The organism is Chromobacterium haemolyticum (genome assembly GCF_002081825.1).
Lineage (GTDB): Bacteria > Pseudomonadota > Gammaproteobacteria > Burkholderiales > Chromobacteriaceae > Chromobacterium > Chromobacterium fluminis.
On the sequence record NZ_MUKU01000014.1, the window covers coordinates 1 to 112,326 of the forward strand.

The 112,326-nt window shown below is 63.3% G+C and carries 100 protein-coding genes and 1 other RNA gene (1 of these 101 only partly in view); 54 read left to right on the top strand and 47 right to left on the bottom strand.

Annotated features, from left to right (window positions below; translation table 11 throughout):
* The 3 genes from B0T39_RS12385 to B0T39_RS12395 all read left to right on the top strand — a co-directional run.
* Positions 1-158: transposase (locus B0T39_RS12385; RefSeq protein ID WP_141111204.1), on the top strand; the 158-nt coding region annotated here is incomplete at its 5' end.
* Between the two features lie 104 nt (positions 159-262).
* Complete coding sequence (gene pgi / locus B0T39_RS12390; RefSeq protein WP_081547027.1) at positions 263-1,912, top strand: glucose-6-phosphate isomerase; 1,650 nt, start codon at positions 263-265, stop codon at positions 1,910-1,912.
* Between the two features lie 23 nt (positions 1,913-1,935).
* Positions 1,936-2,424: a CinA family protein gene (locus B0T39_RS12395; RefSeq protein WP_439896891.1), complete on the top strand. Its 489-nt coding sequence runs from the start codon at positions 1,936-1,938 to the stop codon at positions 2,422-2,424.
* A gap of 39 nt (positions 2,425-2,463) precedes the next feature.
* Here B0T39_RS12395 and xerC read toward each other — a convergent pair whose 3' ends face one another.
* The 4 genes from xerC to B0T39_RS12415 form a co-directional block, all read right to left on the bottom strand.
* The gene (xerC, locus tag B0T39_RS12400; RefSeq protein ID WP_081547031.1) at positions 2,464-3,348 is read right to left on the bottom strand and encodes a tyrosine recombinase XerC; all 885 of its coding nucleotides are present in this window, start codon (positions 3,346-3,348) and stop codon (positions 2,464-2,466) included.
* A gap of 1 nt (position 3,349) precedes the next feature.
* Positions 3,350-4,204 carry an AAA family ATPase gene (locus B0T39_RS12405; RefSeq protein WP_081547033.1) on the bottom strand — a complete coding sequence of 285 codons (855 nt, stop codon included), beginning with the start codon at positions 4,202-4,204 and terminating at the stop codon, positions 3,350-3,352.
* A 65-nt stretch (positions 4,205-4,269) separates the two neighbouring features.
* Positions 4,270-4,683: a hypothetical protein gene (locus B0T39_RS12410; protein WP_081547035.1), complete on the bottom strand. Its 414-nt coding sequence runs from the start codon at positions 4,681-4,683 to the stop codon at positions 4,270-4,272.
* A 12-nt stretch (positions 4,684-4,695) separates the two neighbouring features.
* Entirely contained in the window at positions 4,696-5,133 is a 438-nt protein-coding gene (locus tag B0T39_RS12415) for an acyl-CoA thioesterase (RefSeq protein ID WP_081547037.1), read from the bottom strand.
* Positions 5,134-5,250: 117 nt separating this feature from the next.
* Between B0T39_RS12415 and B0T39_RS12420 the strand changes: the two genes are divergently transcribed.
* Positions 5,251-5,700 carry a universal stress protein gene (locus tag B0T39_RS12420; RefSeq protein WP_081547039.1) on the top strand — a complete coding sequence of 150 codons (450 nt, stop codon included), beginning with the start codon at positions 5,251-5,253 and terminating at the stop codon, positions 5,698-5,700.
* A gap of 125 nt (positions 5,701-5,825) precedes the next feature.
* Here the strand turns inward: B0T39_RS12420 and B0T39_RS12425 are convergent, their stop codons facing one another.
* Both B0T39_RS12425 and ffs read right to left on the bottom strand, forming a co-directional pair.
* On the bottom strand, positions 5,826-6,149 hold the full coding sequence (locus B0T39_RS12425) for a helix-turn-helix domain-containing protein (protein WP_081547041.1): 324 nt from the start codon (positions 6,147-6,149) through the stop codon (positions 5,826-5,828).
* Between the two features lie 271 nt (positions 6,150-6,420).
* Positions 6,421-6,519: signal recognition particle sRNA small type (gene ffs / locus B0T39_RS12430), an RNA gene on the bottom strand.
* Positions 6,520-6,679: 160 nt separating this feature from the next.
* On the opposite strand from ffs, the gene argE reads away from it, so the two are divergent.
* Both argE and B0T39_RS12440 read left to right on the top strand, forming a co-directional pair.
* Positions 6,680-7,852, top strand: a complete 1,173-nt coding sequence (gene argE, locus B0T39_RS12435) for an acetylornithine deacetylase (RefSeq protein WP_081547043.1) — start codon at positions 6,680-6,682, stop codon at positions 7,850-7,852.
* A gap of 185 nt (positions 7,853-8,037) precedes the next feature.
* The gene (locus B0T39_RS12440) at positions 8,038-9,426 is read left to right on the top strand and encodes a sodium-dependent transporter (RefSeq protein ID WP_081547045.1); all 1,389 of its coding nucleotides are present in this window, start codon (positions 8,038-8,040) and stop codon (positions 9,424-9,426) included.
* 88 nt (positions 9,427-9,514) lie between these two features.
* On the opposite strand, the gene B0T39_RS12445 is transcribed toward B0T39_RS12440, so the two are convergent.
* Positions 9,515-9,793, bottom strand: a complete 279-nt coding sequence (locus B0T39_RS12445) for a hypothetical protein (RefSeq protein WP_081547047.1) — start codon at positions 9,791-9,793, stop codon at positions 9,515-9,517.
* Between the two features lie 222 nt (positions 9,794-10,015).
* Here B0T39_RS12445 and B0T39_RS12450 point away from each other — a divergent pair, with 222 nt between their 5' ends.
* The 4 genes from B0T39_RS12450 (at position 10,016) to B0T39_RS12465 (ending at position 15,657) form a co-directional block, all read left to right on the top strand.
* On the top strand, positions 10,016-11,215 hold the full coding sequence (locus B0T39_RS12450; protein WP_303245582.1) for an amino acid aminotransferase: 1,200 nt from the start codon (positions 10,016-10,018) through the stop codon (positions 11,213-11,215).
* A 96-nt stretch (positions 11,216-11,311) separates the two neighbouring features.
* Positions 11,312-11,938, top strand: coding sequence for a YbhB/YbcL family Raf kinase inhibitor-like protein (locus B0T39_RS12455; protein ID WP_081547051.1), 627 nt, complete (start codon positions 11,312-11,314; stop codon positions 11,936-11,938).
* A gap of 223 nt (positions 11,939-12,161) precedes the next feature.
* Entirely contained in the window at positions 12,162-12,509 is a 348-nt protein-coding gene (locus B0T39_RS12460) for a hypothetical protein (RefSeq protein ID WP_081547053.1), read from the top strand.
* A gap of 190 nt (positions 12,510-12,699) precedes the next feature.
* On the top strand, positions 12,700-15,657 hold the full coding sequence (locus tag B0T39_RS12465; RefSeq protein WP_254894548.1) for a DNA translocase FtsK: 2,958 nt from the start codon (positions 12,700-12,702) through the stop codon (positions 15,655-15,657).
* Between the two features lie 152 nt (positions 15,658-15,809).
* Here B0T39_RS12465 and B0T39_RS26210 read toward each other — a convergent pair whose 3' ends face one another.
* Entirely contained in the window at positions 15,810-15,944 is a 135-nt protein-coding gene (locus B0T39_RS26210; protein ID WP_019100128.1) for a hypothetical protein, read from the bottom strand.
* Between the two features lie 158 nt (positions 15,945-16,102).
* Positions 16,103-17,287, bottom strand: a complete 1,185-nt coding sequence (locus tag B0T39_RS12470; RefSeq protein WP_081547055.1) for a vWA domain-containing protein — start codon at positions 17,285-17,287, stop codon at positions 16,103-16,105.
* Positions 17,288-17,389: 102 nt separating this feature from the next.
* Here B0T39_RS12470 and B0T39_RS12475 point away from each other — a divergent pair, with 102 nt between their 5' ends.
* Genes B0T39_RS12475 through B0T39_RS12485 form a run of 3 tightly spaced genes read left to right on the top strand, consistent with a single transcriptional unit; the run spans position 17,390 to position 20,953 of the window.
* The gene (locus B0T39_RS12475; RefSeq protein ID WP_081547057.1) at positions 17,390-18,817 is read left to right on the top strand and encodes a coniferyl aldehyde dehydrogenase; all 1,428 of its coding nucleotides are present in this window, start codon (positions 17,390-17,392) and stop codon (positions 18,815-18,817) included.
* A gap of 1 nt (position 18,818) precedes the next feature.
* A complete protein-coding gene (locus tag B0T39_RS12480; protein WP_081547059.1) occupies positions 18,819-19,343 on the top strand; it encodes a twin-arginine translocation signal domain-containing protein in 525 nt (174 codons plus the stop codon).
* The gene (locus B0T39_RS12485) at positions 19,340-20,953 is read left to right on the top strand and encodes a GMC family oxidoreductase (protein WP_141111205.1); all 1,614 of its coding nucleotides are present in this window, start codon (positions 19,340-19,342) and stop codon (positions 20,951-20,953) included. Before B0T39_RS12480 ends, B0T39_RS12485 begins: the two co-directional genes overlap by 4 nt.
* A 69-nt stretch (positions 20,954-21,022) precedes the next feature.
* Here B0T39_RS12485 and B0T39_RS12490 read toward each other — a convergent pair whose 3' ends face one another.
* Complete coding sequence (locus B0T39_RS12490; protein ID WP_081547061.1) at positions 21,023-21,607, bottom strand: superoxide dismutase; 585 nt, start codon at positions 21,605-21,607, stop codon at positions 21,023-21,025.
* A gap of 118 nt (positions 21,608-21,725) precedes the next feature.
* Between B0T39_RS12490 and B0T39_RS12495 the strand changes: the two genes are divergently transcribed.
* Positions 21,726-22,898 carry an NAD(P)/FAD-dependent oxidoreductase gene (locus tag B0T39_RS12495; RefSeq protein ID WP_081547063.1) on the top strand — a complete coding sequence of 391 codons (1,173 nt, stop codon included), beginning with the start codon at positions 21,726-21,728 and terminating at the stop codon, positions 22,896-22,898.
* A 145-nt stretch (positions 22,899-23,043) separates the two neighbouring features.
* Here B0T39_RS12495 and B0T39_RS12500 read toward each other — a convergent pair whose 3' ends face one another.
* Positions 23,044-23,382, bottom strand: coding sequence for a nuclear transport factor 2 family protein (locus B0T39_RS12500; protein ID WP_081547065.1), 339 nt, complete (start codon positions 23,380-23,382; stop codon positions 23,044-23,046).
* Positions 23,383-23,538: 156 nt separating this feature from the next.
* Between B0T39_RS12500 and dnaB the strand changes: the two genes are divergently transcribed.
* The 3 genes from dnaB to B0T39_RS12515 all read left to right on the top strand — a co-directional run bounded on the left by dnaB (position 23,539) and on the right by B0T39_RS12515 (position 26,037).
* Complete coding sequence (dnaB, locus tag B0T39_RS12505) at positions 23,539-24,948, top strand: replicative DNA helicase (protein WP_081547067.1); 1,410 nt, start codon at positions 23,539-23,541, stop codon at positions 24,946-24,948.
* A gap of 172 nt (positions 24,949-25,120) precedes the next feature.
* Entirely contained in the window at positions 25,121-25,429 is a 309-nt protein-coding gene (locus B0T39_RS12510; RefSeq protein ID WP_043590538.1) for a (2Fe-2S) ferredoxin domain-containing protein, read from the top strand.
* The gene (locus tag B0T39_RS12515; protein ID WP_081547069.1) at positions 25,429-26,037 is read left to right on the top strand and encodes an alpha/beta hydrolase; all 609 of its coding nucleotides are present in this window, start codon (positions 25,429-25,431) and stop codon (positions 26,035-26,037) included. The genes B0T39_RS12510 and B0T39_RS12515 overlap by 1 nt, the downstream gene beginning before the upstream one ends.
* Positions 26,038-26,097: 60 nt before the next feature.
* On the opposite strand, the gene rnk is transcribed toward B0T39_RS12515, so the two are convergent.
* From rnk to B0T39_RS12540, 5 genes are all read right to left on the bottom strand, one after another.
* Positions 26,098-26,502 (bottom strand): nucleoside diphosphate kinase regulator, encoded by a 405-nt coding sequence (gene rnk / locus B0T39_RS12520; RefSeq protein ID WP_081547071.1) that lies wholly within the window; start codon positions 26,500-26,502, stop codon positions 26,098-26,100.
* Between the two features lie 168 nt (positions 26,503-26,670).
* Entirely contained in the window at positions 26,671-27,528 is an 858-nt protein-coding gene (locus B0T39_RS12525) for a flagellin N-terminal helical domain-containing protein (protein ID WP_081547073.1), read from the bottom strand.
* A gap of 156 nt (positions 27,529-27,684) precedes the next feature.
* The gene (map, locus tag B0T39_RS12530; RefSeq protein ID WP_254894549.1) at positions 27,685-28,512 is read right to left on the bottom strand and encodes a type I methionyl aminopeptidase; all 828 of its coding nucleotides are present in this window, start codon (positions 28,510-28,512) and stop codon (positions 27,685-27,687) included.
* Positions 28,513-28,578: 66 nt separating this feature from the next.
* Complete coding sequence (dbpA, locus tag B0T39_RS12535; RefSeq protein ID WP_081547242.1) at positions 28,579-29,958, bottom strand: ATP-dependent RNA helicase DbpA; 1,380 nt, start codon at positions 29,956-29,958, stop codon at positions 28,579-28,581.
* Positions 29,959-30,044: 86 nt separating this feature from the next.
* A complete protein-coding gene (locus B0T39_RS12540; RefSeq protein ID WP_081547077.1) occupies positions 30,045-31,673 on the bottom strand; it encodes a methyl-accepting chemotaxis protein in 1,629 nt (542 codons plus the stop codon).
* A gap of 240 nt (positions 31,674-31,913) precedes the next feature.
* On the opposite strand from B0T39_RS12540, the gene B0T39_RS12545 reads away from it, so the two are divergent.
* The 3 genes from B0T39_RS12545 to B0T39_RS12555 all read left to right on the top strand — a co-directional run bounded on the left by B0T39_RS12545 (position 31,914) and on the right by B0T39_RS12555 (position 35,061).
* Positions 31,914-33,149, top strand: a complete 1,236-nt coding sequence (locus tag B0T39_RS12545) for a TIGR03862 family flavoprotein (protein WP_081547079.1) — start codon at positions 31,914-31,916, stop codon at positions 33,147-33,149.
* A 189-nt stretch (positions 33,150-33,338) separates the two neighbouring features.
* Positions 33,339-33,551, top strand: coding sequence for a sigma factor-like helix-turn-helix DNA-binding protein (locus tag B0T39_RS12550; RefSeq protein ID WP_019100111.1), 213 nt, complete (start codon positions 33,339-33,341; stop codon positions 33,549-33,551).
* Positions 33,552-33,702: 151 nt separating this feature from the next.
* Positions 33,703-35,061 (top strand): aspartate aminotransferase family protein, encoded by a 1,359-nt coding sequence (locus B0T39_RS12555; protein WP_081547081.1) that lies wholly within the window; start codon positions 33,703-33,705, stop codon positions 35,059-35,061.
* Between the two features lie 141 nt (positions 35,062-35,202).
* Here the strand turns inward: B0T39_RS12555 and B0T39_RS12560 are convergent, their stop codons facing one another.
* Positions 35,203-37,359 carry an HDOD domain-containing protein gene (locus B0T39_RS12560; RefSeq protein ID WP_081547083.1) on the bottom strand — a complete coding sequence of 719 codons (2,157 nt, stop codon included), beginning with the start codon at positions 37,357-37,359 and terminating at the stop codon, positions 35,203-35,205.
* A 208-nt stretch (positions 37,360-37,567) separates the two neighbouring features.
* On the opposite strand from B0T39_RS12560, the gene cysD reads away from it, so the two are divergent.
* The 3 genes from cysD to B0T39_RS12575 all read left to right on the top strand — a co-directional run bounded on the left by cysD (position 37,568) and on the right by B0T39_RS12575 (position 41,358).
* Positions 37,568-38,494, top strand: coding sequence for a sulfate adenylyltransferase subunit CysD (cysD, locus tag B0T39_RS12565; protein WP_081547085.1), 927 nt, complete (start codon positions 37,568-37,570; stop codon positions 38,492-38,494).
* On the top strand, positions 38,494-39,930 hold the full coding sequence (gene cysN / locus B0T39_RS12570; protein WP_081547087.1) for a sulfate adenylyltransferase subunit CysN: 1,437 nt from the start codon (positions 38,494-38,496) through the stop codon (positions 39,928-39,930). The genes cysD and cysN overlap by 1 nt, the downstream gene beginning before the upstream one ends.
* Positions 39,931-40,353: 423 nt before the next feature.
* Complete coding sequence (locus tag B0T39_RS12575) at positions 40,354-41,358, top strand: BMP family lipoprotein (RefSeq protein ID WP_043631498.1); 1,005 nt, start codon at positions 40,354-40,356, stop codon at positions 41,356-41,358.
* Between the two features lie 95 nt (positions 41,359-41,453).
* Here B0T39_RS12575 and B0T39_RS12580 read toward each other — a convergent pair whose 3' ends face one another.
* From B0T39_RS12580 to dhbC, 4 genes are read right to left on the bottom strand one after another with little or no spacing between them, the layout of a single operon-like run.
* Positions 41,454-42,248 carry a 2,3-dihydro-2,3-dihydroxybenzoate dehydrogenase gene (locus B0T39_RS12580; protein ID WP_081547089.1) on the bottom strand — a complete coding sequence of 265 codons (795 nt, stop codon included), beginning with the start codon at positions 42,246-42,248 and terminating at the stop codon, positions 41,454-41,456.
* Positions 42,245-43,126 carry an isochorismatase family protein gene (locus tag B0T39_RS12585; protein ID WP_081547091.1) on the bottom strand — a complete coding sequence of 294 codons (882 nt, stop codon included), beginning with the start codon at positions 43,124-43,126 and terminating at the stop codon, positions 42,245-42,247. Before B0T39_RS12585 ends, B0T39_RS12580 begins: the two co-directional genes overlap by 4 nt.
* Positions 43,123-44,769, bottom strand: coding sequence for a (2,3-dihydroxybenzoyl)adenylate synthase (locus tag B0T39_RS12590; RefSeq protein ID WP_081547093.1), 1,647 nt, complete (start codon positions 44,767-44,769; stop codon positions 43,123-43,125). Before B0T39_RS12590 ends, B0T39_RS12585 begins: the two co-directional genes overlap by 4 nt.
* Positions 44,766-45,950, bottom strand: coding sequence for an isochorismate synthase DhbC (dhbC, locus tag B0T39_RS12595; RefSeq protein WP_081547095.1), 1,185 nt, complete (start codon positions 45,948-45,950; stop codon positions 44,766-44,768). Before dhbC ends, B0T39_RS12590 begins: the two co-directional genes overlap by 4 nt.
* Positions 45,951-46,327: 377 nt before the next feature.
* Between dhbC and B0T39_RS12600 the strand changes: the two genes are divergently transcribed.
* Entirely contained in the window at positions 46,328-47,170 is an 843-nt protein-coding gene (locus B0T39_RS12600) for a hypothetical protein (protein ID WP_081547097.1), read from the top strand.
* A 52-nt stretch (positions 47,171-47,222) separates the two neighbouring features.
* On the opposite strand, the gene B0T39_RS12605 is transcribed toward B0T39_RS12600, so the two are convergent.
* The 10 genes from B0T39_RS12605 to B0T39_RS12650 form a co-directional block, all read right to left on the bottom strand.
* On the bottom strand, positions 47,223-48,128 hold the full coding sequence (locus tag B0T39_RS12605; RefSeq protein ID WP_081547099.1) for a sensor domain-containing diguanylate cyclase: 906 nt from the start codon (positions 48,126-48,128) through the stop codon (positions 47,223-47,225).
* Positions 48,129-48,203: 75 nt separating this feature from the next.
* Positions 48,204-49,541: a gluconate transporter gene (gene gntU, locus B0T39_RS12610; RefSeq protein ID WP_081547101.1), complete on the bottom strand. Its 1,338-nt coding sequence runs from the start codon at positions 49,539-49,541 to the stop codon at positions 48,204-48,206.
* A gap of 1 nt (position 49,542) precedes the next feature.
* Positions 49,543-50,070, bottom strand: coding sequence for a gluconokinase (gene gntK / locus B0T39_RS12615; RefSeq protein WP_081547103.1), 528 nt, complete (start codon positions 50,068-50,070; stop codon positions 49,543-49,545).
* Between the two features lie 204 nt (positions 50,071-50,274).
* Positions 50,275-51,276: a substrate-binding domain-containing protein gene (locus B0T39_RS12620; protein WP_081547105.1), complete on the bottom strand. Its 1,002-nt coding sequence runs from the start codon at positions 51,274-51,276 to the stop codon at positions 50,275-50,277.
* 219 nt (positions 51,277-51,495) lie between these two features.
* Positions 51,496-52,962, bottom strand: a complete 1,467-nt coding sequence (locus tag B0T39_RS12625; RefSeq protein WP_081547107.1) for a GDL motif peptide-associated radical SAM/SPASM maturase — start codon at positions 52,960-52,962, stop codon at positions 51,496-51,498.
* A 78-nt stretch (positions 52,963-53,040) separates the two neighbouring features.
* Complete coding sequence (locus B0T39_RS12630) at positions 53,041-53,643, bottom strand: DUF1842 domain-containing protein (RefSeq protein ID WP_081547109.1); 603 nt, start codon at positions 53,641-53,643, stop codon at positions 53,041-53,043.
* A gap of 40 nt (positions 53,644-53,683) precedes the next feature.
* Positions 53,684-54,304, bottom strand: a complete 621-nt coding sequence (locus tag B0T39_RS12635) for a DUF1842 domain-containing protein (RefSeq protein WP_081547111.1) — start codon at positions 54,302-54,304, stop codon at positions 53,684-53,686.
* A gap of 73 nt (positions 54,305-54,377) precedes the next feature.
* A complete protein-coding gene (locus B0T39_RS12640; RefSeq protein WP_081547132.1) occupies positions 54,378-54,566 on the bottom strand; it encodes a DUF1843 domain-containing protein in 189 nt (62 codons plus the stop codon).
* Positions 54,567-54,781: 215 nt separating this feature from the next.
* Entirely contained in the window at positions 54,782-55,732 is a 951-nt protein-coding gene (locus B0T39_RS12645) for a succinylglutamate desuccinylase/aspartoacylase family protein (RefSeq protein ID WP_081547134.1), read from the bottom strand.
* Entirely contained in the window at positions 55,720-57,300 is a 1,581-nt protein-coding gene (locus B0T39_RS12650; RefSeq protein ID WP_081547136.1) for an ABC transporter substrate-binding protein, read from the bottom strand. The genes B0T39_RS12645 and B0T39_RS12650 overlap by 13 nt, the downstream gene beginning before the upstream one ends.
* Positions 57,301-57,435: 135 nt before the next feature.
* On the opposite strand from B0T39_RS12650, the gene B0T39_RS12655 reads away from it, so the two are divergent.
* From B0T39_RS12655 to B0T39_RS12695, 9 genes are all read left to right on the top strand, one after another.
* Positions 57,436-58,659, top strand: a complete 1,224-nt coding sequence (locus B0T39_RS12655) for a D-amino acid dehydrogenase (RefSeq protein WP_081547138.1) — start codon at positions 57,436-57,438, stop codon at positions 58,657-58,659.
* A gap of 34 nt (positions 58,660-58,693) precedes the next feature.
* Positions 58,694-59,305 (top strand): M15 family metallopeptidase, encoded by a 612-nt coding sequence (locus B0T39_RS12660; protein WP_081547140.1) that lies wholly within the window; start codon positions 58,694-58,696, stop codon positions 59,303-59,305.
* Positions 59,306-59,435: 130 nt separating this feature from the next.
* Positions 59,436-60,623, top strand: coding sequence for an O-succinylhomoserine sulfhydrylase (locus B0T39_RS12665; protein WP_081547142.1), 1,188 nt, complete (start codon positions 59,436-59,438; stop codon positions 60,621-60,623).
* A gap of 203 nt (positions 60,624-60,826) precedes the next feature.
* A complete protein-coding gene (locus B0T39_RS12670) occupies positions 60,827-61,474 on the top strand; it encodes a TetR/AcrR family transcriptional regulator (protein WP_019102939.1) in 648 nt (215 codons plus the stop codon).
* A gap of 90 nt (positions 61,475-61,564) precedes the next feature.
* Entirely contained in the window at positions 61,565-64,018 is a 2,454-nt protein-coding gene (locus B0T39_RS12675; RefSeq protein WP_081547144.1) for an acyl-CoA dehydrogenase, read from the top strand.
* A 125-nt stretch (positions 64,019-64,143) separates the two neighbouring features.
* On the top strand, positions 64,144-64,521 hold the full coding sequence (locus tag B0T39_RS12680) for an acyl-CoA thioesterase (protein WP_081547146.1): 378 nt from the start codon (positions 64,144-64,146) through the stop codon (positions 64,519-64,521).
* Between the two features lie 185 nt (positions 64,522-64,706).
* Positions 64,707-66,209, top strand: a complete 1,503-nt coding sequence (locus tag B0T39_RS12685; RefSeq protein ID WP_081547148.1) for an OmpP1/FadL family transporter — start codon at positions 64,707-64,709, stop codon at positions 66,207-66,209.
* A 474-nt stretch (positions 66,210-66,683) separates the two neighbouring features.
* Positions 66,684-69,059 carry a 3-hydroxyacyl-CoA dehydrogenase/enoyl-CoA hydratase family protein gene (locus B0T39_RS12690; protein WP_081547150.1) on the top strand — a complete coding sequence of 792 codons (2,376 nt, stop codon included), beginning with the start codon at positions 66,684-66,686 and terminating at the stop codon, positions 69,057-69,059.
* A gap of 194 nt (positions 69,060-69,253) precedes the next feature.
* A complete protein-coding gene (locus tag B0T39_RS12695; RefSeq protein ID WP_081547152.1) occupies positions 69,254-70,456 on the top strand; it encodes an acetyl-CoA C-acyltransferase in 1,203 nt (400 codons plus the stop codon).
* A gap of 80 nt (positions 70,457-70,536) precedes the next feature.
* On the opposite strand, the gene B0T39_RS12700 is transcribed toward B0T39_RS12695, so the two are convergent.
* Complete coding sequence (locus B0T39_RS12700; RefSeq protein ID WP_081547154.1) at positions 70,537-72,054, bottom strand: PilZ domain-containing protein; 1,518 nt, start codon at positions 72,052-72,054, stop codon at positions 70,537-70,539.
* A gap of 101 nt (positions 72,055-72,155) precedes the next feature.
* Here B0T39_RS12700 and B0T39_RS12705 point away from each other — a divergent pair, with 101 nt between their 5' ends.
* From B0T39_RS12705 to B0T39_RS12715, 3 genes are all read left to right on the top strand, one after another.
* Complete coding sequence (locus tag B0T39_RS12705; protein ID WP_081547156.1) at positions 72,156-74,417, top strand: patatin-like phospholipase family protein; 2,262 nt, start codon at positions 72,156-72,158, stop codon at positions 74,415-74,417.
* A gap of 279 nt (positions 74,418-74,696) precedes the next feature.
* The gene (locus tag B0T39_RS12710; protein WP_081547158.1) at positions 74,697-75,626 is read left to right on the top strand and encodes an esterase/lipase family protein; all 930 of its coding nucleotides are present in this window, start codon (positions 74,697-74,699) and stop codon (positions 75,624-75,626) included.
* Positions 75,623-76,540, top strand: a complete 918-nt coding sequence (locus B0T39_RS12715) for a lipase secretion chaperone (protein ID WP_081547160.1) — start codon at positions 75,623-75,625, stop codon at positions 76,538-76,540. Before B0T39_RS12710 ends, B0T39_RS12715 begins: the two co-directional genes overlap by 4 nt.
* An 8-nt stretch (positions 76,541-76,548) precedes the next feature.
* Here the strand turns inward: B0T39_RS12715 and trpC are convergent, their stop codons facing one another.
* The 3 genes from trpC to bluB form a co-directional block, all read right to left on the bottom strand.
* A complete protein-coding gene (gene trpC / locus B0T39_RS12720; RefSeq protein WP_081547162.1) occupies positions 76,549-77,355 on the bottom strand; it encodes an indole-3-glycerol phosphate synthase TrpC in 807 nt (268 codons plus the stop codon).
* A gap of 79 nt (positions 77,356-77,434) precedes the next feature.
* Entirely contained in the window at positions 77,435-77,947 is a 513-nt protein-coding gene (locus tag B0T39_RS12725; protein ID WP_081547164.1) for a prolyl-tRNA synthetase associated domain-containing protein, read from the bottom strand.
* A gap of 58 nt (positions 77,948-78,005) precedes the next feature.
* Entirely contained in the window at positions 78,006-78,644 is a 639-nt protein-coding gene (bluB, locus tag B0T39_RS12730) for a 5,6-dimethylbenzimidazole synthase (RefSeq protein ID WP_081547166.1), read from the bottom strand.
* A 425-nt stretch (positions 78,645-79,069) separates the two neighbouring features.
* Between bluB and B0T39_RS12735 the strand changes: the two genes are divergently transcribed.
* The 6 genes from B0T39_RS12735 to aroF all read left to right on the top strand — a co-directional run bounded on the left by B0T39_RS12735 (position 79,070) and on the right by aroF (position 85,687).
* Positions 79,070-80,524 (top strand): aminoacyl-histidine dipeptidase, encoded by a 1,455-nt coding sequence (locus B0T39_RS12735; protein ID WP_081547168.1) that lies wholly within the window; start codon positions 79,070-79,072, stop codon positions 80,522-80,524.
* A 138-nt stretch (positions 80,525-80,662) separates the two neighbouring features.
* A complete protein-coding gene (locus tag B0T39_RS12740; RefSeq protein WP_081547170.1) occupies positions 80,663-81,871 on the top strand; it encodes an MFS transporter in 1,209 nt (402 codons plus the stop codon).
* Positions 81,872-82,284: 413 nt separating this feature from the next.
* Complete coding sequence (pheA, locus tag B0T39_RS12745) at positions 82,285-83,358, top strand: prephenate dehydratase (protein WP_081547172.1); 1,074 nt, start codon at positions 82,285-82,287, stop codon at positions 83,356-83,358.
* Between the two features lie 81 nt (positions 83,359-83,439).
* Entirely contained in the window at positions 83,440-84,021 is a 582-nt protein-coding gene (locus B0T39_RS12750; RefSeq protein WP_166451423.1) for a TIGR00730 family Rossman fold protein, read from the top strand.
* A 57-nt stretch (positions 84,022-84,078) separates the two neighbouring features.
* On the top strand, positions 84,079-84,648 hold the full coding sequence (locus B0T39_RS12755) for a hypothetical protein (protein WP_081547174.1): 570 nt from the start codon (positions 84,079-84,081) through the stop codon (positions 84,646-84,648).
* Between the two features lie 22 nt (positions 84,649-84,670).
* Entirely contained in the window at positions 84,671-85,687 is a 1,017-nt protein-coding gene (gene aroF, locus B0T39_RS12760) for a 3-deoxy-7-phosphoheptulonate synthase (protein WP_081547176.1), read from the top strand.
* A 72-nt stretch (positions 85,688-85,759) separates the two neighbouring features.
* On the opposite strand, the gene B0T39_RS12765 is transcribed toward aroF, so the two are convergent.
* The 3 genes from B0T39_RS12765 to B0T39_RS12775 all read right to left on the bottom strand — a co-directional run bounded on the left by B0T39_RS12765 (position 85,760) and on the right by B0T39_RS12775 (position 88,999).
* Positions 85,760-86,404, bottom strand: a complete 645-nt coding sequence (locus B0T39_RS12765; protein WP_019102235.1) for a TetR/AcrR family transcriptional regulator — start codon at positions 86,402-86,404, stop codon at positions 85,760-85,762.
* 98 nt (positions 86,405-86,502) lie between these two features.
* On the bottom strand, positions 86,503-87,369 hold the full coding sequence (locus tag B0T39_RS12770; RefSeq protein WP_081547178.1) for a mechanosensitive ion channel domain-containing protein: 867 nt from the start codon (positions 87,367-87,369) through the stop codon (positions 86,503-86,505).
* 19 nt (positions 87,370-87,388) lie between these two features.
* Entirely contained in the window at positions 87,389-88,999 is a 1,611-nt protein-coding gene (locus B0T39_RS12775; protein ID WP_081547180.1) for a peptide chain release factor 3, read from the bottom strand.
* A gap of 112 nt (positions 89,000-89,111) precedes the next feature.
* Between B0T39_RS12775 and B0T39_RS12780 the strand changes: the two genes are divergently transcribed.
* The 8 genes from B0T39_RS12780 to B0T39_RS12815 all read left to right on the top strand — a co-directional run bounded on the left by B0T39_RS12780 (position 89,112) and on the right by B0T39_RS12815 (position 96,487).
* Positions 89,112-91,355 carry a TonB-dependent receptor domain-containing protein gene (locus tag B0T39_RS12780; RefSeq protein WP_081547182.1) on the top strand — a complete coding sequence of 748 codons (2,244 nt, stop codon included), beginning with the start codon at positions 89,112-89,114 and terminating at the stop codon, positions 91,353-91,355.
* A 98-nt stretch (positions 91,356-91,453) separates the two neighbouring features.
* A complete protein-coding gene (locus B0T39_RS12785; protein ID WP_081547184.1) occupies positions 91,454-92,071 on the top strand; it encodes a riboflavin synthase subunit alpha in 618 nt (205 codons plus the stop codon).
* Positions 92,072-92,073: 2 nt separating this feature from the next.
* Complete coding sequence (locus B0T39_RS12790; RefSeq protein WP_081547186.1) at positions 92,074-92,730, top strand: diphthine--ammonia ligase; 657 nt, start codon at positions 92,074-92,076, stop codon at positions 92,728-92,730.
* Between the two features lie 60 nt (positions 92,731-92,790).
* Positions 92,791-93,897, top strand: a complete 1,107-nt coding sequence (gene ribBA, locus B0T39_RS12795; RefSeq protein ID WP_081547188.1) for a bifunctional 3,4-dihydroxy-2-butanone-4-phosphate synthase/GTP cyclohydrolase II — start codon at positions 92,791-92,793, stop codon at positions 93,895-93,897.
* A gap of 79 nt (positions 93,898-93,976) precedes the next feature.
* Positions 93,977-94,447 carry a 6,7-dimethyl-8-ribityllumazine synthase gene (ribH, locus tag B0T39_RS12800; protein WP_081547190.1) on the top strand — a complete coding sequence of 157 codons (471 nt, stop codon included), beginning with the start codon at positions 93,977-93,979 and terminating at the stop codon, positions 94,445-94,447.
* A 66-nt stretch (positions 94,448-94,513) separates the two neighbouring features.
* Positions 94,514-94,960: a transcription antitermination factor NusB gene (nusB, locus tag B0T39_RS12805; protein WP_081547192.1), complete on the top strand. Its 447-nt coding sequence runs from the start codon at positions 94,514-94,516 to the stop codon at positions 94,958-94,960.
* A gap of 80 nt (positions 94,961-95,040) precedes the next feature.
* Positions 95,041-95,991 carry a thiamine-phosphate kinase gene (thiL, locus tag B0T39_RS12810; protein WP_081547194.1) on the top strand — a complete coding sequence of 317 codons (951 nt, stop codon included), beginning with the start codon at positions 95,041-95,043 and terminating at the stop codon, positions 95,989-95,991.
* Complete coding sequence (locus B0T39_RS12815; protein ID WP_081547196.1) at positions 95,975-96,487, top strand: phosphatidylglycerophosphatase A family protein; 513 nt, start codon at positions 95,975-95,977, stop codon at positions 96,485-96,487. Before thiL ends, B0T39_RS12815 begins: the two co-directional genes overlap by 17 nt.
* A 209-nt stretch (positions 96,488-96,696) precedes the next feature.
* Here the strand turns inward: B0T39_RS12815 and B0T39_RS12820 are convergent, their stop codons facing one another.
* From B0T39_RS12820 to B0T39_RS12840, 5 genes are all read right to left on the bottom strand, one after another.
* Positions 96,697-97,554 (bottom strand): efflux RND transporter periplasmic adaptor subunit, encoded by an 858-nt coding sequence (locus tag B0T39_RS12820; protein WP_081547198.1) that lies wholly within the window; start codon positions 97,552-97,554, stop codon positions 96,697-96,699.
* Between the two features lie 71 nt (positions 97,555-97,625).
* A complete protein-coding gene (locus B0T39_RS12825) occupies positions 97,626-97,823 on the bottom strand; it encodes a DUF1656 domain-containing protein (RefSeq protein WP_019100681.1) in 198 nt (65 codons plus the stop codon).
* Positions 97,813-99,960 (bottom strand): FUSC family protein, encoded by a 2,148-nt coding sequence (locus tag B0T39_RS12830; protein WP_081547200.1) that lies wholly within the window; start codon positions 99,958-99,960, stop codon positions 97,813-97,815. The genes B0T39_RS12825 and B0T39_RS12830 overlap by 11 nt, the downstream gene beginning before the upstream one ends.
* Positions 99,947-100,462: a MarR family winged helix-turn-helix transcriptional regulator gene (locus tag B0T39_RS12835; RefSeq protein WP_043590600.1), complete on the bottom strand. Its 516-nt coding sequence runs from the start codon at positions 100,460-100,462 to the stop codon at positions 99,947-99,949. Before B0T39_RS12835 ends, B0T39_RS12830 begins: the two co-directional genes overlap by 14 nt.
* On the bottom strand, positions 100,459-101,880 hold the full coding sequence (locus B0T39_RS12840; protein WP_176219545.1) for an efflux transporter outer membrane subunit: 1,422 nt from the start codon (positions 101,878-101,880) through the stop codon (positions 100,459-100,461). The genes B0T39_RS12835 and B0T39_RS12840 overlap by 4 nt, the downstream gene beginning before the upstream one ends.
* A gap of 273 nt (positions 101,881-102,153) precedes the next feature.
* On the opposite strand from B0T39_RS12840, the gene B0T39_RS12845 reads away from it, so the two are divergent.
* Both B0T39_RS12845 and B0T39_RS12850 read left to right on the top strand, forming a co-directional pair.
* Positions 102,154-103,788, top strand: coding sequence for a methyl-accepting chemotaxis protein (locus B0T39_RS12845; RefSeq protein ID WP_081547204.1), 1,635 nt, complete (start codon positions 102,154-102,156; stop codon positions 103,786-103,788).
* Between the two features lie 134 nt (positions 103,789-103,922).
* Entirely contained in the window at positions 103,923-105,542 is a 1,620-nt protein-coding gene (locus tag B0T39_RS12850; RefSeq protein ID WP_081547206.1) for an NAD(P)/FAD-dependent oxidoreductase, read from the top strand.
* 98 nt (positions 105,543-105,640) lie between these two features.
* Here B0T39_RS12850 and B0T39_RS12855 read toward each other — a convergent pair whose 3' ends face one another.
* Positions 105,641-106,402, bottom strand: coding sequence for a DUF2182 domain-containing protein (locus tag B0T39_RS12855; protein WP_081547208.1), 762 nt, complete (start codon positions 106,400-106,402; stop codon positions 105,641-105,643).
* 6 nt (positions 106,403-106,408) lie between these two features.
* The gene (locus B0T39_RS12860) at positions 106,409-107,953 is read right to left on the bottom strand and encodes a tyrosinase family protein (RefSeq protein WP_081547210.1); all 1,545 of its coding nucleotides are present in this window, start codon (positions 107,951-107,953) and stop codon (positions 106,409-106,411) included.
* Between the two features lie 259 nt (positions 107,954-108,212).
* On the opposite strand from B0T39_RS12860, the gene B0T39_RS12865 reads away from it, so the two are divergent.
* Positions 108,213-109,121 carry a TraB/GumN family protein gene (locus B0T39_RS12865; protein WP_081547212.1) on the top strand — a complete coding sequence of 303 codons (909 nt, stop codon included), beginning with the start codon at positions 108,213-108,215 and terminating at the stop codon, positions 109,119-109,121.
* Here B0T39_RS12865 and B0T39_RS12870 read toward each other — a convergent pair.
* Entirely contained in the window at positions 109,105-109,533 is a 429-nt protein-coding gene (locus B0T39_RS12870) for a cytidine deaminase (RefSeq protein ID WP_081547214.1), read from the bottom strand. The genes B0T39_RS12865 and B0T39_RS12870 overlap by 17 nt on opposite strands.
* Before the next feature lie 87 nt (positions 109,534-109,620).
* A complete protein-coding gene (locus B0T39_RS12875; RefSeq protein WP_081547216.1) occupies positions 109,621-110,511 on the bottom strand; it encodes a LysR family transcriptional regulator ArgP in 891 nt (296 codons plus the stop codon).
* Between the two features lie 207 nt (positions 110,512-110,718).
* Here B0T39_RS12875 and B0T39_RS12880 point away from each other — a divergent pair, with 207 nt between their 5' ends.
* Positions 110,719-112,326, top strand: the 5' portion of a protein-coding gene (locus B0T39_RS12880; RefSeq protein WP_081547246.1) for an EAL domain-containing protein. 765 nt of this gene lie beyond the right edge of the window; the window shows 1,608 of its 2,373 coding nt (coding positions 1-1,608); the start codon lies at positions 110,719-110,721; its stop codon lies beyond the right edge, outside the window.

Consider the following 112,326-nt stretch of genomic DNA (forward strand, 5'->3'; position numbering starts at 1 on the left):
ACCAATTTGCGGTGATGCCTCAACGTTGGGTGGTGGAGCGCTCATTTGCTTGGCTTGAGAAATGCCGACGGTTATGGAAGAACTGCGAGCGGAAACTCAATACCAGCTTGCAGTTCATCCATTTAGCCTTCCTCGTGCTGTTGCTCAAAAGATCGTGAACAGGCTCTAAGAGTAAGTGGCGGCTCAAGCGGTAATCGGGGGCGGCTCCATGACGGGGCTTGCTCCTTTACTTTTAGCGAACTTTATTCCAGCGGCAATCCATATGGCTTCGCAACGCACTTCCGACATCAATTCCACCCGGGTCTGGGCCCGTTTGCATCAGCACCAGCGCGCTACCCGGCACATGCATATGCGCGAGCTGTTCGACGCCGATCCGCAGCGCTTTCAGCGTTTTTCGCTGGAACTGGACGGCCTGTTGCTGGATTACTCCAAGAACCGCATCACCGAACGCACGCTTGAGTTGCTGTTCGAGCTGGCGCGGGAGGCCGATTTGGCCGGTTGGATGGAGAAGATGCGGAGCGGCGAGCGCATCAATGTCAGCGAAGACCGCGCGGTGTTGCACACGGCTTTGCGCCTGCCTGCCGGCGAGACGCTGGTGCTGGATGGTTGCGAGCTAGTGGCCGAGGTGCACGCGGTGCTCGCGCGGATGCGCGCGTTCAGCGAGCAGGTACGCGGCGGCGAGTGGAAAGGCTTCAGCGGCCGGCGCATTCGTCACGTGGTCAACCTGGGCATAGGCGGGTCCGATCTGGGGCCGCTGATGGTGAAGGAAGCGCTGGCCGCGTACGCGACGCCGGAGCTGGACGTGCATTTCGTCTCCAATGTGGACGGCGCGCACGTCGCGCGCACGCTGGAACGGCTGGACCCCGCCGAAACCTTGTTCATCATCGCCTCCAAGTCCTTCACCACGCCGGAGACCTTGCTGAACGCGCAGGCGGCGCGACAATGGTTTTTACAAGCCGGAAGCGAGGCCGACATCGCGCGCCATTTCGTCGCGGTGTCCACCAATCAACCGGCGGTGGAGGCTTTCGGCATCGATCCCGCTCACATGTTCGGTTTTTGGGATTGGGTGGGCGGCCGCTATTCCACCTGGTCTGCGATCGGCTTGCCGGTGATGCTGGCGATAGGCTTCGATCATTTTCAGAGCTTCCTGGCCGGCGGCCACGCGATGGACCGTCATTTCTTTTCCGCGCCGTTCGCCGCCAATATGCCGGTATTGCTGGCCTTGATAGGCGTTTGGTACAACACCTTTTACCGCGCTCATACCCATGCCATCATGCCTTACGACCACGGCTTGCGGCGCTTGCCGGCCCATGTCCAGCAATTGGACATGGAGTCCAACGGCAAGCGCGTCGGCCGTTACGGCGAGGCGCTGGATTTCGACACCGGTCCGGTGATCTGGGGCGAGGAGGGCGCCAACAGCCAGCACGCCTTTTTCCAGTTGTTGCATCAGGGGACGCGGCTGGTGCCCTGCGACTTCATCATCCCGATGCGCAGCCATTACCCTGTGGCCGATCAGCACCAAGTGCTGATGGCCAACTGCCTGGCCCAGACCGAGGCGCTGATGCGCGGCAAGGGCGAGGCCGAGGCGATGCGCGAGCTGGCGCATTTGCCGGGCGAGCAATTGGACATGCTGCTGCCGCAGAAGCTGTTCCCGGGCAACCAGCCGTCGAACACCCTGGCGCTGGACGAGGTGAGTCCGTACAGCGTGGGCATGCTGCTGGCCCTGTATGAGCACAAGGTGTTCGTGCAGGGGGTGATCTGGGGGATCAACTCCTTCGATCAATGGGGGGTGGAGTATGGTAAGCAGCTGGCGCGCCGCATTCTGCCCGAGTTGACGGCCAGTGACGACGCGCTGGCGCACGATAGCTCCACCAACGGCTTGATTCGCCATTTCAAATCGCGGCAATCTTAAGAGAAAGCACCATGCAAGAAAGCCTGGAGTTGGCCCGCCGTTTAGGCGAGCGTTTGCTGGCGGCGGGCGAGAGCGTCGCCGCCGCCGAGTCCTGCACCGGCGGCATGATTGCCGCGGCGCTGACCGACATCGCCGGTAGCTCGGCCTGGTTCGGTTACGGCGTGGTCACTTACAGCAATGAGGCCAAGCAACGTCTGCTGAAGGTGGAAGACGGCGCTTTGCGTGAGCACGGCGCGGTCAGCGAGGCGGTGGTGCGTCAGATGGCTGCCGGTGCGCAGAGCCTGGCCGGCGCGGACTGGAGCGTGGCGGTGTCCGGCGTGGCCGGTCCCGGCGGCGGCACGGTCGCCAAGCCGGTGGGGCTGGTCTGGTTCGGCATTGCCGGTCCCGATGGCTGGGGAGAGGCGTTCAGTTGCCGCTTTGACGGCGATCGCGCGCAGGTGCGCGCGCAAACCGTGATCCGCGCCTTGCAGCGTCTGGACGAGCTGTTGGCCGCGCGCAGCCGCGCCGCTTAGAGTCCACCCGCTGAAGCGCGGCGGGCTTTGAACAGGCTCTTAGTCTTTGTTGTCCGGTTTTTTGCGCGCACGCGGATGCGCGCCGTCGTAGACCTTGGCCAGGTGCTGGAAGTCCAGCGCGGTGTAGATCTGGGTGCTGGACAGATTGGCGTGCCCCAAGAGCTCCTGCACTGCGCGCAAGTCGCCGGATGATTGCAGCAGGTGGGAGGCGAAGGAGTGGCGCAGCATGTGCGGGTGCACGTGTTGCTGCGCGCCGGTCTTGAGCGCCCAGTCGCGCAAGCGTTTTTCCACCTGGCGGCCGCCCAGTCGCCCGCCGTGACGGGCGATGAAAACCGCGCGCTCGTCCGGCGCGGCCTGGCGCTGCGCCAGCCAGCGTTGCAGGCAGACGCGCGCCTCGGCGCCCAGCGGCGCGATGCGCTCCTTGCCGCCTTTGCCGCGGATGCGCAGCAGGTCGTCGGAAAAGTCCAGGTCTTCCAGGTTCATCCCCACCGCTTCGGATAATCGCAGCCCGCAGGAGTAAATCAGCTCGAACAAGGCGCGGTCGCGTATGGAGAGCGCGTCGTCGTCGTCGATGCGGTCCAGCAGGGCCGCGGTGCTGTCCACCGGCAAAGCCTTGGGCAGCGGCTTGTCCTGTTTGGGCGCGCGCAGGCCCTGGCTGGGATCGTCCGCGCGCTGTCCGCTGTCCAGCAGCCATTGGTAGAAACGGCGCCAGGCGGAGAGCTTGCGCGCCAGACTGCGGCTATGCAGGCCCTGAGCGTGCAATTTGGCCAGGGTTTTGCGCAGCTGAGCGTGCTCGGCTCGCTCCAGAGGGGCGGGGTGAAGCAGGGTCGCCAGCTGTTCCAGGTCGCGCAAGTAGGCGGCGGAAGTGTGGCTGCTGCGGCCGGCCAGCGCCAGCGAGGCGGCAAAGCGCTCCAGGGATTCCATCTTAGCGGCGCAGTTTGGCCATCTGCATCAGGCGATCGAACAATTGCAGGTCCTGCTCGCTTTTCAACAGCGCGCCAGCCAGCGGCGGCGGGGCGCTATCCTGATGGCGCTGCTTCAGCGCCGAGGCGTCCATGCCTTCCGCCGACAACAATTTCAACCAGTCCAGCAGTTCCGAGGTGCTGGGTTTTTTCTTCAAGCCCGGCAACTCGCGGATGGAGAAAAACACCTCCAGCGCTTCGCTGACCAGTTGTTGACGCAGCGAGGGGAAGTGAGCGTCGATAATCGCCTGCATGGTGTCCCGGTCCGGGAAGCGGATGTAATGAAAGAAGCAGCGGCGCAGGAAGGCGTCCGGCAGTTCTTTTTCATTATTGGAGGTAATGATAATGATGGGGCGCTGTCGCGCGCGCACGAACTCTTGGGTTTCGTGCACGAAAAACTCCATCTGGTCCAATTCCCGCAGCAGATCGTTGGGGAATTCGATATCGGCTTTGTCGATCTCGTCAATCAGCAGCACCGGCGCGGAGGCGGCGTCGAAAGCCTGCCACAGTTTGCCCTTGACGATGTAGTTGCGGATGTCGTGCACGCGGGCGTCGCCCAGCTGCGAGTCGCGCAGCCGCGACACCGCATCGTATTCGTACAGGCCGTGCTGGGCCTTGGTGGTGGATTTGATCGGCCAGACAATCAGTTCTCGGCCCAGGCTGCGGGCCACTTCCTCGGCCAGCATGGTTTTGCCGGTGCCGGGCTCGCCCTTGATCAGGAGCGGGCGTTCTAGCGTGATGGCGGCGTTCACCGCCATCATCAGGTCTTCTGTGGCGATGTAGTTGTCGGTGCCGGAAAATCGGGTATTGCTCGTCATGGGTGGGGATGGCTTCGAAATGGCGAAAGCAGCCGCGCGAACGGCTGCTTTGGCGGGGAAAGAGGTCAACGGGCGAATTCGCGTTCCAGGTCGTCCAGCGAAATGCCCCAGCTTTTCATCATATGGCTTAGCAGCGCCATTTCCGGCTCGCTGATGGTGCCGTCGGACTTGCTGATGTCCATGGCCAGCACGCAGGCCAGAATGCGTTTTCGGTGGTCGCTCACCTCGGCCAGCAGGCCGTTGATGCGTTCCGCGTCCAGCAAGTGGATGGTGCCGTCGTCGTTGGCTTCGTCGGAGACGTCGTCGCAGTAATCCACCAACACCTTGGTGAACTGCTTGCGCGGCAGGCCGATCAAGTCGTAGACGTGGAGTCTCTCCAGCAGCTCCAGCTCGCGCGGGTCCATATTGCCATCCGTGATCATAAACATGGCCAGCAGGCGCGCCAGTGCTTCCGGGCTATTGAGTGCGTATTTTCTCATGACGCCTTTCCTTTATTCTGATGTGACGCCTAGCCGCTCCAGAAACGCTGGGGGCATGGCGGCAGGCTTGCGGCTGGCGTAGTCGAAAAAGACTAGGCCTGTCTTCAATCTTGCCACTTCTTTCCCGGTTTTGTCATTGCTTGCCTGATAGAGCAGATCGAAACCGCGCGCGCCGACGTCGTCCACGGCCAGCGCGAAGCGCAGCACCTCGCCGTGAAAGGCCTCCGCGCGATAGAGGATGGCGGTGTCCGCCACCACGACGCCCAGACCCTCGATGCTGAGTTCGTGCGGATAGCCTAGACTTTGTAAAAAGCGCAGTCGCGCTTCCTGAGCCAGTCTTAGCACGGCGTCGTTGCCTAGGTGGCCGGCGTAGTTGATGTCTCCGATGCGGATATCGACGCGGGTTTCGAATGCGAAGCGCTCAGGCAGGACAATCTGGATTCTGGGCATGATGTGGGCTTTGGGCGAGTGGTTTGGCTGAGTTGTTTGTCTTAACCTGAGTCAACAGGGCAGCGGCTTGGTTTGATAGACTGCAAGTGTAAGGCAAATACAACAAGGAGCAGAGTCATGTATCAGCGCATATTCGTACCGGTGGATGATAGCGAGACCTCCAATCTGGCGTTGCAAGAAGCTTGCCATCTGGCCAAGGAGGTGGGCGCCAGTCTGAAGTTGGTGCATGTGGTGGATTTGGCCCAGTTCGGCTGGGGTGGGACTGAGTTTCTGGACGCGACCGAACTGCAAAAGTCGATCAAGCAGGCGGGAGAGCAGGTGCTGGGGCAGGCCGGGGCCAAGGCCAAGGAGTTGGGCGTGACGGCGGATTGCAAAATCCTGGAAAGCTGGGGAGATAAAATCGCCGCGGTGTTGGTGGACGACGCCAGCGCCTGGGGGGCAGATTTGATAGTGATGGGTACCCATGGTTGGAGCGGTTTGATGCATCTGCTGATGGGTAGCGTGGCGGAAGGCGTGCTTAAACTGGCGGACGTGCCGGTGTTGCTGGTGCGCAACCCCGGAGACTAGGCTGATGGCATGGCGGGCGCGCAGCTAGGGCGGGGTGCGGCGCGCCGTTGCTTGTCGGACAATCTTGAGGGTAAAAATAAAGCCAGCCGGCATTGCTGCGGGCTGGCTTTCCTCGCGGAAGAGGATCAAGCGGCGGTGATTTCCACGCTGCCGTCTTGGGCTTCCAGCTTGGTGCGAACCGCTTTGCGCAGGCTCTTGTACAGGTCCGGGTGGGTTTCCTTCAGGTACTCGACGATTTCGAAGTCTTCGCGGCGAACCTTGGACAGGTCGATCTGCTCTACGTGAACCAGGCGCAACAGTTCGCGCACCGGCTTGGGCATGTTGCGGCCACTTTCGTAACGGGAGCCGCCGGACTGGGTCACGCCGATGCGGCTCCAGAACTCTTGTTGGTTCAGGCCGAGCTTGCGGCGGATTTCACGCGGGTTGGGGATCTTTTCAAACAGTTTCATGAGTGTTCCTCTCAGTATCAAAGAATATTGGTTCTAATATTTTTTAGGTTTCGTGCCCTGCACCCTAAAAATAGCAAAAAAAATCCATCAGGAATAATTCTGATGCAAAAAAGTTAATGAAGTTCCGTTAAGTACCAACTTCGTTTTTTGCAATGTTAGTGGATTCTTATTGTCAAGGACAATGGGATTTGCAGGTCGAGACGCAAAAAGATACTGTGTGGTCGCTTTTTTGTAAAGCGTTTTGGCATTTGAGACTGAAAAAAAGGGGAGGGGCGGCGAGCCTGACCCCCGGCACTTGCGCTAAATAACTGTGGCTGCTTCCTTCCGGACCTGACCAGGTTCGCTATCGCGCAATGCGGGGAGACCCGCCTCAAGAGAAGACGCATTCTAACGACAAGCGGCCGTTTTGCCAAGCATGGCGTGCGTTTTTGTCGCGGGGACAGGGGCGGCGTCGGTTGCCGAAGCGTGACCGCGCAGGCAGACTGGGCGGCATCTATCTCAAAATACCGCGGCAAGCGTGGGAGTGTGTGATGACTCAATCAGCGCAAGAACTGTTGGCGGAACTGGTCCGCTTCGACACCACCAGCCGGCATTCCAATTTGCAGCTGATCGAATGGGTGCGAGCTTATCTGCTGAAACTGGGCGTGGAGTCGACCTTGACCTTTGACGACGATGGCGGCAAGGCCAATCTGTTCGCCCGCATCGGCGCGCCCGAATTGCCGTTGGTGGCCTTGTCCGGCCATAGCGACGTGGTGCCGGTGGATGGCCAGGTCTGGAGCAGCGATCCCTTCGTTTTGACCGACAAAGGAGATGGGCGGCTGCATGGCCGCGGCTCCGCCGACATGAAGGGCTTCATCGCCTGCGTGCTATCGCTGGCGCCCTGGTTCGCGGAGTTGGCCGCGCGCGGAGAATTAAGGCAGGGCATAGGCATCGCCCTGTCTTACGACGAGGAAGTCGGCTGCCTGGGCGTGGGGCGTCTGATAGACCGATTGGCGGCGGACGGGGTGAAGGTGTCCGGCTGCATCGTCGGCGAGCCCACCAGCATGCAGCCGGTGATCGCGCACAAGGGCATCGCCCATTTCCTGTGCAAGGTCCGCGGCCGCGCGGCGCATTCCTCGCTGACCCCACAGGGCGTCAACGCTATCGAGTTCGCAGCGCGATTGATTACTCATATTCGCAAGCTGGCCGACGCGGAGGCTTCGTTCGGTCATCGCCAGGCCTTATATGATGTGCCGTTCACCACCTTGCAGACCGGCACCATCCATGGCGGCACCGCTTGCAATATCGTGCCCAAGGATTGCGAGTTCATGTTCGAGTGCCGCTGGCTGCCGGGCGACGGACCTGAGCGTTTTGTCAGCTCCGTCCGTGACTACGCGGCCACCTTGCTGTTGGAGATGAAGGAGGTGGCACCGGAAGCGGAGATCGAGATTGAGCGGGTGGTGTACAGCCCGGCCTTCGAATCGTCGGAGAACAGCGAGGTGCGCCGCACTGTGGCGCGTTTGTGCGGCTGCGAGGGCGGCAAGGGCGTTGCCTACGCCACCGAGGCTGGCCTGTTCAGCGAGGCCGGCATCGCCTGCGTGGTGTTGGGGCCGGGCAACATCGAACAGGCTCACCGGCCTGATGAATACATCGAGATTGAACAACTGGAGCGGTGCGTGGCCTGGTTGCGGCGTTTAGGAGATGAGCTGGCGCAAAAGCCGTGAAGATTTTTTTGCGCTGATGGCCGAATAGCAGCAAAATCGCTGCCGGCGACAAGCCGAACACTCAAGTTGCCCGCCAGGGGGATCCCCTAGGCGGGCTTGTTTTATGGTGGCGTTAGAAGCTGCTCAACGTCCAGCCCAAAGGGGCGGCGAGCGTTGGCGCGGCGGTTGTCAGAAAGAAAAAATAAATGAGTCAGAACGTGGGATCTGTGCGGCAGGGAGGCGCGGCCAAGTCGCGAGACGGCTTCACCTCCAGCTTTGGCGTATTAGCTGCGACTCTCGGTTCCGCCGTGGGTCTCGGCAATATCTGGAAGTTTCCTTATCTGACCGGCACCAATGGCGGCGCCGGTTTTTTGGTGGTGTACGTGTTGGCCACATTGCTGGTGGGCCTGCCGGTGATGATCGCCGAGATCATGCTGGGTCGCAAAGCCAAGACCGACGCGGTGACGGCGCTGAAGACGCTGGCGCCCGCCGGCCAGCCGTGGTGGTTGATCAGCGCCTTCGGCGTGCTGGCCGCCTTCCTGATTATGGCTTTCTATTCGGAAGTGGCGGCCTGGGTATTCGCCTACGTGTTCAAATCCTTGGGCGGCGGCCTGTTGTCCAGCGACCCCAAGGCCACCTCGCAGGCGTTCAGCGCGCTGATTTCCGATCCGGTGCAGTCTTTGCTGTGGCAATGGCTGGTCTTGCTGTTGATCGGCGGTATTTTGCTGATGGGCGTGTCCAAGGGCATTGAGGCGGTGACCAAGAAGCTGATGCCCTTGTTGTTTCTGCTACTGTTGGTGATCGGCGCGCGCAGCCTGATGCTGCCCGGCGCGGCCAAAGGGTTGAACTTTCTGTTCACCCCCGATTTTTCCAAGATCAGCGGCGCGGTGGTGCTGACAGCGGTGGGTCTGGCCTTCTTCAAGCTGTCCATCGGCATGGGCACCATGATCACCTACGGCAGCTATTTTCGCGATGATCAAAACATCCCCGTCACCACATTCCGGGTGATGTGCGCGGATTTATTCGTTTCCATTCTGGCCGGCATCGCCATTTTCCCCGCCGTGTTCGCTTTCGGCTTCGAACCGGCGGCGGGGCCGTCGCTGTTATTCATCACCATTCCGGCGGTGTTCGCCAGCATGCCGCTGGGCAATGTGTTCATGGTGGCCTTCTTCGTGCTGGCCGCAATCGCGGCCACCGGCGCGATGTTGTCCATCCTGGAGGTGCCGGTGTCGGTGTTCAGCGAGCGCTTCGGCATCAGCCGCGTCAAGGCCACCGTGATCAATTTGCTGTTGCTGGCCTTGGTGGGCGCGGGCTGCGCCTTGTCCAACAGCACGCTGTCCGGCTTCAAGCCTTTCGGCATGACTTTGTTTGATCTGTTCGACTTTGTAACCTCTAACCTGCTGATGCCTTTGGGCGGCATCTTCCTTTGCCTGTTCGTTGGCTGGGTGTGGGGCTTTGAACGGCTGAAGCAGGCGTTGAGCAATGAGGGCAAGCTGAAGAACGAGGGTTTGTTGAAGGCGCTGTTCTTCGTGCTGCGCTATGTGTCGCCGCTGTTGATTCTGGTGGTGATGCTCAAGGGCCTGGGCGTGATCTGAGCCGCGGCTCACGCTGAGGTCTTTGTACGCCAAGCGGAACGCACATGAGAAGGAGCCGACAGGCTCCTTTTTCATTTTGCACAAGCGATCAGGGTTGGGCGACGTCGTCTTCCGGTATCACCACCGGCGGAGGCGTGAAGCCATTTATTTCTCGGGCGTTTTTTTCCAATAGCAGCACGATGCTGGTGTTGAGCGCGCCGAAAGCCCAGCTAACCAGGAAAAACACCGAATAGGCCGAAAGTTTGTCGTTGAACAGGATTTTGCCGTGCAGACTGAGCTCGGCCGGGTCGAAAATGGAAAAGAATACCCCAGTCGCCAAGATGGCGATGATGAAGGAGGGCCAGAACAGCAAGATACCTTTTTTCATGAGTCATGCTCCTGTGGCTGCCGCAACGGAATGCTTGGGTGGCTGGTGTCAGGGTAATGGCCGGGCGTCGCGCTGTCAAAGCGCTGCGGCGACGGATGGCGGCCCGGAGAAGGGCTCTCCATGTTAGACTGTGGCTATCCGGTTTTTCTTGTCCAGCCGGCCAGGGCGCGCGCTTTTGGCCGGTTGTTGCGTAAAGTAATGGAGCCTTGCATGACCTCTTCGATCTTCTCCGCCGTAGAACTGGCGCCGCGCGACCCTATCCTGGGCCTGAACGAAGCATTCAACGCCGATACCCGCACCACTAAGGTGAATCTGGGCGTCGGCGTTTATTCCGACGACAACGGCAAGATCCCGCTGCTGGCGGCGGTGAAGGCCGCGGAGAAAGCTCGTCTCGAAACCATGCCGCCTCGCGGCTACCAGCCGATCGAAGGCGCTCAGGCTTACGACAGCGCGGTGCAGAACCTGTTGTTCGGCGCGGACAGCGAGTTGATCAAGGCGGGGCAGGTAGTGACCGCTCAGGCCTTGGGCGGCACCGGCGCCTTGAAAATCGGCGCGGACTTTCTGAAGCGTCTGAATCGGGAGGCCAAGGTCTACATCAGCAACCCTAGCTGGGAAAACCACCGCGCGCTGTTTGAGTCCGCTGGTTTCGAAGTGGAAAACTACCCGTATTACGACGCGGCCACCCGCGGCGTCGATTTCGACGGCATGCGCGCTTTTCTGGCGCAACTGCCGGCAGGTTCCGTGATCGTACTGCACGCCTGCTGCCACAATCCCACCGGCGCCGACCTGTCCGACGCGCAATGGGCCGAGGTGGTGCAAGTTTGCCGCGAACGCGGCCTGGTGCCCTTCCTGGACATGGCTTACCAAGGCTTTGCCGACGGCATCGACGCCGATGCCGTGGCCGTGCGCCTGTTCTCGGCCTCCGGCCTGCAGTTCTTCGTGTCCAGCTCCTTCTCCAAGAGCTTCTCGCTGTACGGCGAGCGCGTGGGCGCTTTGTCCATCGTCACCGCCGGCAAGGAAGAGTCCGCGCGCGTGCTGTCCCAGCTGAAGCGCGTGATCCGCACCAACTATTCCAACCCGCCGATTCATGGCGGCGCGGTGGTGGCCGCGGTGCTGTCCAATCCGGAACTGCGCCAGCTGTGGGAAGACGAGCTGGCCGGCATGCGCGATCGCATTCGCGCGATGCGCGTGGGCTTGGTCGAGGCGATCAAGGCCGAAGGCGTGGCTCAGGACTTTTCCTTTGTCGCCCAGCAGCGCGGCATGTTCTCTTATACCGGCCTGAGCGCGGCCCAAGTGGAGCGCCTGCGCGCCGACTTCGGCATCTACGCCGTGTCCACCGGCCGCATCTGTCTGGCGGCGTTGAACAACAAGAACCTGGCCTATGTGGCTTCCGCCATCGCTCAGGTGGTGAAGGCGGGCTAAGCCTGGCCGGTTTTGATGTCAAGCATCGCCAAAGCCCCGCAAGTCGGGGCTTTTTTTCAATCGGCCGATCGCCGGCCGTAGTCAAGGAGCAGATTCATGCAATTGCACAGCCGCAGCTTTCAAGACGGGGAACGCATTCCGGGCCGCCTGGCCTTCTGCGTGCCGGACGCGGGCAGCCATGTCGCGCTGTCCGACAACCTCAACCCGCATCTGACCTGGAGCGGAGCGCCGGCGGGGACGCGCTCGTTCGCGCTGATTTGCCATGATCCGGACGTGCCGTCGCGCGGAGACGACGTCAACCAAGAGGAGAGGGAAGTGCCTGCGGATCTGCCGCGAGTGGACTTCTATCACTGGCTGCTGTTGGACATCCCCGCTGGACAGGACGAAATCGCCGAGGGCGGCCACAGCGCGGGCGTGAGCGCGCGCGGCAAGAGCGGCCCAGGGGCCCCGGGCGGTTTGCGTCACGGCGTCAACGACTACACCGGCTGGTTCGCCGGCGACGCGGCGATGGCGGGGGACTATTACGGCTACGACGGCCCATGCCCGCCGTGGAACGACAGCTTGGAGCACCGCTATGTCTTCACCGTGTACGCTTTGGATGTGGCCAGCCTGCCGGTGGTCGGGGCGTTGACGCCGGCCAACATCATGGCGGCTATCGACGGCCATGTGCTGGCGTCGGCAAGCCTGACCGGGCGCTATACGCTGAATCCGCGTTTGCTGTAACCGTCTCGCAATGTAAAGAAGTGGCAAAAAGGACAGTTTGTCTCTCTCCCAAGGCAGAGGCCTCTGGCAAGGGATTGCAGTGGGCTAATAAAATGCAGCATGATGTTGCGGCGTTTACCGTCTTCGCGGCTGATTTGGTTAGGCGGCCACGCCCATGCGGTGCTTTGAACCGCAGTCCGCCAAAAGCGGCAAACGATAACAACATCAAAGGGGATTAACTGTCATGGTTGCAAACACTGTTAAAGACAAGCTGCCGGCCGCCGTATTGGCGACGGGGGCTTTTGACGCGGACGATGCCGATGTGCGCAACAATCTGGGGCTGATGGGTTTGTTGGATGTGAATTCCGGTGATGGCCGCTATCGCCTGACCGCAACGCTGGAGCCGGAGGTCGAAGGCGTGGACAATGTTCAGGCCTGGGTCTTGGAAATGGAGCTTGTGACTTTGGCCACTGGGCAGGTTCTGCGTTGCAAACAGGCCGGCGTCGCCTACGCCGGACCGACGCCGGGCAGCCATCTGCGCCGCCTATTGGCCAACGGTCAACTGCAGGGGTATTTACAACTGGCCGCCTAACCCGGTTTCGCCGTCAGCAGGAAATAAGCCGCCGCGTCACGCCGCGGCTTAATTTTTTTCTCCGCCGGGTATTCATCGTCTACGAGCGCCTGCCGCGAACACTATAAAAAACGGTACAATCGCCGCAGTCGAGCCGACATCGGGTTCGGGCTTGGCCGTTAATTTTCGACATCGTCAGAGGTTGTGAACTGTGTGGTTTGTGCTGTGTGTGCTGCTGTTGATGCTGGGTGCGTTGGCTTGGCTGGTGTATACCGGCCGTGTCGTCTTGTCCGAATGGACCCAAAAGCTGGATCGCTTGTTGGGCATGTCGCCGCCGGAGCGCCATGAGCCGGACTACTTCGCTGAGGAGGCCGACGCCGGGCTGAGCGCAGCGGAGCCCGGGGCCGGGCAGCGAACCGAACCAACGGCATCCCGCGACGCGGCTTCCGCCGCCGAACCGGGGCCGACAAGCCCCGCCGCGCCGCAGCCTGCCCCTGAGGGTGAAGCGCCGCTGGCCGCGCCCGAGCGTGAAACCATCGTGCTGCCGAAACGACAGGCTGCGCCACCTCAAGCCAAGTCCGAGCTGCCTACGCTGGAACTGTCCCGCGAATACCGCAAGCGCGTGCGCCAGCCGTCGGCCGAGCAAGAACAGGCCAAGGATCTGCCGGTGATTGGCTTGCATGAGCTGCAGCATAATTTGCAGTCGGACTATCGCCGTCGTCAGGCCTCCCGGGTGCTGACGCAGAACATCAAGGCGCAGGGTGCGTCCGCCTTGCCGATGATCGAGCCCAGCGAAGTGCGCGAGCAGTTGCGCCACATTCATTCCAAGCGCGGCAAAACCATGGCTGCGCCCCTTCCTGCCGCCATGCGTCCGCTGACCGTCAAGCCGCAGGAGGAGATGGAGCCGCAAATCGTGCCGCCTCCCGTGGTGCGGCATGAGTTGCCAGCCAGCGCGCGGCCGGCTCAACACGGCTGGCTGGCGCCGGCGCGGCCGTCGGCGCCGCCGGCTGAGCCGGAGGTCGTCGCCTTTGTCCAGGCTTCCGATGGTCTTGACGCGCCGGCTGAGCCGGAAATCGCCGCCGCTGTCGACGCGTCCGATAGGCTTGCGGAGATGCCGGTGGAACTTGAGGCGGCTGCGGGCGCGCCGGATGCGATGTTCTCGGAACCAGAGGTCTTTGCTGACTCCGTGTTCGAGGCGTCGTCGGAGCCTGAAGTCGCCGCTGCTGTCGATTTGCCCGCGCCAACACCTGCGGCGCCCGACATTGCCGTTTTAGCTGCGTCGCTAGCGCGTCTGTCCGAGCCGTCGCCGGCTTTCATGGCGACAAGAGCGCCGGACCCCGTCTCCTCTGAGGCGGATGCGCCGCACATCGCGGAGCCGGCGCCGTGGCGCTGGCCACAGACCCGTTCGGTGTTGGTGCAGGAGGAGGAAAAGCCGGCCGTGGTGCAGCGCGAAAGTGTGCCGGCGGAGCCGCCGTCGGTGGCCGCCGCGGCGCAGCAGCTTGCCGCCAAGCCGCTGCCTTGGGTTTTGATCGACGCTCCCGTCGCCGCGACGGACGAAGCGTCGGCGGAGAAGGGGCTGCCTTGGGACGCCGCGCCTGAGCCCGACAGCTGGGCGCAACAGGCGCAGCAGCAGGTGGAGCGGGCCGCCGAGCCGGCGCCGCCCAAGCCGCGGCCGGTATACGACGATTACGGCTTGCCGGGGCTGGATTTGCTGCGCCCGGCGGACGAGGCGACGGTAACTTGCTCGGAAGAGGAGCTGCTGGAGCGGGGCATCGTCATCGAGGAAAAACTGGCCGAGTTCAAGGTCAAGGTCAGCGTGGTGGACGCCTACGCCGGCCCGGTGATCACCCGCTACGAAGTGGAGCCGGCGGTGGGCGTGCGCGGCAATCAGGTGGTCAATCTGATGAAGGATTTGTCGCGCGCGCTGGGCCTGGCGGCGATCCGGGTGGTGGAAACCATACCGGGCAAAACTTGCATGGGTTTGGAACTGCCCAATCCCAAGCGTCAGATGATCCGCTTGTCCGAAATATTCTCCTCCGAGGTGTTCCAGCAACCGCGATCGCGTTTGACCCTGGCGCTGGGCAAGGACATCACCGGCCAGCCGGTGGCGATGGACTTGGCCAAGGCGCCGCACCTGCTGGTGGCCGGCACCACCGGCTCCGGCAAATCGGTGGGCGTCAACGCGATGATTCTGTCCATGCTCTACAAGGCGCGGCCGGATGAAGTGCGCTTCATCATGATCGATCCCAAGATGCTGGAGCTGTCGGTGTACAACGACATCCCGCACTTGCTGGCGCCAGTGGTCACAGATATGAAGCTGGCCGCCAACGCGCTGAATTGGTGCGTGGGCGAGATGGAGCGTCGTTACCGGCTGATGAGCGCGCTGGGCGTGCGCAATCTGGCCGGCTACAACGACAAGGTGAGCGAGGCCGAGGCCATGGGCCAGCGCATCGGCAATCCGTTCAGCCTGACGCCGGAAACGCCGGAGCCCTTGGAGGCGCTGCCCTTCATCGTAGTGGTGGTGGACGAGTTCGCCGATTTGATGATGGTGGCTGGCAAGAAGATCGAGGAATTGATCGCGCGCTTGGCGCAGAAGGCGCGCGCCGCCGGCATCCACTTGATCCTGGCCACCCAGCGGCCGTCGGTGGACGTGATCACTGGCCTGATCAAGGCCAATATCCCGACGCGGATCGCCTTCCAGGTGTCCAGCAAGGTGGACAGCCGCACCATTCTGGATCAGATGGGCGCGGAAAGTCTGCTGGGCCAGGGCGATATGCTGTTCCTGCCGCCGGGCACCGGCTATCCGCAGCGCGTGCACGGCGCCTTCGTCACCGACGACGAGGTGCATGCCATCGTCGAGCATCTGAAGCAGTTTGGCGAGCCGGATTATGTGGAGGGGTTGCTGACTGGCGAGAGCGAGGCGGAGGAGGAGTCCGCCGCGGCTACGGCCAAGGCGCAGGCGGCCAGCGAGAGTGATCCGTTGTACGACGAGGCGGTGGAAATCGTGATGCGCACTCGCAAGCCGTCGATTTCCTCTGTGCAGCGCCATCTGCGCATAGGCTATAACCGCGCCGCGCGCCTGATTGAAGAAATGGAAGCCGCAGGCATCATCAGCCCGATGGAAAGCAACGGCAACCGGACGGTGCTGGTGCCGCAGCGCGAGCTGTGAAAATCGCTTTACGATCTCCTGCGCTTCGTGATGCTCATTACCGTATGAGCATTTCGCTTTCAAGGTAAGCACGTTCTGAGTGGTTTGCCGTCATAATGAAAAAGCGCGCCGCTTGCGGCGCGCTTTTTCATTTCTTCTGGTTTGGGCGGGGGTCAGCGACGGCGCTGGTCCTGATCGTTGCGAATACGGATCGGAGCCAGTTGGTCCTGGTCTTCCACCGGGCCGCTCAACATCTTGGCAACGACGACCACAGCGGCGATGAGGGCGAATAAAAGCAAAATTTCCATGGCATGGCTCCCCGAGGCTTGACTACAAAATATTGATGATGACGATTGCCGGCGAACAGGCCTGGAAGCAAAGTCGTCTATGGCGGCCCCCTGTGATTTCATTCTGGAACACAAGCCGCCGCAAGCTCAAGTAATAATTTGTGTCGGAAAGTTAAATTTCAAGACGCGCTGCGCTTTAGCGCGCGCATCGCCTGATCGATGCCCTGCAGCGTCAACCCGTACATGCGTCCGGACATCAGCTGGCGCAGCATGTGCAGCGACTGGGTGTAGTCCCAGTGTGCCTCCGGCACCGGGTTGAGCCAGGCGGCGTGCTTGAAGTGGCCAAGCAGGCGGCGCAGCCAGATTTCGCCGGCTTCCTGGTTCATGTGTTCGACGCTGCCGCCGGGGTAACTGATTTCATAGGGGCTCATGGTGGCGTCGCCGACGATGATTAGCTTGTAATCGGCGCCGAAAGTGTGAATCAGATCCCAGGTGGGAAAGGTCTGGGTGTGACGGCGGGCGTTGTCCTTCCACACGGACTCGTAGACGCAGTTGTGGAAGTAGAAATACTCCAGATGCTTGAACTCGGACTTCACTGCCGAGAACAATTCCTCGCAGGCCTTGACGTGATCATCCATCGAGCCGCCGATGTCGAACAGCACCAGCACCTTGACTGCGTTGCGCAGTTCGCGCTGCATGCGCAGGTCCAACATGCCGGCCTTGCTCGCGGTGGCGGCGATGGTGGCGTCCAAATCCAGCACTTCTTCTGCGCCGTCGCGGGCGAACTCGCGCAGCCGGCGCAGCGCGATCTTGAGATTGCGAGTGCCCAGTTCGACCGAGTCGTCGAAATTGCGGAATTCGCGTTGATCCCATACCTTCACCGCGCGACGGTGGCGCGATTCATGTTGACCGATGCGGATGCCGGCCGGATTGTAGCCGAAGGCGCCGAAAGGGCTGGTGCCGCCGGTGCCTATCCATTTATTGCCGCCCTGGTGCCGCTCCTGCTGTTCTTGCAGCCGCTGGCGCAGGGTGTTCATCAATTGCTCCCAGCCCTGCGCTTCCAGCCGGCGCTTGTCCTCTTCGGACAAGTGCTTCTCCACCTGTTTGCGCAGCCAGTCCTCCGGGATGCCGGTTTTCAGCTCGTTCAGCGTATGCGACAGGCCTTTGAAGTGCTTGCCGAACACTTGATCGAAGCGGTCGAAGTGTTTTTCATCCTTGATTAGCGCGGTGCGCGCCAGGTAGTAGAACGCGTCCACATCGCCGAAGGCGACGCGTTTTTGCAGCGCTTCCAGCAAGGTGAGGAATTCTTTCAGCGTGACCGGCAGGCCGGCGTCGCGCAGGGCGTAAAAAAAATCAATCAACATGGCGCGGCTAGAGGGTGACAGCGTGGGTGGGCGATGATATTCTTGTTTTAGAGCTGTGGCTCTAAACAATCGTTCGGATACTGCTATCCTAAGGATAATACAATGAATGCCGCCGCCATGCCCATTTGCCGGGATGATCTTCTGCAAGCGGAGTTTTCCCGCTTGCACCGCCTCAGCCGGGCCTCAGCGTTTCCGCCGCTGGGGCTGCGCCAGGATTGGCTTAAACGCCTGGAGAGCATGTTGCAGGACAATCGTCAGGCTTTCGTCGACGCGATCAGTCAAGACTTCGGCCATCGCAGCGCGGTGGAAACCCGGTTGGCCGAGTTGTTCCCCTCGCTGGAGGCCATACGTTACGCGCGCCGACGGCTGCGTCGCTGGATGCGGCCGGAGCGGCGCGGAGTGTCGCTGTGGTTCCAACCGGCCGGCAATTGCGTGATGCCGCAGCCCTTGGGCGTTATCGGCGTGGTGGTGCCGTGGAACTATCCCTTGTTCCTGGCGCTGGGGCCGGTGGTGTCCGCGCTGGCGGCGGGCAACCGGGTCATGGTGAAGATGTCGGAATACACGCCGGCTACCGGCGCGCTGTTGCAGCGTCTGGCCGCGCGCTATCTGGGGCCCGACGTGATGGCCGTGGTCAACGGAGACGCCGAACTGGCGCAGGATTTCACCAGGCTGCCTTTCGACCATTTGTTCTTCACCGGTTCAACTTCGGTGGGCCGTCATGTGATGCGCGCGGCGGCGGAGAACCTGACGCCGGTGACGCTGGAGTTGGGCGGAAAATCGCCGGTGATCGTCGCTCGGGGCGTCGATTTGCGCCATGCGGCGGAGGCCATCGTCGCCGGCAAGATGTTGAACGCCGGCCAAACCTGCGTGGCGCCGGACTATGTGCTGGTCAACGACAAGGACCGAGAGGCCCTGCTGGAAGAGTTGCGGCGCGCGGCGCGCCGGGCGTATCCAAGTTTGGCGGACAATCCCGATTACAGCGCCATCATCAACGAGCGCCATTGCCAGCGTCTGCTGCAATGGCTGGAAGAGGCGCGCGCGGCCGGCGCCGAGGTGGAACAGATCAACCCGGCGGCGGAGGACTGGCGGCCCAGCCGCAAATTTCCGCTAACCCTGGTGCAGGGCTGCCCGGAGGACGCGACTTTGTTGCGGGAGGAGATTTTCGGGCCGATTCTGCCGGTGCTGAGCTACGACAAATTCGACGAGGCGCTGGCCTACGTCAACGCGCGGCCGCGGCCGCTGGCCTTGTATCTGTTCGACAGGGATACGCTGCGCATCGAGAAAACCTTGCGCGAAACCGTGTCGGGCGGGGTGGCGATCAACGACATCGCCCTGCAGGTGGTGCAGGAGGACTTGCCTTTCGGCGGCGTCGGTCCGTCCGGCATGGGGCATTGCCACGCCAAGGAGGGTTTCATGGCGTTTTCCAAGCTCAAGCCGGTGTTCCGGCAAAGCCGCTGGGCCGGCACCGCCTTGACGCGCGCGCCTTACGGGGCCGGCGTGGAGAGGTTGTTGAAATGGATGTTGCGCTGAGATGCTGAGCCGTCGTCAGTTGCTCAAAACCGGCCTGGGCGGCGCCGCGGCTTTGGCGCTGGCCACCTTGCTAGCCTCGCCGCAGCCGGAAGGCCCGGTGGAAGACTGGGCCGCGTCCTTGAAATTACGTGCCTTGACGCCGCGAGACGCTCAGTTGCTGGCGGCGATTGCCCCTGCCGTCTTGGGCCCGGGCATCGCGCCGCCAGAGGACGTGGTGCGTGGCGTGGATCGTGCGGTAGCCGGCTTGCTGCCGGCCATGCGGGCCGAGCTGCGTCAGTTGCTGGATCTGCTCGGCAACCCTTGGGGGCGACGCTGGATCGCCGGCGTGGCTACGCCGTGGAGGCAAGCGTCGGCCGAGGACGTCGCCGCCTTTCTGCAGCGCTGGCGAGGCAGCGCGTTTCCCCTGTTGCGCAGCGGCTACCAGGCCTTGCACCAATTGTTGAACGCGGCCTGGTACGGCAATCCGGCTAGCTGGCCGGCGCTGGGCTATCGTCAGCCGGCGGCGGTGATGGAGATGCTGCCGTGAGCCGCGCGACGATACCCGATCCGGTGGCGGCCGGCGTCGCCGCGGGTTGGAAGACGCTGGACGGCGCGACCTTGCCCGATCTGGAGTTGCGGGCGGACGTGGTGATTGTCGGCAGCGGGGCCGGCGGGGGCATGGCAGCCGAGCAATTAGCCGCGGCCGGGCTGGACGTATTGCTGCTGGAAGAAGGCGGTTTGTACAGCTCGCGAGATTTCCGCCTGCTGGAAGCCAAGGCCTATCCTGAGCTGTATCAGGAGTCCGCCTGTCGCAAAACGGCGGACAAGGGGATTTCCATCTTGCAGGGGAAGGCCGTTGGGGGGAGTACCGTGGTGAACTGGACCAGCTCCTTCCGCACGCCGCCGGACACCTTGAGCTGGTGGCGGGACCGGCACCGCTTGGGCGGCGTCAGCGAGGAGGCGATGCGGCCGTGGTTCGAGCAGGCCGAGGCGAGGTTGGGCGTTGCCGACTGGCTGCCGGATCCGAATCCCAACAACGCGGCGCTTGCTCGTGGTTGCGAGGCCTTGGGCATTGCCCATAAGCGCATCCGCCGCAATGTTCGCGGTTGCTGGAATCTGGGCTATTGCGGCATGGGCTGCCCCACCAACGCCAAGCAGTCGATGCTAGTGACGACGATCCCGGCGGCTTTGGAGCACGGGGCCAGGCTGATCAGCCGCGCTCGGGTCGACCGCTTGCGCGCCAATGCAGGCAGGACTCGGCTGGAGGGGCTGGAAGGGCGCTTTCTGGCGGCGGACGGGGTGGGCGAAACCGGTCGTCGTTTCAAGGTGACGGCGGCTCAGGTGGTGCTGGCTGCCGGCGCCATCGGTTCGCCGGCCATCCTGCTGCGCAGCGGCCTGATCGATCCGGGAGGGCATACCGGGGCGCGGACCTTTCTACACCCGGTGCTGCTGTCCGCGGCGCTTATGCCTGAGCCGGTAGAGCCGTTCAACGGGGCGCCGCAGACGGTGTACAGCGACTACTTCATGCATGAGCATGCTTTGGACGGCCCCTTGGGCTACAAGCTGGAAGTGCCGCCCATCCACCCCTTGCTGGCCAGCATCACTTTTCCCGGTTTCGGCGCGGCGCAATCGGCTTTGCTGCGTCGCTTGCCGCATATGCACGCGACGCTGGCCTTGTTGCGGGACGGCTTCCATACGGAAAGCCGCGGCGGCCAGGTGCGCTTGCGAGGCGACGGCTCGCCGGAGCTGGACTATCCCTTGAACGAGGTGGTATGGGAGGGCGCGCGCCGCGCCTGGTTGAGCATGGCCGAGATCCAGTTCGCGGCCGGCGCGCGACAGGTGCTGACGGTGCACGAGCAGGCCGGCCTGGCCCGCAGTTGGAGCGAGGCTCGGACAATGATAGCGGGGCTGGCGCTCAAGCCCTTGCTGGCCAAGGTGGTCAGCGCTCATGTGATGGGCGGGCTGGCGATGTCGGGAGACGCCGAGTCCGGGGTAGTGGACGAGTGGGGGAGGCATTGGCAGCTGGGCAATCTGACCGTGGTGGACGGCTCGGTGTTTCCCAGCAGCGTCGGCGCTAATCCGCAGCTGTCCGTCTACGCTTTCGCGCTGCGTTCAGTGGCGGCGCTATTGCAACGCATGCGGGCGGCGGGGGGCTGAGAAGCGGAGAGGCAAGAAAAAAGGGACCGCGAGGTCCCTTTTTGCGCGACGCTGCCAGGCAGCGGCGAATCAGGCGAAGTTCTTGGCGACGAAGTCCCAGTTCACCAGCTTCCAGAAGCTGTCCATATAGTTCGGGCGGCTGTTGCGGTAATCGATATAATACGCGTGCTCCCACACATCACAGGTCAGCAGCGGCTTTTTGTCGGTGGTCAGCGGGGTGGCGGCGTTGCTGGTGGATACCAGGTCCAGCGAGCCGTCGGTGTTCTTCACCAGCCAGGCCCAGCCGGAGCCGAAGGTGCCGATGGCGGTTTGGGTGAAGGCTTTCTTGAATTCGTCGTAGGAACCCCATTTGGCGTTGATGGCGTCGGCCAGCGCGCCTGCGGGCTTGCGCTCTTCGCCGGCGTTGGGGGCGAAGCCCAGCCAGTAGAAGGTGTGGTTCCATACTTGGGCCGCGTTGTTGAAAATGCCGCCGGAGGATTTCTTCACGATCTCTTCCAGGGAGGCGTTTTCAAACTCGGTGCCCTTGATCAGGTTGTTCAGGTTGGTGATGTAGGTCTGATGATGCTTGCCGTAGTGGAATTCCAGGGTTTCCTTGGAAATGTGCGGGGCAAGCGCGTCCAGCGCGTACGGCAGTTCCGGCAGTTTGTGTTCCATTATGCTCTCCTTGTTGAGAAAGTAAGCCGCATAAGCGGATGCTTTAGCCGCAAGTTTACTGGATTAAGCCGTTGGTCGCCAATAGTTGACTAAAAAAGTAAAGTAAGGATGAACGCCATTGCAGTATGATGTTATTGTCATCGGCGCCGGCGCCGCCGGCCTGATGTGCGCGGCCACGGCCGGCCAGCGCGGCCGCCGCGTATTATTGCTGGACCATGCGCGTAAGCTGGCGGAGAAGATTCGCATTTCAGGCGGCGGCCGCTGCAATTTCACTAATCTCCACGCCCGTTTCGACTGTTATCTGTCGGCCAATCCCCATTTTTGTCGCTCGGCGCTGGCGCAGTACACACCTCAGGATTTTATCGCCATGGTGGAGCGCCACGGCATTGGCTATCACGAGAAGAAGCTGGGCCAGTTGTTTTGCGACGACGGCAGCGAGCGCATCATCGCGATGCTGGACGAGGAGTGCCGGCTGGGCGGGGTGGATAGGCGGATGGAGACGCAGATTCTGAAAGTGAGCCGAGAAGCGGACGGTTTCGCGCTGGACACCGGCGCCGGCGGTTTCCGCGCGACCTCGCTGGTGGTGGCGACCGGCGGTTTGTCGATTCCGCAGATCGGCGCGACGCCATTCGGCTACCAGTTGGCCGAGCAGTTCGGCCTGGAACTGACGCCTCTGACGCCGGCCCTGGTGCCGCTGACCTTCCACGTGGAGGACGCGGAAGCGTTTGCGCCGCTGGCCGGTGTGTCCTTGGAGGTGGAGGCGCGCGCCGGCAAGGGCCGCTTCCGCGAGAACGTGTTGTTCACCCACAAGGGCGTGTCCGGCCCGGCCATCCTGCAAGCGTCGTCTTATTGGCAGCCCGGCATGGCCCTGGAACTGGATTTGCTGCCGGACGCGGACGCGGCGGCCTGGCTGGAGCAAAAGGCCGGCAGCGAGCAGCTTATCGCCAACGCGCTGGCTGAGTTCGGCTGGCCCAAGCGCTTCGCCGAGGCCTGGCTTGAGCGCGAGGGCTGCAATAAGCGGCTGAAGGACTTGTCGCCCAAGCAGCGTCAGCAGCTGGCCGAGCGCTTGCACGGCTGGCGGGTCAAGCCCAACGGCACCCAAGGCTATAAAAAGGCCGAGGTGACGCTGGGCGGGGTGTCGACCAAGGCGCTGTCATCCAAGACCATGATGGCCAACGCGGTGCCCGGCCTGTTCTTCATCGGCGAGGTGGTGGACGTCACCGGCTGGCTGGGCGGCTACAATTTCCAGTGGGCCTGGTCGTCAGGCTATGTGGCCGGGATGCATTGCTGATCTTGGAGCCTGTTTATGATCTCGTGAGCCAAGGCGAGACAAGGCGAAAACGGCTGAAAAAGCGGAGTGTACATACGGTACATGAGCATTTTGGAGATATTTTCAACGCCGTATCGCCGACGCGTAGCAGATCGTAAACAGGTTCTTAGTCCGCCGCCAGGAACCACACGTTCTGGATCTTGCCGTCGATGATTTCATAGACGGCCGCCACTTCGAAGGGCTGCTCGGCCACGCCGCTGACGCGTTCGTGGTCTATCACCTTGTTGCCGAACTCGATGCGCTTGACCAGCTCCGCGTGCAAGCCGGGGAGGGCAAAGCGCTGGGTGGCGTAGAAATCGCCAAGCGCGGCCTTGCCTTGCAAGCTGGCTTCCGCGCCGGGCAGCCGGTACACCGTCACGTCGTCGGCGTAGACGGCGAGAAAGGCTTCCAACTGGCGTTGGTTGTAGGCGTCGAGTTGCTGTTGGACGAGGGCGGCGGGCGTCATGGCGGCTCCTGTGGAATGAGCTTTCGATGCTGGAGCCGCGCGGGGCGCTTGTCAACGCATGCTCAGCGAGTGGCGGTTTCGGGTTAAAATCTGGTTTTGCCTGATCCAGGCTTGCTTTATTCGCGCGGCCAGGCCGCGCCATCACTCCGAGTCTACATGACTGAATCGTACGAAAATTTTGACAGCGAGATGGCGGCGATTCGCACGCCGCCTCATTCGATTGAAGCCGAACAATCGGTGCTGGGCGGCTTGTTGCTGGACAACAGCGCCTGGGACAAGATCGCCGACGTGGTGTCCGAGGCGGACTTTTACCGCCATGACCACCGACTGATCTACAAGCATGTGGCCAGGCTGGTGGAGCTGGCGCGACCTGCCGACGTGGTTACCGTTTCCGAGAGCCTGGACAAGAACGGCGAGCTGGGCAATGTCGGCGGCTTGTCCTACCTGGCCACGCTGGCACAGAACACGCCGTCCGCGGCCAATATCCGCCGCTACGCCGAGATCGTGCGCGAGCGCTCCATCATGCGCCAGCTGGCGCTGGTGGGCACCGAGATTGTCGAAGCCGCTTATGCGCCGATGGGGCGCGACGCCTCGCAACTGCTGGACGAGGCCGAGGGCAAAGTGTTCCAGATCGCCGAATCCACCGCCAAATCCAAGCAGGGCTTCCTGGAAATGCCGGGCCTGCTGAAGGAGGTGGTGGAGCGCATCGACATGCTCTACAGCCGAGAGAACCCGGACGAGGTCACCGGCGTGCCCACCGGCTTCATCGATCTGGACGCCAAGACCTCAGGCCTGCAAGCGGGCGATCTGATCATCGTCGCCGGCCGTCCGTCCATGGGCAAGACCGCGTTCTCGATGAATATCGCCGAGCACGTGGCGGTGGAGCAGCATTTGCCGGTGGCGGTGTTTTCCATGGAGATGGGCGGCACGCAGCTGGTGATGCGTATGCTGGGTTCGGTGGGGCGGCTGGATCAGCACACGCTGCGCACCGGCAAGCTGGGCGACGACGACTGGCAGAAGCTGACTTACGCGATAGGCAAGCTGTCCGAGGCGCCAATGTACATCGACGAAACCGCGGCGCTGACCGCGCTGGAAGTGCGCGCCCGCGCGCGCCGGCTGGCGCGCCAGCACGGCGGCAAGCTGGGTCTGATTGTGATCGACTACTTGCAGCTGATGTCGGGCTCGGGCCGCGGAGACAACCGCACCGCCGAGCTGGGCGAGATTTCGCGCGGCCTGAAAGGCCTGGCCAAGGAGCTGCAGGTGCCGGTGATCGCGCTGTCCCAGCTGTCCCGGGCGGTGGAGCAGCGTCCCAATAAGCGGCCGATGATGTCGGACTTGCGGGAATCCGGCGCGATTGAGCAGGATGCCGACTTGATCGTCTTCATGTACCGGGAAGAGTATTACAACCCGGAGAACCAGGAAGTGAAGGGCCTGGCCGAGGCCATCATCGGCAAGCACCGTAACGGTCCCACCGGCGCGGTGCGGCTGGCCTTCGTCGGCAAGTACGCCAAGTTCGACAATGCCGCCACGCTGGGCGTCAGCGGTTGGGCGGACAGCGACTCCTAAGAACCTGTTTACGATCTGCTGCGCGTCGGCGATACGGCGTTGAAAATGGTTTCGAAATGCTCATGTACCGTCTGTACACTCCGCTTTCTCAACCGTTTTCGCCTTGTCTCGCCTTAGCTCGCGAGATCGTAAACACGTTCTAAGATGGTTCTGTGAGCATACGAGGCATTCCATGAGCTTTTTCGACAAGCATGTATTCATCTGCTGTAATCAGCGCGCCGGCTGCGAGGATTGCTGCAACAATCACGGTTCCAGCGAACTGTTGGGCTATATGAAAGACAAGGTCAAGGCGCTGGGCCTGGCCGGCGAGGGCAAGATCCGCGTCAACAAGGCGGGCTGTCTTGGGCGCTGCGACGACGGTCCGGTGATGGTGGTGTACCCGGAGGAGACTTGGTACACCTTCGTCGATAAGGAAGATATCGACGAAATCGTCGCCGAGCACATGGTGGGCGGGCGCGTGGTGGAAAGGTTGAAGATCTGATGTTGAAGGCAATGAACAAGCAAGTGGTGGCCGGTCCGGCCGGCGGCTTGGAAACCATCGTGGTGTCGGCTCAGGGCGAGGCGCGCGGCATCGCGGTGATCTGCCATCCCAACCCGCTGCAGGGTGGCAGCAACACCAACAAGGTGGTGCAGACCGCGGCCAAGGCCTTGTCGCAGCTGGGCTATGTCTGCTATTGCCCGAATCTGCGCGGCGTGGGCGACAGCGAGGGGCAGCACGATTTCGGCTTGGGCGAGGTGGAGGATGTGATTGCGGTGGTGGAACACGCGCGCCGCGAGCAGGGCGATTTGCCGCTGGCGCTGGCGGGCTTTTCCTTTGGCGGCTTCGTCGCCGCGCGCACCCGCGCGCGCATTGAGGCGGATAAATTGCTGCTGATGGGCGTGGCGGTGGGCAAGTACGAGACCCCTACGCCGGAAGTGCCGGCCGACACGTTGCTGATTCACGGCGAGGAGGATGAGGTGATTCCGCTGTCCGCGGTGATGGATTGGGCCCGACCGCAAGGCTTGCCGGTAGTGGTGTTTCCCGGCGCAGGCCATTTCTTCCATGGCCGGCTGGTGCAGCTGGCGCAGACGATTCAACGCTGCTGGTGAGGCGTCTTCAGGCTCCGGCGCAAAAAAACCGGTCATCCATGCGATGGCCGGTTTTTTTTATCAGCGGTGCAGTTCGCCCGCGGCTTCTGGCTGGAACGTGATCTCCAGCACCTTCAGGCGGATGCTGCCGGCCGGGGTTGGCCAGTCAATGCTTTGGCCGACGGACAGGCCCAGCAAGGCGGCGCCGATGGGCGCCAGTACCGAGATCTTGCCCTGTTCGCTGTCCGCTTCGCGGGGGTAGACCAGGGTCAGGGTTTTTTCCTGGGCGTTGTCGAGCTGGACCCGCGCGCAGCTGTTCATGGTGATGATGCCGGCGGGCATGGCGGAGGGCTCCACCACATCGGCGCGCTCCAGCTCGGCTTCCAGCGCGGCCGCGGTGGGGTGGCCGCTCTCGCAATCCTCCAGCAGCGCGGCGATGCGCTCATAGTCCAAAGAGGACACCGTGATGGCCGGGCTTGTCGACATATGCAACTCCTTCAGATAGACAAAGGGCACCGCAGGGTGCCCGATGATTTATTGCGCGAAAAGCGTGTGTGCCAATGATATCGCTTGTAACCGCGTGTAACAAGGCTTGGCGGCTCAATCGCCAGGAATACTGGGCTTTGGGCCGGGCTTGTAGTATGACCTGGGCATTCAGCCTAGCAGCGACAGCGCCGCGCGGGGGCCGACATTGGCCTGAGCCTGGGCGGCGAGGCCGGTTTGCCCCAGGATCTGTTTGGCCGCCAGTTGCGCCGTGGCGGCGGCGAAGTCGGTGTCGCTGATGCGGCTATTGGCGGCGGCGGTGTTGAGCGAGGCGGTTTGCAGGTTGTTGATGCTGGCTTCGAAGCGGTTGCTGATCGAGCCCAGGGTGCTGCGAGTGTTGGCCAGGGTGTTCAGATCGGTGTTGGTGCTTTGCTGCGCGGCCAGCGCGCCGGCCTGGGTGCTGATGTCTATGGTGCCGGTGGCGTTCAGATTGGCGTTGTAGCTGTTGAGCCCGCCGCTGGCCGGCGCGGCGGACAGATTGACGCCGGATATGTTCACTTGGTTGTCCGCGCTGCCGTTGGGGCCCACCTGGAAGGTGGTGGAGGCGTTGCTGTTCAGTAGCGGGGTGCCGTTGAATTCGGTGCTTTGCACGATGGCGGAATTGGCCTGGGTCAGCTGGTCCACCTGCTGCTGCAGCGCCTGACGGTTGCTGGCGCTGAGCGCGCCGTTGCCGGCTTGAATCGCCAGTTCCTGGATTTGTTGGGTGTTGCTTTGTAGCTGGTTGAGGGCGCCGTCGGCGGTCTGGGCCAGCGAGATGCCGTCGTTGGCGTTGTTGATCGCCTGATTGTTGCCGTTGATCTGGGCCAGCAGCGCTTCGGAGATGGCGGCGTTGGCCGGGTTGTTGGCGGCGTTGTCGGTGGTTTTGCCGGCCGAGAGTTGGGCCAGCAGCTTGTCTTTGGCTTTCTGGGTCTGGTTCAGCTGGTTCTGCCCCTGAAGCGCGCTCAGATTGCTATTGATGGTCAGTGCCATGGCCGGCTCCTGCTGGATGTGGTTTCACTTCTTCAGTGTAAGAAAGCGCGCGGGGCAGGGCAAGCTGGGTTTTGGGTAAAGTCGCGCCGCGTCTGATGGCGCGGGCATGGGCGTGAAAAAGCCCGGCGGCGCCGGGCTGATGATTGAGCATTCGTTTTATTTGCCGGGCTTGGGCGGCGTGCCGGCGGACTGGGTCAGGATTTCGTAGCCGCTGTCGGTGACCAGCACGGTGTGCTCCCATTGCGCGGACAGGCTGCGGTCCTTGGTGACCACGGTCCAGCCGTCGCCCAGCATGCGCAGGTGGCGCTTGCCCTGGTTGATCATCGGCTCGATGGTGAAGATCATGCCGGCCTGCAACTCCAGCCCGGTGCCGGGGCGGCCGTAGTGCAGCACTTGCGGCTCTTCGTGGAATTTTGTGCCGATGCCGTGGCCGCAGAATTCCTGCACCACGCTGTAACCGGAGTTTTCCGCGTGCTGCTGGACGGCGTAGCCGATGTCGCCCAGCGTGGCGCCCGGCTTGACCTTGTCTATGCCGCGCCACATGCATTCGTAGGTCACGCGGGACAGGCGGCGGGCGTGTTCGCTGACGTTGCCGACGTGGTACATGCGGCTGGTGTCGCCGTGGTAGCCGTCCTTGATCACGGTGACGTCCAGATTCATGATGTCGCCGCTTTTCAGGGGCTTGTCGTTCGGGATGCCGTGGCAAATCACGTGGTTGACCGAGGTGCATACCGATTTGGGATACGGATTGTGACCGTCCGGCGCGTAGTTCAGCGGCGCCGGGATCGCGCCCTGCTCATTGACGATGTAGTCGTGGCACAGCTTGTCGATGGCCTCGGTGGTGACGCCGGGCTTGATGAAGGGGGTGATGTAGTCGAGGACTTCCGACGCCAGGCGGCCGGCGATCCGCATCTTTTCGATGTCTTGGGCGGTTTTTAGTTGGATGCTCATGGGGTTCTGGTGATATGCGTGTCTGCGGCTAATGAGACGTATTCTAGCAAAAACGCCCCCGGCCCGGCAGTGCTTGTCGGGCTGGGGGCGCGTTGGCGTTCAAATCAGGCGCATCTTGAACTGCTTGCCCTTGATCTTGCAGGCGGACAGACGCTCCAGCGCTTGCTCGGCGATGGCGCGGTCCAGCGCCACGAAGCTGGCGAATTCGAAGATGTTGATCTTGCCGATCTGGGCGCCGGTAAAGCCGGCGTCGCCGGTCAGCGCGCCGAGGATGTCGCCGGGGCGCAGCTTTTCACGCTTGCCGCCGGCGATTTCCAGCGTGACCATGGGCGGCAGGAGTTGGCCGCCGGGAGCCGGGGTCAACTGGTCCAGCTTGGCCCAGGTCAGCGGCGCCTGCTGATAGCTTTCAATCAGCGCCAGCCGCTTGTCGTCGTTGTCGGTGGCCAGGGTCAGCGCCAGGCCCATCGCCTCGCCGCGGCCGGTGCGGCCGATGCGGTGGATGTGGATTTCCGGATCATGAGTGACGTCGACGTTGATCACCAGATCCAGTTCCTTGATGTCCAGGCCCCGCGCGGCGACGTCGGTGGCCACCAGCACGGTGGCGCTCTTGTTGGCGAAGCGCAGCAGGATCTGGTCGCGCTCGCGTTGCTCAAGGTCGCCGTACAGCGCCAGCGCGTTGAAGCCGCGGGCCTGCAGGTCGCGCACCAGCTCCTTGCAGCGTTCCTTGGTGTTGCAGAAGGCCAGCGCGGAAGTCGGGCGCAGGTGTCGCAGAATCGTGGTGACGGTTTCCAGCCGCTGTTCCGGCTTGATTTTGTAGAACCATTGTTCGATGCGCCCGCTGTCGTGCAGCGATTCCACCTGGATTTCCTGCGGGCGGCGCATGAATTGAGCGCTGATCTTGCGGATGTCTTCCGGGTAGGTGGCGGAGAACATCAAGGTTTGGCGCTGGCGCGGGCAGGCGCGCACGATGCCGACGATTTCCTCGATGAAGCCCATATCCACCATGCGGTCGGCCTCGTCCAGCACCAGAGTGCCGACGCCGGACAGATTCAGCGAGCCGCGGAACAAGTGGTCCTGCAACCGGCCCGGGGTGCCCACCACGATGTGGGCGCCGTGCTCCAGCGAGCCGATCTGCGGTCCCATGGGGCTGCCGCCGGTCAGGGTCACCACTTTGATATTGTCTATGCTGCGCGCCAGCCGGCGGATTTCCTGCGCCACTTGGTCGGCCAGTTCGCGAGTGGGGCAGAGCACCAGAGCCTGAACGCCGAACCAGCGCGGATTCAGCCGCGCGAGGATGCCCAAGCCGAAAGCCGCCGTCTTGCCGCTGCCGGTCTTGGCCTGGGCGATCAGGTCTTGGCCGTCCAGGATCGCCGGCAGGCTGGCGGCCTGGATGGCGGTCATGCTGTGGTAGCCCAGGCTATCCAGATTGGACAATAGGGCGGCGGGCAGGGGCAGAACGGAGAAAGCGGCTTTTTTCACAATGACTTGGCGTATAACGGTATCGGGCTGCGAGTGTAACAGGCCGGCGGCCAACGGCCAAATCGGATGTCCGCCGGCGACTGGATTTATACCGTGAAGCGCGATACTGATTCCGTCAGCCGCTGCGCCAATTGCTCCAGTTGCTCGGCGGCGTTCACGGTCTGGCCGATCTCTTGGTCATTGGTTTGAGCCATCTCGGCGATGGCGTCGATGCTGCCGGTCACGGATTGGCTGGCGGCGCGCTGCTGTTCGGTGACAGCGACGATCTGGCGCAGGCCCTGGCGCACCTCGGCGACGGACTGGTTGGCGGCGTCCAGCACGCGGGACACGCTGTCGGCGGACTGGCGGCTGGCGGTCAGCGAAGACAGGCCGGCGTTGACCGCGGCGCGCACCGCGTCGGTTTTCTGGTTGAGCGCGCCGGTCACCGTGTCGATCTCGCTGGCGGAGCGGGCCGATTTCTCAGCCAGCTTGCGTACCTCGTCGGCTACCACCGCGAAACCGCGGCCTTGCTCGCCGGCGCGCGCGGCCTCGATCGCCGCGTTCAAGGCCAGCAGATTGGTCTGTTCGGCGATTTCGCGCACTTCCTTGGTCATATTGGTGATGCTGGAGGTGGCGCTGGCCAGCTCGGTTTCCGCCTGCGCCATCAGCCGCACCGCTTGCTCTGCCTGGCTGATTTCGCGCTGAAGCTGGCTGAGGCTGGTACGGCCGTCCTCGGAGCGCTGCAGGCTCTGGTCGGCCTCGGCGCTGACATCCTCCGCCTTGCCGGCGATTTCACCGATATGGCTGGCCAGTTGCTCCACCGCGTCGGCCGCGGATTGGGATTGACGGTTTTGCTTGTGGGAGCTTTCGGCCAGGTGGGCGGCGCCGTCGGCCAACTGGCGCGAGGACTGCGACACCGCGCCGGCGGAGGCGCCGACATGGCGCACCAGCTCCGCGATGGCGGCCAGCATCTGGTTGAAGCGCTGCGCGGTATCGCCGATTTCGTCGCGGCTGCGCACCGGCAGCCGCCGCGTCAGATCGCCTTCGCCCTGGGCCAACTCCGCGAGGCTGGTCGACATCGCCTGCAGCGGCCGGGTGACGAGGCGGCGCGCCAGCAGGAATACCACGGCCATCAGGGGCAGCGAGGCCAGGATGGCGAACAGAATGCTTTGATCGCGAAAACGGCTGACCGAGGCGTAGGGTTTTTCCAGGGAGACGCGCATGCTGACCACGCCCAGCGGTGTCTTGTCCGCCACCTGGTGGCACATCATGCAGTTCTTGCCCAGGTAGTTGCGCGAGGCCAGCGCGGGGTAGACCACGCGCAAATGCTCGCCCAGCGCCGGGGTGGATTCAATCTGGATATGGGGTTTGCCGTCGCGCAAGGCCTGTTGCTCCACCGTGTCGCCGCTCAGATTCTTGTCGCCGGCGTTGCCAGGGCCGAACTGTTTGCTGACGGCAGGGCCGCGGATCACGCGCAGGTCGCGCACCGCGGAGAGTTCCTTGATCTGGTCCAGAAAAACGTCGCGCTGGCCTACGGTGCCGGTAATCATCATGCCGGTGAGTCCGGCCATGGTCATTTCGTTCATGCTGTGGGCCAGGTCTTGCGCCTGCTCTACCGCGATGTCGCGGCTGACGCTGGTTTCCCAGGCAATCAGCCCGCTCCAGGCCAGTATCAGACAGCACCATACCGCCATGGTCAGTTTCAGCCAGATCGGCCAATCGGAAAATTTGCGCATGCGTGTGCGGACGGCGGGTCCGTTCTCCTGGTGTGTTTGTAGAATCGTGCGATTGCCGCTATAGGTTTATTGAAATGGGTCGCAGCGCGATGGTAGTGATTTGATGACGTAGGAATGTTGGTTTAAATCAAACTTATAGTTAAAACGATTAGGCTTGGGTTTGAGGCGGTTTTCTGTGAAAATCCCGCCCTCGCCGCAGTTGGGCATCTTCATCACCATGGATTTCAAGGAGCGCAGTATATGGGTGACACAAGCGGACGCCGCGTAGCCATCATCGGCGGCGGACCGGCCGGCCTGGCCGCCGCCGAGCAACTGGCGGCGGCGGGCGTGCGGGTCGATGTCTACGACGCAATGCCGTCGGTCGGCCGCAAATTCCTGCTGGCCGGCGTGGGCGGCATGAATATCACCCATTCCGAACCCCACGCCAGCTTTGTGCAGCGCTACGGCGCGCACAGCGCCGAGCTGCGGCCGATGCTGGACGTATTCAACGGCGAACATGTGCGGGCCTGGGTGCACGGCCTGGGCATAGAAACCTTCATCGGCAGTTCCGGCAAGGTGTTTCCCAAGGAAATGAAGGCGGCGCCGCTGCTGCGCTCCTGGCTGACGCGGCTGCGCGAGGCGGGGGTGAGCTTCCATGTGCGTCACCGTTTTCTGGGCTGGGACGAGCGCGGCCGCCTGCGGTTGTCCGCGCCGGACGGCGAACGCTTGGCCGAGGCCGACGCCGTGGTGCTGGCCATGGGCGGCGGCAGCTGGCGCAAGCTGGGTTCGGACGGCAGCTGGGCGGCGATGCTGCGCGAGCGCGGCGTGGAGGTATCCAAGCTGCAGCCGTCCAACTGCGGTTTCGACGCCGGCTGGAGCGAGTATTTCGCCGACAAGTTCGCCGGCGCGCCGTTGAAATCGGTGACCTTGCAGTTCCATCCGGCCATCGGTCACCCGTTCAGCCGCCGCGGCGAGTTCGTCATCACCGCCGGCGGCGTGGAGGGCAATTTGATTTACGCCTGCTCCGGCGCCATCCGCGACGAAATCGCGCGCAGCGGCGCGGCCTTGTGTTATCTGGACCTGATGCCGGACTGGAGCTTGCAGCGCATCCTGGGCGAAGTGGCGCGGCCGCGGGGTTCGCGCTCGATGTCCAGCCATTTGCAAAGCCGGCTGGGCCTGAAGGGCGTGCGCATGGGCTTGTTGCGCGAATGCCTGGACAAGGAGGTTTTCAACGACCCGGCCAAGCTGGCCGAGGGCATCAAGGCGCTGCCTTTGCGCTTGTTGGCGCCGAGGCCGTTGGACGAGGCGATCAGCACCGCAGGCGGCGTGACTTTCGGCGCGTTGGACGACAACCTGATGTTGCAGGCGATGCCGGGCGTGTTCTGCGCCGGCGAGATGCTGGACTGGGAAGCGCCCACCGGCGGTTATTTGCTGACCGCCTGCTTTTCCACCGGGCGCGCCGCCGCGGGCGGGGTGCTGCGCTGGATGCAGGGTTGAGGCCTGTTGCGTTCACGCCAGCGCAATAGGCGGCGACTGCGTGTTTCTACGGAGCGCTACCTGCATTTTTTTTGCAAGCCTCTATACTGGTAATGTCGCGCGAAACGCGCGGCCACGTCGTTGTCGAGAAAGCCGCCCACTGCATGGATTGTCATGATGCGAAGGCGAACGCCTGAGGAGAACAGCGCGATGAAGCTTGACGATTTCAACCAGGTGGCCGATTTGATCGGCCTGAAAAAACGTTCACGCGAAGCGGTGTGGCTGATGGAAGTGGAGGGCATGACAGGCTACTTCGCCGCCCAGCAAATGGACATCAGCGAATCCACCGTGTCCCGCGCGCACAGCCGCTTTCGCCGCGCGCTGCAAAAAATCAACTCGCTGGCGGGCCATCTGCCCTTGTAAAGCCCGCCGTCAAGGCGAAGACGAAGCCCGGTCTTGGCCGGGCTTCGTCGCGTTCGGGCTGTTCCTTGTGCCGGGCGGCGTTAGCGACGCCGCCGCTGTTCACCGCATCTGGATATACTGACGCGCAGTCTTCCCCTCCAAGGAGAGCTTCATGGCTTTGCGTCACGGCGTCGATTTCGACAAGGCCCAGGCCTTGCACCGGCAGGAACTGGCGATGTTTTCCGAGCGGCGTCCGCGCTCGCGACAGTTGTCCGCCGCCGGCGGCGAGCATTTGCTGTTCGGCGCGCCTTTGCACTGGATGGCGGACTGGTCCACCCCGTTCCATCTCTACGTGGAAGAGGCTCGTGGCGCGCGGCTGCGCGACGTGGACGGCCATGAATACCTGGATTTCTGCCTGGGCGACACCGGTGCGATGTTCGGCCATTCGCCTGCGCCGGTAGCGCGCGCCATCGCCGATCAGACTGCGCGCGGCCTGACCGCCATGTTGCCGTCGCCGGATGCAGTGTGGGTGGCGGAGGAACTGGCGCGGCGTTTCGGTTTGTCGCATTGGCAATTCGCCCTCAGCGCCAGCGACGCCAATCGCTTCGCGCTGCGCTGGCTGCGCGCCGCCAGCGGTCGGGACCAGATCATCGTGTTCAACGGCTGTTATCACGGCACGGTGGACGACGCCTTCGTCGATCTGGTCGACGACCGGCCCAGGGCGCGCGCCAGTCTACTGGGCCAGGCGCATGATCCGGCTGCGCATACCCGGGTGGTGGAGTTCAACGATCTGGAGGCGCTGGAACGAGCCTTGAGCGATGAGCGGGCGGCCTGCGTGTTGGCCGAGCCGGTGATGACCAATATCGGCATGGTGTTGCCGGAGCCGGGCTTTTGGAGCGCGGCTCAGGACTTGATCCGCCGCTACGGCAGTTATCTGCTTTTGGACGAAACCCATACCATCAGCAGCGGGCCGGGCGGTTACGGTGCGGCTTACGGCCTGAAGCCGGACGCGCTGGTGCTGGGCAAGCCGCTGGGCGGCGGCCTGCCGTGCGCGGTTTACGGGTTCAGCGCGGAGCTGGCGGAGCGGGCGCAACGCGCCAAGCGCGCCGCCGCGCCAGGTCATTCCGGCATCGGCACCACGCTGAGCGGCAATATGCTGGCCGCGGCGGCGATGCGCGCCAATCTGGCTGAGGTGATGAGCGATGCTGCCTATCAGCGGATGTTCGCGCTGGCCCAGCACCTGGCGGATGGTTTGCAGGACTGGATAGAACGCTGGCGGCTGCCGTGGTGCGTGAGCCGCGTCGGCGCGCGCTGCGAGTTCCAGTTTTCCCCGCGCCCGCCGCGCAACGGCGGCGAGGCGGGCGCAATGCAGGATGAGGCGCTGGAGCGGGTGATCCATCTTTACCTGCTTAACCGCGGTTTCCTGATCACGCCCTTCCACAATATGTTGCTGCTGTGTCCGGACACCGAGTTCGCCGATGTTGACCGCTTGCTGGAGGCCCTGGACGGTTTCGCCGGCGAGGTGGTTTAGCGCCGGTTCAACCCCTCGCAAGCTAGAGCGGAACAAGGCGTTGCAGCTGAGAAAGCGGAGTGTACAAGGGGTGCGTGAGCATTTCGAAGCGGTACTCACCATGTCACGTCTCACGACGCGCAGCAGATCGTAAACAGCTTCTTAGCGCGCGGGCTGCTGACGGATGGCGAGCAAGGCCTGATTGCGCAGCGTCTTCAGCAGGCTGAGCTGCTCCGGCGCGATGGCCAGCGATCCCGCTTGGCGACGGTCGCCGTAAAGTATGCCCAGCTTGCGCTTGTCCAAGGACAGCGGCAGCAAGACGAAGGTATGGGCCACGCTCATCTGGCGATACCAGGCCGGGATGTGCTGGGCGATGGCCGGCGCGTCGATATCGTCTATCAGCATGTCGGCGTTGCGCTCCAGCGCCTTGCGGAACAGACTGTCGCCGCTGTCGATGTCGGCGCGCAGCGCCGGCAGCAGCAAGTCCACCTTTTCGCCGAAACCGAAGCGGGCTTGCAGCGGCAGGTCGGTCCCGCTGCGCGCGCAGATCAGCGCGTGGTCAAAGCCCAGGCCGCGATACATGGTTTCCAGAATGATGCGCAGCAGATCGTTGAGTTTGTAATCGCCCAGCAGGGTATTGGTGATGTCCTGAACGCCGGCTGACAGCACGGCGATCCGGCCGGCGGAGCCGGCGGTGGCTTGTAGCCGGGTGGGATCCTGCGCCGGTGGCTGGGGTGCGCTGGCGGCGGGCGGCGGCGCGCTCTTGTTTAGCCTGGCCTGGCGCAAGGCCTGCGAACGCGGCCCTTGACCGGCCTCCGGCCCCAGCTTCGCCAGATAGGCGGAGAGCAGGGTCTGCGCCTGCGCCAACTGGTGCTCCAGCGGCGCCCACTCCAGCGCCAGCGCCCGGCTGTAGCGTTGTAGCAGCTTGCGGCTGGCGTCGGCTTGATCAATGCCGCTCTGGGTCAGCTGACAGACCAGTTCGCGGCACAGCGAGCTTAAGGCCTTCATCCGCATCTCGCTGGTTTGCGGCTGGCGCACCGCGCCGGCCGGCATCGGCTCCATGCCGGTCAGAATCCGTTCCGGGAAGCGCCACAGCGCGGCGGTGGCGGCGCCCAGGTCGGCGTAATGGGCGCCCAGCGTCTGGTGCGCGGCTTGGTCGATGCCGGCGCCGGCGTCGATCAGCATTTGGATTTGCCGGTATTCGTCGCGGAAATAATTGACGCACAGCAGTTCGCCCAAGTTTTGCAGCATGCCGCAAATCAAGGCCTCTTCCGCCTCGCGCACGCCGCAGGCCGACGCCAGCGAGCGCGCCAGCAGGCCGGTGAACAGGGTTTTGATCGCCACGTCGCGGATCTCGTCGGCATGGGCGCGGTTGTGCAGGTGTTCGAACAGCAGCAGGCTGAGCGCCAGATTGCGTATGGTGTCGAAGCCGAGGATCACGATGGCGCGGGAAATGGTGCTGACCGCGCCGCCGTACTGGCTGAAATTGGCGGAATTCACCACCTTCAGCAGTTTATTGGTCAGCGACACGTCTTTGAGGATGGCGCTGGACAGCGCTTGCAGGCGCTCGCTGTCGGCGTTGTTGCTCTTGTTGATGGCGGCGATGGCCTGGGACAGCGCCGGAAAGTCCGGCGCGTGGCGCATGCGTTGCAGCAAGTGCTCCAGCGCGGCGCGGCCGCCTTCCTGGCGATTAAAGCGCTGATGGCGGGCCAGCCAGTCTTGCAGGCCGGCCAGCGCGCGGCGGCAGGCGCCGGCGTCGGCCGCCGGGTCGCGCAGCGCGGCCAGCCATTGCTCCAATTCCGGGTCGTACTCTCGTTCCGGCGCGCCGGCGCTGATTAGCCAGCGCAGCAATTGCTCGGCCTGCAGCAGTTCCTGACGCAAGCGTTCCGGGCTCAATGCTTGGCAGGCGTGCTCGCCTAGCAGCGCGACGCGTTGATGGATGTCGGCCAACACGGTTTCGGGGTAGAGCCGCCCAAGGCATTTCCCGCTGGCGTGCAGGTGGATCAGCGGTTCCAGGATGTCGCACGCCAGGCCGATGCGTTCGGCCAGCGGCAGCGCCTGCAGCGTTTTCAGGCGCAAGGGCTGTAGCGTGTCCTGTCGGTAGACGGCGTAGTGTTTGCCATCGAGGCGGACTTGTCCCTGCCAGGCTTGCAGCAAGGGATGGCGGAAAGCCGGGCGCGGCGGCGTGTCCGGCAACTCCGACTTGGACTCCATCAACGCCAGCGCCTCGCCGTCGCGGCTGGCCAGCAGCACCGACAAGCCATCCGGGCAGTTCAGCGTGGCGACGATTTGGTATTCCGGCTCTGCGGCGGCGCTCATCGCTGTCTCCGTGCGGCTTGCGTGTTTGTACTAATGTAGACAGTTATTGGAGCGCGAGCCGAAGATTCCACAGCGCTTGGCTGGGTGTTCATATTGCCCTTTGGACTAATTGTTGATTTGCTAAGAGCATATTGATATAACCCATCGGTTTTGATGCGCCGATGCGCTTTCGGTAGATTTGAACGCATCTACAGGATGGGCAGGAAGCATGGACATCGGTCATCAGAGGCTGACTCACCTCAAGCAGTTGGAAGCGGAGTCTATCCACATCATTCGCGAAGTGGCCGCGGAATTCGAAAACCCGGTAATGCTGTATTCGATAGGTAAGGATTCGGCGGTGATGCTGCATCTGGCCAAGAAGGCTTTTGCGCCGGGCAAGCCGCCGTTCCCCTTGATGCACGTGGATACCACCTGGAAGTTCAAGGAAATGATCGCGCTGCGCGACAAGCAGGCGCGCGAATATGGCTGGGACCTGATCGTCCACGTCAACCAGGACGGCGTGGACGCCGGCATCAACCCGTTCACCGCCGGCAGCGCCAAGCACACCGATGTGATGAAGACCGAGGGCCTGAAGCAGGCCTTGAATAAATACGGCTTCGACGCGGCTTTTGGCGGCGCGCGCCGCGACGAGGAAAAGAGCCGCGCCAAGGAGCGAGTCTACTCCTTCCGCGACCGCAACCACCGTTGGGATCCGAAGAACCAGCGCCCGGAACTCTGGAACATCTACAACAGCAAGATAGACAAGGGCGAGAGCATACGGGTGTTTCCGCTGTCCAACTGGACCGAGCTGGACATCTGGCAATACATCTTCCTGGAAAACATCGAGATCGTGCCGCTGTACTTCGCCGCCGAACGGCCGGTGATAGCGCGCGACGGTACGCTGATCATGATAGACGACGAGCGGATACTGGATTATCTGAGCCCGGCGGAGAAGGCGAGCATTGAAACCCGCCGCGTCCGCTTCCGCACCCTGGGCTGTTATCCGCTGACCGGCGCGGTGGAATCGCAAGCGGCCACGCTGCCGGACATCATTCAGGAGATGTTGCTGACCCGCACTTCCGAGCGTCAGGGCCGGGTGATAGACCACGACAGCGCCGGTTCGATGGAAAAGAAAAAGATGGAAGGATATTTCTGATGACCCACCAATCCGATCTGATCGCCGGCGATATTCTGGAATACCTGCGCCAGCACGAAAACAAGGATCTGCTGCGCTTCATCACCTGCGGTAATGTCGACGACGGCAAATCAACCCTGATCGGCCGGCTGCTGCATGACTCCAAACTGATTTTCGAGGATCAACTGGCGGCGATAGAGCGAGACTCCAAGAAGTACAACACCACCGACCAGGACATCGACCTGGCCTTGCTGGTGGACGGCTTGCAAGCGGAGCGGGAGCAGGGCATTACCATCGACGTGGCTTATCGCTATTTCAGTACCGACAAGCGCAAATTCATCATTGCCGACTGCCCGGGCCACGAGCAGTACACCCGCAATATGGCCACCGGCGCGTCCACCAGCAATCTGGCCATCATCTTGATCGACGCGAGGCGCGGGGTGCAGACTCAGACCCGCCGCCACAGCTTCATTGTCAGCCTGTTGGGCATTCGTCATGTGATTGTGGCGGTGAACAAGATGGACCTGGTGGATTACGACCCGGCGGTGTTCGAGCGTATTCGAGATGAGTACCTGGCCTTTGCCGAGGGCCTGGAGATCCCGGACATCCGCTTCGTGCCGATTTCCGCGCTGCGCGGCGACAATGTGGTTAGCCGCGGCGAGGGCGCGCCCTGGTATCAGGGGCCGACGCTCATGCAGCTGCTGGAAACGGTGGAAGTGAGCAGCGACGTGGCGCTGGAAGCCTTCCGTCTGCCGGTGCAGTACGTGAACCGGCCCAATCTGGACTTCCGCGGCTTCTGCGGCACCATCGCCGCCGGCGAGATTCGCCCGGGCGACGAGGTGCTGGCGCTGCCGTCCGGCCGCCGCAGCAAGGTCAAGGCCGTGGTGGCGTATGAGGGAGAACTGGCCGCGGCCGGCGCCGGCGAGGCGATCACGCTGACGCTGGAGGACGAGATCGACGTGTCGCGCGGCGATATGCTGGTGCGAGCCGACCAGCCGTCGCCGGCGGTGGCGTCCAGTCTGGACGCGCATCTGGTGTGGATGCAGGACGCGCCCTTGCGTGCCGGCAAGGAGTACGGCTTCAAGCTGGCCGGCAAATTCGTCACCGGCCGGGTGGAGGCCATCCTGCACCAAGTGGACGTCAACACGCTGGAGCAGAAGCCGGCCGAGGCGCTGCACCTGAACGAGATCGCGTTGTGCCGCATCAGCCTGAACGCGCCGGCGGTGATAGACGCCTACGCCGCCTGTCGTGGCACCGGCAGTTTCATCGTGATAGACCGGCTGAGCAACGCCACCGCCGGCGCCGGCATGATCACGGCGGCCGGAGCGGAGGAGACGGCCGCGCCGCAAGACGAATTGCAGCGCTTGCGCGCCTTCGAGCTGGAGTTGAACGCCCTGGTGCGCAAATACTTCCCGCACTGGGAAGCCAAGGACATCGGCCAGCTGTTTCCGCGCTGAGCGGGTGTTGAGCGTCGCCGACGGCCCGACGCCCTAGTTTTCTGAGCCTGTTCAAAGTCTAGCGAGCCAGAGCGGGACAAGGTGTCGCGGCCGAGAAAGCGGAATGTACGTTTGGTATATGAGCATTTCGAAGCCGCACTCACCGTGCGGCCTCTCATACGGCGGGCTGTCCGTTTTTCGACCTGTTGTTGCAGGAATCGGCCACGCCGGTTTACAGCCGGCGGCGGTCTGCCTACAATCCGGCAGCTTCAATTGGCGCGTTGTATCCGCTGTGGTTTTCGCAGCGGCGTGGTTCTGTTTCGTCCCGTCTGCTCCGGCAGCCGCGGTCCACTCGGTTTCCCCCTCCGTCTTTCGCTTGAAGCGCCGGCAACGCCGCCCGCGGCGCTGTCGCATCGACTGTAATCCACATAGAAAAGATAAAACATGACGTTTGCGCTGAAACACATCGCAGGCGCAACCGCTGCCATCTTGCTGGCAGGCCCGGTTGCAGCCAAGGATTTCACTGTCGCCGTGATCTACGATCAGGCCGGCAAGTTCGACAAGAGCTTCAATGAAGCGGCATTCAACGGCGCCGAACGTTTCAAGAAAGAATTCCACATCAACTACCGCGAAGGCCAGGTCAGCAACGACGCTCAGAAAGAGCAGATGCTGCGCAATATGGCGCGCAAGGGCGCCGATCTGGTGGTGGCGGTGGGCTTCGCCTACACCCAATCCATCGAGACCGTGGCCAAGGAATTCCCCAAGGTGAAGTTCACCCTGGTGGATTCGGTGGCCAAGGGCCCGAATGTGCAGAGCATCGCCTTCAAGGAGCAGGAAGGTTCCTTCCTGGTGGGCATGGCCGCCGCGCTCAAGTCCAAGAGCGGCAAGGTGGGCTATCTGGGCGGCATGGACGTTCCGCTGATCCGCGCCTTCGGCTGCGGTTACGCCCAGGGCGCCAAGTACGCCAATCCCAAGGCGGTGGTGATGCAGAACATGATAGGCACCACCCACGCCGCCTTCAACGACCCGGCGCGCGGCGGGGAGTTGGCCAAGAGCCAGTTCGATCGCGGCGTGGACGTGGTGTTCGCCGCGGCGGCGCTGTCCAATATGGGCGTGATCCAGGCGGCCAAAGGCGCCAAGAAGTTCTATATCGGCGTGGACAGCAATCAGAACTATCTGCAGCCGGGCGTAGTGCTGACCTCCATGGTCAAGCGCGTGGACAACGCGGTGTACGAAACCATGCGCGACGCCAAGAACGGCGCGTGGAAGCCGGACGTCAAGCTGATGGGCCTGAAGGAAAACGGCGTGGACTGGGCGCTGGACCAGCACAACCGTTCGCTGATCACGCCTGAGATGGAGAAGAAGATTCTGCAGGCGCGCAAGGACATCGTCAGCGGCAAGATCAAGGTGGTGGATTACCGCGCCGCCAATCGCTGTCCGGTGAACTGATCCGCCGGAGCCGCGCCGCGCTTGGCGCGGCGACGTGACAACGGGCAAGACCTTTTGGTCTTGCCCGTTTTTCTTTGCGGATCGTGAATAGGTGCTTAGATCCCCAGCGTCGCGCCGCCGTCCACATACAGATTATGCAGCGTGATGTGGCGCGCCTGATCCGACAGCAGGAACAGCGCGGCATTGGCCACATCCTGCGGCGCGGCGATGCGTTGCAGCGGGATGCCGGTGCGGTACTGCTCCAGCGAGCCTTGCAGAATGGCCGGCGGGATGGCGTCGTCGCTCCACAACTGGCGCTGCATCGCGGTGTCGGTGGAGCCGGGCGACACGATGTTGCAACGCACGCCGAACTCGGCCAGCTCCAGGCCCAGGCATTTGCTGAACTGGGTGGTGGCGGCCTTGGACGCGGCGTAGGCCGCCATCTGGGTGCGCGGCACTTCGGCGGCGTTGGAGCCCACGGTGACGATGCCACCCTGGCGGCGCGCCTGCATGCGCCGCGCCACCGCGCGGCTGAGGAAGAACACGCCGTGAGTGTTGACGGCAAAGCTTTGCAGCCAGTCCTCGTCGCTGAGCTGTTCCACCGTGCCCAGACGCAGCACGCCGGCGACATTGGCCAGCATGTCGATGGCGCCGATCTCGTCCTCGATGCGGGCCACCGCTTGCTCCACCGCCGTGCCGTCGCGGATGTCCAGCGGCAGCGGGATGATGCGGCCGTCGGCGTGGGCCGGTGTATGCAGAGCCAGTTGCTGTAGGCCGTCGGCGCGCAGGTCCAGCGCCGCCACGCGGCAGCCCTGGTCCGCCAGCGAGCGCGCCAGCGCCGCGCCTATGCCCTGGGCCGCGCCGCTGACCACGGCCAGTCGGCCGTGGAATTCCGGGTAGCTGGCGTTCATGCGGCGGCCCCGTCCAGCTGGCGCGCCAGCAGCGCCTGCCAGGCGTTGACGGTGGGTTGTTGAGCCAGTTCGATGAAGTCGATTTCCGCGCCCAGCGCGCGCCATTGTTCCAGCAAGCTCATCAGGCGGATGGAGTCCAGGCCCCAGTCCAGCAGATTGTCGTCCAGGCCGATGTCGCTGGCCGGCTGCTGCAGCAGCTCGGCGATGGCGGCGCGCAGCGCTTCCGCGCTGGGCGCGGCGCTGACCGGAGCGGCCAGCTGGCCTAGCAGGCGCTGGCTGTCCAGGGTCACGCCGCAGCGCTGTGCCACGTATTCGAGCGCCATCGCGTGGCGTTCAGCGGAGAAGTCGGCCAGGCCGTCGGCGACGAAGAAGGGCTGGATGTCGTACATGAAGGCGTCCAGCGCGGTGCTCATGCAGCCGATGTGGGCGTAGATGCCGCAGATGATCAGCTGGTCGCGGCCTTGCTGGCGCAGCAGGTTGAGGAAGGGCGAGCGCTGGAAGGCGCTGTAGCGCCACTTGGTCAGCACGGTGTCGTCGGCGGCCGGGCTCAGGCTGGCCACGATGGGGTGGCGTTCCGGGCGCGCCGGCAGGCCGGGGCCCCACATATCGTTGAGCAGGCCACGGTCGCTGTCGGCCTGTTCCGCCGGCTGGGCGGTGTAGAACACCGGGATGTTCAGTTCGCGGCAGCGCGCGCGGATGGCGGCGATATTGCGCAGCGCGGTGGCTACCGGCTCGGCCTCGCGGTCATAGAAATCCAGGAAGTATTCCTGCATGTCGTGGATCAGCAGCGCGGCGCGCTGCGGCGCCACCGTCCAGTTGACGCGGTTGTCCGGCAGTTGGGACGGAATGGCGTAGGGGGCGATGCGGGGGATGCTCATGCTTGTGACCTTTGGGTGGACTGCGCGGCCAGTTTCTGTTCCAGCATCTGACGCAGGGTTTTCTTGCTGACCTTGCCGACGCTGGTTTGCGGCAGGGTGTCGACCAGCTCCAGCCGGTCCGGAATCTTGTAGGCGGCGAGGCCGCGCTCGCGCAGGAAGGCGGCCACTTGGGGCAGGCGGATCGCTTGCTGCTCGCGCGGGATGATAAAGGCGCAGGAGCGCTCGCCCAGATAGGGGTCGCTCATCGCCACGATGGCGACGTCGCGTACCAGCGGGTGGGCCAGCAGGTGGTTTTCCACCTCCTCGGCGGAGATTTTCTCGCCGCCGCGGTTGATCTGGTCCTTGGCGCGGCCTTCCACCGTCAGATAGCCGTCGGCGTTCATGCTTACCAGGTCGCCGGTGCGGTAGAAGCCGTCGGCGGTGAAGGCGCGCTGATTGTGGTCGGCGGCCCGCCAGTAGCCGCGGATGGTGTAAGGGCCGCGCGTCAGCAGGTGGCCGACTTCGCCCGGCGCCACCGGCTGGTCCTCGTCGTCGACAATGCGCACTTCGTCGTCGGCGCTGATCGGCCGGCCTTGTGTGTTCAGCACCTGTTCCGGGCCGTCGTCCAGCCGGGTGTAGTTGACCAGGCCTTCGGCCATGCCGAAGACCTGCTGCAGCTTGCAGCCGAGCGCGGGCTCGACGCGGGCGGCGAGCTCGGGGCCGAACTTGGCGCCGCCCACTTGCAGCAGGCGCAGGCTGGCCAGCTTGCCCGGCTGCTTGGCGGCGGCGTCCAGCCACAGCGGCACCAGCGGAGGCACCAACGCGGCGATAGTGACGGACTCGGCCTCAATCAGCTCGAAGGATTCGTCGACGCTGGGGCCGGAGGCCAGCACCACGGTGCCCCCGGCGTGGAACACGCCGAAGCTGCCGGGCGAACTCATCGGGAAGTTGTGGCCGGCCGGCAGCACGCACAGATAGACGCTGTCTCGGCTCAGGCCGCAGATTTCGGCGCTGGCGGCGAAGCTGTACAGATAGTCGTCATGAGTGCGCGGAATCAACTTGGGCACGCCGGTGCTGCCGCCGGAAAGCTGGAAGAAGGCCAGGCCGCTGGCGTCCGGCTCCGCGGGCAGCGGCTGGTCCATCAGGTAGAGGCTGTTGAGCGGGGTGTAGTCGCCGGCGTCGCCGGCCACGATCACGTGTTGCAGCGAGGGCGCCAGCGGCAACAGCTCGGCCGCCAGCGCGCGGTAGTCGAAGCCGCCGTGCTGGTCGGCGCAGATGTAGACCGCGGCGTCGGTGTGCTGGCAGAAGTAAGATACTTCGGCGCGGCGATGCGCCGGCAGCGCGAACACCGGCAGCATGCCGAGACGGAACAGCGCGAAAGCGACGATGAAGAACTCGGCGCAGTTAGGCAGCTGCACCACGGCGCGCTGGCCGGGGCGCAGGCCGCGGGCGTACAGGCCGGCGGCCAGGCGTTCGGCGTAGAGCTTGAGTTCGCGGTAGTTCAGCCGCTGCTTGCCGGCCACTAGGGCCAGTTTTTCCGGCTGTTGCTCGGCCTGGGCCGCCAGCATGGAAAACAGGGTCTGGCCCTGCCAATAGCCGGCCTCGCGGTAGCGGCGGGCAAAGTCTTCCGGCCAAGGGGTCCAGTCCAGTTGTTGCTCGCTCATGCCGCCTCCGCCAAGTCTGCCAGGCCCATCGCGCGCAGCATGGTGCGGAACTTGGCCGCGGTTTCAGCCAGTTCGCTTTCCGGCAGCGAGCCGGTGACGATGCCGGCGCCGGCGAACAGACGCAGCGTGCGCTCGGCGATTTCGGCGCAGCGGATGGTGACCGCCCATTCGCCGTCGCCGTTGCCGTCGCACCAGCCCACCATGCCGGTGAAGAAGCCGCGGTCGAAGGGTTCGATCTCGCGGATCAGCTTGCGGGCCGGGTCCGCCGGAAAGCCGCATACCGCCGGGGTGGGGTGCAGCGCGCGGGCCAACTCGAAGGAGCCCACGGTCGGGTCGATCAGCTCGCCGCTGATGCGGGTGGACAGATGCCACATGGTGGCGGTGGAGACCAGGGACGGGCCGGCCGGCACTTGCAGATCGCGGCAGTACGGCGCCAGCGCCTCGACCACGGCGTCGATCACGAGCTTGTGCTCGAACAAGTCCTTGCCGGACTCCAGCAGCGCGTCGGCGCGGCGGCGGTCTTCCGTCGGGTCCGGGCTGCGCGCGGCGGAGCCGGCCAGCGGATTGGTGATCACTTGCCGGCCGTAGCGCGCCAGCAGCAGTTCCGGGCTGGCGCCCATCAGCGCGCGGCGCTGCGCGCCGTCGTCGCTCAGTTGCACGGCGAAGGTGTAGCCGTGTTGGTTCTGGCTGGCCAGATTGAGCAGCAATTGACGCTGGTCTATGGCCTGCTTAGCGGAAAGTTCTAAGGTGCGCGACAGCACCACCTTGTCCAGCGCGCCGCTGCCGATGCGGGCCAGCGCGTCGCTGACGCCCTGGCAGTAAGCGGCCGGCGCCGGCTGCGGCGTCAATTGGCAATCGGCTTGCAAGGGCTGGCGCAGGGCGCTGCGCTGTTCCTGACGCAGCGCGTCGGCGCGGCGCACTTGTTGCGGCACGAACAACCACGGCTGTTGTTCCGGCATGAAGGGGATGGCGCCGACGACCACGGCCTGAGCCGGGTCCGGTTGGGCGGCCAGCGCGGCGGCGATGGCGGCGCTGGGATCGGTGTCGGTGATCACTTGCTGGATGCCTTCGGCCAGCAGGGTGTGGCATGGCGAGGCGAAGAAGAAGGCGGAATCGGCCTGGTAGGCGGCCAACAGATTGTGTTCGCCGCTATAGGCTGGGTCGAGTGAGGTTTGGTTCATCGCTATTCCTGAGTCCACTGGGTAGGTGGGGGATGGCTCGTCTGAGCGTCGAGGGCGAATATAAATGATAATCGTTATCCATTGCAATACGGTGATATTGCGTACAGATGATATTGATTCCACATTTTTGCTCTAGGACTTCGTGGAGGCGCACGTCCGGATTTGGCGGCGCCGAGTCATGTTGATGTCATCTAAAAGGCGCGCCAAAGGCCGTTCTCAGCTACTTTTTGACATGCTGAGCAAGGGCGGGAGGCGGTGTCTCATGCCGAGGGATTGGACTAATTTTGGTAAAAACGCAATTGACAATCATTCTCAATAAAAATATCGTAGCCGCCAATTGAACCGCTTGCATGGCAGGCGCAGGATGGAGAACGACGATGTATTCCGAAAGCAGCAAGGGCATGGATGATGGTCCCGATAGTGCGCAGGCGGCGGAGCCGATGGGCTTGCGGCGTTTACCCTCGCCGCGCGAACTGATGGCCGACGCGATGGCGGACGACAGAGCGCGGGAGACGGTGGCACGCGGCCGCCGCCTGACTCAGGCCGCGATAGCCGGAGCGCCGCGCCGCTTGCTGTTGCTGCGTTTGCCGCTGCCGGCCTTGCTGGAGCAGGCTGAACAGTTGAGCGCCTGGCTGTCGCGGGAGGAGGGCTGGGGCGTGTTGGTCCAGCCGCTTGCCGCCGCGACGACGGGGCGCGGGAGACAGGCGTTGTTGGAGCAAAGAAGGGCCTATCTGCAATGCCTGGCCGCGGGCGTTCCCTTGGCGCATGTCTTGATTCAACTCAATGAGATGGCGTATCTGAGCGATCTGGTCAGCGCGGTGCTGTTGCCGCCCACCGTGATTGAGAGCCAGATTCACCGCGAACTGGCTTCGGCGCTGCCTTGCCCAGTGCTGCTGGAGCCCGGCGACGCCGACAAGTTGCAGATTGCGCGCGACGCTCGCCAGGCGGTGGCGGCCAGCCATCGCTTCCCGATGCTGTTGAGCGAGGGGCGGGTGGGCCTGGTGGAAAGCGCCGGCAATCCGGATGGCGCGGTGCTGTTGGGATCTGGCATGCTGCCGGGAGGCGCGCCGCACTTGCTGGCCTTCGATGATGCTCCGGAACGCGACGAAGACTGGGCGCCGACTTGCAGCGGCCTGACGCTGACCGCGTCCAGCGTGACGGCGGCCCAGCGGCGTTTCGAGCGCTGGAGAATGTCTGATCTGTTGGCTACGGCCGGCTGAACTTAGAGCTTGTTTACGATTTGGCCGATGCGGGCAGATCGTAAACAGGCGCTTAGCGGCTACTGCTTAAACAATCGCGCCCACTGCCCTTGGCGTGGTAAAGCGCCTCGTCGGCGCGCGCGTAGCAACTGGCGATGTCGTCGTCGGGCCGCAGTTCGGTCAGTCCGATTGAGCAGGTGTAGCCCAGTTCCGGCTTGGCCGCCAGCGGACGGTCCAGCCGTGCGGCGGCGAGAATCCGTTCACAGCACTGTTCCGCTTCATGCAGCGAGGTTTGCGGCAGCAATAGCATGAATTCCTCGCCGCCCAGCCGTCCGAAGCCGTCTCTTTGCCGCAGCTGAGCGCGCACGGTCTGGACGAAGCCGCAGATGACCTGATCGCCGGCCGGATGGCCCTCCAGGTCGTTGATGCGCTTGAAGTGGTCTAGGTCGAGGATGGCGAGGCAGGCCGGCGCCGAGTGCTCAAGCCTTTGCTGCAGCAGCAGTTGCAGCAACTGCATCAAATGGGTGCGGTTGCTGATGCCGGTCATGGGGTCGGTCTGGGCGGCGCGCAAGGCCACGTCGCGGGCCTGGCGAAGCTCGCGTTTGTCGGCGCGCAGCTCGGTGATGTCGCTGGCCTGGCACAGCATCCAGCCGTCCGCGCTCATGGTTTCCGTCATCCACATCCAGCGGCCGTCGCATAAATCAGCCTCGAAAGCGCGGTAAGGCAGTTTGCCGCGGCGCGAACAGGCCGAGCGCAACCACGTTTCGATATCGTCGGTTTCTATCCGCGAACCTTGTTTCTGCAGGTAGTTTCGTCGCATCAGCTCCGCCCAGCTCAGGCTTTCCTCCTGAGTCAGGAAGAAGCTTTGGCGGAAGGCGGTGTTGGCGTAGCGCAGCATATCGTGTCGGTCGAACAGCGCGACCAGGGTCGCGCTGTCGTCCAACATGGCAAGCAGTGTGATGCAGAGGGCGTCCGTCATGGAGGTGGGCTACTCGAGCGTGTTTCAGTGAGTATCGTACCCGCTTGCCTTGCTTGCCAAGGCGCGCGCCGCGCCTCACAACATGGCGAAGGCCGCCATGCCCACCAGCGCGCCGGTGGTGCCCAGTATCGTCTCCATCAGCGACCAGGTTTTCAGCGTTTGGGCCTCGTTGGCGCCGGTGAATTTGCCGAACAGCCAGAAGCCGGAGTCATTGACGTGGCTGAGCACGATGGAGCCGCCGGCGATGCAGATGGACAGCGCCGCCAGCTGCGCGCCGGACAAGCCCATGGTCTCAATGGCCGGCAGCACCAGTCCCACCGTGGTCAGGCAAGCGACGGTGGCGGACCCTTGAATGACTCTGACCGCGGCCGCCAGCGCGAAGCAGGCGACGGCGATGGGCAGGCCGGCGCCGATCAGCGCGTTGCCCAGCGCCGGCCCCACGCCGGAATCCACCAGCACCTGTTTGAATACCCCACCGGCGCCGGTCACCAGCAGAATGATGCCGGCCGGCTGCAGCGCGGCGTTGCAGATGCGCATGACCTGTTCCGCGTCCATGCCGCGGCGGATGGCCAGGCCATAGATGGCGATCAGGCAGGCGGCCAGGATGGCGCTGAATGGATGGCCGATGAACTGCAGCCAATGGAAGACGGCCGAGCCGGGCGTCGCCAGATGGCTGCCCAGGGTTTTGCAGGCCACCATGACCAGCGGAAACAGCACCAGGGTCAGGCTGAAGGCGAAGGAGGGCATGCGGTCGCGCTCCAGCGTCGGCTCGCTGATGTCATCTGGCAGGGCCAGGCTGACATGCCGGCTGATGAAGCCGCCGAACAGCGGGCCGGCCAGCAACATGCCGGGAATCGCCGCCGCCAGCCCGATGACGATCATCCAGCCGAAGTCGGCCTGCATCTGCGAGGCCAGCAACATGGGGGTGGGGCCGGGCAGCAGGAAGGCCGCCGAGGCGGCCACGCCGGCGAACAGCGGCACGGCCAGCTTGACCACATTGCCGCCGGTGCGGCGGGCCACGGCGAACACCACGCCGATCAGCAGCACGATGGCGACGTCGAAGAACAGCGGCAGCGCGCAGACCAATCCGGCCACGCCCAGCGCGTAATGCGCGCGTCGTTCGCCGAAGCGGCTTAAGAGCCGGCCGGCGATCTGATCGAGCGCGCCGGTTTCATGCAGTATCTTGCCGAACATCGCGCCCAAGGCCACCACCACGGCGAGGAAGCCTAGGGTGCCTGCCATGCCTTTTTGCATGGTGTCGGCGATTTTTTCCACCGGCATGCCGGAGGCCACGCCGGCCCCGATCGAGACCAGCATCAGCGCGATGAACGCATGCAAGCGAGCCTTCATCACCAGCAGCAACAACAGGGCGACCGAGCCCAGCGCGGTCAATACGAGGGTTGCAATGGACATGTCAGCGTTCCTGGCGGGACTGGATCAGGCGCAGCGCGTCGGCGACGACGCTGTCCAGCTCGGGGCGGATGTCCAGGGAGTGGACGTCGGTTTCGTCCGGCCCGGGCTCCTCCAGCGCGGCAAATTGCGAGGCCAGCATATCGGCCTTCTGGAAATGGCCTTGCCGGGCTTGTAGCCGCTGCAGGATCAGATCGAAATCGCCTTTCAAATAGAGGAAGGACAACTGCGGGTTGCCGGCGCGCAATTGGTCGCGGTAACGCCGTTTCAGCGCGGAGCACACGATGATGGACAGCGCGTTGCTGCGTTGCATGGCGTAGGCGGCGTCGCTGAGCGCGCTGAGCCAGGGGCGGCGGTCGGCGTCGTCCAGCGGCGTTCCTGCGGCCATTTTGTCGATATTGGCGCGAGGATGCAGGAAGTCGCCGTCCAGCACGGCGCATGTCAGGCGCTGGGCCAGTTGCGCGGCGAGCGCGGATTTGCCGCAGCCGGAGACGCCCATCAGTACGTAAACCTGATGTGGTGTGGAATTCATGAAGCCACTCCAATGAGTTGTCGAATTGTTTGAAGACGGATCGTGATTGTTACCGGTAACATTATGCCGATAACAATATGTCGGCTTTGCGGCGCGCAGGCAAGCGTTTTGAGCGCCGGCCTTGATTTGGCTCTGGCGCTTCGGAATTTCGCATTGATAAATAAGAGTTTTTTGAGAGGGCCGGTGTCGTATTCCGGCACAGGCCTAGACGCTGCCGCCCAGGCTCAGGGTATAACCCAGGTCGACGACGGGGTCGGCGTAACGCTGGCCGTGGATGCGGCCTAGCAAGCGTTGCGCCGCCAGCCGGCCAATCGCTTCGCGCGGCGTGACCACGCTGGCCAGCCGTGGATGCAAGGCGGCGCCGATATCCAGCGCGTTGAAGCCGGCGACGGCGATGCGCTGCGGCACCGCTATGCCCATGGACTGGGCCTCCAGCAAGGCGCCGGCGGCGATGTCGTCGTTGGTGCAGAACACGCCGTCCAGGTCCGGCGCGGCGGCCATGGCCTGGCGCAGCATCTCGCCACCTAGCTGAAAGCTGGAGTGTTGCTCGGTCTGTATCTCCAGCGGAATCAGTCCGGCTTGTTCCATCGCCGTCCGGTAGCCGGCGGCGCGCAGCCGGGTACGGCGGTCGAGGCGGGCGGCGAGGTAGGCGATGCGCCGCTTGCCGCGCGCGATCATGGCTCGGGTCATGTCTTCTGCGGCGGCCTGATGGTCCAGGCCCACGGCCAGGTCTATGGGCCGAGACGGCAGTTCCATCACTTCCACCACCGGAATCGCCGCCACCTGCAGCATGCGCAAGGTGCGTTCGGAGTGGACGGTTTCACACAGGATCAGCCCATCCACCTGGAAGGACAGCAACTGCTCCACTTGCCGGGTTTCCTGTTCGATGTCGTAGCAGTAATGACCATACAGCGTGTGGTAGCCGGCTTCGCGGGTGACGGATTCGACGCCGTGAACCAGGTTGGAGAACACTTGATTGGACATCGACGGCAAGAGCACGCCGATGGCGCGGCTCTTGGCGCGGGCCAGCAGGTCCGGCACCCGGTTTGGGATATAACCCAATTGCTCCATCGCGCCGGAGATGCGCTGGCCGGTGGCGTCCGATACCAGGCTGGCGTTGCGCAGGTAACGGCTGACCGTCATCTTGGAAGTGCCTACCCGGTCTGCGATGTCCTGCAGCGACGGGCGGCGCGGCTTATCGCTCATGGCGCGGGCCAGGCGAGGCGGGAGCGGCGGCTTCCGGTGATAGGGCGAACGGCGCGAAACAGGTCATGCGGACATCGGCTCCCATGGCGGCGTGGTGAGACAGGCAAGCCGCGATTGTAGACCGATTTCCGCCAAATGAGCTATGGCTAGTGGATGACCGTGGCGCTAGAGCCAAGTTTTTTGGCATAAAACCGTGTTTCGACGCCGGCTCCGCGCGGTTTAATCGGCCGGCAAGCCCAATAAGCGACGCAGATTGTTGATCACCTGTTGACGCTGGGCCAGCTCTTGCTGATAGTCGCGGTCGGCGGCGGCGATGTCCGCCGCGCAGTGCGGGCAACAGGTTTCGTCGGGGTGGATGTATTGCTGGCATTTTCGGCACAGCGCTAGCTTGGTCGGCGGTTTGCCTTCGCGCGGCGCGGCTTTGCCCTTGTTTTTCCAAGTCAGCGCGATGACTTGGCCGCTGCGGCTGATTCGGCTGACTTCCTGGCCGCTGGCGATGTCTTCGGTGATCAGGTCGAATCGCCCAACGGCGAAGGAGGCGGGCGCGGCGTCCTGCAGCTTGACGATGCGCTCGCGCAGGCCCTGCTTTTCCAGCTCCAGCGCGCGGTAATGACAGTAGGGGTTGTTGCCGGGCTTGCCCAGCAGCGAGTGGGAGGTCCAGGTGCATCCGCCGCGGCAGACGTCGTTGTAGTAGCAGCCGCGGCAATAGCCCCAGAGGTCGTCCACCGAGCGCAGGCGGCCAAAGTGGATGCCCTCGCTGTGGTGCCAGATGTCGTCCAGGCTCATATCGCGGACATTTCCGCCGGAAAAGCCGACGGTGGCCAGCGATGGACAGCCCTTGACGGTGCCATCCGCTTCCAGCGCCAGCACGGTCTGGCCGGCGGCGCAGCCGCTCCAGTGAACCCGCTCGTCGCCGAAGCCGCGCCACAGGCGCTCGTACGGGCCGTAGTATCCGATATTGTTGCCCACGTTCATCAGCAGGCCGCGCTCCACGCCCTCGCGGTAAAGCCGCGCCAGCAAGGGCATCAGTTCCAGCAGTTGGTAGGGTTGCAGCAGCAGTTCATCGTTGTCCACCGCATTGCCCATCGCCACCGTCAGTTGGATCTGCCAGTGGGTGGCGCCCAGTTCGATGATCTGATCCATCAGTGCCGGCAAGTCCGGCATGGTGGCCGCGCCGATCTGGGTGTTGACGCTGACGGCGAGGCCGGCCGCCTTGGCGCGGCGCAAGGCGTCCACCGCCTTGTCGAAAGCGCCCGGCACATTCCGTACCTTGTCGTGCAAGGGAGCCAGGCCGTCCAGCGATACGCCGACGCCGTTGAGGCCGGCGTCTATCGCCTGTTGCAGCCGGGCCGGGTTCAGATTGCGGCCGCCGGTCTGGATCGCGCAATACATGCCGTGGCCGCGGATGGCGCGGATCAATTGGGTCCAGTCCTTGCGCAGATAGGCTTCGCCGCCGATCAGGGTGATCTCGCGCGTGCCCAGCGCCGCCAGCGCGTCTATCACCTCCAGGCATTCGGTGGTGGACAGCTCGTTGGGGCGGCGGTGGCCGGCGCGGGAGCCGCAGTGCAGGCATTTCAGGTCGCAGGCTAGCGTGATTTCCCAAACCACGTGCACCGGGACATAGCGCTTGAAGTCTTCGTCGTCCAGATAGCGGGCCGGGCGGACGGCGGGGCTGTCGTCTAGCATGAGTGGGTCCTTGAGAAAGGGCGAGGAGCGTCCGCTGGACGCCCCTGGACTTTGAACAGGCTTAGCGTGCGACGCCGTTCAATGCCTGCCTTCAAGGCGGGCGATTTCGCTTTGCAACTGCTTCAGCGCGGCTTCGATATTGTCGTGCTGCTTCAGTTGTTCTTCCGCTTGGCCGGCCAGCGACTTCATCTGCGCCAGATTGTCGCTGGCGCGGGATTGCTGAAGCGCAGCGGCGTATAGCGGAATGGGGTGGGGGTAGGGCTTGCTGCTGGCGCGCTGTTCCGAGTGCACTACCGGCGCTTCCGTCACGATGGCGTGCGCCACGGTGTGCCAGGCGCCCTGGTAGAAGAAGCGGTAGCTGGCGTGGCCGTCCTGCCAGTTCTGGTCGAGAATGCCTTGCAAGTGGAAGGTTTCGGCGATCTGGCTGTTGGGCGAGCTGGGGCTGCCGTCCAGCGACAGCACGATGTGGTGCTCGGTGGACGGGTCCAGCTTGGCTTGGCTGTAATGGCCCCAAACATTGGCCTGGAATTGCAGCGGGGGGCTGACGCTCTGGAAAATGCTGGCGTGGCCGCTGACTTTTTTCTGCGGCGTGTTGACCAGCAAGTCCAGGGTCAGGACCGGCGCGCCCAGCACCGGGGCGGAAACGATGTAACGGGTATGGAACAATCCTGTTGCTGACATGGAGCACTCCTTGGCGAATGGGGGGAGAAGCGGCGCTAGCCTATTTGCGTTCCAGCTTGGCGATTTCCGATTTCAGCGCGTCCAGCTCCTTGCGCAATTGCGGCTGAGCGTCCAATTGCTGCCGGGCGTAGGAGGCCAGCGTTTTCATGTGGGCCAGGTCGCCGCTGGCGATGGCGCTTTGAATCGGCACGCCGTACAAGGCCATGATGGGCGGGTTGGGAAGAATCACCGGGCCGGGTTCCAGCGGCAGCGGGAAATAACGCGATTTCAATTCCGGATTGAGCTTGGCCGGCGCGTTTTCCACTTCCACCCACGCGGAACCGTTCAGATAGCTGTAATTGGCCACGCCCTGTTTCCAGTCCTGGCTCAGAACCAAGTGCAGTTTGAAGTTGCTCGTGCTGCCGCTGTGGCCTTGGGCGGTGATCAGGATGCGGCCTTCGCTGGGCGGCATCACGGTCAGATAGGTGTAGTCGCCGTGAACGTGGGAGTGAAGGTCCAGCGGCGGATTGGTGGCCTGGGTAATGTGGGCGTCGCCGGTCACGGCGCTGCGCGGCGGCGCGACCAGCAGGTTCAGCGTAAGCCGTTGCGCGCCGTCCTTGCCGGTGCCGATGAGGTAGCTGACGGGAAACAAGCCGATATCGGTTTGCGCGGTGTCTGACATAAAACCTCCGGATAGTTTAGGTGATGGTCCAGCCTGGCGAGCCGTACTGGCTCGCCGGATCGCGAGAGTGTTCTTAGCGTCGTTCCAGGCGAGAGATTTCCTGCTTCAGCTGATCGACGGCGGTGTGCAGATCGCCGTATTGGCGCAAGTGCTGCTCGCCTTGTTCCAGCAAGGTTTTCATCTGCGCCAGATTGCCTTCCGCAATCGCTTGGTGGATGGCGACGCCGTAAGGCAAGGTTTGATGCGTGGGAAGATGGCTCATTGAGTCGACCTGTTCCTTAGCGCTGATTGACGTGACGGCGGGCGGAAGAGAGCGGGCCGCCCGCAAAGGGCTGCCGGACAAAGCTTGGCAGTGTTTATCGGTGTAGCAGCTGGGGGCGGTGACAAACTGGACTTAAGGTCAGTTTTTATGAAAAACAAATACTTAAGTAAAAGTACCGAGCCGCGTGAACGCAGCCCGGAGCAAGGGGAGTAGGCTCAAAATCGGGAGGAGGGACGAGCCAGATAGAACCACTCCTGGCCGCTTGGCGATTGGGGGTTGGGGAAGACGATGCGGCCGTCGTCTATGGCCGTCACCGGGCTGCCGTCGGCGCGCCAGCCTATTAGTTCGCCTCTGCTTACCGGGTCGAAGCTGATCCAGTCGCGGGCGAAGCGGTCGCCATCGTCAAGCTTGTCCACTACTTCATACAGGCTGAGCATTTCCAGAGGCGAGGGCGCGGGGGGAGGCGCGTCCATCATGCCCAGATGAGCCAGCGTATTGACGATGGCCTGGTAGGCGACGCGCGGCGCGGCGGGGTCGTCGTGTTGGCCGCATTCCAGCGTTAGCGCCCAGCCGCCTTGTTGGCGCATGTATTCGGTGGTGCCCATGCCGTAACAAGCATCGCCTCCGGTCGCCTTGTCCCGCCGGCTTACGCCCAGCGCGTAAGTGGATAGCCAGCCGTCCACTGCGCGGGCCACGCCCAGGCGTTGCGCCAGAGCCTCTTCCCGAGCGGCCAGGGCGAAGGGTTCGAGCTCGCCGGCGTTGTCGCGCGGGCCGAGGAAGACAAAGGGCTGGCCGCGGGACTGGAAGGAATGCAGGTCCAGCAAAACCTCATGTTCCGACAGCAAGGGGCACAGCCAGTTGGCGACGTGATCTTCGAAATCGCCCGGCGCGTCGCTGGGCGCGAGATGGCGGTTCAGATTGCGCTCGCCGCCGCGCTGCCCCAGTTGGAAGGCCAGTGGATTGGCCACCGGAACCAGCGTCAGCCGGCCGGCGCGGAGCGCCAGCGCGCCTTGTTCCAGTTCGGCCATTACGCGGCGGATGGCTAGCGTGCCGCAGCCCTCGTTGCCGTGCACGGCTCCGGTGACGATCAGGCGCGGGCCGGCCCGCAAGCTCTGGTAACGGTGGCTGGCGAAATGGGTAGGCCAGGCCGGGTTTATTTGAGCCATACGTCCTCGAAGTCAAAAGAGCCGTTGGGATTCATCACGAAGCCCTGCACATTGTTGCGCAGCGGAATGTAAATGCGCGAATGGGCCATGGTGATCCAGGGACGTTCGTATTTGAAAATTTCCTGGGCTTTCAAATAATACTGGGTGCGTTGCTTCTGTTCGGTGGCTTGCCGGCCGAGCAGCAACAACTTATCGAACTCCTGATTGCAGAAGCGCTGGCCGCCCTTGCTGACGCTGCAGGACAGGGCGTTCCAGAGGAAGTCGTCCGGATCGCCGGAGTTGCTGGTCAGGCCTGACATATAGACATCGTGTTCGCCGGCTGCTGCGCGTTTCAGGTACTCGCCCCATTCGTAGGACCGAATATTGGCCTTGACGCCTATCCTGGCCCAGTCCTGCTGGATCATCTGCGCCATCAATTTGCCGTTGGGGTTGGTGGGCCGCTGCACCGGCAGCGCCCACAAATCCAGGGTGAAGCCGTTGGGGTAGCCTGCCTGGGCCAGCAGCGCCTTGGCTTTGGCCGGGTTGTATTCATTACGGGTTTTGGGGTTCCAGCTCCAAGTGGACGGCGGATAGGGGTTGACCGCCTGGGTGGCGCCGCCCTTGGGAAACATCGCCTTGAACAGGGCGTCGCGGTTGATGGCGATGTCCAGCGCCACGCGCACTTCGCGCTTGGCGAACTGCGGCCGTTTCAGATTGTAGGCCAGGTAGGAGATATTGCTGGCGCCGGTGGCGGCGATCTTGATGTTCTTGTCGGCGTTCAAAGTGTCCAGATCGGACTCGCGCACCGCCGCGGCCACTTGGCATTCGCCCGCTTTTAGCTTCTGGATGCGTACTTGCGGATCGGTGACGATGGCGAAGATCAGGCTGCGGGTTTTTTGCGGCGTCCCCCAGTATTGGGGGTTGGCCTCGTAGCGCACGGTCGAATCCTTGGCGTAGCTCTTGAAGCGGTAGGGACCGGTGCCGATGGGCAGCAGGTTGATCTGCGCGGGCTTGACGGCCTGCAGCAGCTGCTGGGCGTATTCCGCCGATTGCATGCCGGCGAAGCCCATCGCGAAGAAAGTCAGGAAGGTGGCGTTGCGCTCCTTCAGCCGGATCTTGACGGTGTGAGGATCCAGCTTTTGCACCGAGGCTATCAGCTTGACCAGGCCGTAGCCGTCCGGGCCGGTCAATGGGGTTTTGAACGCCTGATTGAATGGCAGGTCCGGCCGGATCCAACGGTTGACGGTGAAAACCACGTCGTCGGCGGAGAAGTCGCGGCTGGGCTTGAAATACTCGGTGTGATGGAATTTGACGCCGCGGCGCAGTTTGAAGGTGTACTCCAGCCCGTCCGCCGACACGCTCCAGCTTTCCGCCAGCCCCGGACGCAGCGCCACGCCGCCGCGTTTGAATTCGGTCAGCCCCTGGAAGACGGGTTTGACGATGTTGTAAGTGGAGGCGGTGTCCCACATCGCGGGGTCGAAGCCTTCCGGAGCGGCTTCCGCGCAAAAGACCAGCGGCTTGGCGGCCAGCGCGGCGGCGGGCAAAGCGCCGGCCAGCAACAGGGAAAGGGAGAGGATCGATTTTGTCATTTACGCTATCCTGAGTTCTTGTTCGCGGCATGCGAATTGTCCGTCATCTACCGCTGTCGGTCCAAGGCCTTGGCAATTGGTTCCCGGCGCTGGCGCCGGCTTCGCGGTTTCGGCGGACTTTGCGAGGGGGCGAAGATGGAGGGATCGAGGGTGCTCGTCGTGGGCGCCGGCGTAGTTGGCCTGTGCAGCGCGTGGCGGCTGGCGCGAGCGGGCTGGCCGGTCACGGTGTTGGAGCGGCGCGGCGAGGCGGCGGCCGGCGCCAGCTACGCCAACGGCGGTCAACTAAGCTATAGCTATGTCGCGCCGCTGGCCGACGCCGGCGTGCCGGCCAAGGCGCTGGCCTGGCTGCTGAGCGCGGATGCGCCGATGCGCTTGCGTCTACGCTGGGACCTTGCCCAATGGCAGTGGTTGTGGCGCTTTTATCGGGCTTGCAACCGTGAAGCCAATCGCGCCGGCAGTGCTCAGTTGTGGCGCTTGGCGCAAGAAAGCCGCTTGTTGCTTGAAGGGCTGCGCGCGGAGGGGCTGGACGGCTTTGCCTGGCGGCGCAACGGCAAGCTGGTGCTGTACCGCAGCGCGGCGGCGCTGGAGCATGCGCGTCAGGGCGTGGCGGCGCTGAGCGAACTGGGCGCGCGTCAGAGGCTGCTGGATGCGGACGGCTGCCGTAATTTGGAGCCGGCCTTGGCCGGACTAAGCGGGCCGATGCTCGGCGGGGTGCATACCCCTGACGAGGAAGTGGCGGATTGTCGGCTGTTCTGCCTGGCCATGCAGCGGCGGATGCTTGAGGAAGGCTTGGATGTCGAGTTCCGCTTTGATCGGGAAGTGGGCGGTTTCGAAATGGCTCAGGGGCGGGTGCGGCAAGTCTTGCTGCCCGATGAGGCCTTGCCCTGCCGGCATCTGGTGCTGGCGGCCGGCGTCGGCGGCGTGGCGCTGGCGCGCAAGCTGGGCCTGCGGCTGCCGCTCTATCCCTTGAAGGGCTACAGTCTGGACATGCCCGCGGGAGAGTGTTTGCCGGCGCTCAGCGTCACCGATTTCGAGCGCAAGACTTTGTACGCGCCGATAGGCGGGCGTCTGCGGGTGGCGGCGGCGGCGGATCTGGTCGGCTACGAGGAAAGCCCGGATCCGCGACGCGTGGCCGGCTTGCGCCGGCAAGTGAGGCGCGATTGGCCGCGGGCGGGCTGTTTGGAACAGGCTACGGAATGGGCCGGCTTGAGGCCGGCCACGCCGGACGGCTTGCCCATGATAGGGCGCGCGCCTAGCGGACCGGCCAATCTCTGGCTGAATCTTGGACACGGCGCTCTGGGCTTTACCTTGGCCCTGGGCAGCGCCGAGCGGCTGGCGCGGGAGATGGCCGGAGACTGAGGGCTGGGGAATGAACGAGGGGAGTGCGGCGAGAATGAAAGCGGTCATCGGCATGGAGGAGTTGGCGGCGCATCCGGAGTACCTGTCGATTGCGGATATCGACGGGGTGAGGCTGGATCTGCGCTATGCCTGCGCCAATAATTTTGTGGGACGAAATCTTTACGGCGACGCGGCGCCGGCGCTGTTGCACCGCCGCGCCGCCGAGCGCCTGGCCATGGCCGCGCGCGAGTTGCGCAAGCAACGGCCGGGTTTCAATTTGCTGGTTTTCGACGCGCTGCGGCCGGGAAGGGTGCAGCGGGTGTTGTGGGGCATCGTCAAGGACACGCCGCAGCGCATCTACGTCGCCGACCCGGCGCGCGGTTCGATTCACAGCTTCGGCATGGCCGTGGACTTAAGCGTGGAGGACGATGGCGGACGCGAACTGAACATGGGCACCGGCTTTGACGACTTCACCGAGCTGGCGCAGCCGCAGCGCGAGGCGGAGCTGCTGCGGACCGGCAGGCTGAGCGAGGCGCACTTGGCCAATCGCTTGCTGTTGCGCCATTGCATGAGCCAGGCTGGCTTCAGCGGCATCGCCACCGAGTGGTGGCACTTTGAGGCGGCGGATCGCGATTGGGTGCGCGCTCATATGCTGTTGATCGAATAATTAAGAGGCCGCGGCCTGCCTAATGCCGCCCGGGCGGCGGCTTTATGCCCGGCAGGCATTTAGCAAACGGCGGGTTTTCAGGCAATATGGCCGCTGGCTTTATCTTTGAAGCACCCGCAGAGAAACATCAATGGCATCCGACAATATCGAACAAGCCTGTTGGCACCCGGAAACCCAGGCAATCCGCGGCGGCCGCGAAATCAGCGATTATCGCGAGCACAGCCAAAGCCTGCATCTGACTTCCAGCTTCACCTACGATTCGGCGGAACAGGCCGCGGCCATGTTCCTGGGCGAACTGGACGGCTACACCTATTCCCGCTTCACCAACCCCACCGTCGCGGCCTTTCAGCAGCGGCTGGCGCTGATGGAGGGCGGTGAGCGCGCCATCGCCACCGCCACCGGCATGGCGGCGATCCAGGCCATCATGATGAGTCTGCTCAAGGCCGGCGATCACATCCTGTCCTCGCAAAGCCTGTTCGGTTCCACCACCAATCTGTTTGCCGGCCTATTGGCCAAATTCGGCGTGGAAACCACCTTTGTCGACGCCACCGACCTGCAAGCCTGGCGCGACGCGGCGCGGCCCAATACCCGTTTGTTGTTTCTGGAAACGCCGTCCAATCCTCTGACGGAAATCGCCGACATCGCCGCGATCGCCCAGATCGCGCATCAGCGCGGCGCCTTGCTGGTGGTGGACAACAGCTTCTGTTCCCCGGCCTTGCAGCAACCGCTGAAACTGGGTGCGGACCTGGTGATGCACTCCGCCACCAAATATCTGGACGGGCATGGCCGGGTGATGGGCGGCGCGGTGGTGGGCAGCGACGCGCTGATCGAGCAGATTTATCTGCACGTGCGCACCGCGGGTCCCGCGCTGGCCCCGTTCAACGCCTGGACGCTGCTCTCAGGCATGGAAACCCTGCACTTGCGGATGGAAAAACACAGCGCCGGCGCACTGGAGTTGGCTCGCTGGCTGGAAGCCCAGCCGGCGGTGGCGCGGGTGTTCTATCCGGGGCTGGCCAGTCATCCGCAGCACGAGCTGGCGCTTCGCCAGCAAAGCGGCGGAGGCGCGGTGGTGTCCTTCGTGGTCAAGGGCGGCAGGGAGGAGGCTTGGCGAGTGGTTGACCGGGTGCAGTTGATTTCCCGTACCGCCAATCTGGGCGACGTCAAATCCACCATCACCCATCCGGCGTCCACTACGCATGCCCGCATCACGCCGGAGGCCAGGACCAAGGCCGGCATCGTGGAAGGCCTGTTGCGCGTGGCCGTGGGGCTGGAGCATGTCGAAGACCTTAAGCGGGATTTGGCTCGCGGTCTTGACTAAACGCTTTCAACATGTGTTTCATTCAAACGGCAGTCTAAAATACGGACTGCCGCTTTTGTTGCCGCCCTGTTGAGTTTGGCCCGAGCGCCGTCGAGACATGTCTTGACATTCATCAAATTAAAACGTAAGTTTGAAACGCTTGTTCGAAAACTGAAATGAGCAAGACCATAAAACCAGCAAATACAAAAAAGGCACTGGAAAACATGGAAGCAAGCCGCCCCGATACCGCCACCCGCATTCTGGACGTTGCAGAACGCTTGTTTGTGGAGCACGGTTTCGAAGCGACCTCGCTGCGCATGATTACCCAGCAAGCCGAGGTAAACCTGGCCGCGGTGAATTACCACTTCGGCTCCAAGGATGCGTTGTTCGAGTCCGTGTTCATGCGCAGGCTGGCCCCGTTGATAGCGGACTGCCTGGCGGAACTGGATAAGCTGGAGGCGGAGGCCTCGGAGGAGAAACTGTCGGTGGAAGGCTTGGTGCTGTCGTTCATACGGCCTTGCCTGTCGCTGTCCAAGGACCCGTCGCGCGGCGGGGCGATGTTCGTGCGCTTGTTGTCGCGCACCTTGGTGGAAAACCATCGTCTGTTGCGTGAAACCATCTCCCAGCAGTACAGCGTGTTCGTCCAGCGTTACAGTCGCGCCTTTCAGCGCGCCTTGCCCTTGCTGGACACGGAGCAGTTGGCCTGGAGAATGCATCTTGCGTTCAGCGTCATGTTCAATGCCTTTGCAGGCAACGACGTGTTGAAGATCTTTACTCGAAGTCAGATCGTCAGCGCGCGGGATCCGGACATGATCGTCAAATACCTCGTGCCCTTTGTCATGGCTGGCCTGGTCGCGCCCATGGAAGGCTGATTCCGGAGCGCAGGGCAGGACGTGCCGATCGCGGCCGCGTCCCTTGCTGTTGCCGCCGGAATGGAAGGGTCAACACGAGGGTAAAACAAAATGATATCTGCCGTTGTTCTGGTCGTGCTGCTGGGCGCGCTGGCGTATTTCCGCGCGCCTGTTCTGGCCTGGACCGTGGGGCTGGCCGCCTGGCTAGCCGCGCTCCAGTTCATCTTCCATTGCCCGCTGCCTCCGGCGGCCTGGGCTGTTTTCGCGGTGGTCGCCGCCGTTCTCAATTTTCCGTCGCTGCGACGCGCCGTGTTCACCGGTCCGGTGTTCGGCGTGTTCAAGAAAATCACGCCGGCGATGTCCCAGACCGAGCAGGAAGCCATCAACGCCGGCACGGTCTGGTGGGATCGCGACCTGTTCTCCGGCAAGCCGGACTGGAACCGCTTGCTGTCCTTTCCCGATCCCAAGCTGACGCTGGAAGAGCAGGCCTTCATCGATGGCCCCACCGAACAGCTGTGCGCGATGATCGACGATTGGAAGATCACCCACGAGCTGAAGGATCTGCCGCCGGAAGTATGGCAATTCATCAAGGACAACGGCTTCCTGGGCATGATCGTCAAAAAGCAGTACGGCGGTCTGGAGTTCTCCAACTACGCCCACGCCAAGGTGGTCACCAAGATCGCCACCCGCGGCGGCACCGCCGCGGTGTCGGTGATGGTGCCCAACTCCCTGGGGCCGGGAGAATTGCTGCAGCACTATGGCACCGAGGCGCAAAAGGATTATTACCTTCCGCGTCTGGCCAAGGGTCTGGAAATCCCCTGCTTCGCGCTGACCAGCCCTTATGCGGGTTCGGATGCCGGCAGTATTCCCGACTACGGCATTGTTTGTCGCGGCTCCTACACCCATCCGCGCACCGGAGAGCGTTTCGACGACGTGCTGGGCCTGCGCGTCAGCTGGGAAAAGCGCTGGATCACCTTGGCCCCGGTGGCCACCATCCTGGGCCTGGCGTTCAAGATGTACGATCCCGAGCATCTGCTGGGCGATAAAGAAGACCTGGGCATCACTTGCGCGCTGGTGCCCACCGAACATGAGGGCGTGGCCATCGGCCGTCGCCACTTCCCCGGCGGAGCGGCCTTCATGAACGGCCCGACCTGGGGCAAGGATGTGTTCATTCCGCTGGACTGGATCATCGGCGGCCGCGAGTTCGCCGGCCAGGGCTGGCGCATGCTGGTTGAGTGCTTGTCGGTGGGGCGTTGCATCTCCCTGCCGGCGATGTCGGTGGCTTCCGGCAAGATGAGCACCTTCGTCACCGGCGCTTACGCGCGCATCCGCGATCAGTTCGGCCTGCCCATCGGCAAGTTCGAGGGCGTGGACGAGGCGATGGCGCGCATCGGCGGCTACACCTATCAGATGGAAGCCTCGCAGGACTTGGCGCTGACCGGTCTCGATACCGGCGAGAAACCGTCGGTGTTGTCGGCCATCCTCAAGTACCACAACACCGAGCGCATGCGCAAAGCCATCAACGATGCGATGGACATCCATGGCGGCAAGGCGGTGGTGCTGGGGCCGCGCAACTACCTAGCGCGCGCCTACCAGGCGATTCCGATCGGCATCACCGTGGAAGGCGCCAACATCCTGACCCGTTCGATGATCATCTACGGTCAGGGCGCGATCCGCTGCCATCCCTTCGTGCTGCGCGAGATGAAGGCGGCCATGGCCAACGACGGCAAGGAGTTTGACGCCGCCATTACCGGTCACATCAACTTTGTGATCAGCAATGTGGTTCGTTCCTTGTGGCTGGGCTTGAGCGGCTCGCGTTTCGTTGGCGCGCCGCGCGGCGGCGAAGTGGGGGCTTACTATCGCCGATTGACTCGTTTCTCCAGCGCTTTCGCCTTGCTGTCCGATATGGCGATGTTCAGCCTGGGCGGTAGCCTGAAGTTCCGCGAGAAGCTGTCCGCGCGTTTGGGCGACATGCTCTCCGGCCTTTACATCGCCTCCGCTTGCCTGAAGCGCTTTGAGCGCGACGGCGCGCCCAAGGAAGACCTGGCGGTCTTGCAGTGGTCGGTGGAAAACGCTTTGTACGATGTGCAGCAGGCGATGGACGGCTTCCTGGCCAACCTGCCCAGCCGCATGCTGGCGGTGGTGTTGCGCAAACTGATCTTCCCGTGGGGCCTGACGCTTAAGCCAGCGTCCGACCGCGTCGGCACCCAGGTGGCGCGCGCGATGATGGAGCCGGGCGCGACGCGTGAACGGCTGACGCGCGGCATGTATCTGCCGAAAGAAGAGGGCGATGCCGTGGGCGTGCTGGCTCACGCGCTGGAGGCCGTGCTGGCCACCGAGCCGCTGGAGCAAAAACTGCGCAAACTGGCGCGCGACGGCAAGTTTATTTCTGTCACCGCGCGAGAGCGCCTGGCGGAAGCCTTGGCGGCCGGTTTGCTCGATCAGGCCGAGTTCGACGCCGTTAGCCGCGCGCGCAAGCTCAAGCGCGACGTGATCATGGTGGACGATTTCGACAAGATGCTGGAGCAACATGACGACAAGCTGCTGCAACGCTTGATCTTCTGAGTGTAAGGGGTAAGATTTGCCGGGATTCGTCCCGGCATTTCACCTCAGCGGCTGTCAAGCGGCCGCTGAGGTGAAATGACGAAAGTCGCCAAAGCCGAGCGACGAGCAATAACAAAGGAGTGAGCATGGACTGCCCTGAAGTCCGGATTCCCACGCTGCGCGTGCGCGCGCTGCCAACCAGCACCAATGCTTACGGTCGAGTTCAGGCCGGTTGGCTGATGAATCATATCGACATGGCCGGCAGCCTGGACGCTGAGCGCCTGTCGCGCGGCCCGGTGACCACGGTGGCGGTCAACACCTTTCAATTCGCCGCGCCCATTCTGCTGGGCGACGTGGTGGATCTTTATGTTGAACGGTTGCGAATCGGCCAGAAATCCATCACCTTGAAAATCACCGTCGAAGCGGAGCGCATCGACGGCTCGCATGAGGCGATAACCGAAGTGGTTGCCACGTATGTGGCGATTGATAATGATGGTAAATCGCGTATTTTGGGCGAAATTTAGCGTTATTTAATGCTTTTCAGTGTGCTTGTTGCAGAAATGTCTCATTAAACGTTTGTTTGGAACAAACACTCCAAAACCTTGTGGAATTGCTCTAATTCTCTGGTAGCATCAAATATGACCACTGCTTGTTATTGGTCATCTAACACCTAAGAACACTATAGCAACGCCAAAGAGAGAGGGAGAACATGAAACTCAAGCACCTCAGCCTGTCCGTGATGGTCATGGGCGCAACATTCGGTCTAATGTCCACCCAGGCCGTGGCCTCGGGTTATCAGTTTGGTTCGCAAAGCGTGTCCGGTCAGGGCACGGCGCATGCCAACGGCGCAGAGGCCAACGATCCTTCCACCATTTTCGCCAACCCGGCCGGCCTGTCTCGGCTGGAGGGCACACAAATTTCCGGCGGCGCTACCCTGGTGGTGCCGCACTCCGAATACACCGACAATGGTTCTACCCGGGCCGTGTTGATCCCCGGTGCCACCGCCCAACCGGCTGGCGGCAGCAATGGTGGTAATTTCGCGCCCAAAGCGGTGGCTGCGCCTAACTTCTATCTGTCGCACAAAGTAAACGATAAGATCAATCTGGGTCTGGGTATATTCGTGCCCTATGGCGCCAAGCTGGACTATGGTTTCGACTGGGCTGGCCGTTACGCGCTAAAGAGCGTGAATCTGCAATCGTTCAACATCAATCCGTCGATGTCGTTCAAGCTGGACGATCGCCATTCCTTTGGCTTCGGCATTTCCGCCCAGTACATGAATGCATCTCTGGACCAAATGGCTGATGCTTCCACTGGTGTGAATGCCCGTATTTTCCAGACTGCCTACCAGCAAGCACTGGCGGGTGGCGCTTCGCAGGCAGTGGCTCTGGCCCAGGCGCGCGGCGCGGTTGGGGCGGCAGCTGTGAATGGTGATGGTCTAGCGCATGTTGAGGGCGACGACTGGGGTTTCGGATGGAATATCGGCTATATGTTCCAGCTGAATGAGAATACTCGTTTTGGCTTGGCTTACCGCTCCAGCATCAAGCAGTCCTTGAGCGGCTCTTCCACTTGGACATTCAACAATGTCACCAATAACGCTATCCCTGGGTTGCCGCAGAACGGTGCGGGTGCGGTGGCCAAGAGTAAGCATCCGGATGCATCGGCAAAAGTGGATGTGACAACGCCGGAAACTGCATCCGCCAACTTCTTTCATCAGCTGAATCCGAAATGGGCAGTGATGGGAGATGTGACTTGGGTCGCCAACTCGCAAATGAAAGAGATCGTGATCCAGCAGTCCACGGTGGGGGGTACGGCTCAGGGCGATATGGTAATTCATCAGAACTGGCGCGATACTTGGCGCGTGTCCTTGGGCGCCAACTACCAGTACAGCGATGCCTGGCTGTTCCGCGGCGGCGTGGCTTGGGAGCAGTCGCCGTTGCAGTCCGATAGCGACCGTCATCCGGCCTTGCCGGATAGCGATCGTCTGTGGCTGTCGCTGGGCGCCAACTACAAGATCAATAAGCAAAGTTCGGTCGACGTCGCCTATAGCTTCATTAACTTCACCAATGCTAATGTGAACTACACCGACGGCTGCAGTCCTGCCGGCACTAGCCCGACTACCGGCGCAGCTTGCACCGGCAACGGCGGCACGGTGAAAGGCAGCTACAAGACCTATTTGCAGTTGGTTGGTCTGCAGTATAACTATCGGTTTTAATTGAATCGGCGCCGCTGGGCGCGCGGATTTTCGGTCGGGCGGGCGCAGTAGCGCTCGCCCGGTTTTTGCGTTTGCGGCGCGTTGAATTTTCCGCTTGTTTTCCCCCTCTATTTTTCCATATACCCCCTGTTTTTTTGCCCAAATTGGGTTAGACTTATTTGTGAGAAAAGCGAGTGTTTGATATTTTTCAATACAGGCTTTCCCCAGCTGCGCTTGAGCCGCCGACATAGTGGTTGCCGGCGCGGTTTTTCAGTAGATTGACGGATGTCCGCGGCGGTGAGAAAACCATCTCTCGTCAGGCTTCCGGGCAGGCCGGGCTTTATCATAATTACTTCCCGGCCGGTCGAGTTGTGCCGGCTGCAGCGGCGGCGCGCCGCCGACTCAGCGCAAGGACGAACAACGCCCGTCCTTGAGGCAGGCTGAGCAGGCGAGAGGGGCCTGTCTCATGTTGTGTTTCAACAAAACGAGGAAACCATGTCTCAAACCAAGTTCAACGTACGCAAGGTAGCCGTGTTAGGCGCTGGCGTGATGGGGGCTCAAATCGCCGCCCATCTGGTGAATGCCAAAGTTCCGACCATCCTGTTCGACTTGCCCGCCAAGGAAGGCGACAAGAACGGCATCGTGCTCAAGGCGCTGGAAGGCTTGAAAAAGCAGAAGCCGGCCCCCTTGGCCAACAAGGATGCCGTCAACCACATTCAGCCGGCCAACTACGACGACCACCTGCACCTCTTGAAGGATTGCGACCTGGTGATCGAAGCCATCGCCGAGCGCATGGACTGGAAGGCGGACCTGTACCACAAAGTGGCGCCGCATTTGGGCGAGCACACCATTTTCGCCACCAATACTTCCGGCTTGTCGATCAACACGCTGGCGCAAAGCTGCCCGGACAATGTGCGCCCGCGTTTCTGCGGCGTGCACTTTTTCAATCCGCCGCGCTATATGCACTTGGTGGAAATCATTCCCTGCCTGACCTCGGACGCGCACATTCTGGATAATCTTGAGCGCTTCCTGGTGTCCAGCCTGGGCAAGGGCGTGGTGCGAGCCAAGGACACGCCCAACTTCGTCGCCAACCGCATCGGCGTATTCTCGATGCTGGCCACCATCGCCAACGCCGACAAGTTCGGCATCCGCTTCGACGTGGTGGACGATCTGACCGGTCCGCGCCTGGGGCGTCCCAAATCGGCCACCTTCCGCACCGCGGACGTGGTGGGCCTGGACACCTTCGCCCACGTGGTCAAGACCATGCAGGACACTCTGCCGCAAGATCCTTGGCACGGTCTGTTCCAGACCCCGGAGTGGATGCAGAAGCTGATCGCCGCCGGCGCGCTGGGCGCCAAGACCAAGGCCGGCATCTATAAAAAAGACGGTAAGCGCATGCTGGTGCTGGACCCGGCCAAGGGCGAGTACGTAGGCTCCGGCGAGAAGGGCGACGACGCGGTCAAGGAAATTTTGAAGATCGCCAACCCGGCGGAAAAATTTCAGAAACTGCGCGAGAGCAGCCATCCGCAGGCGCAATTCCTGTGGGCGTGTTTCCGCGATGTGTTCCATTACATCTCCCACCACCTGGCCGATATCGCCAACTGCGCGCGCGACGTCGACTTCGCCATCCGCTGGGGCTTCGGCTGGAGCGTGGGTCCGTTCGAGACCTGGCAAGCCGCCGGCTGGCAGCAAGTGGCCAAGTGGCTGGACGAGGACGTGAAAGCCGGCAAGGCGCTGAGCGCCGCCGCGCTGCCGGCCTGGGTATTGCAGGGCGACCGCGCCGGCGTGCACTTCGCCGAAGGCTCCTTCGACCCTGCCGGCAATAAATTGGTGGGCCGTTCCACGCTGGACGTGTACCAGCGTCAGCTGGCGCCGGCCAAGGTGCTGGGCGAAGCGGCGGCGCCGCTGGGCGAAACCGTGTTCGAGAACGAGGGCGTGCGCGCCTTCACCACCGGCGACGAGGTCCTGGTGGTGTCGTTCAAATCCAAGGCGCATGCCATCGGCCCGGCTGTGATCGAAGGCCTGAATAAAGCCATCGACATCGCCGAAGACCGCTTCAAGGGCCTGGTGATCTGGCAGACCGAGGAGCCGTTCTCCGTTGGCGCCGACCTGCAGTCTATGATGCCGGCCTTCATGATGGGCGATTTGGACGCGATCGACGCTACGGTGCGCCGCTTCCAGGAAACCTCGATGCGCCTGCGCTACTGCCAGGTGCCGACGGTGGCCGCTACCCAGGGCTATGTGTTTGGCGGCGGTTGCGAGTTCGCGATGCACTGCGACAAGACCGTGGCGGCGCTGGAGTCCTACGTTGGTCTGGTGGAAGTCGGCGTCGGCCTGCTGCCGGGCGGCGGCGGCTGCAAGGAGTTCGCTCTGCGTGCCGCGCAAGAAGCGCGTGGCGATGTGTTGGCCGCATTGAAGGATTACTTCATGGCCATCGCCACCGCCAAAGTGGCCACCAGCGGCTTCGAGGCGCAGGAAATCGGCTTTTTCCGCAACGGCGACCCAGTGGTGTTCAACGCCTACGAGCTGTTGCACGTGGCCAAGCAGCAGGCGATCGCGCTGGCCGAAGCCGGCTATCGCCCGCCGCTCAAGGTCAAGGGCTTCCCGGTGGCCGGCCGCAGCGGCGCCGCGTCGATCAAGGGCCAGTTGGTGAATATGCTGGAAGGCAACTTCATTTCCAAGCATGACTTCTTCATCGCCGGCCTGATCGCTGACGTGATGACCGGCGGCGATGTCGAGGCGGGCACTCTGGTCAACGAGCAATGGATTCTGGACCTGGAGCGCAAGGCCTTCATGACCTTGCTGAAAAACTCCAAGACCCAGGACCGCATCGCCAATATGTTGACCACCGGCAAGCCGCTGCGCAACTAAGTGCTTGGGGACGATTCTGCTGCGCGAGCCGATATCGAATGCTGTGATGCTCGCCGTACCCCATGTACGGCTGCGCTTCTCGCTTCGATCTCGGCCCGCTCGCGACGAATCCTCCCGCAAGCGCGGTCAATAGCCAGATGAAAGGCCGCTTGATCGCCGCAAAGCCGATCAGGCGACCGACAGGAGAATCGAAAATGAGCAAACAAGTACAAGAAGCTTACATCGTCGCCGCCACCCGCACGCCGGTGGGCAAGGCTCCGCGCGGCATGATGCGTCATGTGCGCCCGGACGATATGCTGGCGCACGTGATTACCGGCGCGCTGGCCCAAGTGCCGAATCTGGACCCGAAACTGATTTCCGACTGCGTGGTGGGTTGCGCCTTCCCGGAAGCGGAGCAGGGTCTGAACATGGCGCGTATCGGCGTGCTGTTGGCCGGTCTGCCCAATACCGTGGGCGGTATTACGATTAACCGTTACTGCTCGTCCGGCATCAACGCCGTGCAGATGGCCGCCGACCGCATCCGCTTGGGCGAGGCCGACGTGGTGATCGCCGCGGGAGCCGAGTCGATGTCTCTGGTGCCGATGATGGGCAACAAGGTGTCGTTGAACCCGGAAATCTTCGCCAAGGACGAAAACTACGGCATTGCTTACGGTATGGGTCTGACCGCCGAGAAAGTGGCGCAGCAGTGGGGCGTGTCGCGTGAAGATCAGGACGCGTTCGCTGTGGAGTCGCACCGTCGCGCGCTGGCCGCGATTGACGGTGGTAAGTTCAAGAGCGAGATTACTCCGCTGGAGGCGACGTATCGCACGCCCAACCTGGAAACCGGCGAAGTGGCCGTTAAAACCCGAGTTCTGGACACCGACGAAGGTCCGCGTCGCGAGACCACGCTGGAGGGCCTTGCCAAGCTGAAGACAGTGTTCGACGCCAAGGGCTCGGTCACCGCCGGCAACTCTTCGCAGATGTCCGACGGCGCCGGCGCGGTGATTCTGGTGTCCGAGCGCGTGCTCAAGGAGTTCAAGCTGACGCCGCTGGGTCGCTATGTCACTTTCGCGGTCAAGGGTGTGCCGCCGGAAATCATGGGCATTGGCCCGAAAGAGGCGATTCCCGCCGCTTTGAACCAGGCCGGTTTGAAGCAGGACGATCTGAAGTGGATTGAACTGAACGAGGCGTTTGCGGCTCAGGCTTTGGCGGTGATCCGTGACCTGGAGCTGGATACTTCCAAGGTGAGTCCGCACGGTGGCGCCATCGCACTGGGCCATCCGCTGGGCGCCACCGGCGCTATCCGCACCGCCACCTTGGTGCATGGCATGCGCGACGCCGGCCAGAAGGGCTATGGCATGGTGACCATGTGCATCGGTACCGGCATGGGCGCCGCCGGGATCATTGAAGTGCTGTAAGCAGGATTTACCCGCTTAAAAAACCGGCTTGCAATCGCAAGCCGGTTTTTTATTGAGTGCCGTCGGGCGGCGGGCGAGGCTTAATCCACTTTGGACAGGGTGTCGAAGTCGCTGTGGCTGCAGTCTTCGTATTCGTGCTGCGGGGCTTTGAGGCGGATCTGGTAGGACTTGCCTTGCGCCGCCAGCACCAGTTGCTTGTCCGGTTGCGTCAGGGTCTTGGGCATCAGGAAGCAACGCTGGCCTTTGCGGGAGTTGGGCTGGGTAATGTAGATGGCGGTGGAGGGCGGCGAGTCCGCATGTTCAGGGTCCAGCAGCGATACGCCGACGGGGTTTTGCCCCAGGATCTCTATGCCTACCTTGGTGCCGTTGTTCTGACGCAGGATGCGGCGGATCACGCCCAGCAACTGAGGATGGTTGTCCGCTTTGACCAGGATGACGCGGCCGATGGCCAACTGTTCCACCGCCTTGCCGATGAAGGTGAGGCCCATGCCGGTGGAGCTGATGTCGTTGATGCGCCAGTCGCTGGCGCGTTCGGGATCCTGCGTCGGCACGTCCTGAACCTTGACCTGATAGGCGACGCGTTCGAAGCCGATGCTGACATGGGCGTTGGACGCGTGGAGGGAGCGCTCGGACTTGCGCAGGGACTTGCCGCCGTCGGTAGACCAGCGAATAGCCAGTTTTTCGCATAGAATGGCCCATTCCTCGCGTTCCAGGCTGCCATCCATGGCCTCCAGGGCGGGAGGGGTTCGCCTGTCCAGATCAAACATCAGATCCGCCAGCCGGCTGGTGATTTCGTAGGCTGACCAATAACGATGCCATTTGCCGGCCATGCCGCGCAGCATGGCCTGCGGCGGTTCCGGCATCGACAAGTTGTAGACGAAGATAGGCTCTTCCACCGGAGGTTGCTTGTCCAGCGGAATGCCCTGGCTCAGCATCATCAGCAATTGATCGACCGCGACGATTTCCCTGTGAAGCATATTGTCGGTCTGCGCCAGGAACAACATACCGGCCTGGATCAGCAACTGCTCGCAGCTGAATTCATCCGGGCTATTCAGGTAAAGCTTGATCGGATGCCGGGAAAAGCCGCTTTCCTCGGCCTGGCTGAAAAAGCGGAAACCATTTTGCCAGGCCGCGCCTTCCGGCTTCAGGTAGCGCAGCGAATTCCAGGCGATCAGCCGCATCTGATGATGCAGGCCGCGGATGGTAACGATGCGGATTTCGTCTTCCGGCACCGCGTTGGGGTGGCTTTTGTACAGCCGCAAGCAGATCTGGTAGGCGGAGGACAGCTCGTGCCAATAGGCCAGGATGGTGGGAAGATAGCCTTTGCTGCCGCCTTTGGACTGCAAGTAGTCCTTGCACAGTTGACGGTGGATATTGTTGGCCTTGTCGTCGACGTAGACCAAGGTTTTGACGCGCTCTTTCAGCGATATTTCGGTGTCGGTATTGATTTTGGCGACGGCTTTGATGATTTCCACCAGGGCGCCGAAATACTCGGCTTCAGGCAGGTCGCGCACTAATAGCGTTGCGGACTGCGCCACTTCGGAGGCAGTCGTGTTTTTGTTCAGTAGGGAACTGACAAGTGATTTGAAGTCAAACATTTAGCCCGGCTTTATAGGAAATTATGTTTTCATTGGCATATCGCTATATCTTACGCCACGCGCAGGCGTGGGTGAAACGGTAATTCTCATTATTTACCCATATGCTTACAAATAACAATCGCTGGAATCGGCGACAGTGGCTGGTTTCGCTGCTGTTGCTCGGGGTTTTGTCGCAAACGGCCAGGGCGGACGGCGCGGAAGCGCTTGGCACGTATCCGCCGCAGGGCGTGGGTTTGGTGCTGGGCGGCGGCGGCGCGCGGGGCTTTGCCCATCTGGGCGTGCTGAAGGAACTGGAGCGTTTGCGGATTCCCATTGCCTGTATCGCGGGAACCAGCGCCGGAGCCCTAATTGGTGGCATTTATGCAAATGGTTTGCCCTTGGCGCAGATGGAGCACGAGTTCAACGCCGCCGATTGGGATGCCTTGTTGTCCGGCAAGCCGACGCGGGCGGACGTTCCGTATGACCGCAAGCGCGACGATTACAAGAACTATCTGGACGTTACCTTCGGCCTGAAAAAAGACGGTCTGAAAGTACCGCGCAGCGCGATCAATTCGCAGGAAATCGAGCTGTACATCCATAAGCTGACGCGTGACCGCGTGGTGGGCAGTTTCGATCAGCTCCCCATCCCGTTCCGCGCTGTCGCCACCGATCTGGCAACCGGCGAGCCAGTGGTGTTTTCCCAGGGTTCGCTGGCTCGCGCGCTGCGCGCCAGCATGGCGGTGCCGGGTTTGTTCGATCTGATCGAGGATGACGATGGCCGCCTGCTGGTGGACGGCGGTTTGGCGCGCAATCTGCCCATTCAGGATGTCAAAGGCCGTTGCGCGGACCGGGTGATCGTCGTCGACGTGTCCACGCCGCTGATGAAGGCGAAAGAGATCAACAGCCTGTTCGACGTGGTGGCGCAGACCTCCAATCTGATGGTCAGCCGCAACGCCAAGGAACAACTGCGCAAGCTGGACAAGCGCGATCTGGTGATCAAGCCGGATTTGAGCGGCTATACCGCGGCCTCTTTCAGCGAACACCAGGCAATCACCCAACGCGGCGAGGAAGCGGCCAAGACGCTGGCCAAGCAGTTGTCGGCCTATTCGGTATCCGAAGCGGAGTACGCGGCGTGGAAACGCCGGCTGGAGCGGCCGCACTTCCCCTTGATCGACAAGATTCAAGTGGAGGGCAAACCCGGCCAGTTCACCAAGCCGGAGCAACTGGCCAAATCGCTGGCGTTTTCCTCGGTGGTGGAGCCGATCAGCAGCGCCCAGTCCCGCTTGCGCGGCGTGTTCGCGGGGGGCGATTACGACCGGCTGACCTACCGCGTGGACAATGTGTCCGGCCGCAATGTGATGACGGTGGCGCCGCTGGAGCGCAGCATTGGCCCTAACTTCCTGCGTTTTGGCCTGAACCTGAGCAGCGCGACGCCGGGCGAGAGCAATTTCAACTTTTTGGCTTCGCATGAATGGCGGAACGCCAATAGCGCAGGGGGCGCCTGGCGCAACGATGTGTCCATAGGCCAGAACAAGCTGATCAAGACCGAGTGGTACCAGCCCTTGTACGAGGGCAGCCCGGTGTTCGGCGCGGCCTCCTTGGGCTATCGACAGGACTTTTTGTCGATTTATAACGCGGACCATACACTGAATATGGAGTGGAACAATGACGTGGGTAGCCTGCGTCTGGATGGCGGCGTGGCTTTAGGGCGTTACGGTGAGTGGAGGATTGGCGCGTACAGGGATGATAATCACTTCGGCTCGCGAGTGTCTTGGACTCCCGGCCTGGTGCCTCCAAATTATCGAGATACCGGGGTTGGCACCAGCCTGGTAGTCGATCAGTTCGACAATCCGCGTTGGCCGCGCGCCGGTTATTTCTTCAGCGGACACTTGACCAAGAGCATTCCGTCCTGGGGCAGCGATGTCAATTTGACCAGTTACAATACAACCTTGGAGTACGCCAAGACGCTGGGCAGTGTGACGATGCGGCTCAGCGCCAAGAACAAGGGGGCACTGAACCGAGGTCGCAATGAGAATTTCCTGGTGGTGCCCAGGGCGTTGGGCGGTTTCTTGAACCTGAGCGGCTACCAGGATTCCGAATTGGTGGGTGAACGTTCGTCGCTGTTCCGCTCGATGCTGTATTGGCGAGCGTCCAGCCTGCCGTCCGCGATTGGCTCGGGTGTTTACGCCGGCGTCTCGATGGAGCTGGGCAAGATTTGGGGGCGTGTTAGCTTTGACGAGTCGGTATCGCAAGACACTGACTGGATCCCCGCCGGCTCGGTCTTCCTGGCCGCGGACACCATTATCGGGCCGTTCTTCGTTGGCGTCGGCACGGCGAAGGGCGGCAAGCCCACCGCTTATCTGTACTTGGGTTCCGACTACTGAGCGAAGTCCGGGCCGAGCTCGGGCAAATCGAAAACGCCATATGGCTTCCGCCATATGGCGTTTTTTTTATTGGGTTGCTGTCTGTTGAGTCAGTCGGCTTCTATCTTTCGGACGGTTGAATTTTAAGTTGTTGTATTTTCTGTTGTTGATGTGTGACGTAAAAATACAAACGTTTGAATAATTCTGGTGTTTTCAACGGCTTTCTCCTATTAACAATCTTGGGCATGCAAATAAGAGCAAATACTCAGCCCGCATTTCATCAACTAGAGGAGAAACACCATGAAGAAGTGGCTTCACGGAGCATTGCTGTGCCTGGGACTCTTGCTGCCGCTGTCCGCAGCTTACGCCGCCGGCGGCTATACCCAGACCCGTTATCCCATTGTGCTGGTGCATGGCTTGTTCGGCTTCGGCCAATTGCTGGGAGTGGATTACTTCTACCAAGTGCCGGCGGCTTTGCGTTCAGACGGCGCACAGGTGTTCGTGGCCGAAGTGTCCGCGCTGAACAGCAACGAGGCTCGCGGCGAGCAGTTGCTGCAGCAGGTGCAAAAAATCGTCGCCATCACCGGCGCAGCCAAGGTCAACTTGATCGGCCATAGCCAGGGCGCGCCCACGGCGCGCTACGTGGCCGGGGTGAGGCCGGACTTGGTGGCGTCGGTCACATCGGTGGGTGGCGTCAACAAGGGCTCGGTGGTGGCCGACATCGTGCGCGGCGTGGCGCCTTCGGGCTCGGTCTCCGAGGCGGTGGCCGTGGCCGTGGCCAAGGCTTTGGGCACGGTCATTCAGTTCTTCGCCGGCACTTCAGGTCAGCCGCAATATCCAGTGGGAGCCTTGGACTCCTTGACCACCGCGGGCTCCGCCGCGTTTAGCGCCAAATTCCCGCAAGGGGTGCCGACCAGCGCTTGCGGCGAGGGGGATTACCAGGTCAACGGCATCCATTATTACTCTTGGACTGGTTCGGCCACCGTCACCAATATACTGGATCCGCTATCGGCGCCGATGGGCGTGCTGGGCCTGGCCTTCGGCTCCACGCCCACCGACGGCCTGGTCAGCGCTTGCTCGGCGCGCCTGGGGCAGGTGATCCGCGACAATTACCGGATGAACCATCTGAATGAAATCAACCAGAGCTTCGGTCTGGTCAGTTTGTTCGAGGTCAGCCCGGTGAGTTTGTACCGGCAACAGGCCAACCGCTTGAAGAATACGGGGCTATGATGCGGCGCGCCTGGGTGGGCTGGGCTTGCGCGCTGCTGTTGGGCGGGCTGGTCTGGCTGGGGCGGCCTGGCGCTGATGAGGCGACGGCGCAAGCCGGCGGCTCCGCGCCGCTGGCGGCGGCGCCGTCCTTGCGCGGTACCCAGGTCGATGGTCGGGCGAGCGCGGAGGCGAGCGGGGCGCTGAGGGTGGATGCAGAGCTGAGGCGCTTGTTCGATTACCAGTTGGCGGCGTTGGGGGAGCGGGATCTGCCCGCGGTCCGCAAGGCGGTGCAGCAGGCTTTGCAGGCGCAATTGAACGGAGCGGCCCTGAAGCAGGCGCTGGAGTTGTTCGACCGCTATGTCGCCTATCGTCGGGCTTTGAGCGATGGCAAGGCGGCGGCCGGCGGCGTGGCCGAGCGTTTGCAGCAGATGAGGGCGCTGCGTTTGCAGTTCCTGTCGGCGAGCGAAGTGGCAGGCTTGTTTGGAGAGGAAGACGTTTACGACGACTTCACCGTCAAACGGTTGCGCATTGCCGCCGACGTCAGCTTGAGCGCCGAGCAGAAAGCCGCGCGGCTCAAGGCCTTGGAGGCGGGCTTGCCGGCGGATCTGCGCGCGGCGCGCTTGGAGCCTGTCAAGCACTTGAGCTTGGCCGAGGCGGAAGAGGCCTTGCGGAAGAAAGGCGGCGGCGAACAGGAACTGTACGCCTTGCGCGCCGGCATGGTGGGCCAGGCCGCCGCCGATCGTTTGTCGCAGTTGGATCGCGAGCAAGCGCAGTGGCAGTCCAGGGTGGAGGCCTACCGTTTGGAGGCGCGGCGCTTGCAAACAGTTGCCGGTTTGGACGCGGCGCAGCGGCGGCAGGCCTTGGCCGGTTGGCGCGCTCAGCGCTTCAATACGCAGGAACAATTGCGGCTGGACGCCTTCGTCCCGCCGCAGTAGCCGGCTGCTTAGCGGTTTTCTTCGTTCCGAAACAGCCGGGAGAGACCTTCTCCCGGCTCTTTTTCTCGCATGAAGGCTTCGCCCACCAGGAAGGTGTGCACCTCGTGGCTGCGCATCAGCCGCACGTCGTCGATGGTGGCGATGCCGCTTTCGGTGATGGCGATGCGGCCGTTCTCTATTTGCGGCAGCAGTTTCAGCGTGGTGGCCAGGCTGACTTCGAAGCTGCGCAGATTGCGGTTGTTGACGCCGATCAGTTCAGTTCGCAACTGCAGAGCCTGCTCCAGTTCCTCGGCGTTGTGCACTTCGGCCAGAACCGCCATGCCCAGTTCCATAGCCAGGGATTCCAGCTCGCGCATCAGCGGCAGTTCCAGCGCGGCGGCGATCAGCAAAATGCAGTCGGCGCCCATCGCGCGGGCTTCGTACACCTGATAAGGGTCGACGATGAAGTCTTTGCGCAGCACCGGCAGGCGGCAGGCGGCGCGGGCGGCCCGCAAATAGGCGGCGTCGCCTTGGAAATACTGGCGGTCGGTCAGCACCGACAGGCAGGCTGCGCCGTGCTCGGCGTAGCTGGCGGCGATGTCGGCCGGACGGAAGTCTTCGCGGATCACGCCTTTGCTCGGGCTGGCTTTCTTGATCTCGGCGATGACCGCGGCTTGGCCCAGCGCGTGTTTGGCGCGCAGCGCGGCGACAAAATCGCGGCGATCGCCGCTGAGCGCTTCCGCAGCGGCGCGCACCGCGCTCAGCGGCTGTTGCGGCAAGGCGGCGGCGATTTCTTCGCGTTTGGTGGCGATGATGGTGTTGAGTATGTCTGACATGCTTGAGTCTGCAATCCGGGCAAGTCGAAAGAAACAACCATCATGCAGGAACAGCCGTGGCGTTGACAAGCCGCGGCGTTCAGCTCCGCTCCGTGGGGTCTTGTCTGCGGGGCACCTCGACGATGCGCGGCGGGTGGCCTGTCAGGTCCAGGAAGCGCATCAGTTCGCCCATGGGCAGCGCCAGCGTGCTGGTATTGACCAGCGGATGGCAAAGGATGGCGTCCCGGCGGCTCAGCGCCTGATCGATGACGACGGCGACCTGACTGTCGTGGTCATTGAAGGCGGCCAATAGCGTTACCGATCCCGGCGTCAGACCCAAGCAACGTTGCAGGCGGTCAGGCGAGGCGAAGCGCAGGCCTTTGAGTTCCAGCAATTCGCCCAGGGCCTTGATGTCGACGCCGGCGTCGGCCGGCACTGCCAACAGCACGTGCTGGCGGCCCTTGGCGTCGCACAGAAACAGGTTTTTGCATTCCGCGCCGGGCAGGCCGGGCGCTAGGCGCGCGGCTTCTTCGCAGGTGTAGACCGGGGGGTGGTCGAAGCGTTGGCGGCGGATCTGGTGTCGGTCGAGAAAGTCATACAGGGCGTGTTCCATCTTCGCAGGCTAGCATGGCGGCGGCGCATGCTTCAATGGCCGCGCCGCTAGGTCCGGCTCAGTCGCGCCAGCGGTCTTCAAACACCAATTGCTCCAGCGGCTGGCGGCTGGCCCATTTTTCTTGCTCCAGCATGGGTTGGGGGTAGAACTCGGCGACATGGCCAAGACAAAGCACGGCGATGGGTTTTGCCCCCTCCGGCATGCCCAGCAGCGCGGAGAGCGCGGCGGGGTCGAACAAGGACACCCAACCCATGCCCAGGCCTTCGGCGCGCGCCGCCAGCCACAGGTTTTGGATGGCGCAGGCCACCGAGGCCAGGTCCATTTCCGGCAGAGTGCGGCGGCCGAACACATGGCGTTCGCGGCCGTCCATCAGCGCGGCTACCAGCACTTCGCCGCAGTCGCGGATGCCTTCCACCTTCAGGCGCAGGAATTCCGCCTGACGCTCGCCCAATTGATCCGCGGTGCGCAGGCGCTCGGCGTCCACCAACTTGCCTATTTCCTCGCGCAGGCGGCGGTTAGCGATGCGGATGAAGCGCCACGGCTGCATATAGCCGACGCTGGGCGCGTGGTGGGCGGCTTCGAGCAGACGTCGCAGCAGCGCCGGGTCTACCGGGTCCGGCAGAAAATGGCGCATGTCGCGCCGCTGTTCTATCACCCGGTAGATGGCGGCGATGTCTTGGTCTGGATAGCGGTGCATGGGGGCCTTTCTAAAGAACCTGTTCGATGTCTGCTGCGCTTCAGCAATACGGGGTTAAACACAAGCTCAAATGTTCATGTATCGCATGCCCATTTCTCTTTATTAAGCGGTTTCGCCTTGTCTTGCTCCCGCTCGCGAGATTTTGAACAGGCTTTGGCAAACGGACGAGAGGGGATTTTTCAGTGTCGGAGGATAGCGGCTTTGTCACAGCTGGCAAATAGCATGGCCTTGCTTGCAGGAGGACTCATGACTTCGGTCAAGCGATTCAGCGGATTAGACGCTTTTGGCATGAGTTTCCCACATGACGCCGCGCATGCGGGCGTGATAAAGTGGACAGTCTGAATTCCAACGTTGCCGCGCCGGGCGCGGCGCGTTCGGCCATAGCCCGAACCGCTATCGCATCTTGATGATTTAGAGGACTTTCCGTGACCCGAATTGCAGAACTAGAACCCAAAGTCGTCTGGGAGCATTTCCAGACCTTGTGTGAAATCCCGCGTCCCTCCAAGCACGAACAGCAATTGCGCGATTACCTGAAGGGCTGGGCGGAGCTGCGCGGCCTGGACACCGTGGTGGACGAGGTCGGCAACCTGATCATTCGCAAACCGGCGACCCCGGGCTACGAAAACCGCATTGGCGTGGTGTTGCAAGGCCATCTGGACATGGTGTGCCAGGCCAACACCGGCACCGAGCACGACTTTTTCAAAGATCCGATCCGCCCAGTGCTGCAAGACGGTTGGTTGGTGGCGGAAAACACCACGCTGGGCGCCGACAACGGCATCGGCGTGGCGCTGGGCATGGCGGTGCTAAATAGCGAGGACGTGCCGCACGGCCCGATCGAGGTGTTGCTGACGCTGGACGAGGAAGCCGGCATGGGCGGCGCGCTGGGTCTGGGCACCGGCCTTTTGCAAGGCCAGTACCTGATCAATATCGATACCGAAGAGTGGGGCGAGTTCTACATGGGCTGCGCAGGCGGCGTCGACGCCAACGTCAGCCGCGGCTATGCGAGCGAGGCGCTGCCCGCTGGCTATCAAGCCGTCAGTCTGGTGATCAAGGGCCTGCGCGGCGGCCATTCCGGCGCCGACATTCATCTGGGACGCGGCAACGCCAATAAGATTCTGATCCGTCTGATACGCGAATTGGAAGCGGAAACCGATTTGCGGGTGTCCTCGTTCAAGGGCGGCACCGCGCGCAACGCTTTGTCGCGCGAGGCTTTCGCCGCTGTGGCCTTCCCGGCCGCGGATGCGGACAAGGTGGCGGCCAAACTGGATGCGTTCCAGAGCCTGCTGCGCTTTGAGCTGGCCGGCGTCGACGAGGGCGTCACCGTGGTGCAGGAGCGGATCGAGCTCGATCAGGTGATGGCGCGCGCGGATCAAGGCGCGATTTTCGCCGCGCTGCACGCGGCGCCGCATGGCGTCAAGCGCATGAGCCAGCGCGTCGAGGGCGTGGTGGAAACCTCCAACAACCTGGGCGTGGTGGTATTGGAAGAGGGCAAGTTGTTCGCCAACCTGATGGTGCGCTCCTTGCTGGATTCCGGCACCTGGATGCTGGCGCGCGAGGTGGAAAGCCTGTTCCTGTTGGCCGGCTGCCAGGTGGAGATGGAAGGCGGCTACCCGGGCTGGGCGCCTAACCCGCAATCCAAGCTGCTGGCCTTGTTCCAGCAAGTCTATGCGCGCGAGTTCGACGGCGAGGCCCAGGTGCAAGTGATCCACGCCGGCTTGGAGTGCGGCATCTTGGGGTCCAAGTATCCGGGCATGGACATGGTGTCCTTCGGCCCCAATATCCGCGGCGCGCATGCGCCGGGCGAGCGGGTGGAGGTGGAGTCGGTGGGCAAGGCCTGGCATTTGCTGAAGGCGGTGTTGGCGGCGGTGCCGACGCGCTAAATCTCGGTTGGCTAAGGTTTGAAGCGAATACCGGTCGGCGTCAGCGCTGGCCGGTTTTGTTTTGGCCGCGCCGGTTTTACCCTATGATCACACTGACCACAACAACCGCGCCGCTGTTATTTCGCATGGAGAATAGCGATGAACGATTCCATCAAGCGATTGCTGCTGACCGGCGGCCTGATCGTGTCGCTGGCCATGGGCATACGCCACGGCTTTGGTTTCTTCATGCCGCCGATGACCCAGGCCTTCGGCTGGAGCCGGGAAGCCTTCGCCTTCGCGCTGGGCCTGCAAAACCTGGTGTGGGGTTTGGCTCAACCCTTCGCCGGCGCGCTGGCGGACAGGCATGGTTCCGGCAAGGTGCTGTTGGGCGGCGCCTTGCTTTACGTTGCCGGCCTGGCTTTGATGACGGTGTCCGGCACGCCCTTGCTGTTTTCTCTGTCGGCCGGCGTCTTGCTCGGTCTGGCCTTGTCCTGTGTCACCTATAGCGTGATTTTCGGCGTGGTGGCGCGCAGCGTGTCGCCGGCCTATCGTTCGCGCGCGATGGGCATTGTCGCGGCGGCGGGTTCTTTCGGCCAGTTTGCGATGATCCCGGTGGAGCAGGGCTTGATCGACGGCCTGGGCTGGCTGCCGGCCTTGCTGATCTTGGCCGGCTGCGCCGCGCTGATGCTGCCCTTGTCCGGCTGGCTGGCGCGCGAGGATCGGCCGGCGCAAACCGCCGGGGCCCAGCACCTGTTGCGCGGCATGGTGGACACCTTCGCCGCCGCCTGGGCGGAGCGCGGCTTCCGCCTACTGATGGCCGGCTATTTCGTCTGCGGCTTCCAGGTGGTGTTCATCGGCGTGCATCTGCCGGCCTATCTGCGCGACCACGGCCTGGGCGGCGGTGTCGCCAGCCTGGCGCTGGCCTTGATCGGCCTTTTCAACATTTTCGGCACCATGGCCTTTGGCGAGCTGGGCAGCCGTTGGTCCAAGCCCAGCCTGCTCAGTTTCATTTACTTGACGCGCAGCGTGGTGATCGCGGTGTTTCTGCTGCTGCCGCTCAGCGGTGTTTCAGTGGCGGTGTTCGCCGCGGCGATGGGTTTTTTGTGGCTGTCCACGGTGCCGCTGACCAATGGGGTGATTGCCGGCATGTTCGGCGTGCGCCACCTGGGCATGTTGTCCGGCGCGGTGTTTTTCTCACACCAAGTGGGCAGTTTCCTGGGGGTGTGGCTGGGCGGGGCGCTCTATGACTTGCTCGGCAACTACGATTTGGTGTGGATGCTGGCGATAGCCCTGGGTCTGCTGGCCGCCGCGGCCAATCTGCCGGTACGCGAAACGCCGTCGGCTGGCTTCGCCAAGGAGGACGCATGAGGGCTTTGCTGCTGTCCGTCGGCGCGGCGCTGCTGCTGGCCTGGCTGACCGGGATGTATTTGCGCGCCGATTTCGTGGTGGACTTGGCCAACCGAGTGTGGACTTGCTTTGGCTAAGAAGCTGTTTACGATCTGCTGCGCGTCGGTAGAGATATTGTGCGATGAGTGCCGGCATTCGAAATGCTCATGCGACGCGTATGCTTTCCGCTTGCCCAGCTCTTTTCGTTCTGCCCCGATGTAAGTCGCGAGACTTTGAACAGATTTTAAAAGTAGGGCGACCTCTTGCGTTTTATCGCGACAAAGGCTTGCGAGCGTGGCTCATCTCGCGGAAACTGGGTGTTTCGAGAGCCGCGCGTTCAAACCTGGAAGCGCGCGTCTCTACAGGATGTATGCAATAGAGAAAGACTGGAAGCCGTGTCGGAACATCTACTTAAACAGCACCGCGACGCCATCGACAATATCGATGTGGAAATCCTCAATCTGCTGAACCAGCGCGCCACCCACGCGCGCGAGATCGGCGAGATCAAGGGCGGCGGCATCATCTATCGACCCGAGCGCGAGGCGCAGGTGCTGCGCCGCGTCAAAGAACTGAATCCCGGCCCCTTGCCGGGCGAGTCGGTGGCGCGCTTGTTTCGCGAGGTGATGTCCGAATGCCTGGCGTTGGAAAAGCCGCTGTCCATCGCCTACTTGGGGCCGGAAGGCACTTTCAGCCAGTTGGCCACGCTCAAGCACTTCGGCCATGCCGCGCGCACGGTCGCCTGTAGCTCGATCGACGAGGCTTTCCGTTTGGTGGAGTCGCGTGGTCTGGATTACGTGGTGGCGCCGGTGGAGAACTCCACCGAAGGCGCGGTGGGTCGCACGCTGGACCTGATGGTGACCAGTCCGTTGAAGATTTGCGGCGAAGTGGTGCTGCGCATCCACCACCATTTGCTGCGCAAGGTGGAGGGCCTGGATGGCATCCGCCGCGTCTACGCGCACGCTCAGGCGCTGGCGCAGTGTCATGAGTGGCTGAACAAGAATCTGCCGGAAGCGGTGGAGCGGGTGTCGGTGGCCAGCAACGCCGAGGCGGCGCGGTTGGCGGCCGAAGACGAGGGTGCGGCGGCGATCGCCGGCCAGGCCGCGGCCGAGCGCTACGCGCTGTTGAAGCTGGCGTCCAATATCGAGGACGAGCCCAACAACACCACCCGTTTCCTGGTGCTGGGGCTGCAAGACGTGGGCGTGACAGGCCAGGACAAGACCTCGGTGGTGGTGTCCGCGCCCAACCGCCCTGGAGCGGTGCATCAGCTGTTGGCGCCCATCGCCGGCAACGGCGTGTCGATGAGCAAGTTCGAGTCTCGGCCGTCGCGCGCGGGCTTGTGGGACTATGTGTTCTTCATCGATATGGAAGGACACCGCGACGACGCCAATGTGCAGAAGGCGCTGGCCGGTCTTGCCGAGTGCACTTCCTTTGTAAAGGTGCTGGGTTCTTATCCGCTCGCGGTGCTTTGAATTTAGGATGAGGATGCAAGCGGGCCGCGCAGCGGCCCGTTGTGTTTTTGACGTTGATGTTTGATAGGGGAAAAAATAAAAATGAAAGCTATCTGCCTGTTTTGCGGCTCCAACAAGGGCGTCAAGCCCGAATACGAAGCGGCCGCGCGTGGCTTTGGCCGCGCCTTGGCCGAGCAGGGCATCACTCTGGTCTACGGCGCCGGCAAGGTCGGCCTGATGGGCGTGGCCGCGGAAGCCGCGCTGGCGGCCGGCGGCAAAGTCATCGGCGTGATTCCGGCGTTTCTCAAAGCCAAGGAAGTGGCGCATACCGGCTTGACGGAAATTCATGTCACCGAAACCATGCACCAGCGCAAGGCGCTGATGGCGGAGTTGTCCGACGGCTTCATCGCGCTGCCGGGCGGTTTCGGCACTTTCGACGAATTGTTCGAGATCCTGACCTGGGGCCAGTTGTCCCTGCACGGCAAGCCGGTGGGCCTGTTGGACGCCGCCGGCTATTATCAGCCCTTGCATCGGATGATGGAGCACGCGGTGGCTGAGGGCTTCGCCCCTTCTGGCAATATGGACCTGTTCCGCATCAACGAGGACTTGTCCTCGCTGCTGGCGGACATGCGCGCTTATCAGCCGCGGGAGGTCGCCAAGTGGCTGGACCTGGCCAAGGCTTGAGAGCCTTGCAATCGCTCTCCCTGGCGTGCAAGGCCGTGGCCCGGCGCTGAGGCTGCGATGCGGGCGAGAGAAACGGCGGCGCAGGGCTGGCGCCGGCTGAAACGGGTGTTGACCTGGCCGCTTGCTTTGTTGGCGGCCTTGATCATCCTGTTTGAGGAATACGCTTGGGACGAGCTGTCCGCGGCGCTGGGACGCTTGGCGGTATGGCCGCCTCTGGCGGCGCTGGAGCGGCGCATCGCCGCCTTGCCGCCGTGGGCGGCCTTGGCGATATTCGCGCTGCCGGCCGCCTTGTTGCTGCCGGTTAAACTGGCGGCGTTGTTCCTGATCGGGCGAGGCCATGCGCTGCTGGGCGTGCTGATTATTCTGCTGGCCAAGGTGGGTGGCACCGCGCTGGCGGCGCGGTTGTTTGCGCTGACGCGGCCAACTCTGATGCAAGTGGCTTGGTTCGTGCGGCTGTATAATGGCTTCGTTTACTGGCGCGAGCGAGTCTTCGAGCGCTTGCGGGCTTCGGCTCCGTGGCGGCTGACGCATGCGCTGGCCGGGTTTTTCCGGCGCGGCGCGCAGCGTCCGTCGTTTTGGTCACGGCTGGGGCGGCGTTTGGCCGGGCGTTGGCGCAGGCGGCCATGAAGGGTTTTGAACGGGATAGCGGATGATCATCATCATGAACCGGCAGGCGCCGGAAAGCGAAGTGGCGGCCGTGGTGGCCAAGATCCAAGGAGCGGGGCTCAGCGAGCATGTGTCGCGCGGCGCGGAGCGCACCATCATCGGCGCTGTGGGGGACGAGCGCAGCCTGTCGCCGGAAATGTTCGAATCGATGCCGGGGGTAGAGCGGGCGATGCGAGTGGTGCGCGAGTACCGCATCGTGTCCCGTGAGACCCATCCGCAGAACAGCGTGGTGCAGGCGCGAGGCCTGGCTTTCGGCGGCGAAGCCTTGCAGGTGATTGCCGGACCGTCTGCGGTGGAGTCGGCGCAGCAGATCGCTCAGGCCGCGACGGCGGTGCGGGCCGCCGGTTGCCGATTGTTGCACGGCGGCGTGTTCAAGCAGCATCCCAGTCCTTACGGCTTCCAAGGCTTGGGGGTGGAGGGCATTGAGCAGTTGATCGCAGCCGGCCGCGCCGAGGGATTGCCGGTGGTGTCCGAATTGGCCGACGTGCGCATGCTGGACGTGTTTTTGGAGCAGGGCGTGGACATCATCCAGATTGGCTCGCGCAGCATGCAAAACGTCGAGCTGTTGAAGGAGGTGGGGCGTTTGAACAAGCCGGTTATCCTCAAGCGCGGCGTCGCCGCGACCTTGGGCGACTGGTTGATGGCCGCCGAATACATCGCCGCCGGCGGTAATCACAACATTGTGTTTTGCGAGCGCGGCATTCGTAGTTTCGAGCCGGCCTACCGCGCCACGCTGGACGTCAGCGCGATTCCCTTGCTCAAGCGCGAAACCCATTTGCCGGTGATTGTCGACCCCAGTCACGCGGCCGGCAAAGCCTGGCTGGTGCCGGCGCTGGCCAAGGCGGCTTTGGCCGCCGGCGCGGACGGCCTGCTGCTGGACATGCACCCGCAGCCGGAGGCTGCCTTATGCGAAGCCGATCAGGCCTTGACGCCGGAAGGACTGGCCGCGCTGATGGCGGAGCTGCGGCCCCTGGCGGCGGCCTTGGGGCGCAGCCTGTAATCTGCTTCGAAGCGCCGACGCATGAAAAAAGCCGCGATTATGCGGCTTTGCTTTTTTCGCGGAGACGGGGCGTCACACTTTGTGGCGCTCGCACAGCGCGCGGAAGGCGCCCATGTATTGGTCCTGCACATAGGGTTTGAGCAGGGCCAGCACCTGCAGCACGCCGCGGTGACCGGATTCCTCGGTGATCGGCGCCTTGGGGCGGGCGGTCTGTTCGAAGGCGAACCAGAACTTCACCACCAGCCAGATATTGATGCTGACCGGCTCGATGTCTTCTTCGTCCATTTCCAGCAGGCCCAGGCGGATGAATTCGCGGAAGTGTTCGGCCAGGATGTTTTTCAGTTCGGTGTTGACGAACTGGTGGTACTCCGACTGCATTTGCGGGTTGCGCGCCAGCATGCCCGGCAGGTCGTAGAACATGAAGCGGAACTGCCACATCGCCAGGAAGGCGGTGTCCAGGTAGTTGACCAGGTCGTCCACCGTCATTTCGCGGTTTTCCGGCACCGCAAGGCGCTGATTGATGAACTCGCGGTACATCAGGAAAATTTGATAGACGATCTCTTCCTTGTTGCGGAAGTGGTAGTACAGGTTGCCCGGGCTGATGCCCAGGTGCGCGGCGATGTGATTGGTGGTGATGCTGCGCTCGCCCTGTTCGTTGAACAGCTTGAGGCTCTCCTGGATGATGCGGTCGTAGGTTTTGATTCTGTTTTTGCTCATGATGCGCTTGGTGCTGTTCAATGACATTCGCGATTCGCCATTCTAACGCAAATTTGGAGTTCTTGCTCTAATTAATTGCGCGCGCACTTCCCTTTGCTTCAGGCGAGGGCCGTGTCGGTCTGCTCGGGGAAACATTGCGCCAGGAAGTTGTGCAAGATGGTCTGTTCGATACGATGCCGGTCGCGAGCCGGAATGGCGATGCGCAAGATCAACTGATAGCGTTTTTCGTCGATTGGCTGCAGCGCGATGCGCGGTTCCACCGACGGAATATCCACCAGATTGCGTTTGGCCATGTCTTCCATGTGCTGGCGCGCCACTTCCAGATGCGGCTGGCAAGACTCTTCCGCCGCCGCCATCAGCAGGCGCTCGGCGCGAATGGGCGGCACGGTGTAGGCCATGGGGATGTTGACGATGTGCATCACATAGTCGCCCATGTAGTTTTCGCGAATCACCGGCGTGGACAGCAGCAGGCTGTTGGGGAAGGTCAGCGCCCGCCCGGTCATCTGGTGTGAGCTGTGATTGGGCCCGATCTCCATCACTGTGGTGGACAGCAGACCGATGTCCACTACTCGCCCGCGCACCGTGCCCACTTCGATATGGTCGCCCAGGCTGTAGCTGTTGGAGGTCTGACGCACCAGGCCGCCGGACAGGCACATGATCAGTTCCTTGGTGGCCAGGATCAGCGCGGCGGCGAAGGCCAGCATGGATACCGCGATGGTTTGCAGCTCGCTGGCCCAGATCAGGCCGATGCCGGCCAGGCCGGAGACAAACAGGATGTTGCGAGTGTTCACCGACCAGCGCCGCTTCGACTCGATCGCGATGCTGTTGTTGGCCGCCAGCAGCCGGTCCACCACCAGGCGGATGATAAGCAGGGCGGCGATCAGGATCAGCGAACGCGCTATTTCGTGCGAGTAGTTGTCGCGCAGATAGCCTATCAAGTCGAACAAGGTGGCCTTGGGCTCCATGGGGGCGTCGGTTTCAGCTTCAGTCGTTGAGTTTGACCGCGTGTTCGCGGGTTTCGTGGAATACGATGTCCGGCCAGCGTTCCTGAGTCAGTTGCAGGTTGACGCGGTTGGGGGCCAGGTAGGCGAGGTTGCCGCCGGCGTCGGTGGCGATGTTGATCTGCAGCGCTTTGACGAATTCGTCCAGCTTCTTGCGATCGTCGCAGCTGAACCAGCGGGCGGACCAGATGCTGGCGGATTCGAACATCGCGTCCACGCCGTATTCTGCCGCCAGGCGCGAGGCCACCACTTCAAACTGCAGCACGCCCACCGCGCCCAGAATCAGGTCGCCGCCGCTGTGCGGTTTGAAAACTTGCACCGCGCCTTCTTCGCCCAGTTGCTGCAGGCCCTTTTGCAGCTGTTTCAGCTTCAAAGGGTTTTTGATGCGCACGCTGCGGAACAGTTCCGGCGCAAAGAAGGGAATGCCGGTAAAGGTCAGTTCTTCGCCTTCGGAGAAACTGTCGCCGATCTGGATGTTGCCGTGGTTGGGAATGCCGATGATGTCGCCGGCAAACGCCTCTTCTACGATCTCGCGGTCGTGGGACATGAAGGTCACGACGCTGGAGGCTGCGATGTCGCGGTTCAGGCGCAGGTGTTTCATCTTCATGCCGCGCTCGAACTTGCCCGAGCACACGCGCAGGAAGGCGATGCGGTCGCGGTGCTTGGGGTCCATATTGGCCTGGATCTTGAACACGAAGCCGGAGAACTTGCCTTCGGTGGGCGCGACTTCGCGCACGGTGGCGTCGCGCAGCTGCGGCGCCGGCGCCCAGTTGATCAGCGCGTCCAGGATTTCGCGCACGCCGAAGTTGTTGATGGCGGAGCCGAAGAACACCGGGGTCAGTTCGCCGGCCAGGAATTCATCCAGATTCCACTCGTTGGACGCGCCCTTGACCAGTTCGATCTCCATGCGCAGTTGTTCCATTTCCAGCGGGAACAGCTGGTCCAAACGCGGGTTGTCTATGCCTTTGATCACTTCCACGTCGGTGATCAGCTTTTCCGCGCCTGGTTCAAACAGGATGACCTCGTCGTTCAGCAGGCTGTAAACGCCGCGGAAGGCCTTGCCCATGCCGATGGGCCAGGTGATGGGCGCGCAGCGGATCTTCAGCACGTTCTCCACTTCGTCCAGCAGCTCCAGGCTGTTGCGCACCTCGCGGTCGTACTTGTTCATGAAGGTGACGATGGGCGTGTTGCGCAGGCGGCAGACGTTCAGCAGCTTGATGGTCTGCTCCTCCACGCCCTTGGCGGCGTCGATCACCATCAAGGCACTGTCCACCGCGGTCAGCACGCGGTAAGTATCTTCGGAGAAGTCTTGGTGGCCGGGGGTGTCCAGCAGGTTGACGGTGTGGTCCCGGTATTCGAACTGCATCACCGAGGACGCCACCGAGATGCCGCGCTGCTTCTCGATCTCCATCCAGTCTGAGGTGGCGAACTTGCCGCCTTTCTTGCCCTTGACGGTGCCGGCCATCTGGATGGCGCCGGAGAATAGCAACAGCTTTTCGGTCAGCGTGGTCTTACCGGCGTCAGGGTGGGAGATGATGGCGAAGGTGCGGCGGTGGGACACTTCTTCGGCGATGCGGGCGAGTTCGGCGGACATGGGGATGCTTGTATTGGAATTCGATAAAGCCGGCTATTTTACCGGACTTGCCTTAAGGTGGAAGTTTTATGTTAGTATTGAGAATGATTATCATTAATAAAATAAAACCGTGATGCCTTGCTCTCGCTTTTCTCCGCCTTGCCCTGATTCTATTTTCTTTGCTTCCAATCTGCCGCGCTTCCGCCCCAAGGCGCTAGTGTTCAGCCTGGCCTGCCTGACCGCGCCCAGCGTCTGGGCTGCCGAGGCGCCGGCGCGCCTGGATACTGTCCACGTCACCGCCAACGGCCCGCAGGCGCGGGTGGGCAGCAATAAGCTGGACCGCGAGGAAATCGAGCGGCCGCAAGCGCGTTCCCTGGCCGAAGTGCTGGACGCGCTGCCCGGCGTCAACGCCGGCGGTTCGCAGCGCCCCGGCGGCCAGACCATCAATGTCTGGGGCTTCGAGTCGGTCGAGCATGTGCAGGTGTCCCTGGACGGCGCGCCGCAGGGCTTCGACAAGTACCAGCAGGGAACGTCCTTTATCGATCCGGAGTTGCTGGGCTCGGTTGAAGTCTTCAAGGGCGGGCATTCGCCGTTCTACGGCAACGGCGCGTTCGGCGCTGTGGTCAAGGCGGAAACCAAGACCGTGGCCGAGCTGTTGCAGCCGGGTAAATCAGTGGGCGGTTTCGCCAAGCTGATGTATCAGGACAACGGCAATCAGTTTGGCCAGTCTCTGGCCGCCTATGCGGGCGGGCCTGGCAGCAAGGCGGACATCCTGGCCTATGTGACCCGATCGCGCGCCGGGGACGGCAAGAAGGGCGATGGTTCCAGCACGATGTTTTCCGGCAATGATCTGGAGGGTGGCATGCTAAAGCTGGCCTGGCGTCCGGCGCCCGGCCACCGGCTGCGCTTGGGATGGGTGAGCCAGGAGGAGGAGCGGCGCACGCCGTGGGCGGCCAAGCGCGGGGACATCCCGGCGCCAAATGCGGCCGACATCAAGAAGTACGGTTGGGAAGGCGCTTGGCTGCGCCAGAGTGTGTGGCGCGAGCAGCAAAATGAGACGGTGAGCGCGGACTGGACCTTCGTCAGCGATTCGCCATGGCTGGATTTGCAGCTCAGCTATGCGCAGTCGCGGCGTTATCAGCACGACACCCGGCCGCCGACGGCGAGCATCTACGCCTTCTCCTCCTTGTTCGGAAACGAGAGCTGGGTAAATCAGCGCGACCGGCGCCTTGAGCTGCGCAACACCGCCCGCTTCGGTTCCGGCTGGGCGCGTCAGGAAGTCACTACGGGCGTGAGCTGGGCGCACAAGACGCTAGACGCGCTGTTCTACCGCCCGGATAAGCGTAAGGATCCGGCTTACAACTATGGTTATCTGAATCCGCGCTACCAGCCTCCGGGCGAGGAAACCGTTCGATCCGCCTATTGGGTACATCAATGGCAACCCTTGGACAGTCTGACGCTGACGCCTTCTCTACGCTACGACCATGTGTGGATACAGGGGCGGGAAAACCTGGCTTCCGCGTATAACGATCCGGCCAAGGGGCACGATTACAGCGGGTTGGCGTATTCCGGTTGGTCGCCGCGTTTGGCTGCGCGTTGGAACTTCCATCCGGGCTGGACGCTGGACGCCGGCTATACCCGCACTTGGCGCGCGCCGGGGGTGGACGAGGTATACGATACCCAGACTTTGGGCAGCACGACGGCGACTAGCCGCCAGTTACAGCCGGAAACGTTGAACGCGGTCAAGCTGGGTTTGGAATTCGAACGCGGCAATGTGCTGGCGTCCGGGGATAATCTGTCCGCAGCGCTGACTTGGTATCGCCAAACCGTCAAAAACGATATCGCGCAGCGCCTGGGGCCCAACCGGGGGGACGCGCCGGGCGCACCGCTGCCGCCAGTAATCGGCTTCTATCGCAATATGCCCGGTTATGTGATTCAGGGTTTTGAGCTGGAAGGGCGTTATCAGGCCGGCGGCTGGTTCGGCAGCTTGTCCTTGTCGTCGACCAAGGGCGAACGCAATCATAGCCTGATGGATCCGTGGGGCAGGGACGAGCCCATCACCAATATCCCACCGCGCAAGGCGGTTGCCAATCTTGGTTATCGCTGGAACAAGATCGGCCTATCCTTGAGCGGGCAGGGCAAGTTCGTGCGCAAACAGGACCGGGTATTGGTCAATTCACCTTACGCTTATCCCGCGCAGCATGGCTATTCATTGTTCGGCCTGTACCTGGGTTGGCAGCCCAAGGGCCGGTTCAAGGGCCTAGAGGCGCGACTGGCGGTGGACAATCTGTTCAACACTCAATACATCCCTTACCTGACCGAGGGGGCGGAAGGCATGGGGAGGGCGATACGCACCAGCGTGTCCTGGCGTTTCTGAGCGGACGCCGCTTGCGTTTGATTTGAGGCTGAGGAGGGGCCCTGGGCCCCTCCTTGCGTTACAATGGCGTTCCAAATCCCTAGCAAAGGAGCGCCTTCGTGTTTACCGGTATCGTCCAAGGAGTGGCGGAAGTGATCGCCATCACGGAGAAGCAAGACTTTCGCACCCATACGCTGCGTTTGCCGGCGGCCTTGCTGCCCGGCCTAGAGCTGGGCGCCTCGGTGGCTCACAACGGCTGCTGCCTCACTGTTACCGCCGTCAACGGCGATCAAGTTTCTTTCGATCTAATGCGCGAAACTCTGCGCGTCACCAACCTCGGCCTGTTGCAAACAGGCGACCTGGTCAATATCGAGCGCGCCGCGCGCTTTGGCGACGAAATCGGCGGCCATGCGATGTCCGGCCATATCCTGTGCCTGGCCAAGGTGGCCCGGGTGATCGATCTGCCCAATAACCGCACCGTCTGGTTCGAATTGCCGGCGGAACATATCAAATATGTGTTCGCCAAGGGCTATATCGGTATTGACGGCATCAGCTTGACCGTAGGCGAGGTGACGGACAACCGCTTCTGCGTGCATCTGATCCCGGAAACCCTGGAACGCACCATCATCAAATCGCGCAAAGTGGGCGACTTGATCAATATCGAAGTGGACCCGCAGACTCAGGCCATCGTGGAGACGGTGGAGCGGGTGCTGGCCCAGCGAGGGGCCGCGGCGTGAACATGGTTGGCCGGCGCGTGCTGGCCTCCTGGAGCGGCGGCAAGGATTCCTGCCTGGCGCTGTGGCACGCGGTGCGAGCCGGCGCCCATCCGCAGGCCTTGTTGACGATGGCGGACGAGCGCGGCGAGCGTTCGCGCTCGCACGGCTTGCGCCCGGAGGTGCTGGCGCTGCAGGCGGCGGCGCTGGGTTTGCCCCTGCGGGTGGGGCGCGCAAGTTGGGACGGCTATGAGGCCGAGTTCATCGCCCGGCTGGAGGAGGCCCGCGCCGACGGTTGCGAGGCCGCGGTCTTCGGCGACATCGATCTGGATGCCCACCGGGAGTGGGAGGAGAAGGTGTGCGCCGCCGCCGGCCTGCAAGCGTGGCTGCCGCTGTGGCAGCAGGCGCGCGCCGCCTTGGTGCGAGAATTCATCGATGCGGGCTTTCGCGCCCGGATCGTGGTGGTGAACACCCGGCTGGTCGGCGAGGAGTGGTTGGGCCGGGAACTGAGCCATCAGTGGGTGGACCGGATGCTGGCGGAGGGCATGGATCCTTGCGCCGAGGCCGGCGAGTTTCACACACTGGCAATGGACGGGCCTTTGTTCGCGCAGCCTTTGCGCTTGCGCGACGGCGACGTCCATCGCCACGGAGATTATGTCAGCCTGGACCTGTTGCCCGGCTGAAAACGAATTCAGGCGGGCGGCGGCCCGCGCCAAAAACAAGTGCTTACGAAGGAAGATGGTATGACTATTTCCCCGATTCAGGACATTATCGCCGACATCAAGGCCGGCAAGATGGTGGTGCTGGTGGACGCCGAGGACCGCGAGAACGAAGGCGATCTGGTCATGGCGGCGGAGTTCGTCACCCCGGAGGCGATCAACTTCATGGCCAAGTTCGGCCGCGGTCTGATCTGTCTGACCTTGACCGAGGAGCGTTGCCAGCAGTTGAACCTGCCGCTGATGGTCAGCAATAACGGCACTCCGTACAGCACCAACTTCACCGTGTCCATCGAGGCCGCCGAAGGCGTGACCACCGGCATTTCCGCCGCGGACCGAGCCCGCACCGTGCAAGCCGCGGTGGCGCGGTTGGCCAAGCCGGCGGATTTGGTGCAGCCGGGTCATATCTTCCCGCTGAAAGCGCAAAAAGGCGGCGTGCTGATACGCGCCGGCCACACCGAGGCCGGCTGCGATCTGTCGATGTTGGCGGGTTTGGAGCCGGCCGGCGTGATCTGCGAAATCATGAACGACGACGGCACCATGGCGCGCTTGCCCGAACTGGTGGAGTTCGCGCGCGAGCACGGCTTGAAAGTGGGCACCATCGCCGATTTGATCCAGTACCGCAGCCGCACGGAATCGCTGGTGGAGAAGGTGGGGCAACGGCCGGTGGACACCCCGTTCGGCGCTTTCGACTTGCATGTGTTCCGCGACATCACCACCCGCGCCACCCATTTGGCCTTGGTCAAAGGGGAGATTGAGGCGCAGCGCGAAACCCTGGTGCGCGTGCACGAACCCTTGTCGGTGATCGACGTGTTGGCGCCCTTGTGCAGTCAGCACTCCTGGACGGTGCCCAATGCCTTGGAAAGGATAGAAGAAGCCGGCCACGGCGTGGTAGTGCTGCTGTACCGCGACGAAACCGGCGAAGACTTGGCGCAGCGCGCGTTGGGCCTGGAGCAGCAGAAGCAGCGCTGGGACAGCAAGACCTTCGGTATCGGCGCGCAAATGCTCAAGGCGCTGGGCGTGGGCAAAATGAAGCTGATGACCTCGCCGGTCAGCTTGCCGTCCATGACCGGCTTCGATCTGGAAGTGACCGGCTTTTGCCAGCCGCACGCCTTCCACGTGGACGAGGAATGAGAGGCGGCGTAATGGCTAAGGCCCGGGGATTGAGGTAGAATCTCCGGTTTTCCGTAGTGATTCCGCCGCGAGGAACAAGATGCTTCAAGCTATCCAGCGTATAGAACCCGATCTGACGGGCAAGGGCCTGAAAATCGGCGTTGTGATGTCGCGTTTCAACACCCCGGTTTGCGAAGGCTTGCGCGACGCTTGCCTGGGTGAGCTGGCCCGGCTGGGCGTGGCCGCCGAGGACGTGACCCTGGCCACGGTGCCGGGCGCGCTGGAAGCGCCGCTGGTATTGCAGACCATGGCCAAGAGCGGCCGTTTCGACGCGCTGGTGGCGTTGGGAGCGGTGATCCGCGGCGAAACCTACCATTTCGAACTGGTGTCGAACGAATCCGGCGCGGGCGTGACCCGCGTGGGCCTGGACTTCGACATCCCGATCGCCAACGCGATTCTGACCACCGAAACCGACGAGCAGGCCGAAGTGCGCATGGAAGTCAAAGGCCGCGAGGCCGCTGCCGTGGCGGTGGAGATGGCGAATTTGCGCAAGCGCATTCAGCGCGGCTGATCGGCTCCCGCCAAGATACCGGAGCCGGGCGTGCCTGGCTCACCGCTCTTTACAAGGAACACCTCTATGAAAACCGCTCGCCGCCGCGCCCGCGAATTTGCCATCCAAGGCATTTACGAATGGGAGCTGAACCCGGATCGTCCGGCCTCCCTGATCGAAAAGCATCTGCGCGAGAATGAATACTTCGCCAAGGCCGATGAAGCCCTGTTCCGCGAAATCCTGTACGGCGTGCTGAAAGACGTGGGCGCACTGTCCAAGCAGATCGGCCACTATTACGAACGCGCCGAAGACGAAGTCAGCCCGGTGGAACGCGCCGTGCTGTTGATGGCCGCGCTGGAACTGACCCAGCATCCGGAAACCCCGTATCCGGTGATCATCAACGAAGCCATCGAAATCACCAAGACCTTCGGCGGCACCGATGGTCATAAATTCGTCAACGGCGTGTTGGACAAGCTGGCCGCAGAAGTGCGCGCCGACGAAGTGGCGTCGCAAAAGGCGCGTCGCCAAAACTGAGGCCTTGTCGCCGGCGCTGTCAGATTGAAACACACCCGCGACCGCGGGTGTTTTTACATCGGCCGAGCAGAAAGATCGTGATGAATGAATTTGAATTGATCCGCCGCTATTTCACGCGCCCGGCCGGCGGCGCGGTCCTGGGCGTTGGAGACGACGCCGCCATTCTGAGGCCGACGCCAGGTTGCGATCTGCATGTCTCGGTGGACATGCTGGTGGAGGGGCGTCATTTCTTTGCTGACGTCGCGCCGGAGGCGCTGGGCCATAAAACGCTGGCGGTAAATTTGTCCGATATGGCGGCGATGGGCGCCGCGCCGCGCTGGGTGGTGTTGTCGCTGGCCCTGCCGGCGATGGACGAGGCCTGGGCCGCCGGCTTCTCCCGAGGGTTTTTCGCCTTGGCGGAGCGCTACGGAGTCGATGTGATCGGCGGCGACACCACGCGCGGCCCGCTGACGCTGTCGGTGACCGTGGGCGGAGAGACGCCGCGAGGCCAGGCGCTGCGCCGCGCCGCCGCCCGCGTGGGCGACGACGTCTGGGTCAGCGGCGAGTTGGGTCTGGGAGCGATGGCGGTGCGCAGCCGGCTGGGCAAGTTGGCTCCCTTGCCGGACGGTTTGCGCGAGGCGGCCTGGCGCAAGCTGGAATACCCGGAGCCGCGCATCGCCCTGGGTCTGGCCCTGCTGCCGCTGGCGCATGCCGCCGCCGACGTGTCCGACGGCCTGCTGTCGGACCTCGGTCATATCGCCGCCGCTTCCCAGGCTGCGGTGGAAGTGTGGGCGGACGCCTTGCCGTCGCACCCGCTGGCGGAGGCCGCGCGCGAGCAATGGCTGGATTGCCTGGCCGCGGGCGGCGACGATTACGAACTGGTATTTACCGCGCCGGCCGCGCGTCGGGCTCGGATCGAGGCCTGCGCCGAGACGGCTGGCTGTCGCCTGAGCCGCATCGGCCGCATCGCGGCCGGCCAGGGCGTCAGCCTGCTGGGCGGAGACGGCAACATCATACAACTGGAAAGCACCGGCTATGACCATTTCAAATGAGACGGAAACCCTGAAGCTGCAACCGAACTGGCGCTTCGTCCTGAGCCACCCCGCCCATTTCCTGGCTTTTGGTTTCGGCAGCGGTCTGGCGCGCAAGGCGCCGGGCACTTGGGGCACGGTGGCCGCCTATCCCCTGTTTTTTGTTCTGCACGCGCTGGGTGTGCAAGGTTTGGCGCTGGCGGCGCTGTGTCTGCCGCTGTTCATCGCTGGGGTCTGGATCTGCGGCTACAGCGGCCGGGCGCTGGGCGTGCACGACTACGGCGGCATCGTCTGGGACGAGATCGTCGCCATGCTGCTGGTGCTGGCCTTCGCGCCGGCCACGCCCTTGGCCTGGTTGCTGGCCTTTGTCTTGTTCCGCTTTTTCGACATTCTCAAGCCCTGGCCTATCCGCTGGCTGGACCGTCATGTGGGCGGCGGTTTCGGTGTGATGGTGGACGATTTGCTGGCGGCCTTGTTCGCGCTAGCGGTGCAGTGGGGCGTTTGGCGCATGCTGTAAGAACCTGTTTACGATCTGCTGCGCTTCATGAAGCGTTGCACGGTGAGTGCAAGCTCAAAATGCTCATGTACCACTTGTACATTCCGCTTTTTCGCTCGTTTTCGCCTTGTCTCGCTCATGCTCGCGAGATTTTGAATAGGCTGTAAGAGCCTGTTCAGTGTGGAAATGAAAAGGGGCCGTCGGCCCCTTTTTTCATAGCCGTGGCGGACTCAACGCACTACCACGGTGCAGGTGGTGCCTGCCACCAGAACCTGTCCGGCCGGCAGCGCGTCCAGCTCGATGCGCACCGGCACCCGCTGCGCCAGCCGCACCCAGTTGAAGGTGGGGTTGACGTCGGCCAGAAGCTCGCGGCCGGTGCCTGCGTCGCGGTCGGTGATGCCGCGGGCGATGCTGGCGACGTGGCCGCGCAATGTCGGGGCGCCGCTAAGCAGGGTGATCTCCACCTTGGCGCCGGGCTTGAGCAAGGGCAGCTTGGTTTCCTCGAAATAGCCTTCCACGCGATAAGAATTACGGTCTATCAGCGCCAGTTTGGGCGCGCCGACGGCGGCGAAGTCCCCGACGTGGACATTGAGGTTGGTCACGTAACCGTCCGCGGGGGCGCGAACCACGGTGCGCTCCAGATTGAGCTGGGCCAGATCGCGCGCGGCCAGCGCCGCCTGGTATTGGGAGCCGGCCGCGGCGGCGGCGAAGCTCGCGGTTTCACGGTTTTCGGCGGACACCACGGTGCTGTCCAGGCTGTCTCGGCGCGCGGCCTCTTTGCCGCGGCGGTTTTTCTCGGTGCGTTGACCGTCCAGCGCGGCTTCGGCTTGGGTCAAGGCTGCCGCGTAGCGGGCGCGGTCCACGACGAAGAGCACGTCGCCCTTATGTACCAGTTGATTGTCCTTGACGGCCACCTGGGTCACTAGGCCGGCCACGTCGGCGGAGAGCGTGATCACGTCGGCGCGTACGCGGCCGTCGCGGGTCCATGGGGAGTGCATGTAGTGGTCCCACAGCGCCTTGCCCAGCCAGACGGCGAGCGCCAGCAGCAGCAAGGTGGTCAGGTAGCGGATGAGGGTATTGGTTTGCATTTTGATTATCCGAAATAGTGTTTCAGCGCTGATTCAAAGTCTTGCGGGCCAGGCTTGGGCGAGCGGCGTGTTCAATAGAGCAATAGCGCCAGGCCGCTGAACACGCAGATCAACAGGCTGAGGCGGAACAAGGCCGGGTGCCATACCCGGCGATAGACGCCGGCTCGGCCTAGCAGCCAGTCCAGTCCAGCTTGGCATAGCAGGCTGAATAGGAATAAGGGCAGCAGGGTGGGAATCAGAATGCCGAACACGGCGATTTCACGAGTCATGGTCAGTTCCTTGCGCGGCTTCGGCCACATCCAGCAATGAGGTGTGGATCAGGTGCAGATCGGCCAGCGCGCGCTGAATCTTCGCGGCGCGTTCGGGCTCCGCCAGCGCCAGATGGGCGCGCAGCACCGGACCGGCCGCCCGCATGGTGGCGATGGTCTGTTGCAGCTGTTCCGGCGACGGGGAGGCGAAATAGCGTGCCAGCCGCGCTACGGTATGTTCCAGATCGGTGCGCAACTGCGGCGACGGCGATTCCGCGGTCAGGGTGCGCAGATTGATGACCGCCAGCCCCAGTTCCAACAGGGTGATGGCCTGCGCGGTGATCGCCTGCTTGAGTTCGGCCTGGGCAGGACTCAGCGTGTTCAGCAGATTGAGCAGGTCGCGGATGCGGTTCTCGTAGCGTTGCTTCAAGTGCGGCAGCTTGGCGTCGCAGGCGCGGCGCGCCTCCCGCCACAAGGCGGCGGCGATGTGGCGCGGCGAACCCATGGTGTGTTCAGGCAGCACCAGTTGGAAAAAGGCCGCCGCCAGCGCCAATCCCAGAATGCGGGCGATGCCGTTGTTGAGAAAGGCGACGATGTCGTAATTCATCTGGTTTTGCGGGTTGACCGCATTGGCCAGCACGATGGTCATGCCGGCGCCGACGCCGGCGTACTTGGGTAGGCACTTCAGATAGCTGCCCAGCGCCAGAAAGGGCAGCAGGCCCAGCATCAGCATTGGAAAGCCGTTGCCCTGGCTCAGCAGCCAGAACAAGCTGACATAGGCCAGCGGCGTGCCCAGCGCGAAGCCGGTCAGGAATTGTTTGACCATCAGCACCGGCCGCGGCGAGGAGGCGGCCAGGCCGCAGAGCACGGTGGCCAGCAGCACCGCTTCCAGCGCGCTGGGCCAGGCCAGCCAGTACCAGGCGATGGACAGGGTGCCCAGGGTCAGCGCCGCGCGCACGCCGCCGGCTACGGCCACCGGCAGCGGGGTGCCCGGCACATAGGCCGCCAGCGAGCTGATTTGCTGCGGCGTCTTGCTGGCGAAACCGTGGTAGACCCCGACGAAGGCGTACATTTCCTCAATGAAGCGGGTCAGCAGCTCGGTGGCGGTGTCGAAGTCTATGCGCCAGTGTTCGGCTTGCTCGCCGCCCGGCAATTGCGCGCGCGCGGCGTCGATGCGGCGCGGCCAGCCGGCGCGGAGGCGTCCTAACTGAGCCTCGGTGTCCTGGGCTTCCGCGGCGTTGCGCGCTGGGCCGTCGGGGCCGCTGAGCACGGCGGCCACCTCGGAGAACAAGGGCAGCAGCAGGCCGGGCAGCGGCGAATCGGCGTCGCGGCGCAGCCGCTCCATTTGCCGATGCAGAGTGTGAAAAGTGGTCAGCGCGGCCATGAAGGTGGCGTTGAAGGCGTGCAGCTGGTTGCTGCGCGAACGCACGTTGCCGGCTTCGAAGAAAGCGGTGGCGCGGCCGGCCTCCAGCGCGGCGATGTCGGCGGCGAATTTGAGCTGGGCCTGTTCCAGGTCGCGGGCATGCAGTTTCTGAGCCAGCGCGTCCTGACACAGCAGAATGAAGCGCAGATAGCGGCCGCGCACATTGCTGACCACCTGTTCGGCCTGATAGCGGGGAAACACGATGTCGTAGACCACCGCGCTGCAGATCAGGCCCAACGAGATTTCCGAGACTCGGGTCACCGCCAGATCAAACACCGTCAGCGGATGGCCTATGGCCGGCAGCGCGATGATGCAGGCGGTGTAGCCGGCCAGCACGAAGCCGTAGGAGCGCGAGTTGCGGTACAAGGTGGCGCAGCCGGCGCACAGCCCTATCCATAGCGACAGCGCCGCCAGCAGCAAGATTGGCTGCGAGGCCAGCATGCCGACCAGGATCAAGGCCGCGGCGCAGCCGGCCAGCGTGCCCAGCAGCCGGTAAAAGCCTTTTTCCAGCACCAAGCCGCTTTGCGGCGAACCGACGATGAGCACGGTGATCAGCGCGGTGCCCGGTGAGTCGAAGCCCAGGCGGAAGGCGAGCCACAAGGCGGCGAAACCGGCGAGCAGCGTTTTGAGGATGAAGATCCAGCGCTCGCCCTCCAGGCGCAGCCAGTCTTGACCTGCGCTGCGTAGCGCTCGGCCCAGCAAACGGCGCCGGGCGGCGAGGCTAGCCGTGGTCATCGTTGGATACCGCCCGGTTCAGATTGCCGAGCTGGCGCAGATAGAACTGCTCCTGCTGTTGCATCTCCTCGGCGCTGAAGCCGTCGAAGGTATTTCCCAGATTGCCCCATACATCGGGCAGCAGTTTGCGGATGCGATCGCGGCCGGCCTCGCTGAGGGTGACGGCGACCGCGCGGCGGTCGTCGCTGAGGCCGCCGCGACGGATCAGGCCCTGCTTTTCCAGATCGTTGCAGATTCGGGTCATATTGGCCGGTTTTTGCGAGCAGGTTTCCGCCAGCGAGCCTGGCGTCATCGTTTCTTGTTCGGAGCCGTAGAGCACCGCCAGCACCAAGTAGCTGCTCTCGGTCAGCCCGTGTTTGCGCAGGGCGGCGTTGGTCAGGTCCTGGATGCGCTTTTGCACGTGATAGTTCAGCCGCGTCAGTGTGAGCAGCGATAGCGGGAATTCCGGAATCCTGGTCTTGACGCGTAGCAGGCGCTTGCGGGTTTCTTCGAAGTGACTCATTGGGCTTCTCCGTCGGCGATGGGGGGGTGGGGTTCAATGCCGCCGCCCAGCGCGGCCATCAGCGCGGCGTAGCTGTCCAGGCGCTGGGCTTGGGCCTGCACGCGCTTTTGCCTAGCGGATAGTTCGCTCAGCCGCAGTTGTCGCACCGCGCTTTGATCGCTGAGTCCTGCGCGGTAAGCCTGTTCGGCCAATGTCCGCTCGCGGCTGACGGCGTCTAGCACCTGATCGGCCTGCCGGCTCTGCTGGTCCGCGGAACGGGCGTGGACGATGGCGCTGGCGGTTTCGCTCAAGGCGTTGATCAAGACGGCGTTGTAGCTTTCCACCGCCTGGTCGTAGGCGGCGGTTTGGGCGCGCAATTGGCCGCGGAGGCGGCCGCCTTCGAATATCGGCAGGCTGATCGCCGGCGCGAAGCCACGCAAAGCCGCGGCCGGGGACAGCAGATCGGCAAAACCTATCGCCTGATAGCCGACGAAGGCGCTGATGTTGATGTTGGGGTAGAAGGCGGTGCGCGCGACCTTGATGCGCGCGGCCTCGGCCTCTACCCGCCAGCGTTGCGCGCTCAGGTCCGGTCGTCGGCCCAGCAATTGGGCCGGCACCGCGGCGAGCGGGTCCAGCGGCTGATCCAGGCGCAGGGTTGGGCGGAGCGGACGGTTTTGGGTATCGGGCGTTTGGCCGCTGAGCGCGGCTAGCTGGTTGCCCAGGGTGGCGATGCTTTCGTCGATCTGTTCCAGCTGGGCGCGGGCTGTCGGCAACCTGCCGCGTTGCTGTTCCACTTCCGGTTGTGCGGTCAGCCCGGCGGCTTTGCGGCGCATGCTGAGATCCAGCAGCGCCTGCTGTTGTTGCAGCGCGGCTGCGGCCAGGTCTTTTTGCTGGTATTGCTCGGCCAGTTGCAGATACGCGCGGATGACGGCGGTTTCCAGGTTCAGCGCGCTCAATCGGGCGTCGGCCGCGGCCATCTGCGCGTCGCTCAGCGACGCCGACAAGGCTTGGCGTTCGCGTCCCCACGCGTCCAGATCGTAACTGAGGTTGACGGCGGCGCGAGTTTGCCAGTCGTAGTTGCCGTGACCCGCCGGCGGCACAAGATTTTTTTCAGCGTGCAACTGCCGAGTGCTTTGCCATTGAGCGTTGATTTGCGGTTGGGCGGCCGCGGTGCTGACCTCGCTTAGCGCCTGGGCCTGGCGCAACCGCGCTTCGGCGCCGCGCAGGCCTGGGTTGTCTTGCAAGGCCAGGCGGATCAGTTGTTCAAGCTGAGGGTCCCGCCATTGTCGCCACCAGTCCGCGGCGGGCATGCCGGCCCAGGGCGCGTTCAATGCCGGCGGCGTTTTAAGCTGGGATTCAGGCTTGACGGCGTCCATTTGGGCGCAGGCGCTAAGCATGAGCGCGCCGACAAGGGCGAGGGTGGCGGGAAACGGCTTCATCTGTTCATCCATGTTTTACATCTGTGTATATTTTATTTGTTGATATTACATTTGTAAAACAAAATTTGATGAAGCGCTGCAAGCCCGTCAAACCCAGGTTCTTGTTCATGCCGTTTGCGACTGATGCAAATCAAGCACATGTCATTAAATATGGGCGACAGGGTAATGACGAGTGTATTATTTGGGTTTGCTTAATAAATATGGCGGATAAACCGGGTCGCACCGCGAGCTTGCGCCCGGTTTGCCGCATCGTCGGCGATTTTTGGAGACACCATGCGAGCGGGCCTTTCCTTGAAGCAGCGTTTGTTGTTATTGATTTTTAGCGTGATTGCGTTGACTTGTCTGCTGGGCGGCCTGGTGCTGCGCAGCATGCACCAGCAAATGATGGCCGACCGGCAGGATTTGATTCGCGGGCAGGTGGAAAACGCCTTGAGCCTGGTGGCCAATTACGAGGAGCAGGCAGCGGCCGGCGCTTTGCCGGAGACGGAGGCGCAGCGCCAGGCTTTGCTGGCGCTGACCCGGCTGCGCTTTGCCGGCAAGGAGTATTTCTTCACCTTGGACAAGGGGCTGGTCTGGCTGGCGCACGGGGTCAATCCCAAGCTGGTGGGCAAGGATATGCACGCGGTCAAGGATTCCAGCGGCAGCAGCCTGGGGGACAAGTTCGATCAAACCCTGCGTCAGGGGCAGGGCAAGGGCTTTGCGGAGTTCGTTTGGGACAAGCCCGGCTCGGCGGAGCCGCAACCCAAGCTGGCCTATTTGCAGTCCAGCCAGCGTTGGGGCTGGGTGGTGGGCACCGGCCTGTATATGGACGACGTATGGGCGGCCTTGCGCGTGCAATTGCTTGGCGTGGCGGTCCAGGTGCTGCTGATTGCCGCGGTGTGCGGCGGTTTGGGCTGGTGGTTGTTCCGCAGCGTGACGCGGCAACTGGGCGCGGAGCCCGCGCAGACCGCGGCCGTGGTGCGAGAAATCGCCGGCGGACGGCTGGATGTGCCGGTGCCGGTTCGAGCGGGCGACGAGGACAGCTTGATGGCCAATATCGCCCATATGCAGCAGGCTTTGCGGCAGATGGTGGCGGACATCGTGGCCAGCGCCGGCGAACTGGGGCGTTTGAGCGGGGAGGTGGTGTCCGGCGCGCAGGCGGTGGCGGACAATTCCCAGCAGCAAAGCGAAAGCGCCACCTCGATGGCGGCGTCGATCGAAGAGCTGACGGTGAGCATCAACCACATCTCCCAATACGCGCAGGACGCGCGTCAGGTATCGCAGCAGTCCGGCAGCTTGTCGGACGAGGGCGGCGAAGTGATCGCCAAGGCCGTGGCGGAGATGAAGGGCATCAGCGAGACGGTGGACCTCACCGCCGGGGCGATCTCGGCGCTGGCGGACAAGACCGCCACCATCTCCCGCATCATGCAGGTGATCAAGGATATTGCGGACCAGACCAATCTCCTGGCTTTGAACGCGGCCATCGAGGCGGCGCGCGCCGGCGAAACCGGCCGCGGTTTCGCGGTGGTGGCGGATGAGGTGCGCAAGCTGTCCGAACGCACCGCTCAGGCCACCGAGGAGATCGCCGGCATGATAGACGAGATCCAGCTCAGCTCCGATCAGTCGCGCGCCAATATGAGCCAGACCGTGGAGCGGGTGCGCGCCGGGCTGGCGCTGGCCGAGCAGGGCGGGGAGATGATTCAGCAAATCCGCGGCAGCGCCGGCCAGGTGGTGCAAGTGGTGCGCGATATCTCCCATGCGCTGCAGGAGCAAGGCGTGGCCAGCCAGGACATCGCCCGCCACGTGGAGCAGATCGCCCAGGTGGCCGCCGGCAACGCCGCCGCCGCCACCCAGGCGTCCAGCGGCATTCAGAGCATGGACGAGGTGACCGGCGGCCTGCGGCAGACGGTGGCCGGATTCCAGGTGTAGCGCGGTAGACGGCGCGCGGCAGGCCGGCGAACAGATTCTTACGGGAAGTTTGCGTCTTGGCGATAGGGTTAAGAGCGGTTTGCCGCTACAATACCGCCTCGTTGAATAGACACCAACCCGTACTGGAATTCAAGATGTTGCGCATTACCGAATTGAAACTGCCGCTGGAACACGCCCCGGAAGAACTGAACGCCGCGATCGCGGCTTATCTGGCCGTGCCGGAGCAGGACATCCGCCAGGTCGTCGTCTTCAAGCGCAGCTACGACGCGCGCAAGGGCATGATGAACCTGGCCTACATCGTCGACATCGACGTGGCCAACGAGGCCCGTCTGCTGGTCCGCTTCAAGGCCGACAAGCACGTGATGCCGACGCCAGACACCCAATATCACTATGTGGGGCAGGCGCCGGAAAACCTGGAGCGCCGCCCGGTGGTGGTGGGTTTCGGCCCCTGTGGCATCTTCGCCGCGCTGCTGCTGGCGCAGATGGGCTTCAAGCCCATCGTGCTGGAGCGCGGCAAGAAGGTGCGCGAGCGCACCAAGGACACTTGGGGCCTGTGGCGCAACAAGGTCTTGAACCCCGAGTCCAATGTGCAGTTCGGCGAAGGCGGCGCCGGCACCTTCTCCGACGGCAAACTGTACAGCCAGATCAAGGACCCGCGTCATCTGGGCCGCAAGGTGCTGACCGAGTTCGTCAAAGCCGGCGCGCCGGAGGAAATCCTCTACGTGGCCAAGCCGCATATCGGCACTTTCCGCCTGGTGAGCATGGTGGAAAAAATGCGAGCCGAGATCGAGGAACTGGGCGGTGAAATCCGCTTTCAGCAGCGCGTCGCCGACATTCATCTGGAAGACGGTCCGGACGGGCGCAAAGTGGCGCGCGGCCTGACCTTGGCCAGCGGCGAGCAGATCCGCGCCGATCACATCGTGCTGGCCCTGGGCCACAGCGCGCGCGACAGTTTCGAGATGCTGCACGGCCACGGCGTGTATATGGAAGCCAAGCCGTTCTCGGTGGGCTTCCGCATCGAACACCCGCAGACGCTGATCGACAAGGCGCGCTGGGGCAAATACGCCGGCCACCCGCTATTGGGCGCGGCGGATTACAAGCTGGTGCACCACGCCGGCAACGGCCGGGCGGTGTACAGCTTCTGCATGTGCCCGGGCGGCCAGGTGGTGGCCGCCACCTCGGAAGAGGGCCGCGTGGTGACCAACGGCATGAGCCAATACTCGCGCGCCGAGCGCAACGCCAATTCCGGCCTGGTGGTCAGCATCGGTCCGGACGATTATCCGGGCGATCCGCTGGCCGGCATCGCCTTCCAGCGCGAGCTGGAAAGCCGCGCCTACGTGCTGGGCGGCGGCACTTACGAAGCCCCGGCGCAACTGGTGGGCGACTTCCTGGCCGGAAGACCGTCCACTCAGGTGGGCTCGGTGTCGCCCTCCTATCAACCCGGCGTGCACTGGACGGATCTGGCCGCGGCCTTGCCGGATTATTGCATCGCGGCGATGCGCGAGGCGCTGCCGGAATTCGGTAAGAAGATCCGCGGCTACGATATGCACGACGCGGTGCTGACCGGGGTGGAAACCCGCACCAGCTCGCCGCTGCGCATCACTCGCGGAGAGGACTGCCAGAGCTTGAACGTGCGCGGCCTATACCCGGCCGGCGAGGGCGCGGGCTACGCCGGAGGGATTCTATCCGCCGGGGTGGACGGCATCAAGGTGGCGGAGGCGGTGGCGCAGGCCATCGCGGCGGAGCGCCGTTAAGGAGGGCGTTTAGGGATCATTGCCGCAATGTCTTGAATCCGCCGCTTGGCTGAGGACGCGCTGAAACGGCCCGCAATCGCGGGCCGTTGTCTTTGGCGCTAGGGACTTCCCGTCGCATGGCCTTTCACGCCGCCTGAGCGCAAAGCTTTGGGAATGGGCAATAAGGGCGGCGCGCCCTCCGGCCGGCGGCGTTCCAGCAGCAGCCATAGGCCAATCGCCGCCATCAAGGGCAGATGCCCTGGCCCCGCGAGCAAAGGCGGCAACATCCAGGCCCAGCAGGCGCCCGCGCACCAGACGCCGGCGGCGAGGCCGGCGCGCAGCGCCGACAGCGCGGCCGGCCAGCCGAACGGCGACAGGCTGGGCTGGCGGTGGCAGGCTTGCAGGCAGCGCAGCCGCTGCGGCGCCGCCTGCCAGAGACCCGCTACGCCGCAGGCGACGACGAAGGCCTGCCACGGCGCGGCGCTGAAGGTCAACAGCGCCAAGCCGAGCAGGTGGAGCAGCGGGCCGGCGAGGAGCCAGGGCAGTAGATAGCCGCAGCAGAACATGGCCAGCGCCAGCGCGCGCTTGCGCGCCAGGCTGCGCAGCCACAGTTGCCGCAGCGGGTCGGCCAGCAGCGGCGCCATCATCGCCAGCAGCATCAACAGCCAGGATGGCAGCCATTGCGCCGGCGGGTTCAGCCACAGCGCGCCGGTCAGCGCGTCCCAGCCGCCGCCGGGACGCTCCAGAACCCAGGCGCCGCAATAACCCGGCGCGGTCAGCCGCCGCTCCAGGACGATCAGGCCGAGCCAGCCCAAGAGGCTGGCGCAGCACAGCGGCCAGGGCGTGTCCCGCAGCGCGGCGATCAGGGTCTTGACCGGCATGGACGCTTACTGGCCGTGGCGGTAGACGCTGATGCGGCCTATCGTCACCTCGTCGTCGTCCTCGATCTCGGACACCGGCACTAGTTGCACCCCCATCGGCGCCGCGTCCAGCGTCTGGCTTTGACACATGCGGTCAACGATGTCGGTGATCTCCAGCGTCTGGCTGACGCCGTTGCCGCCGTGCTCGGCCAGCGAGGCCTTGCGCGCGCCGAACAGCGCGATAGTGCCGGCCAGGTTCTGCGGGTGCTGCGCCGGGTCGGCGCCCTGAGGCAGGCCGACGTAGACGTTGAACGTGCCGCCGTCCACTTTGCAGCGGATGTTCTCCAGGCTGAGAAAGACGCGGTCCGGTTCTTGCGGCGCCGCGCCTGGCTGGGCCTTGAACTGGCGGGCGGCGGCCTGGCAGGCCTGGAAGCTGCTCAGCACCTTGTTCTTGGCGTCGCTGTCCAGCTGCATCTGCGCGTGGACGGTGCTGTTGCCCAGTTTGATCGCCGCGGCGTTGGCGCCCAGCAGTTCGGTTTTCGGATTGGTCGCCATGGTGCTTGCCGCCGCGGTGTCGGGATGGATGGCCGCCAGCGTCTGCATGCGCTGCGCGACACGGCTGGCGCCGCCGAGAGGGTCCGATACGTCCTGGTAGACGTAGTTCAGGTTCGGCGCCTGGGTGTTGAGCATGTCCTTGGCGACAAAGGTGTAGCCGCTGCCGTTGGGGCGCGGCATCGCGAACTTGCGGTTGACCGGGCCTTCCAGCCAATTGTCGTTGCTGGGGTTCTTGTGGCCGGGATTGCGATTGAGCCACACCTGCCACAGCCGGTCGATATTGGAATGGTGAATCCAGAACACCGGGTCCAGGCCGGCCAAGTCCGGGTCCGACATCAAACCGTTGCGGCCGCCGATATTGGTGTGCACCGGGTTGTGCGGCAGGTTTTCCAGCCCGCCGCTATTGCCGCCGCCGTGCCAGAACGGCGTTTGTGGCCCGCCGTAGCCCGGCGGGATGCCGCTGGCGGTGCCGACGAACTGCGCGTCTTTCAGGGCGGTGAGCTGTACGGTTTCCGGGCGCAGCGTGATGTGATTGGGTTGGTTGTTCCAGCCGTAGCGTTGCGCCAGCCACAGCGGATTGGCGCTGCCGTCCGGCAAGGTCTTGGACTGGAAACAGGTGGGCAGGTCGCGCGCCTTGGCGTTGGCGCTGTCGCTGTAGTTCCAATAGGGCAAGGCCCAGTCGGCGGGGCCGCCCAGCTTGACGATCTCCGCCAGCACAATGGCTTCGAAGGCCGCCAGATAGCCGCGGTGCCAGGGCATGAAATACCAGCTTTGGTGCTGGCATTGCCGCCAGTAGGTGTTTTGGTCGGCGGTGCTGGGCAGGGCCTCGCCGGCTTGCAGATAGCCGTGTTGTTGCCACAGCTGGGAATCAAAGCCGTGAATGGCGGCCAGATAGCGCCAGCTGGTGGAATCCTTGATCGGCCGTTTCTGCATTTCCCGCACTGCGCGCGCGTACCACAGCACGGTGGGATCCCAGGGATTGCTCATTTTCAAGATGTCTTTGCGGACGCGAGCCATGTCGTTCTCCTCGATGCGAACCCCTTTCCGGCGCGGCCGTGGCGGGAGGAGCTAAGGCTGGCGGTGAGGCGGTGTATTCGGATTAGCAAACCGCGACGGCTCCGAACTGTCCTAAAGAATGGTTTTTGTCTCGGGGCAACTACTTATTTGAAGCGGCGCTTGCAAGTGGCCGGGCTTTGGCGCGGCAAGAGCTTGAAAGCGCGCCGGCGGGAACGCGCCAAGCTGTTATCCTTGACCGGTTTTGATTTGGATCGCAGACATGAAACGATGGCATTGCCTTTGGGGCCTCTGGCTGGCGCTGTGCTGGCTTTTGCTGGCGGCCTTGGCCGCGGCGGAGCCGGCCTACGGCCCCTTGTTTACCTTCAGCAAGCAAGGCCGCACCCATTATCTGTATGGCACCATGCATGTGGGCCGTCCCGGCTCGGACGTGCCGGACTGGGGCTTGAAACAGGCGATGGCGCAGAGCGAGGCCTTGGTGTTGGAACTGGATGTAGACGCCCCGGACGCGCCGGCCGAGGTGCTGGCGTTGGCGCGGCGAGGCGCGGCCAAGCAGTGGAGGCAGCTGGACACGGACAGCAGGCGATTGTTGCTGGCGCAGTTGCGGCGGATCGACGTTGAGCGCGCGCAGGCGCAGAGCCTGGCTCCGGCCATGTGGCTGATGCAGCTGGCGCTGAACGATTATCAGCGGCTGGGGCAGCTGACGCAGGAGGGCAGCGAGGCGATGTTGCGGCAGATGGCGCGGCGGGAGCGGCGCCCGGTGTTGGCGCTGGAGACGACGGACGAGCAGGGGCGCATGTTGTTCGAGATGCCGGCGCCGGCCTTGCGCGAATGGGTGCGCCAGACCGCGGACTGGGAGGACAAGCCGGAGGCGGAGCGCTATTATCGCGAGCTGATCGCCGCCTGGGAACGCGGCGATCTGGACGCCCTGCAGGCGATGGTGGCGCTGCCGGGCTATCCGCGGCTCAGCGCCTGGACCCAGCGCGAGATGCTGGACCGCCGCAACCTGACGATGGCGCGCCGCATCGATGAGCTGGCGTCGTCGCGGCGGCTGTTGGTGGCGGTGGGGGCCTTGCATCTGGCCGGACCGCAGGGGCTGGTCAAGCTGCTGCGGCAGCGCGGCTACCAGGTGACGCCGGCGCCGCGCGCGGGCTTTAGCCGGCGTCCTTGAGGTTCTTGGGCCCGAAGGCGCCCGGCAGCAGCACTTCCAGCGTGGTGTCTATCAGATCTTCGCCGTCGCAGATGGCGCGCACGCGCATGGCCGGGCCAAACTCGTTCAACACCTGACGGCAGGAGCCGCAGGGCGGCGTGGGCGTGGCGGTAGGCGTATAGATGCAGACCGCCAGCACGTCCTGGATGCCATGGTTGGCGCGCGCGGCGTAGATCGCGGTGCGTTCGGCGCAATTGGTCAGGCCATAAGAGGCGTTCTCCACGTTGCAGCCGATATGGATCTTGCCGGCGCCGTCCAGAATGGCGGCGCCGACGGCGAACTTGCTGTAAGGGACATAAGCCTGGCGAGCGGCCAGGCGGGCGGCCATTTCCAACTCGGCCCATTGCTCGTTGTTGGGTGCGTTGCCGGTCATATTGCCTCCATTGCTGTTGGCGTGGCATGTTGCGCCGTGCGCGGCCGGGCTGTCAATATCCGGCCCGGCGCAGGCGGCGCCGATTGATCATTGGCGCAGGTGCTCCCGGCAATGCCGCGCCATCGCGTCGGCCAGTGCCTGAGATAATTCCGACTCCACCCTCCAGTGGTGCCAGTACAAGGGAATGTCCAGATGCTGTTGCGGAAACAGATCGATGAGCCGGCCGGAGGCGATGTCGTCGTCCAGCATCAGTTCGGGCAGCAGGCTGTAAGCCAGGCCCTGGCGGGTGATCTCGACGAAGCCCTGCGGCGTGGGCACGGTCAGATAGGGAAAGCCACCGTGATAGGACACGGTGTGCAAGAGAAACTCTCGGTGCACATCGTCCTTGCGGCTGTACAGAATGGTGGGCGCGGCGGCCAGCGTGGACTCGGTGACGCCGTCCGGAAAATAGCGGCGGGCGAAATCGCGGGTGGCGACGCACAGATAGCGCATATGGCCGAGGAACAAACTGTCGCCGCCCTGGATAGGCTGCGGCCGGGTGCTGACGCAGCCGACCACATGACCGGCGCGCATCAATTCGTGGGTGTAATCCTGATCGTCCACCATGATGTCCAGCAGCACCGGCTGGCTGTCCAGCACCTGCCGCACCGCCGGCAAAAACCAGGTGGCCAGGCTGTCCGCGTTGACGGCGATGGCGAGAGTGGTGAACTCCTGCCGTGGACCGCTGGGCAACAGAGTGTTCATCAATTGGTTTTCCATCAGGCTGATCTGGCGGAAGTATTGCAGCAGTTGGCGGCCGGCCTCGGTGGGCTCGGCCGGAATGGTTCGGGTCAGCACCGGCTGGCCAAGCTGTTCTTCCAACTGGCGGATGCGTTGGGAAATGGCGGACTGGGTCAGGAACAGCTTTTTGGCCGCCTTGTCGAAGCCCCCGGTTTCGGCTACGGCCGATAAGGTTTCCAGTTGTTTAGGATCAAGCATGTATTGACGTCCTCGCCGTGATAATTCCACGGTGTTTCTTGCTTTATCGCCGCCACCTATGGCATGTTGTGCTGCTTCGTCCGAACACGGACGGTGCAATGGTTTGCCTGCACGCGGTGGCGGCATAAAAATAATTAGAGCGGCTGGCGGCGACGGTTCTGATCGGCTGGCGCCGGCGGCTCATGGCCAATGACAGGCATGTTGAAGATGCAAGCAGATAATAAGGCACTATTGGATGGCATGTGCCGTTTTATCGGGGTTCGGGCGGATCATATGGCGAAGCTCACCGTCCATGCTCCGCTGTTGTTGTCGCGCAAGGAGGCCCTGGGCAAGGAGTTTTACTGGTATGCGTTGAAATGCCCGGACACGCTAGCGCTGCTGAGCGAGCGCCTGCCGGGCGGCATCGATTCCCTAGTGGACGCCTTGTTGCAGTATTGCGAGCGGATGCTGACTCGTCCGGTGAATGGCCGCGCCGCCTGGCGCGTGGTGGAGCAGGGACGCTTGATGCGCCAGTTGGGCGTGGGTCTGATGTGGGTGGTGGGCGCCTACGAGCGCTGTCAGGCGCATTTCCTGGCGCGGCTGGCCGAGGCCGGGTTGGGCCTGGACGAGCTCGCGGCGCTGTCGCGGCTGCTGCGCAAGCGCATTTTGCTGGACCAGATGCTGCAGCTGCATGGCCACCAGCAGTCCTTGCAGGAGGCGGTGGACAGCAAGCACCGTCATTTGCAGACCATGTCCGGACTGTACGCCACGCTCAGCGGCGTCAGCATGGCGCTGGTGCGCTGTTCCGAACGCCGAGAATTGTTCCAGGCGATTTGCGACGTCTGCGTGCGCGAAGGCGATTTTTCCCACGCCTGGGTTGGCCTGCTGGACGCCGAATCCCAAAGCGTGCGTCCCGCCGCAATGGCCGGCGCTCACGCCGAAGCCTTCATCCCCTGGCTGCAAGTCTCCGCGCAGTCCGAAAGCCTGCATGGCCGCGGGCCCAGCGGTCGGGCCATCCGCGGCCTGACGGTGCAGGTGGTCAACGATTGCGGCGAGGACCCGTCGATGCAGCCGTGGATGCGGGTGCTCAACGCCCGGAATGTGCGCAGCGCGTTGGTGGCGCCGCTGACCTTGCGCGAGCAGGTGATCGGCACCTTGTCGCTGTATTCCTGTTTGCCGGGTTTTTTCGACGACACCAAGGTGGCCTTGGTGGACACCATGGCGCGGGAGATCAGCCGCGCGCTGGAGCGCCAGGACGCGCTGGAGCGCAGCCATCGCGCCGAATCCGAACTGGCCTTCCTGTCCTTTCACGATCCGTTGACCGGCCTGCCCAATCGTCACCTGATGAAAGAGCACATCAACAAGCAATTGCAGATCCGCCGCGCCAACGCGCAATTGGCGGTGCTGGTGCTGTCCATCGAAGGCTTTCACGAAATCAACGCCCGCCTGGGCCACGAAGGCGGCGACGCGGTGCTGTGCGAGGTGGCCAATAGGTTGCGGCGTTGCATCTATCCCTACGGCTATGTCGGCCGGGTGGGCGCTTCGCGCTTCGTCGCCTGCAGCGACCGCCACGAGCGGCTGGACCAACTGGTGGACAGCCTGATGGGTAGTCTGCAGCAGCCGGTGGACTGCATGGGCGTGGTGATTCACACCCGTTGCAGCATGGGTATCGTGGTGGAGCCGGTGAGCGGCCGCAGCGACGCCTCCGCGCTGCTGCGTCGCGGCGAGCTGGCGTTGAGCCGGGCCAAGGAGGCCGGCGGCGGTCATTGCCGTTATTACCATGTGACCATGGACGAAGAGATCCAGCACATGCACGCGGTGCGCAACGCTTTCGCG

Excerpts from the sequence above, each read along its gene's own strand:
- pgi (WP_081547027.1), top strand. The coding sequence starts at position 263 with ATGGCTTCGCAACGCACTTCCGACATCAATTCCACCCGGGTCTGGGCC.
- xerC (WP_081547031.1), bottom strand. The coding sequence starts at position 3,348 with ATGGAATCCCTGGAGCGCTTTGCCGCCTCGCTGGCGCTGGCCGGCCGC.
- B0T39_RS12405 (WP_081547033.1), bottom strand. The coding sequence starts at position 4,204 with ATGACGAGCAATACCCGATTTTCCGGCACCGACAACTACATCGCCACA.
- B0T39_RS12410 (WP_081547035.1), bottom strand. The coding sequence starts at position 4,683 with ATGAGAAAATACGCACTCAATAGCCCGGAAGCACTGGCGCGCCTGCTG.
- B0T39_RS12415 (WP_081547037.1), bottom strand. The coding sequence starts at position 5,133 with ATGCCCAGAATCCAGATTGTCCTGCCTGAGCGCTTCGCATTCGAAACC.
- B0T39_RS12420 (WP_081547039.1), top strand. The coding sequence starts at position 5,251 with ATGTATCAGCGCATATTCGTACCGGTGGATGATAGCGAGACCTCCAAT.
- B0T39_RS12425 (WP_081547041.1), bottom strand. The coding sequence starts at position 6,149 with ATGAAACTGTTTGAAAAGATCCCCAACCCGCGTGAAATCCGCCGCAAG.
- argE (WP_081547043.1), top strand. The coding sequence starts at position 6,680 with ATGACTCAATCAGCGCAAGAACTGTTGGCGGAACTGGTCCGCTTCGAC.
- B0T39_RS12440 (WP_081547045.1), top strand. The coding sequence starts at position 8,038 with ATGAGTCAGAACGTGGGATCTGTGCGGCAGGGAGGCGCGGCCAAGTCG.
- B0T39_RS12445 (WP_081547047.1), bottom strand. The coding sequence starts at position 9,793 with ATGAAAAAAGGTATCTTGCTGTTCTGGCCCTCCTTCATCATCGCCATC.
- B0T39_RS12455 (WP_081547051.1), top strand. The coding sequence starts at position 11,312 with ATGCAATTGCACAGCCGCAGCTTTCAAGACGGGGAACGCATTCCGGGC.
- B0T39_RS12460 (WP_081547053.1), top strand. The coding sequence starts at position 12,162 with ATGGTTGCAAACACTGTTAAAGACAAGCTGCCGGCCGCCGTATTGGCG.
- B0T39_RS26210 (WP_019100128.1), bottom strand. The coding sequence starts at position 15,944 with ATGGAAATTTTGCTTTTATTCGCCCTCATCGCCGCTGTGGTCGTCGTT.
- B0T39_RS12470 (WP_081547055.1), bottom strand. The coding sequence starts at position 17,287 with ATGTTGATTGATTTTTTTTACGCCCTGCGCGACGCCGGCCTGCCGGTC.
- B0T39_RS12475 (WP_081547057.1), top strand. The coding sequence starts at position 17,390 with ATGAATGCCGCCGCCATGCCCATTTGCCGGGATGATCTTCTGCAAGCG.
- B0T39_RS12480 (WP_081547059.1), top strand. The coding sequence starts at position 18,819 with ATGCTGAGCCGTCGTCAGTTGCTCAAAACCGGCCTGGGCGGCGCCGCG.
- B0T39_RS12490 (WP_081547061.1), bottom strand. The coding sequence starts at position 21,607 with ATGGAACACAAACTGCCGGAACTGCCGTACGCGCTGGACGCGCTTGCC.
- B0T39_RS12500 (WP_081547065.1), bottom strand. The coding sequence starts at position 23,382 with ATGACGCCCGCCGCCCTCGTCCAACAGCAACTCGACGCCTACAACCAA.
- dnaB (WP_081547067.1), top strand. The coding sequence starts at position 23,539 with ATGACTGAATCGTACGAAAATTTTGACAGCGAGATGGCGGCGATTCGC.
- B0T39_RS12510 (WP_043590538.1), top strand. The coding sequence starts at position 25,121 with ATGAGCTTTTTCGACAAGCATGTATTCATCTGCTGTAATCAGCGCGCC.
- B0T39_RS12515 (WP_081547069.1), top strand. The coding sequence starts at position 25,429 with ATGTTGAAGGCAATGAACAAGCAAGTGGTGGCCGGTCCGGCCGGCGGC.
- rnk (WP_081547071.1), bottom strand. The coding sequence starts at position 26,502 with ATGTCGACAAGCCCGGCCATCACGGTGTCCTCTTTGGACTATGAGCGC.
- B0T39_RS12525 (WP_081547073.1), bottom strand. The coding sequence starts at position 27,528 with ATGGCACTGACCATCAATAGCAATCTGAGCGCGCTTCAGGGGCAGAAC.
- B0T39_RS12540 (WP_081547077.1), bottom strand. The coding sequence starts at position 31,673 with ATGCGCAAATTTTCCGATTGGCCGATCTGGCTGAAACTGACCATGGCG.
- B0T39_RS12545 (WP_081547079.1), top strand. The coding sequence starts at position 31,914 with ATGGGTGACACAAGCGGACGCCGCGTAGCCATCATCGGCGGCGGACCG.
- B0T39_RS12550 (WP_019100111.1), top strand. The coding sequence starts at position 33,339 with ATGAAGCTTGACGATTTCAACCAGGTGGCCGATTTGATCGGCCTGAAA.
- B0T39_RS12555 (WP_081547081.1), top strand. The coding sequence starts at position 33,703 with ATGGCTTTGCGTCACGGCGTCGATTTCGACAAGGCCCAGGCCTTGCAC.
- B0T39_RS12560 (WP_081547083.1), bottom strand. The coding sequence starts at position 37,359 with ATGAGCGCCGCCGCAGAGCCGGAATACCAAATCGTCGCCACGCTGAAC.
- cysD (WP_081547085.1), top strand. The coding sequence starts at position 37,568 with ATGGACATCGGTCATCAGAGGCTGACTCACCTCAAGCAGTTGGAAGCG.
- cysN (WP_081547087.1), top strand. The coding sequence starts at position 38,494 with ATGACCCACCAATCCGATCTGATCGCCGGCGATATTCTGGAATACCTG.
- B0T39_RS12575 (WP_043631498.1), top strand. The coding sequence starts at position 40,354 with ATGACGTTTGCGCTGAAACACATCGCAGGCGCAACCGCTGCCATCTTG.
- B0T39_RS12580 (WP_081547089.1), bottom strand. The coding sequence starts at position 42,248 with ATGAACGCCAGCTACCCGGAATTCCACGGCCGACTGGCCGTGGTCAGC.
- B0T39_RS12585 (WP_081547091.1), bottom strand. The coding sequence starts at position 43,126 with ATGAGCATCCCCCGCATCGCCCCCTACGCCATTCCGTCCCAACTGCCG.
- B0T39_RS12590 (WP_081547093.1), bottom strand. The coding sequence starts at position 44,769 with ATGAGCGAGCAACAACTGGACTGGACCCCTTGGCCGGAAGACTTTGCC.
- dhbC (WP_081547095.1), bottom strand. The coding sequence starts at position 45,950 with ATGAACCAAACCTCACTCGACCCAGCCTATAGCGGCGAACACAATCTG.
- B0T39_RS12600 (WP_081547097.1), top strand. The coding sequence starts at position 46,328 with ATGTATTCCGAAAGCAGCAAGGGCATGGATGATGGTCCCGATAGTGCG.
- B0T39_RS12605 (WP_081547099.1), bottom strand. The coding sequence starts at position 48,128 with ATGACGGACGCCCTCTGCATCACACTGCTTGCCATGTTGGACGACAGC.
- gntU (WP_081547101.1), bottom strand. The coding sequence starts at position 49,541 with ATGTCCATTGCAACCCTCGTATTGACCGCGCTGGGCTCGGTCGCCCTG.
- gntK (WP_081547103.1), bottom strand. The coding sequence starts at position 50,070 with ATGAATTCCACACCACATCAGGTTTACGTACTGATGGGCGTCTCCGGC.
- B0T39_RS12620 (WP_081547105.1), bottom strand. The coding sequence starts at position 51,276 with ATGAGCGATAAGCCGCGCCGCCCGTCGCTGCAGGACATCGCAGACCGG.
- B0T39_RS12625 (WP_081547107.1), bottom strand. The coding sequence starts at position 52,962 with ATGCTAGACGACAGCCCCGCCGTCCGCCCGGCCCGCTATCTGGACGAC.
- B0T39_RS12630 (WP_081547109.1), bottom strand. The coding sequence starts at position 53,643 with ATGTCAGCAACAGGATTGTTCCATACCCGTTACATCGTTTCCGCCCCG.
- B0T39_RS12635 (WP_081547111.1), bottom strand. The coding sequence starts at position 54,304 with ATGTCAGACACCGCGCAAACCGATATCGGCTTGTTTCCCGTCAGCTAC.
- B0T39_RS12640 (WP_081547132.1), bottom strand. The coding sequence starts at position 54,566 with ATGAGCCATCTTCCCACGCATCAAACCTTGCCTTACGGCGTCGCCATC.
- B0T39_RS12645 (WP_081547134.1), bottom strand. The coding sequence starts at position 55,732 with ATGGCTCAAATAAACCCGGCCTGGCCTACCCATTTCGCCAGCCACCGT.
- B0T39_RS12650 (WP_081547136.1), bottom strand. The coding sequence starts at position 57,300 with ATGACAAAATCGATCCTCTCCCTTTCCCTGTTGCTGGCCGGCGCTTTG.
- B0T39_RS12655 (WP_081547138.1), top strand. The coding sequence starts at position 57,436 with ATGGAGGGATCGAGGGTGCTCGTCGTGGGCGCCGGCGTAGTTGGCCTG.
- B0T39_RS12660 (WP_081547140.1), top strand. The coding sequence starts at position 58,694 with ATGAAAGCGGTCATCGGCATGGAGGAGTTGGCGGCGCATCCGGAGTAC.
- B0T39_RS12665 (WP_081547142.1), top strand. The coding sequence starts at position 59,436 with ATGGCATCCGACAATATCGAACAAGCCTGTTGGCACCCGGAAACCCAG.
- B0T39_RS12670 (WP_019102939.1), top strand. The coding sequence starts at position 60,827 with ATGGAAGCAAGCCGCCCCGATACCGCCACCCGCATTCTGGACGTTGCA.
- B0T39_RS12675 (WP_081547144.1), top strand. The coding sequence starts at position 61,565 with ATGATATCTGCCGTTGTTCTGGTCGTGCTGCTGGGCGCGCTGGCGTAT.
- B0T39_RS12680 (WP_081547146.1), top strand. The coding sequence starts at position 64,144 with ATGGACTGCCCTGAAGTCCGGATTCCCACGCTGCGCGTGCGCGCGCTG.
- B0T39_RS12685 (WP_081547148.1), top strand. The coding sequence starts at position 64,707 with ATGAAACTCAAGCACCTCAGCCTGTCCGTGATGGTCATGGGCGCAACA.
- B0T39_RS12690 (WP_081547150.1), top strand. The coding sequence starts at position 66,684 with ATGTCTCAAACCAAGTTCAACGTACGCAAGGTAGCCGTGTTAGGCGCT.
- B0T39_RS12695 (WP_081547152.1), top strand. The coding sequence starts at position 69,254 with ATGAGCAAACAAGTACAAGAAGCTTACATCGTCGCCGCCACCCGCACG.
- B0T39_RS12700 (WP_081547154.1), bottom strand. The coding sequence starts at position 72,054 with ATGTTTGACTTCAAATCACTTGTCAGTTCCCTACTGAACAAAAACACG.
- B0T39_RS12705 (WP_081547156.1), top strand. The coding sequence starts at position 72,156 with ATGCTTACAAATAACAATCGCTGGAATCGGCGACAGTGGCTGGTTTCG.
- B0T39_RS12710 (WP_081547158.1), top strand. The coding sequence starts at position 74,697 with ATGAAGAAGTGGCTTCACGGAGCATTGCTGTGCCTGGGACTCTTGCTG.
- B0T39_RS12715 (WP_081547160.1), top strand. The coding sequence starts at position 75,623 with ATGATGCGGCGCGCCTGGGTGGGCTGGGCTTGCGCGCTGCTGTTGGGC.
- trpC (WP_081547162.1), bottom strand. The coding sequence starts at position 77,355 with ATGTCAGACATACTCAACACCATCATCGCCACCAAACGCGAAGAAATC.
- B0T39_RS12725 (WP_081547164.1), bottom strand. The coding sequence starts at position 77,947 with ATGGAACACGCCCTGTATGACTTTCTCGACCGACACCAGATCCGCCGC.
- bluB (WP_081547166.1), bottom strand. The coding sequence starts at position 78,644 with ATGCACCGCTATCCAGACCAAGACATCGCCGCCATCTACCGGGTGATA.
- B0T39_RS12740 (WP_081547170.1), top strand. The coding sequence starts at position 80,663 with ATGAACGATTCCATCAAGCGATTGCTGCTGACCGGCGGCCTGATCGTG.
- B0T39_RS12750 (WP_166451423.1), top strand. The coding sequence starts at position 83,440 with ATGAAAGCTATCTGCCTGTTTTGCGGCTCCAACAAGGGCGTCAAGCCC.
- B0T39_RS12755 (WP_081547174.1), top strand. The coding sequence starts at position 84,079 with ATGCGGGCGAGAGAAACGGCGGCGCAGGGCTGGCGCCGGCTGAAACGG.
- aroF (WP_081547176.1), top strand. The coding sequence starts at position 84,671 with ATGATCATCATCATGAACCGGCAGGCGCCGGAAAGCGAAGTGGCGGCC.
- B0T39_RS12765 (WP_019102235.1), bottom strand. The coding sequence starts at position 86,404 with ATGAGCAAAAACAGAATCAAAACCTACGACCGCATCATCCAGGAGAGC.
- B0T39_RS12770 (WP_081547178.1), bottom strand. The coding sequence starts at position 87,369 with ATGGAGCCCAAGGCCACCTTGTTCGACTTGATAGGCTATCTGCGCGAC.
- B0T39_RS12775 (WP_081547180.1), bottom strand. The coding sequence starts at position 88,999 with ATGTCCGCCGAACTCGCCCGCATCGCCGAAGAAGTGTCCCACCGCCGC.
- B0T39_RS12780 (WP_081547182.1), top strand. The coding sequence starts at position 89,112 with ATGCCTTGCTCTCGCTTTTCTCCGCCTTGCCCTGATTCTATTTTCTTT.
- B0T39_RS12790 (WP_081547186.1), top strand. The coding sequence starts at position 92,074 with ATGGTTGGCCGGCGCGTGCTGGCCTCCTGGAGCGGCGGCAAGGATTCC.
- ribBA (WP_081547188.1), top strand. The coding sequence starts at position 92,791 with ATGACTATTTCCCCGATTCAGGACATTATCGCCGACATCAAGGCCGGC.
- ribH (WP_081547190.1), top strand. The coding sequence starts at position 93,977 with ATGCTTCAAGCTATCCAGCGTATAGAACCCGATCTGACGGGCAAGGGC.
- nusB (WP_081547192.1), top strand. The coding sequence starts at position 94,514 with ATGAAAACCGCTCGCCGCCGCGCCCGCGAATTTGCCATCCAAGGCATT.
- thiL (WP_081547194.1), top strand. The coding sequence starts at position 95,041 with ATGAATGAATTTGAATTGATCCGCCGCTATTTCACGCGCCCGGCCGGC.
- B0T39_RS12815 (WP_081547196.1), top strand. The coding sequence starts at position 95,975 with ATGACCATTTCAAATGAGACGGAAACCCTGAAGCTGCAACCGAACTGG.
- B0T39_RS12820 (WP_081547198.1), bottom strand. The coding sequence starts at position 97,554 with ATGCAAACCAATACCCTCATCCGCTACCTGACCACCTTGCTGCTGCTG.
- B0T39_RS12825 (WP_019100681.1), bottom strand. The coding sequence starts at position 97,823 with ATGACTCGTGAAATCGCCGTGTTCGGCATTCTGATTCCCACCCTGCTG.
- B0T39_RS12830 (WP_081547200.1), bottom strand. The coding sequence starts at position 99,960 with ATGACCACGGCTAGCCTCGCCGCCCGGCGCCGTTTGCTGGGCCGAGCG.
- B0T39_RS12835 (WP_043590600.1), bottom strand. The coding sequence starts at position 100,462 with ATGAGTCACTTCGAAGAAACCCGCAAGCGCCTGCTACGCGTCAAGACC.
- B0T39_RS12840 (WP_176219545.1), bottom strand. The coding sequence starts at position 101,880 with ATGAAGCCGTTTCCCGCCACCCTCGCCCTTGTCGGCGCGCTCATGCTT.
- B0T39_RS12845 (WP_081547204.1), top strand. The coding sequence starts at position 102,154 with ATGCGAGCGGGCCTTTCCTTGAAGCAGCGTTTGTTGTTATTGATTTTT.
- B0T39_RS12850 (WP_081547206.1), top strand. The coding sequence starts at position 103,923 with ATGTTGCGCATTACCGAATTGAAACTGCCGCTGGAACACGCCCCGGAA.
- B0T39_RS12855 (WP_081547208.1), bottom strand. The coding sequence starts at position 106,402 with ATGCCGGTCAAGACCCTGATCGCCGCGCTGCGGGACACGCCCTGGCCG.
- B0T39_RS12860 (WP_081547210.1), bottom strand. The coding sequence starts at position 107,953 with ATGGCTCGCGTCCGCAAAGACATCTTGAAAATGAGCAATCCCTGGGAT.
- B0T39_RS12865 (WP_081547212.1), top strand. The coding sequence starts at position 108,213 with ATGAAACGATGGCATTGCCTTTGGGGCCTCTGGCTGGCGCTGTGCTGG.
- B0T39_RS12870 (WP_081547214.1), bottom strand. The coding sequence starts at position 109,533 with ATGACCGGCAACGCACCCAACAACGAGCAATGGGCCGAGTTGGAAATG.
- B0T39_RS12875 (WP_081547216.1), bottom strand. The coding sequence starts at position 110,511 with ATGCTTGATCCTAAACAACTGGAAACCTTATCGGCCGTAGCCGAAACC.